Annotated in this window: 110 protein-coding genes and 1 tRNA gene (1 of these 111 only partly in view); 66 read left to right on the top strand and 45 right to left on the bottom strand. The window is 69.6% G+C overall.

All coding sequences use genetic code 11. The features are described 5' to 3' along the window. The first annotated feature begins 120 nt into the window (after window positions 1-120). From rplU to CXQ97_RS03520, 11 genes are all read left to right on the top strand, one after another. Window positions 121-429: a 50S ribosomal protein L21 gene (gene rplU / locus CXQ97_RS03470; protein WP_104179459.1), complete on the top strand. Its 309-nt coding sequence runs from the start codon at window positions 121-123 to the stop codon at window positions 427-429. 56 nt (window positions 430-485) lie between these two features. Further along, entirely contained in the window at window positions 486-746 is a 261-nt protein-coding gene (gene rpmA, locus CXQ97_RS03475; RefSeq protein ID WP_028280075.1) for a 50S ribosomal protein L27, read from the top strand. A gap of 117 nt (window positions 747-863) precedes the next feature. After that, the gene (gene obgE / locus CXQ97_RS03480) at window positions 864-2,447 is read left to right on the top strand and encodes a GTPase ObgE (protein ID WP_104179460.1); all 1,584 of its coding nucleotides are present in this window, start codon (window positions 864-866) and stop codon (window positions 2,445-2,447) included. Window positions 2,448-2,450: 3 nt separating this feature from the next. After that, the gene (proB, locus tag CXQ97_RS03485; protein WP_104179461.1) at window positions 2,451-3,608 is read left to right on the top strand and encodes a glutamate 5-kinase; all 1,158 of its coding nucleotides are present in this window, start codon (window positions 2,451-2,453) and stop codon (window positions 3,606-3,608) included. A 47-nt stretch (window positions 3,609-3,655) separates the two neighbouring features. Then, window positions 3,656-4,969 carry a glutamate-5-semialdehyde dehydrogenase gene (locus CXQ97_RS03490; RefSeq protein WP_104179462.1) on the top strand — a complete coding sequence of 438 codons (1,314 nt, stop codon included), beginning with the start codon at window positions 3,656-3,658 and terminating at the stop codon, window positions 4,967-4,969. Window positions 4,970-5,073: 104 nt separating this feature from the next. Continuing rightward, the gene (locus tag CXQ97_RS03495) at window positions 5,074-5,310 is read left to right on the top strand and encodes a hypothetical protein (RefSeq protein ID WP_104179463.1); all 237 of its coding nucleotides are present in this window, start codon (window positions 5,074-5,076) and stop codon (window positions 5,308-5,310) included. Window positions 5,311-5,399: 89 nt separating this feature from the next. Then, entirely contained in the window at window positions 5,400-6,062 is a 663-nt protein-coding gene (gene nadD, locus CXQ97_RS03500; RefSeq protein ID WP_104179464.1) for a nicotinate-nucleotide adenylyltransferase, read from the top strand. A gap of 7 nt (window positions 6,063-6,069) precedes the next feature. Beyond that, window positions 6,070-6,990, top strand: coding sequence for a hypothetical protein (locus CXQ97_RS03505; RefSeq protein ID WP_146069560.1), 921 nt, complete (start codon window positions 6,070-6,072; stop codon window positions 6,988-6,990). A gap of 27 nt (window positions 6,991-7,017) precedes the next feature. Continuing rightward, on the top strand, window positions 7,018-7,425 hold the full coding sequence (rsfS, locus tag CXQ97_RS03510) for a ribosome silencing factor (RefSeq protein ID WP_104049834.1): 408 nt from the start codon (window positions 7,018-7,020) through the stop codon (window positions 7,423-7,425). After that, window positions 7,422-8,102, top strand: coding sequence for a histidine phosphatase family protein (locus CXQ97_RS03515; RefSeq protein WP_104179466.1), 681 nt, complete (start codon window positions 7,422-7,424; stop codon window positions 8,100-8,102). Before rsfS ends, CXQ97_RS03515 begins: the two co-directional genes overlap by 4 nt. Window positions 8,103-8,199: 97 nt before the next feature. Beyond that, a tRNA-Ala gene (locus tag CXQ97_RS03520) sits at window positions 8,200-8,275 on the top strand. A 333-nt stretch (window positions 8,276-8,608) separates the two neighbouring features. Here the strand turns inward: CXQ97_RS03520 and CXQ97_RS03525 are convergent. Then, window positions 8,609-9,322 (bottom strand): aminoacyl-tRNA hydrolase, encoded by a 714-nt coding sequence (locus tag CXQ97_RS03525; RefSeq protein ID WP_104179467.1) that lies wholly within the window; start codon window positions 9,320-9,322, stop codon window positions 8,609-8,611. Window positions 9,323-9,824: 502 nt separating this feature from the next. Continuing rightward, window positions 9,825-10,022, bottom strand: coding sequence for a hypothetical protein (locus CXQ97_RS19350; protein ID WP_146069561.1), 198 nt, complete (start codon window positions 10,020-10,022; stop codon window positions 9,825-9,827). A gap of 35 nt (window positions 10,023-10,057) precedes the next feature. Here CXQ97_RS19350 and CXQ97_RS19355 point away from each other — a divergent pair, with 35 nt between their 5' ends. The 4 genes from CXQ97_RS19355 to CXQ97_RS03545 all read left to right on the top strand — a co-directional run bounded on the left by CXQ97_RS19355 (window position 10,058) and on the right by CXQ97_RS03545 (window position 16,028). Next, window positions 10,058-10,312, top strand: a complete 255-nt coding sequence (locus CXQ97_RS19355) for a hypothetical protein (RefSeq protein WP_146069562.1) — start codon at window positions 10,058-10,060, stop codon at window positions 10,310-10,312. 552 nt (window positions 10,313-10,864) lie between these two features. After that, a complete protein-coding gene (locus tag CXQ97_RS03535; protein WP_258062216.1) occupies window positions 10,865-11,635 on the top strand; it encodes a GAF and ANTAR domain-containing protein in 771 nt (256 codons plus the stop codon). Between the two features lie 252 nt (window positions 11,636-11,887). Beyond that, window positions 11,888-15,238 carry a S8 family serine peptidase gene (locus CXQ97_RS03540; RefSeq protein WP_104179469.1) on the top strand — a complete coding sequence of 1,117 codons (3,351 nt, stop codon included), beginning with the start codon at window positions 11,888-11,890 and terminating at the stop codon, window positions 15,236-15,238. A gap of 427 nt (window positions 15,239-15,665) precedes the next feature. Next, complete coding sequence (locus tag CXQ97_RS03545) at window positions 15,666-16,028, top strand: cupin domain-containing protein (RefSeq protein WP_104179470.1); 363 nt, start codon at window positions 15,666-15,668, stop codon at window positions 16,026-16,028. Between the two features lie 95 nt (window positions 16,029-16,123). On the opposite strand, the gene CXQ97_RS03550 is transcribed toward CXQ97_RS03545, so the two are convergent. The 3 genes from CXQ97_RS03550 to CXQ97_RS19745 all read right to left on the bottom strand — a co-directional run bounded on the left by CXQ97_RS03550 (window position 16,124) and on the right by CXQ97_RS19745 (window position 18,282). Beyond that, window positions 16,124-16,525 carry a hypothetical protein gene (locus tag CXQ97_RS03550; RefSeq protein ID WP_104179471.1) on the bottom strand — a complete coding sequence of 134 codons (402 nt, stop codon included), beginning with the start codon at window positions 16,523-16,525 and terminating at the stop codon, window positions 16,124-16,126. Window positions 16,526-16,700: 175 nt separating this feature from the next. Continuing rightward, entirely contained in the window at window positions 16,701-18,116 is a 1,416-nt protein-coding gene (locus CXQ97_RS03555) for an aspartate aminotransferase family protein (RefSeq protein WP_104179472.1), read from the bottom strand. A 13-nt stretch (window positions 18,117-18,129) separates the two neighbouring features. After that, entirely contained in the window at window positions 18,130-18,282 is a 153-nt protein-coding gene (locus CXQ97_RS19745; RefSeq protein WP_181034960.1) for a hypothetical protein, read from the bottom strand. Window positions 18,283-18,508: 226 nt separating this feature from the next. Between CXQ97_RS19745 and CXQ97_RS03560 the strand changes: the two genes are divergently transcribed. Continuing rightward, window positions 18,509-18,880: a VOC family protein gene (locus tag CXQ97_RS03560; RefSeq protein WP_104179473.1), complete on the top strand. Its 372-nt coding sequence runs from the start codon at window positions 18,509-18,511 to the stop codon at window positions 18,878-18,880. Between the two features lie 123 nt (window positions 18,881-19,003). After that, window positions 19,004-19,408 (top strand): VOC family protein, encoded by a 405-nt coding sequence (locus CXQ97_RS03565; RefSeq protein WP_104179474.1) that lies wholly within the window; start codon window positions 19,004-19,006, stop codon window positions 19,406-19,408. Window positions 19,409-19,481: 73 nt separating this feature from the next. On the opposite strand, the gene fmdA is transcribed toward CXQ97_RS03565, so the two are convergent. The 6 genes from fmdA to CXQ97_RS03595 form a co-directional block, all read right to left on the bottom strand. Beyond that, window positions 19,482-20,738 (bottom strand): formamidase, encoded by a 1,257-nt coding sequence (fmdA, locus tag CXQ97_RS03570; protein WP_104179475.1) that lies wholly within the window; start codon window positions 20,736-20,738, stop codon window positions 19,482-19,484. A gap of 33 nt (window positions 20,739-20,771) precedes the next feature. Further along, window positions 20,772-21,089 (bottom strand): zinc ribbon domain-containing protein, encoded by a 318-nt coding sequence (locus CXQ97_RS03575; RefSeq protein WP_306739485.1) that lies wholly within the window; start codon window positions 21,087-21,089, stop codon window positions 20,772-20,774. Between the two features lie 557 nt (window positions 21,090-21,646). Then, window positions 21,647-22,510, bottom strand: a complete 864-nt coding sequence (locus CXQ97_RS19360) for a hypothetical protein (RefSeq protein ID WP_146069563.1) — start codon at window positions 22,508-22,510, stop codon at window positions 21,647-21,649. Between the two features lie 41 nt (window positions 22,511-22,551). Then, the gene (locus tag CXQ97_RS03585; protein ID WP_104179478.1) at window positions 22,552-23,211 is read right to left on the bottom strand and encodes an HD domain-containing protein; all 660 of its coding nucleotides are present in this window, start codon (window positions 23,209-23,211) and stop codon (window positions 22,552-22,554) included. A gap of 96 nt (window positions 23,212-23,307) precedes the next feature. Beyond that, window positions 23,308-23,691 (bottom strand): hypothetical protein, encoded by a 384-nt coding sequence (locus tag CXQ97_RS03590; protein WP_104179479.1) that lies wholly within the window; start codon window positions 23,689-23,691, stop codon window positions 23,308-23,310. A 142-nt stretch (window positions 23,692-23,833) separates the two neighbouring features. Continuing rightward, window positions 23,834-24,190: a hypothetical protein gene (locus CXQ97_RS03595; RefSeq protein WP_104179480.1), complete on the bottom strand. Its 357-nt coding sequence runs from the start codon at window positions 24,188-24,190 to the stop codon at window positions 23,834-23,836. A 231-nt stretch (window positions 24,191-24,421) separates the two neighbouring features. Between CXQ97_RS03595 and CXQ97_RS03600 the strand changes: the two genes are divergently transcribed. From CXQ97_RS03600 to metE, 3 genes are all read left to right on the top strand, one after another. After that, window positions 24,422-25,543, top strand: coding sequence for an App1 family protein (locus CXQ97_RS03600; protein WP_104179481.1), 1,122 nt, complete (start codon window positions 24,422-24,424; stop codon window positions 25,541-25,543). Window positions 25,544-25,764: 221 nt separating this feature from the next. Further along, complete coding sequence (locus CXQ97_RS03605) at window positions 25,765-26,661, top strand: methylenetetrahydrofolate reductase (RefSeq protein ID WP_258062218.1); 897 nt, start codon at window positions 25,765-25,767, stop codon at window positions 26,659-26,661. Window positions 26,662-26,719: 58 nt separating this feature from the next. Continuing rightward, window positions 26,720-29,041, top strand: a complete 2,322-nt coding sequence (metE, locus tag CXQ97_RS03610) for a 5-methyltetrahydropteroyltriglutamate--homocysteine S-methyltransferase (protein ID WP_258062219.1) — start codon at window positions 26,720-26,722, stop codon at window positions 29,039-29,041. 131 nt (window positions 29,042-29,172) lie between these two features. Here the strand turns inward: metE and CXQ97_RS03615 are convergent, their stop codons facing one another. Beyond that, window positions 29,173-30,123 carry a LysR family transcriptional regulator gene (locus CXQ97_RS03615; protein WP_104179484.1) on the bottom strand — a complete coding sequence of 317 codons (951 nt, stop codon included), beginning with the start codon at window positions 30,121-30,123 and terminating at the stop codon, window positions 29,173-29,175. 477 nt (window positions 30,124-30,600) lie between these two features. Here CXQ97_RS03615 and nrdH point away from each other — a divergent pair, with 477 nt between their 5' ends. The 4 genes from nrdH (at window position 30,601) to nrdF (ending at window position 34,545) form a co-directional block, all read left to right on the top strand. Next, entirely contained in the window at window positions 30,601-30,846 is a 246-nt protein-coding gene (gene nrdH, locus CXQ97_RS03620; RefSeq protein WP_104179485.1) for a glutaredoxin-like protein NrdH, read from the top strand. Window positions 30,847-30,883: 37 nt separating this feature from the next. Then, window positions 30,884-31,351 carry a class Ib ribonucleoside-diphosphate reductase assembly flavoprotein NrdI gene (gene nrdI / locus CXQ97_RS03625; RefSeq protein ID WP_104179486.1) on the top strand — a complete coding sequence of 156 codons (468 nt, stop codon included), beginning with the start codon at window positions 30,884-30,886 and terminating at the stop codon, window positions 31,349-31,351. Beyond that, complete coding sequence (nrdE, locus tag CXQ97_RS03630; RefSeq protein ID WP_104179487.1) at window positions 31,348-33,507, top strand: class 1b ribonucleoside-diphosphate reductase subunit alpha; 2,160 nt, start codon at window positions 31,348-31,350, stop codon at window positions 33,505-33,507. Before nrdI ends, nrdE begins: the two co-directional genes overlap by 4 nt. Before the next feature lie 63 nt (window positions 33,508-33,570). After that, window positions 33,571-34,545 (top strand): class 1b ribonucleoside-diphosphate reductase subunit beta, encoded by a 975-nt coding sequence (gene nrdF / locus CXQ97_RS03635; protein ID WP_104179488.1) that lies wholly within the window; start codon window positions 33,571-33,573, stop codon window positions 34,543-34,545. Window positions 34,546-34,684: 139 nt separating this feature from the next. Here the strand turns inward: nrdF and dacB are convergent, their stop codons facing one another. The 4 genes from dacB to CXQ97_RS03655 all read right to left on the bottom strand — a co-directional run bounded on the left by dacB (window position 34,685) and on the right by CXQ97_RS03655 (window position 39,202). Then, window positions 34,685-36,217: a D-alanyl-D-alanine carboxypeptidase/D-alanyl-D-alanine-endopeptidase gene (gene dacB, locus CXQ97_RS03640; RefSeq protein ID WP_181034961.1), complete on the bottom strand. Its 1,533-nt coding sequence runs from the start codon at window positions 36,215-36,217 to the stop codon at window positions 34,685-34,687. Between the two features lie 41 nt (window positions 36,218-36,258). After that, window positions 36,259-37,506 carry a serine hydrolase gene (locus CXQ97_RS03645; protein ID WP_146069564.1) on the bottom strand — a complete coding sequence of 416 codons (1,248 nt, stop codon included), beginning with the start codon at window positions 37,504-37,506 and terminating at the stop codon, window positions 36,259-36,261. A gap of 199 nt (window positions 37,507-37,705) precedes the next feature. Beyond that, the gene (locus CXQ97_RS03650) at window positions 37,706-38,764 is read right to left on the bottom strand and encodes an AAA family ATPase (protein ID WP_104179491.1); all 1,059 of its coding nucleotides are present in this window, start codon (window positions 38,762-38,764) and stop codon (window positions 37,706-37,708) included. Window positions 38,765-38,986: 222 nt separating this feature from the next. Then, window positions 38,987-39,202 (bottom strand): hypothetical protein, encoded by a 216-nt coding sequence (locus tag CXQ97_RS03655; protein ID WP_104179492.1) that lies wholly within the window; start codon window positions 39,200-39,202, stop codon window positions 38,987-38,989. Window positions 39,203-39,556: 354 nt separating this feature from the next. On the opposite strand from CXQ97_RS03655, the gene CXQ97_RS03660 reads away from it, so the two are divergent. The 5 genes from CXQ97_RS03660 to CXQ97_RS03680 all read left to right on the top strand — a co-directional run bounded on the left by CXQ97_RS03660 (window position 39,557) and on the right by CXQ97_RS03680 (window position 45,197). Further along, window positions 39,557-40,777, top strand: a complete 1,221-nt coding sequence (locus tag CXQ97_RS03660; RefSeq protein ID WP_258062221.1) for a beta-ketoacyl synthase — start codon at window positions 39,557-39,559, stop codon at window positions 40,775-40,777. Between the two features lie 136 nt (window positions 40,778-40,913). Then, window positions 40,914-41,711, top strand: coding sequence for an EAL domain-containing protein (locus CXQ97_RS03665; protein ID WP_258062222.1), 798 nt, complete (start codon window positions 40,914-40,916; stop codon window positions 41,709-41,711). 285 nt (window positions 41,712-41,996) lie between these two features. Continuing rightward, entirely contained in the window at window positions 41,997-42,896 is a 900-nt protein-coding gene (locus tag CXQ97_RS03670) for an SGNH/GDSL hydrolase family protein (protein WP_104179494.1), read from the top strand. Window positions 42,897-43,007: 111 nt separating this feature from the next. Then, a complete protein-coding gene (locus CXQ97_RS03675; protein ID WP_104179495.1) occupies window positions 43,008-44,564 on the top strand; it encodes a GDSL-type esterase/lipase family protein in 1,557 nt (518 codons plus the stop codon). Window positions 44,565-44,759: 195 nt separating this feature from the next. After that, window positions 44,760-45,197 carry a VOC family protein gene (locus tag CXQ97_RS03680; protein ID WP_104179496.1) on the top strand — a complete coding sequence of 146 codons (438 nt, stop codon included), beginning with the start codon at window positions 44,760-44,762 and terminating at the stop codon, window positions 45,195-45,197. Between the two features lie 104 nt (window positions 45,198-45,301). Here CXQ97_RS03680 and CXQ97_RS03685 read toward each other — a convergent pair whose 3' ends face one another. Continuing rightward, a complete protein-coding gene (locus CXQ97_RS03685) occupies window positions 45,302-45,775 on the bottom strand; it encodes a cupin domain-containing protein (protein WP_104179835.1) in 474 nt (157 codons plus the stop codon). Window positions 45,776-45,954: 179 nt separating this feature from the next. Between CXQ97_RS03685 and CXQ97_RS03690 the strand changes: the two genes are divergently transcribed. Further along, window positions 45,955-46,974: a DUF808 domain-containing protein gene (locus CXQ97_RS03690; protein ID WP_104179836.1), complete on the top strand. Its 1,020-nt coding sequence runs from the start codon at window positions 45,955-45,957 to the stop codon at window positions 46,972-46,974. An 87-nt stretch (window positions 46,975-47,061) separates the two neighbouring features. After that, the gene (locus CXQ97_RS03695; protein WP_104179497.1) at window positions 47,062-47,670 is read left to right on the top strand and encodes a hypothetical protein; all 609 of its coding nucleotides are present in this window, start codon (window positions 47,062-47,064) and stop codon (window positions 47,668-47,670) included. Between the two features lie 247 nt (window positions 47,671-47,917). Here the strand turns inward: CXQ97_RS03695 and CXQ97_RS03700 are convergent, their stop codons facing one another. Further along, complete coding sequence (locus CXQ97_RS03700) at window positions 47,918-48,547, bottom strand: sigma-70 family RNA polymerase sigma factor (protein ID WP_104179498.1); 630 nt, start codon at window positions 48,545-48,547, stop codon at window positions 47,918-47,920. Between the two features lie 188 nt (window positions 48,548-48,735). Here CXQ97_RS03700 and CXQ97_RS03705 point away from each other — a divergent pair, with 188 nt between their 5' ends. Further along, window positions 48,736-49,107 carry a VOC family protein gene (locus CXQ97_RS03705; RefSeq protein WP_104179499.1) on the top strand — a complete coding sequence of 124 codons (372 nt, stop codon included), beginning with the start codon at window positions 48,736-48,738 and terminating at the stop codon, window positions 49,105-49,107. Between the two features lie 26 nt (window positions 49,108-49,133). On the opposite strand, the gene CXQ97_RS03710 is transcribed toward CXQ97_RS03705, so the two are convergent. The 3 genes from CXQ97_RS03710 to cls are packed head-to-tail and all read right to left on the bottom strand — an operon-like array spanning window position 49,134 to window position 52,508. After that, a complete protein-coding gene (locus tag CXQ97_RS03710) occupies window positions 49,134-49,799 on the bottom strand; it encodes a GAP family protein (RefSeq protein ID WP_181034962.1) in 666 nt (221 codons plus the stop codon). A gap of 39 nt (window positions 49,800-49,838) precedes the next feature. Then, on the bottom strand, window positions 49,839-50,990 hold the full coding sequence (locus CXQ97_RS03715) for an AI-2E family transporter (protein WP_104179501.1): 1,152 nt from the start codon (window positions 50,988-50,990) through the stop codon (window positions 49,839-49,841). Between the two features lie 12 nt (window positions 50,991-51,002). Continuing rightward, window positions 51,003-52,508 (bottom strand): cardiolipin synthase, encoded by a 1,506-nt coding sequence (cls, locus tag CXQ97_RS03720; RefSeq protein ID WP_104179502.1) that lies wholly within the window; start codon window positions 52,506-52,508, stop codon window positions 51,003-51,005. A gap of 183 nt (window positions 52,509-52,691) precedes the next feature. Between cls and CXQ97_RS03725 the strand changes: the two genes are divergently transcribed. Continuing rightward, entirely contained in the window at window positions 52,692-53,252 is a 561-nt protein-coding gene (locus CXQ97_RS03725; protein WP_104179503.1) for a potassium channel family protein, read from the top strand. Window positions 53,253-53,379: 127 nt separating this feature from the next. On the opposite strand, the gene CXQ97_RS03730 is transcribed toward CXQ97_RS03725, so the two are convergent. Next, on the bottom strand, window positions 53,380-53,766 hold the full coding sequence (locus CXQ97_RS03730; RefSeq protein ID WP_104179504.1) for an SHOCT domain-containing protein: 387 nt from the start codon (window positions 53,764-53,766) through the stop codon (window positions 53,380-53,382). A gap of 107 nt (window positions 53,767-53,873) precedes the next feature. Further along, window positions 53,874-54,350, bottom strand: coding sequence for a hypothetical protein (locus tag CXQ97_RS03735; RefSeq protein WP_146069565.1), 477 nt, complete (start codon window positions 54,348-54,350; stop codon window positions 53,874-53,876). Window positions 54,351-54,579: 229 nt separating this feature from the next. On the opposite strand from CXQ97_RS03735, the gene CXQ97_RS03740 reads away from it, so the two are divergent. Further along, window positions 54,580-56,028: a hypothetical protein gene (locus CXQ97_RS03740; RefSeq protein WP_146069566.1), complete on the top strand. Its 1,449-nt coding sequence runs from the start codon at window positions 54,580-54,582 to the stop codon at window positions 56,026-56,028. Window positions 56,029-56,117: 89 nt separating this feature from the next. Then, window positions 56,118-57,413, top strand: coding sequence for an ion channel protein (locus CXQ97_RS03745; RefSeq protein WP_104179507.1), 1,296 nt, complete (start codon window positions 56,118-56,120; stop codon window positions 57,411-57,413). Window positions 57,414-57,452: 39 nt separating this feature from the next. Here CXQ97_RS03745 and CXQ97_RS03750 read toward each other — a convergent pair whose 3' ends face one another. Continuing rightward, window positions 57,453-58,007 carry a hypothetical protein gene (locus CXQ97_RS03750; protein WP_258062226.1) on the bottom strand — a complete coding sequence of 185 codons (555 nt, stop codon included), beginning with the start codon at window positions 58,005-58,007 and terminating at the stop codon, window positions 57,453-57,455. A 226-nt stretch (window positions 58,008-58,233) separates the two neighbouring features. Here CXQ97_RS03750 and CXQ97_RS03755 point away from each other — a divergent pair, with 226 nt between their 5' ends. Further along, window positions 58,234-59,685, top strand: coding sequence for a DUF2252 domain-containing protein (locus CXQ97_RS03755; RefSeq protein WP_104179508.1), 1,452 nt, complete (start codon window positions 58,234-58,236; stop codon window positions 59,683-59,685). Window positions 59,686-59,776: 91 nt separating this feature from the next. Here CXQ97_RS03755 and CXQ97_RS03760 read toward each other — a convergent pair whose 3' ends face one another. The 3 genes from CXQ97_RS03760 to CXQ97_RS03770 all read right to left on the bottom strand — a co-directional run bounded on the left by CXQ97_RS03760 (window position 59,777) and on the right by CXQ97_RS03770 (window position 62,728). Continuing rightward, entirely contained in the window at window positions 59,777-60,232 is a 456-nt protein-coding gene (locus tag CXQ97_RS03760; protein WP_258062227.1) for a GNAT family N-acetyltransferase, read from the bottom strand. A 35-nt stretch (window positions 60,233-60,267) separates the two neighbouring features. Then, window positions 60,268-61,743, bottom strand: coding sequence for an MFS transporter (locus tag CXQ97_RS03765; protein ID WP_104179510.1), 1,476 nt, complete (start codon window positions 61,741-61,743; stop codon window positions 60,268-60,270). A gap of 97 nt (window positions 61,744-61,840) precedes the next feature. Continuing rightward, a complete protein-coding gene (locus CXQ97_RS03770) occupies window positions 61,841-62,728 on the bottom strand; it encodes a ribonuclease Z (RefSeq protein ID WP_104179511.1) in 888 nt (295 codons plus the stop codon). Between the two features lie 237 nt (window positions 62,729-62,965). Here CXQ97_RS03770 and CXQ97_RS03775 point away from each other — a divergent pair, with 237 nt between their 5' ends. The 5 genes from CXQ97_RS03775 to CXQ97_RS03795 all read left to right on the top strand — a co-directional run bounded on the left by CXQ97_RS03775 (window position 62,966) and on the right by CXQ97_RS03795 (window position 66,476). After that, complete coding sequence (locus CXQ97_RS03775; RefSeq protein WP_104179838.1) at window positions 62,966-63,736, top strand: CPBP family glutamic-type intramembrane protease; 771 nt, start codon at window positions 62,966-62,968, stop codon at window positions 63,734-63,736. Window positions 63,737-63,803: 67 nt separating this feature from the next. Continuing rightward, entirely contained in the window at window positions 63,804-64,172 is a 369-nt protein-coding gene (locus tag CXQ97_RS03780) for a GntR family transcriptional regulator (RefSeq protein ID WP_104179512.1), read from the top strand. Window positions 64,173-64,195: 23 nt separating this feature from the next. Continuing rightward, a complete protein-coding gene (locus CXQ97_RS03785; RefSeq protein WP_104179513.1) occupies window positions 64,196-65,116 on the top strand; it encodes an ABC transporter ATP-binding protein in 921 nt (306 codons plus the stop codon). Further along, window positions 65,113-65,853, top strand: a complete 741-nt coding sequence (locus CXQ97_RS03790; RefSeq protein WP_104179514.1) for a hypothetical protein — start codon at window positions 65,113-65,115, stop codon at window positions 65,851-65,853. Before CXQ97_RS03785 ends, CXQ97_RS03790 begins: the two co-directional genes overlap by 4 nt. Next, a complete protein-coding gene (locus tag CXQ97_RS03795) occupies window positions 65,853-66,476 on the top strand; it encodes a DNA alkylation repair protein (protein WP_104179515.1) in 624 nt (207 codons plus the stop codon). The genes CXQ97_RS03790 and CXQ97_RS03795 overlap by 1 nt, the downstream gene beginning before the upstream one ends. On the opposite strand, the gene CXQ97_RS03800 is transcribed toward CXQ97_RS03795, so the two are convergent. The 3 genes from CXQ97_RS03800 to CXQ97_RS03810 form a co-directional block, all read right to left on the bottom strand. After that, the gene (locus CXQ97_RS03800) at window positions 66,473-67,234 is read right to left on the bottom strand and encodes a glycosyltransferase family 2 protein (protein WP_104179516.1); all 762 of its coding nucleotides are present in this window, start codon (window positions 67,232-67,234) and stop codon (window positions 66,473-66,475) included. The two genes, CXQ97_RS03795 and CXQ97_RS03800, sit on opposite strands and share 4 nt — an antisense overlap. 11 nt (window positions 67,235-67,245) lie before the next feature. Further along, window positions 67,246-68,151: a neutral zinc metallopeptidase gene (locus tag CXQ97_RS03805; RefSeq protein ID WP_104179517.1), complete on the bottom strand. Its 906-nt coding sequence runs from the start codon at window positions 68,149-68,151 to the stop codon at window positions 67,246-67,248. Window positions 68,152-68,250: 99 nt separating this feature from the next. Further along, window positions 68,251-69,111, bottom strand: a complete 861-nt coding sequence (locus tag CXQ97_RS03810) for a pentapeptide repeat-containing protein (protein WP_258062232.1) — start codon at window positions 69,109-69,111, stop codon at window positions 68,251-68,253. 276 nt (window positions 69,112-69,387) lie between these two features. Here CXQ97_RS03810 and CXQ97_RS03815 point away from each other — a divergent pair, with 276 nt between their 5' ends. After that, window positions 69,388-70,245: a Rieske (2Fe-2S) protein gene (locus tag CXQ97_RS03815; RefSeq protein WP_104179518.1), complete on the top strand. Its 858-nt coding sequence runs from the start codon at window positions 69,388-69,390 to the stop codon at window positions 70,243-70,245. Window positions 70,246-70,255: 10 nt separating this feature from the next. On the opposite strand, the gene CXQ97_RS03820 is transcribed toward CXQ97_RS03815, so the two are convergent. Continuing rightward, on the bottom strand, window positions 70,256-71,800 hold the full coding sequence (locus tag CXQ97_RS03820) for an MDR family MFS transporter (RefSeq protein WP_104179519.1): 1,545 nt from the start codon (window positions 71,798-71,800) through the stop codon (window positions 70,256-70,258). A gap of 290 nt (window positions 71,801-72,090) precedes the next feature. Here CXQ97_RS03820 and CXQ97_RS03825 point away from each other — a divergent pair, with 290 nt between their 5' ends. From CXQ97_RS03825 to CXQ97_RS03845, 5 genes are all read left to right on the top strand, one after another. Continuing rightward, a complete protein-coding gene (locus tag CXQ97_RS03825; protein WP_104179840.1) occupies window positions 72,091-72,867 on the top strand; it encodes a thioesterase family protein in 777 nt (258 codons plus the stop codon). A 156-nt stretch (window positions 72,868-73,023) separates the two neighbouring features. Next, window positions 73,024-73,308, top strand: coding sequence for a DUF427 domain-containing protein (locus CXQ97_RS03830; protein ID WP_104179520.1), 285 nt, complete (start codon window positions 73,024-73,026; stop codon window positions 73,306-73,308). 109 nt (window positions 73,309-73,417) lie between these two features. Further along, a complete protein-coding gene (locus CXQ97_RS03835; protein ID WP_104179521.1) occupies window positions 73,418-74,449 on the top strand; it encodes an aldo/keto reductase in 1,032 nt (343 codons plus the stop codon). A gap of 111 nt (window positions 74,450-74,560) precedes the next feature. Continuing rightward, window positions 74,561-75,103 carry a dihydrofolate reductase family protein gene (locus CXQ97_RS03840; protein ID WP_104179522.1) on the top strand — a complete coding sequence of 181 codons (543 nt, stop codon included), beginning with the start codon at window positions 74,561-74,563 and terminating at the stop codon, window positions 75,101-75,103. Between the two features lie 67 nt (window positions 75,104-75,170). Beyond that, window positions 75,171-75,911, top strand: a complete 741-nt coding sequence (locus CXQ97_RS03845; RefSeq protein WP_258062233.1) for a lipoate--protein ligase family protein — start codon at window positions 75,171-75,173, stop codon at window positions 75,909-75,911. Window positions 75,912-76,106: 195 nt separating this feature from the next. Here CXQ97_RS03845 and CXQ97_RS03850 read toward each other — a convergent pair whose 3' ends face one another. The 3 genes from CXQ97_RS03850 to CXQ97_RS03860 form a co-directional block, all read right to left on the bottom strand. Further along, window positions 76,107-76,736 carry an MBL fold metallo-hydrolase gene (locus tag CXQ97_RS03850; protein WP_104179523.1) on the bottom strand — a complete coding sequence of 210 codons (630 nt, stop codon included), beginning with the start codon at window positions 76,734-76,736 and terminating at the stop codon, window positions 76,107-76,109. After that, entirely contained in the window at window positions 76,736-77,821 is a 1,086-nt protein-coding gene (locus CXQ97_RS03855) for an S-(hydroxymethyl)mycothiol dehydrogenase (RefSeq protein ID WP_104179524.1), read from the bottom strand. The genes CXQ97_RS03850 and CXQ97_RS03855 overlap by 1 nt, the downstream gene beginning before the upstream one ends. A gap of 95 nt (window positions 77,822-77,916) precedes the next feature. Beyond that, a complete protein-coding gene (locus CXQ97_RS03860) occupies window positions 77,917-78,174 on the bottom strand; it encodes a mycoredoxin (protein ID WP_104179525.1) in 258 nt (85 codons plus the stop codon). Window positions 78,175-78,300: 126 nt separating this feature from the next. On the opposite strand from CXQ97_RS03860, the gene CXQ97_RS03865 reads away from it, so the two are divergent. The 5 genes from CXQ97_RS03865 (at window position 78,301) to CXQ97_RS03885 (ending at window position 83,372) form a co-directional block, all read left to right on the top strand. Further along, entirely contained in the window at window positions 78,301-78,603 is a 303-nt protein-coding gene (locus tag CXQ97_RS03865; RefSeq protein ID WP_104179526.1) for a chorismate mutase, read from the top strand. 151 nt (window positions 78,604-78,754) lie between these two features. Then, window positions 78,755-80,767: a threonine--tRNA ligase gene (gene thrS, locus CXQ97_RS03870; protein WP_104179527.1), complete on the top strand. Its 2,013-nt coding sequence runs from the start codon at window positions 78,755-78,757 to the stop codon at window positions 80,765-80,767. Beyond that, window positions 80,767-81,384, top strand: a complete 618-nt coding sequence (locus CXQ97_RS03875) for an HIT domain-containing protein (RefSeq protein WP_104179528.1) — start codon at window positions 80,767-80,769, stop codon at window positions 81,382-81,384. The genes thrS and CXQ97_RS03875 overlap by 1 nt, the downstream gene beginning before the upstream one ends. After that, window positions 81,384-82,043: a phosphatidylinositol phosphate synthase gene (gene pgsA / locus CXQ97_RS03880; protein WP_104179529.1), complete on the top strand. Its 660-nt coding sequence runs from the start codon at window positions 81,384-81,386 to the stop codon at window positions 82,041-82,043. The genes CXQ97_RS03875 and pgsA overlap by 1 nt, the downstream gene beginning before the upstream one ends. Before the next feature lie 198 nt (window positions 82,044-82,241). After that, entirely contained in the window at window positions 82,242-83,372 is a 1,131-nt protein-coding gene (locus CXQ97_RS03885; RefSeq protein ID WP_181034963.1) for an HNH endonuclease signature motif containing protein, read from the top strand. A gap of 248 nt (window positions 83,373-83,620) precedes the next feature. Here CXQ97_RS03885 and CXQ97_RS03890 read toward each other — a convergent pair whose 3' ends face one another. Continuing rightward, window positions 83,621-84,445, bottom strand: a complete 825-nt coding sequence (locus CXQ97_RS03890; RefSeq protein WP_104179531.1) for a sigma-70 family RNA polymerase sigma factor — start codon at window positions 84,443-84,445, stop codon at window positions 83,621-83,623. Between the two features lie 331 nt (window positions 84,446-84,776). Here CXQ97_RS03890 and CXQ97_RS03895 point away from each other — a divergent pair, with 331 nt between their 5' ends. Then, window positions 84,777-84,989, top strand: coding sequence for a hypothetical protein (locus CXQ97_RS03895; RefSeq protein WP_104179532.1), 213 nt, complete (start codon window positions 84,777-84,779; stop codon window positions 84,987-84,989). An 872-nt stretch (window positions 84,990-85,861) separates the two neighbouring features. Then, window positions 85,862-86,776, top strand: a complete 915-nt coding sequence (gene pdxS / locus CXQ97_RS03900; protein ID WP_104179533.1) for a pyridoxal 5'-phosphate synthase lyase subunit PdxS — start codon at window positions 85,862-85,864, stop codon at window positions 86,774-86,776. Between the two features lie 75 nt (window positions 86,777-86,851). Here pdxS and CXQ97_RS03905 read toward each other — a convergent pair whose 3' ends face one another. The 4 genes from CXQ97_RS03905 to CXQ97_RS03920 all read right to left on the bottom strand — a co-directional run bounded on the left by CXQ97_RS03905 (window position 86,852) and on the right by CXQ97_RS03920 (window position 90,526). Continuing rightward, a complete protein-coding gene (locus CXQ97_RS03905; RefSeq protein ID WP_104179534.1) occupies window positions 86,852-87,115 on the bottom strand; it encodes a hypothetical protein in 264 nt (87 codons plus the stop codon). 131 nt (window positions 87,116-87,246) lie between these two features. Further along, window positions 87,247-87,747: a DinB family protein gene (locus CXQ97_RS03910; protein ID WP_104179535.1), complete on the bottom strand. Its 501-nt coding sequence runs from the start codon at window positions 87,745-87,747 to the stop codon at window positions 87,247-87,249. Window positions 87,748-87,777: 30 nt separating this feature from the next. Continuing rightward, complete coding sequence (locus CXQ97_RS03915) at window positions 87,778-88,494, bottom strand: GNAT family N-acetyltransferase (RefSeq protein ID WP_146069567.1); 717 nt, start codon at window positions 88,492-88,494, stop codon at window positions 87,778-87,780. Window positions 88,495-88,516: 22 nt separating this feature from the next. Next, window positions 88,517-90,526, bottom strand: coding sequence for a M3 family metallopeptidase (locus tag CXQ97_RS03920; protein ID WP_104179536.1), 2,010 nt, complete (start codon window positions 90,524-90,526; stop codon window positions 88,517-88,519). 206 nt (window positions 90,527-90,732) lie between these two features. On the opposite strand from CXQ97_RS03920, the gene CXQ97_RS03925 reads away from it, so the two are divergent. Then, window positions 90,733-92,307 carry an alpha/beta hydrolase domain-containing protein gene (locus CXQ97_RS03925; RefSeq protein WP_104179537.1) on the top strand — a complete coding sequence of 525 codons (1,575 nt, stop codon included), beginning with the start codon at window positions 90,733-90,735 and terminating at the stop codon, window positions 92,305-92,307. A gap of 176 nt (window positions 92,308-92,483) precedes the next feature. On the opposite strand, the gene CXQ97_RS03930 is transcribed toward CXQ97_RS03925, so the two are convergent. From CXQ97_RS03930 to CXQ97_RS03940, 3 genes are all read right to left on the bottom strand, one after another. Next, window positions 92,484-92,846, bottom strand: coding sequence for a VOC family protein (locus CXQ97_RS03930; protein WP_104179538.1), 363 nt, complete (start codon window positions 92,844-92,846; stop codon window positions 92,484-92,486). Window positions 92,847-92,986: 140 nt separating this feature from the next. Next, window positions 92,987-93,757: a type 1 glutamine amidotransferase gene (locus CXQ97_RS03935; RefSeq protein ID WP_104179539.1), complete on the bottom strand. Its 771-nt coding sequence runs from the start codon at window positions 93,755-93,757 to the stop codon at window positions 92,987-92,989. Further along, window positions 93,757-95,028, bottom strand: coding sequence for a Mur ligase family protein (locus CXQ97_RS03940; RefSeq protein ID WP_104179540.1), 1,272 nt, complete (start codon window positions 95,026-95,028; stop codon window positions 93,757-93,759). The genes CXQ97_RS03935 and CXQ97_RS03940 overlap by 1 nt, the downstream gene beginning before the upstream one ends. A gap of 113 nt (window positions 95,029-95,141) precedes the next feature. Between CXQ97_RS03940 and pdxT the strand changes: the two genes are divergently transcribed. From pdxT to CXQ97_RS03985, 9 genes are all read left to right on the top strand, one after another. Further along, entirely contained in the window at window positions 95,142-96,011 is an 870-nt protein-coding gene (gene pdxT, locus CXQ97_RS03945) for a pyridoxal 5'-phosphate synthase glutaminase subunit PdxT (protein WP_104179541.1), read from the top strand. Window positions 96,012-96,013: 2 nt separating this feature from the next. Next, complete coding sequence (locus CXQ97_RS03950) at window positions 96,014-96,772, top strand: YebC/PmpR family DNA-binding transcriptional regulator (RefSeq protein ID WP_104179542.1); 759 nt, start codon at window positions 96,014-96,016, stop codon at window positions 96,770-96,772. 45 nt (window positions 96,773-96,817) lie between these two features. Beyond that, window positions 96,818-97,387 carry a crossover junction endodeoxyribonuclease RuvC gene (gene ruvC / locus CXQ97_RS03955; RefSeq protein WP_104179543.1) on the top strand — a complete coding sequence of 190 codons (570 nt, stop codon included), beginning with the start codon at window positions 96,818-96,820 and terminating at the stop codon, window positions 97,385-97,387. Window positions 97,388-97,540: 153 nt separating this feature from the next. Continuing rightward, window positions 97,541-98,170, top strand: coding sequence for a Holliday junction branch migration protein RuvA (gene ruvA / locus CXQ97_RS03960; RefSeq protein WP_104179544.1), 630 nt, complete (start codon window positions 97,541-97,543; stop codon window positions 98,168-98,170). After that, window positions 98,167-99,282, top strand: coding sequence for a Holliday junction branch migration DNA helicase RuvB (gene ruvB / locus CXQ97_RS03965; protein WP_104179545.1), 1,116 nt, complete (start codon window positions 98,167-98,169; stop codon window positions 99,280-99,282). The genes ruvA and ruvB overlap by 4 nt, the downstream gene beginning before the upstream one ends. A gap of 98 nt (window positions 99,283-99,380) precedes the next feature. Next, window positions 99,381-99,944: a preprotein translocase subunit YajC gene (gene yajC / locus CXQ97_RS03970; protein ID WP_181034964.1), complete on the top strand. Its 564-nt coding sequence runs from the start codon at window positions 99,381-99,383 to the stop codon at window positions 99,942-99,944. Between the two features lie 86 nt (window positions 99,945-100,030). After that, a complete protein-coding gene (gene secD, locus CXQ97_RS03975; RefSeq protein WP_104179546.1) occupies window positions 100,031-101,791 on the top strand; it encodes a protein translocase subunit SecD in 1,761 nt (586 codons plus the stop codon). Continuing rightward, window positions 101,788-102,786 carry a protein translocase subunit SecF gene (secF, locus tag CXQ97_RS03980; RefSeq protein WP_104179547.1) on the top strand — a complete coding sequence of 333 codons (999 nt, stop codon included), beginning with the start codon at window positions 101,788-101,790 and terminating at the stop codon, window positions 102,784-102,786. Before secD ends, secF begins: the two co-directional genes overlap by 4 nt. Window positions 102,787-102,971: 185 nt before the next feature. Beyond that, window positions 102,972-105,377 carry a bifunctional (p)ppGpp synthetase/guanosine-3',5'-bis(diphosphate) 3'-pyrophosphohydrolase gene (locus CXQ97_RS03985; RefSeq protein WP_104179548.1) on the top strand — a complete coding sequence of 802 codons (2,406 nt, stop codon included), beginning with the start codon at window positions 102,972-102,974 and terminating at the stop codon, window positions 105,375-105,377. Window positions 105,378-105,388: 11 nt separating this feature from the next. Here CXQ97_RS03985 and CXQ97_RS03990 read toward each other — a convergent pair whose 3' ends face one another. Then, window positions 105,389-106,045, bottom strand: a complete 657-nt coding sequence (locus CXQ97_RS03990) for a hypothetical protein (protein ID WP_104179549.1) — start codon at window positions 106,043-106,045, stop codon at window positions 105,389-105,391. A gap of 224 nt (window positions 106,046-106,269) precedes the next feature. Next, window positions 106,270-108,159 carry a DUF349 domain-containing protein gene (locus CXQ97_RS03995; protein WP_258062239.1) on the bottom strand — a complete coding sequence of 630 codons (1,890 nt, stop codon included), beginning with the start codon at window positions 108,157-108,159 and terminating at the stop codon, window positions 106,270-106,272. Window positions 108,160-108,507: 348 nt separating this feature from the next. On the opposite strand from CXQ97_RS03995, the gene hisS reads away from it, so the two are divergent. Then, window positions 108,508-109,839 carry a histidine--tRNA ligase gene (hisS, locus tag CXQ97_RS04000; protein ID WP_104179845.1) on the top strand — a complete coding sequence of 444 codons (1,332 nt, stop codon included), beginning with the start codon at window positions 108,508-108,510 and terminating at the stop codon, window positions 109,837-109,839. 246 nt (window positions 109,840-110,085) lie between these two features. On the opposite strand, the gene CXQ97_RS04005 is transcribed toward hisS, so the two are convergent. Then, on the bottom strand, window positions 110,086-111,345 hold the full coding sequence (locus CXQ97_RS04005) for an APC family permease (protein WP_104179550.1): 1,260 nt from the start codon (window positions 111,343-111,345) through the stop codon (window positions 110,086-110,088). Window positions 111,346-111,508: 163 nt separating this feature from the next. Between CXQ97_RS04005 and aspS the strand changes: the two genes are divergently transcribed. Continuing rightward, window positions 111,509-112,069: the 5' portion of an aspartate--tRNA ligase gene (gene aspS, locus CXQ97_RS04010; protein ID WP_104179551.1), read on the top strand. 1,254 nt of this gene lie beyond the right edge of the window; only the first 561 of its 1,815 coding nucleotides appear in the window; the start codon lies at window positions 111,509-111,511; its stop codon lies beyond the right edge, outside the window.

A 112,069-nucleotide genomic window follows, 5' to 3' on the forward strand; every position in this document is an offset into this window, starting at 1 on the left:
AGCGGTGTCCGGGACGCGTACAGCGGAACCGGTATGAGGAGCAACCTTCAGGATTGCTGCCGAAGCGCACCCAGGTTTTTTCATCAGAAGTCAAGATTGTCGAGAGAAGTGAGTTCCCAAGTGGTGTACGCGATTGTCCGCGCAGGCGGCCGCCAAGAAAAGGTTTCTGTAGGAGACCTCGTTACCCTTGACCGCGTCACCGGTCAGGCAGGAAGCACGTTCAAGCTCCCCGCCCTCCTTCTGGTAGACGGCGCCAAGATCACCTCCGCAGCGGAGGACCTCGAGAAGGTCACCGTCACTGCCGAGATCATCGAGAATCTTCGTGGCCCGAAGATTGTCATCCAGAAGTTCAAGAACAAGACCGGCTACAAGAAGCGCCAGGGTCACCGTTCGGAACTGACCCGCGTCAAAATCACAGGCATCGCGTAGTCCCTCCGGGCTACCGTTCGGTCACGTAGACACTTCAGCGAAGGCAGGCATAACCCATGGCACATAAGAAGGGCGCAAGCTCCACTCGTAACGGCCGCGACTCGAACGCGCAGTACCTCGGCGTGAAGCGCTTCGGCGGTCAGGTCGTCAAGGCCGGCGAGATCATCGTCCGCCAGCGCGGCACCCACTTCCACCCGGGCGCCAATGTCGGCCGCGGCGGGGATGACACGCTGTTCGCACTCGAGGCAGGCGCCGTCGAATTCGGCACCCGTCGCGGACGCAAGGTCGTCAACATCGTGGGAGCAGCTGCAGAGTAATCTGCCTGGATCACGGTGCGAGAAGCATTCGGGTGGGGTGGGCCTCTACGGCTCGCCCCACCTTTGTTTAAGCCGATCAGACTCGGCACAGCGAGAGATTTGTAGAAGGAGACCACCGTGGCGAACTTCGTCGACCGCGTTGTCCTGCACGTATCCGGAGGCACCGGTGGCCATGGCTGCGTCTCCGTCCACCGCGAGAAATTCAAGCCCCTGGGCGGGCCCGACGGCGGTAACGGCGGGGACGGCGGCGACGTCATCCTCCGCGTCGACCACCAGACCACCACCCTCCTCGACTACCACCACGCCCCCCACCGGCATGCCACCAACGGCGGCAACGGGATGGGCGACTGGCGCGGCGGCAAGAACGGGGAGACCCTGATCCTGTCCGTCCCCGACGGCACGGTCGTCAAGACGAAGGACGGCCAGGTCCTCGCGGACCTCGTCGGCGAGGGCACGGAGTTCATCGCTGCGGCGGGCGGCCAGGGTGGTCTCGGCAATGCCGCGCTGTCCTCCCAGAAGCGCAAGGCTCCGGGTTTCGCCCTCCTCGGCATCCCGGGGGACGCACGGGACGTCGTCCTCGAACTCAAGTCGATCGCGGACATCGCGCTCGTCGGCTTCCCCTCCGCGGGCAAGTCGAGCCTGATCGCCGCGATGTCGGCGGCCCGGCCGAAGATCGCCGACTACCCGTTCACCACGCTCGTGCCGAACCTCGGCGTCGTCGAGGCGGGCTCCACGCGCTTCACGATCGCGGACGTCCCCGGCCTCATCGAGGGTGCGAGTGAGGGCAAGGGCCTCGGCCACCACTTCCTGCGCCACGTGGAGCGCTGTGCGGCCCTCGTGCACGTCCTGGACTGCGCCGCCCTCGAGACCGACCGGGATCCGCTGGCCGACCTCGAGATCATCGAACGCGAGCTGGACCGGTACTCGGTCGACATGAGCTTCGCGGGGCCCGACGGCGACGTCGTGCCCCTCAACGAGCGTCCGCGACTGGTCGCCCTCAACAAGGTGGACGTGCCCGACGGACGTGACATGGCCGCCTTCGTGCGCCCCGACCTGGAGGCACGCGGATATCGCGTCTTCGAGGTGTCCGCCTCGAGCCACGAGGGACTGCGCCAGCTCGGCTTCGCCATGGCGGAGATCGTCGAGGACGCGCGCAAGGCCGTGGCCTCCGCGCCCCCGAAGGTCGCACCTCCCGTCCTGCGGCCGCGCGGCGTCAATGCGGCCTCGTTCCGGATCCGGCACGAGGAGAAGGACGCATTGCCCCTCTTCCGCGTCCTGGGCGAGAAGCCCGAGCGCTGGGTCATGCAGACGGACTTCACCAACGACGAGGCCGTCGGCTACCTCGCCGACCGCCTCGCCAAGCTCGGCGTGGAGGAACAGCTGTTCAAGACCGGCGCCAAGCCCGGTGACACCGTGGTGATCGGCGAGGGCGACGGCGTCGTCTTCGACTGGGAGCCGACCATGATGGGCGGCGCCGAGCTGCTCGCGGGCCCCCGCGGCTCCGACCTCCGCCTGGCGGAGTACGTGCGGCCCACCCGCGAGCAGAAGCGTGAGGAGTACCAGGAGCGCAAGGACGCCAAGGCTGCTGCCCGCGCCGACCTCGAGGCGGACCGCAAGGCCGGCGTCTGGACCGAGTCCGTGCAGAACCGTGCCCGTCCTGCCGCTGCCCCGCAGGACGCGGACGGCGAAACCGGGAACTGACACGTGGCCCTGCAGCAGCCGCGGCAGTCCCTCGCGTCCCGGTCGGGGCTCGCTGCTGCCGGGCGGATCGTCGTCAAGGTCGGCTCGTCGTCGCTGACGTCCGTATCGGGGGGCATCTCGGGTGAAGCCCTCGTCGCCCTCGCGGACGTCCTCGCGGCGCGGCGCAGGGCCGGCACCGAGGTCATCCTGGTGTCCTCCGGCGCCATCGCCGCGGGGCTCGCGCCCCTCGGCCTCGCCCGCCGCCCGTCCCAGCTGTCCACGCAGCAGGCGGCGGCGAGCGTCGGCCAGAGCCTGCTCATGGCGCAGTACTCGCAGGCCTTCGCGGCGCACGGTGTCACCGTGAGCCAGATCCTGCTGACCGCCGACGACCTCATCCGGCGCTCCCACTACGCCAACGCGCACCGGGCGATGGAGCGGCTCCTGAACTTCGGCGTCGTGCCCATCGTGAACGAGAACGACACCGTCGCGAGCCATGAGATCCGCTTCGGCGACAACGACCGCCTCGCGGCCCTCGTGGCGCACCTCGTCAAGGCCGAGGCCCTCGTGCTGCTGTCCGACGTCGACGCGCTGTACGACGGGCCGCCCGCCGCGGGTGCGAGCCGGATCCCGCTGGTCGGGTCCGCCGCGGACCTCGACGGGGTCACGATCGGCCGGACCGGGCGGGCAGGCGTCGGAACCGGCGGCATGGTCACCAAGGTCGAGGCCGCCACCATCGCCGCCTCCTCGGGAATCCCCGCCCTCGTCACCTCGACGGCGAACGCCGCCGCGGCGCTGCGCGGGGAGGACGTCGGCACCTGGTTCACGCCCACCGGCAAACGCCAGCCGATCCGCCTGCTCTGGCTCGCGCACCTCGCCCGCGTCCTCGGCACCCTGGTGCTCGACGACGGCGCCGTCCGCGCCGTGGGCGAGCGGCGCCGGTCGCTGCTGCCCGCCGGTGTCGTCGACGTGTCCGGCGTCTTCGAGGCGGGCGACCCCGTGCAGCTCGTCAGCGGGGACGGCACGGTGGTGGCACGCGGCCTCGTGAACTACAGCTCCGCGGAACTGCCGCGGATGCTCGGACGGTCCACACACGACCTCGCGGACGAACTGGGCGCCGAGTACGAGCGGTCGATCGTGCACGTCAACGACCTCGTGCTGCTGCTGCCCGCTCCCACGTCATGAAGGACCCGCGAGGCGGCGGGGGAGCGGCTGCTCGCTAGAATGCTGGGATGACCGACGTGCAGGCCGAGACGGCCACCCGGAACAACGACGCGCCGTCCGCGGACGAGCTCACCGCAGCCGTCCACGCGATCACCGACCGGGCGCGGGCGGCGTCCCGGACGCTCGGGCGCGCCACCCGGGCCCACAAGGACCGCGTGCTCCTCGCGATCGCCGACGCCCTCGTCGCCCGGCGCGACGTGGTCCTCGCCGCCAACCGGACCGACGTCGAGCGCGGCCGCGCCTCGGGCACGTCCGAGTACCTGCTCGACCGGCTCGGCCTCGATCCCGCACGCATCGGGAAGCTCGCCGACGCCCTCACCGAGCTGGCCGCGCTCCCCGATCCGATCGGCACCGCGGTGCGGGCCGAGACGCTCCCCAACGGGCTGAGGCTGCGGCAGGTCCGCGTGCCGCTCGGCGTCGTCGCCGCGATCTACGAGGCGCGCCCCAACGTCACGGTCGACATCGCCGGCCTCGCCCTCAAGAGCGGCAACGCCGTCATCCTGCGCGGTGGCAGCGCGGCGGCGGCCACCAACGCCGCCCTCGTCGGCATCATCCGCGACACCCTCGAGGACCACGGGCTGCCCGACGACGCCGTCCTCACCATCGACGAGTACGGCCGGGAAGGTGCCCGGGTCCTCATGGAGGCCCGCGGTCGCATCGACGTCCTCATCCCGCGCGGCGGGCGCGATCTCATCCAGTCGGTCGTGACCTCCGCGCGCGTGCCCGTCATCGAGACCGGGGAGGGGAACGTGCACATCCTCCTGGACGAGAGCGCGGACGAGGACATGGCGGTCGACATCCTGCTCAATGCCAAGACCCAGCGGCCCAGTGTCTGCAACACCGTCGAGACGCTGCTCGTCCACAGCCGGTCGCAGGCCGCACCGGGCGTGCTCGCTGCGCTCGTGCGCGCCGGGGTGGTCCTGCATGTCGACGACCGCTCGCGGGCGCTACTGCCGGAGGGGACGGACGCGCTGCCGGCGACCGAGGACGACTGGGGCCGCGAATACATGCAGCTCGAGCTCGCCGTACGCACCGTCGACAGTGTGGACGAGGCACTGCAGCACATCCGCCGGTGGAGCACCGGGCACAGCGAAGCGATCATCACCAACAACCTGGCGTCGTCGGAGGAGTTCGTCGCGGGGGTGGACTCGGCGGCCGTGCTGGTCAATGCGTCCACGCGTTTCGTCGACGGCGGCGAGCTCGGTCTCGGCGCCGAGGTGGGGATCTCCACCCAGAAAATGCACGCCCGCGGGCCGATGGGCCTGGCCGAGCTGACGACGACCAAGTGGATCGTGCAGGGGGAGGGGCAGGTGCGTCGCTGACGGCCCGCCCTCGCAGCGGGGGCGCCGTCCCGTTGCGCGTACCATGGGAGAAACGCCCACGCCGGGCCGGTTGGACCGGCAGACCCACCGACAGAGGAACAACGATGCTCTACTCCCTCGGCAGCGCACTGCTGGCGACCGAAGGCATGGAACAGCACACCGAGCTGCCGATGCCCGCTCTCGCCTACGGACTCATCGTCATGGGCATCCTGCTCACCCTGATGCTCGTCACCGTGTCGTTCTCCAACGTACGGAACCGCCACGAGGCCGTCGAGGAACACCTCGACCCGCACAAGCAGCACGCCAACAACCACGACCACGGCGAAGCGAACCGGCACTAGCGGTCCAGGTGGCAGCTGACAGTACCGCACGGGACGTCATGGGCGGCCGGCAGCGGCATCGTGACGGATTGCCGTGGCGCCTCGGCGTCATGGGTGGCACGTTCGACCCGATCCACCACGGCCACCTCGTGGCCGCGAGCGAGGTCGCGTCCGTGTTCGATCTGGACGAGGTGGTCTTCGTCCCGACCGGCCAGCCGTGGCAGAAAGCCGACAAGGACGTGACGGCGGGCGAGCACCGCTACCTCATGACCGTCATCGCGACGGCGTCCAACCCCAGCTTCACGGTCAGCCGGGTCGACATCGAGCGCCCGGGGCCGACCTTCACGATCGACACGCTCCGTGACCTGAAGGCCCAGCGGCCGGATGCCCAGCTCTTCTTCATCACCGGCGCCGACGCGATGGCCCAGATCCTCACCTGGAAGAACGCGGAGGAGCTGTGGTCGCTCGCGCACTTCATCGGCGTCACGCGGCCCGGGCACGAACTGAACGGGCGGGGACGGGACGTCAGCCTGCTGGAGGTGCCGGCCATGGCCATCTCCAGCACCGACTGCCGCCGCCGCGTGGGTGAGGGCAAGCCGGTCTGGTACCTGGTACCCGACGGCGTCGTACAGTACATCGCCAAGCACCGGCTCTACCGGCGCGAGGCGCCGCTCGAGGGCGAACCGCCCCCGCGCGTCGACGGCGAGGAAGTCTTTCCGGCGGAAGGAAAGCACGGGGGCAACCCCAGCTCCGTACAACAACCAACCGGGTGAACACGCGATGAGCAAGGCAGAGGACGACACACCACCCCGCGTGGAGATGCCCACGCGCCGGCAGTTGCGATTGCAGCAGGTCGAGGGCCGTGCCGTCGCGCCTGTCCCCGGCTCCGGCGAGGGCGCCGCGGCGGGTAGCGGCCGGACTCCCGACGCCTCCATGGACGCGGGCCCGGGGCCGGCCACCGATGCGGCCACGGCAACCGCTGCGCGGACACCGGTTCCGGGTGGGCGCCGGGACCGCCGGCGCCGCCAGGGCGCAGCCGTGGCCGTCGCCCCGGCGGACGGGCCGGTCGGCGTACCCGCCGACGGTCGACTTCTCGGGGACATGAGCGTCGAGGAGGCCCTCGCCGCACGGAACGCGATCGCTGCGGAGGCGAGGGAGCACCTCGCCGTCCTCGAGACGGCCGGCGACGATCCGTTCAGGGTGGACCCCGAGGTCCTGGCGCAGCAGAAGGTCCTCGCCGAGCGTGCCGCGACCCTCAACTCCCGGGCGCGCCGGCTCCCGGATGACCCGGGACAGGACCGGTCGCGGCTCGCGGTCCCTGCCGATCCGACCGCGGCACACAACCTGTCCATCATCACGCCGATCGAGTTCGTCGACGTCCCGGACGGGACCCCGGCCGTCCTGCGGGCTCCCGCCACGACCTCCGTGCCCGTCGTGCTGCCACGGGCGACGACGCCGGCCGCCGGCGTGGAGGATCCGGAGCACGGGGCGACCGCTCCTGCGCCGCAAGGGCACCCCCGGATGGGCGGGACCGAACCCGTCCGGGCACGCAACGCCTTCGGGCTGGAACCCCTCGACGCCATGACCGCGGGCCTCGGACGGCTGCGCCGGGTGCGCTACCTCCAGTATTCGTTGGTCGGCGTGGGCGCGGCGGCCCTCGCAACCGGAATAGTATTGACAGTCAGCTCCCTCAATGGGTGAAACCGCTGGCACCACACAAGGAGATCAGTGAGCGCTACCGAAGAGTCCATCAGCATCGCCCGCACGGCGGCCCACGCCGCAGCGGACAAGATCGCGCAGGACATCACAGCCATCGACGTCAGCGACCGCCTCGCCATCACGGACGTGTTCCTCATCGCGTCCGCGCCGAGCGAGCGCCAGGTCAACGCGATCGTCGACGGTATCGAGGAGGAACTCTCCAAGCAGGGCCTCAAGCCGGTACGGCGCGAAGGGCGCAGCGAGGGCCGGTGGGTCCTGCTCGACTACGCGCAGGTCGTCGTCCACGTGCAGCACGAGGAGGACCGGGTGTTCTACGCGCTCGACCGGCTCTGGAAGGATTGCCCGTCCGTCGACCTCCAGCTCGAGGGCGCGCTGCAGAGCTCACCCCAGGTCGCAGCGTCCGACGACGCCGAGTGACCCGGTACCCCCACGCCGACCCCGCAGCCCGTCGCGTCATCTTCTGGCGCCACGGGCGCACGGAGTGGAACCGGTCCGGCCTGTTCCAGGGCCAGGAGGACATCGACCTGGATGAGACCGGTCGCGAGCAGGCGGCGCGGGCCGCCGAGGTGCTCGCCACACGGCAGCCCGCCATGATCGTCTCGTCCGACCTGCGGCGTGCGGCCGACACGGCCGCCGCCCTCGCCGACCTGAGCGGCGTCCCCGTGTCCTACGACGAGCGCCTCCGGGAGACGGATGCCGGGCAATGGCAGGGACTCTCCTTCGCCGAGATCGACGAGAGGTTCGCCGAGGACAACGCGGCGTGGCGCGGGGGAGACCCTGATGTCCGGGCCGGCGGCGCGGAGAACCGGCTCGACGTCGGCGACCGTATGCTCGCGGCGGTCACGGACGCCGTCGCCCGGATCGAGCCGTCGGAGACCCTCGTGGTGGTGAGTCACGGCGGAGCGATCAGGGCGGCGCTGGCTGCACTCATGGGGCTGCCGCCCAGGCGCTGGGGTTCCCTCGCGGGCCTGTCGAACTGCCACTGGTCGGAGGTCCACGAGGTCGTCGGCAGGGCCGACGCCCTCTTCTCCTGGCAGCTCACGGAACACAATGTGGGCCTCGGCTCGCTGCCGGAAGAGCCCCTGGAAGGCTGAGTCGGAGACGGGCCTCCGATTTGGCGAAGCCGCAAGAATTTACTACACTGAACAAGTTGCTTCGGCGGGGTGAAGACCTCCGGGAGCTGCGAAGTACGGGGCTATGGCGCAGCTGGTAGCGCACCTGCATGGCATGCAGGGGGTCAGGGGTTCGAATCCCCTTAGCTCCACCACGAACCGCCGGACCACAGGGTAAAACCTCTGGTCCGGCGGTTTTTCGTCGTCGTGCTACGGGTCCTGCCATCGACGTCGTGATCGAGCACGCCGAGCCGATCCTGCTCACCCACGAGGCCGCGGGCCTGCGCGGCCAGACCGCCTGATCTCCTGGCCGCGCTGCTGACGACCACCGGATTTCCGCCCGGCACGTTCAGGCAGGCCTCTCGCGGAGACCAGGAGCAACCCACCTCCGCCCCGCATCGCCACGGGAAGTCGAACCGCCAGCCGGTTCGCCGCCACCCATGCCGGGCCGTGTGCGGCAGTACCGGTTGCCCGGCACCGCCGCTGGTTCACAGGGGGCCGGTGGGCACCATGACGTACGCCGTCGTGCTCGATGGGGCGATCTCGGTGAGGCCGGCGTCGACGATGACCGAGCCCGGGACGGCCTTGGCCACGAAGTCCCTGAAGTCCTCCGGACCGAAGAACATGACGGTCCCGGTCGGCCGGGTGGCCCAGGCGCGCTGGGTGTCCTCGTCGAGGGTGAGGAACCAGGCGAACAGCGCATGCGATGCCTGCGCGGCGGCCTTGCCCGTGGTCATCTTCAGCGCCGCGTCGAGCACGATGACCGGTGTCGGCGCCGTGCCGTCGGAAGCCCGGCGGGTTCCGGGCACCTGGGGCAGATGGGTGCCGCCGACCTGCAGGCGGGAGAGGACCTTCGGGTACTGCTCGTAGGGCGCCGGGCGGAAGGCCAGTGCACGGGCCCGGCCGACGACCGCTTCGGTGGCCTCGCCGTGGAGCTCGGCGACGACCTTCGAGTACGTCTTCACGTCGGCGCGGCGCACCGACTTCGTGAACCGGCCATCAAGCCAGGCGTCCCAGCTGGTGGTGTCACCGCACGCGGTGAAGAGGTCGGATGCGTAGGCGCTCACGCTGGCGATCGCGGCCGCGCAGATGCCGTCGGCTTCAGGGGCAGGGTCGTTCCTGTCGACGAGCAGCACGATGGGCTGGACGAAGGAATCGGTGTCCGGCGTGCCGGAGGCAGAGGCGACGGAGGTGTCAGTCATGGCGGACTCTCAATGAGGCGGATGGAAGCACCAAGTGTGCCGCACTTCCAGCATGGTCCATGTCGGTCGAACCGGTCGGGGAATTCGCTGTCTTCTCGAAGGCCCTCTTGTCGGTGCGCACCGAAGAGGCCCCGACGGCTTCCGCGCCTGGCCGCGCGAGGGACACATCGGCCTGCTGGGCGGGCCGGGGAAACCTGCGGTGGTCGCTCCGAGAGCTCGTGGGCCACCGCTAGAAGCCAGGACGGGTGTCGACGATGCCGCGGGCCCTCGCAGGTCGTGCTCAAGCTGGAGGATGGCCGCCTCTGTCCGGCGCTCGAGGCCGGAGCTGGCCAGGTCCTCCGGGGTCGCCTCGTGGGACTCTCCGTCGTCGAGGCGGAGGAACAGCTCGGCGGGGTGGGGCGGTCGCAGGACGCCGTGGGTGCCGTGATCATCAGGGCGCTCAGGTGTGTGGTGGCACCGGGGCCGCTCACCGCGGGTCGGACGACCAGATCACACGTCGGTGTCAGGCTGCCTCGGCGTCGGTTGCTGATTGGCTGAGGGCCATATCGAGGATGCGTGCCGGGGCACCTTCACGCAGCGCGACCTGGATGGGGAGAGGAGGCATCAGCCGGCCCTGCGCGATGAGATCAAGGGTTCGCTGGGGCCGCGGAATGGGGACCGTCGAGTTGGCGTCGTGGTACTCGCCAGGGCGGGTGATCATGGTGGGGGTTCTCTCATCGCTAGGGCTGGTTGCCTGTGAAGGTAATTCGTTGCCGCCGGTATTCGGGCGGGCTCGACGACGTCGACGATCTCCCGGAAGAGGTCGGCGCCGTAGAAGCCGCTGATGAGTCGTTCGATGACCGCGGGCTCGATCTCTTCGAAGACCAGCGTTCGACAATACCGGGCCGGGTGGCTCTCCAGGAACTCGCGGTGGTCGTTGACACCTTCGGATGTGGGCCTGTACGAGACGTCGAGAATCCAACGGTTCTCGATGATGTACGTCCGGCGTGAGGGTCTCCGACACCTCGATCTCGAAGTACCTCCGCGCCGAACCGGCGGAGCCCAGTGAGCCGATACTCACGGAGGCTCTCGATTCGCGGATTCATGCCGATCGGGAAGTTCCGGGACGTACGGGAAGCGCCATAGCTACCTGCAGGGCGTGCAGGGGTTCGAATCCCCTTGGCTTCACCACGAACCGCCGGACCACCGGGTGAGAACCCCTGGTCGGGCGGTTCGTGCTGTGCCGACGAGGTCGGTCGTCCTTGTGCAACCCACTTCGATGCTCGCCGGGCCGAGTGCCCGACCCGGTGTGCCGTGCTCGGCAGCCGACGGCAGGCCGTGTGCATGCGCAACGTCCCTGACGGGTGGGTGTGACCCGCAGAATGGTGCCCGGATCCGGGTCCGACGCCGAGGAATGCTGCCATCATGGAACTGCGCAACCCGTGGTGTGCGTGCTCGATACCCCGATCCTGAACGGGTATCTCTGCACCAAGGCAGGATGGATCAGCAGGTGCCTGAACCGCCTGGAGTAGCAACGACGTGATGGGATGGAAGGGACGACCGATGACCGAGCAGCCGATCGTGGACCGGGGAATGCCCTCAGCGCACTTCAGCGGGGTCGGGAGGGAACGTGATCTCGCCACCGAACTGGCGGAGGTCGCCCGATCGCTGCAGCAGGAACCGGATGGGGACGCGATCCTCGAGGGGTTCGTCCATGCGGCCCTGGAACTGGTACCCGGAGCCGATGAAGGTTCCGTCAGCGTGGTCCTGGGCCGGAAGAACGTCGGCTCCCGGGCACCCTCCAGTGACCTTCCCCGGCGGATCGACGCCCTGCAGATGGAGACCGGTGAGGGTCCCTGCCTGGAAGCCGCGTACGAGCACCGGACCATCCGCGTCCCGGATATGGGTGCCGAGCAGCGCTGGCCCCACTTCGCCCGGCGTGCCACCGAGGCGGGAGCCCGAGGCATGCTGTCCATCCAGCTGTGGGTGAAGGGCGACGATCTCGGTGCCCTGAACCTCTACTCGTACGAGGCGGATGCCTTCACGGACGAGTCGGAGGCCGTCGGCCTCCTCGTCGCCACCCATGCCTCGGTCGCCTTCGCCGAGGCGGAGGAATCGCGCCAGTTGAAGGAGGCCGTCCATTCGAGGGACCTCATCGGCCAGGCCAAGGGCATCCTCATGGAACGCCACAAGATCACGGGCCCGCAAGCCTTCATCGCACTCTCCCTGGCCAGCCAGCGGACCAACACCAAGCTCCTGAAGGTCGCCGACCACCTCGTCAGGAGCGGTGATCTCCTCGGCGGAGATCCGAGTGTCCCCGACCTGAGTCGCTGACTACTGCGGGCCGCCGTGACGTCGCCCAAGGAACCGGAGGACGCGGCGCACCCCGACCATCCGCTGCCGCCGACGCAGTGAGGACGATGCCCACCGCACTGGTTCGGCCAGCCGGAACGGTCGCTGACCTGCGGAAACACTGCGCAAATTCACCGGATCGAAGGCGCCGACCCTTGGATAGGCTTCGACGGGGGAGCAGTACGGCTTCCTCGCCGCTGCCCGCCGTCGGTGGGACGACCTCCGAGGACCCGCATGCTTCCCCGCCTCCGCCGCACCCCCCGAGGAGCTGCTGCAGCCATCATCGCCGCCCTGCTCGCCGGTCCCGTCCTCGCCGTCCCGGCGTCAGCAGTGGAGGCCCCTCCGACGCCGGGCGCGAACCCCGAGGTCCGGGGCACGGGGGATCCGCAGCCGTCCGACCGCTTCATCGTGAAGTTCGAGGACCGAGCCCGGGTCGGCGCGGAGGGCCGCGGCAATGCCTACGGGCCGGCGGCCGCGGCGCTCGGCATCGCCGTGCAGGAGCTCAAGGCCACCGGCACGGGCGCGACCGTCGTGGAGACGAGCCGCGAGCTGACCGCCGGCGAGTCGGCAGCGTTCCTCGACACCCTGGAAGCCGACGTCACCGTCGAGTACGCGGAGCCCGACCGGATCATGCAGACGACGTCGCTCTCCCCGGCGGATGAGCTGTACGAGTACCAGTGGCCCATCTTCGACCGCAATGCCGGCATCGACGCCGACAAGGCATGGGACACGACGACGGGTGAAGGCATCACCGTCGCCGTCGTCGACACCGGCATCACCGCCCACGCGGACCTCGACGCCAACGTCCTTCCCGGTCACGACATGATCGCCGACCCGGCCAGGGGCCGCGACGGGGACGGACGTGATGCCGACGCCACCGATGAGGGCGACTACGGCCACACGGGGGAGTGCGGCACCGCCTCCTCCAGCTGGCACGGCACCCACGTCGCCGGAACCATCGCGGCGGTCGCCAACACCGAAGGCGTCGTCGGTATCGCACCCGGAGCCAGGATCCTGCCCGTGCGCGCCGTCGGCGAGTGCGGCGGGTGGATGTCGGACATCATCGACGGCGTCATCTGGGCTTCCGGCGGGTCCGTTCCGGGCGTGCCCTCGAACACGACCCCCGCGCAGGCCGTCAACCTGAGCGTCGCGGGCGACAGCGGCTGCTCGACGAGCTGGCAGAGGGCCATCGACGGCGCAGTGGGGCGGGGCTCCGTCATCGTCGCGGCCGTCGGCAACGACAACAAGAACGCTGCCTCCACGTACCCCGCGAACTGCGATCACGTCATCGCCGTCGCAGCATCCGGCCAGGACGGCGCGAAGGCCCCCTATTCCAACTACGGCGACGTCGTCGACGTGATGGCACCCGGCGGCACCATGGACGTCGACACCCTCGGCGGCGTCCTCTCCACGATCAACATGGGCGCGAGCGCCCCGGTCGAGGACCACGCCGGTCAGGCCTACGGCTTCTACCAGGGCACCTCGACGGCAGCGCCCCACGTGTCCGCGACCGTCGCCCTCATGCTCGCGGCCAACCCCACCCTGGGCGCTGACGCGATCGAAGCCCGGCTCAAGGCCACGACCGGGCCGCTGCCGATCCCGTGTGAATGGGGTTGCGGCGCCGGACTGATCAACGCCCGTGCCGCCGTCGACGCAGCACTGACCGGCGACGTGCCCACGGCTCCGGAACCGGGGACCGTCATCGTTCCCGGAGCCGTCGTCATCACCGGTACCCCATCGGTCGACAGCACGCTTACCGTCGAGATCGGCGCCTGGGAGCCTGCACCGGTCGACGTGGCCTTGCAGTGGTTCCGCGACGGCGAGCTCATCCCCGGCGCCACCGGGGTCGCCTACGAACTCGCACCTGCCGACGTCCATCGGTCGATGCACGTCGTCGCCACCGGCACCAGGCCGGGATTCCCCGACGCCAGAGTCGAATCGCCCCGCACCAGGACCGTTCAGCCCGGAACCCTGACATCGGTCGCGCCGCGCGTGGACTCGACCGGCGAGCATGTCGTCGGCACCACCCTGACAATCCTCCCCGGGACCTGGCAGCCGGCCCCGGTCGCGATCCGCTACCAGTGGTATCGCGGGGCCGCGCCGATCCCGAATGCCATCAATGCCGGCTACACGCTGTCGACGGGCGACATCGGACAATCGGTTCGCGCCGACGTCATCGGTGAGAAGGCCGGCTACCTGCCGGTCACGCGCGGCACCGTGCCCACGGACCTCGTCGGCGATCCCGGTATGACCCCCGGTCTCCCGACGGTAGCCGGGACCATCCAGGTCGGACAGACACTGACCGCCACCTCCGGCGAATGGTTCCCGGCACCGGAATCCTTCCTCTACGAATGGCTCGCCGATGGCCGGCCGATCGTCGAAGGCGGCATCAGCAGGACCTATACGCTACGGCCGGGCGACGTCGACAGGCGGATCAGCGTGACAGTCACCGGTCTCAGGAGTGGAGCCATCCCAGCCTCGGCGACCTCGGTTGCAACCGCTCCGGTCGGACGCGGAGTGCTGGCGGGACCCGTGCCCGTGATCAAGGGCACGGCCGCCTTCGGCCGAACCCTCACCGTCGACGTCGGTTCATGGCCTCCGGGTACAGCCCTCGGGTACCGCTGGCTACGGGACGGAGTCGTTCTGGCGGGCAGGATCGGGCCGACCTATCCGGTCGCCGTCGAGGACATCGGACACAGGATCTCCGTGCAGGTCGTCGGCAGCAAGCCCGGCTACGAGACCCTGACCAGGGATTCCGCCCCGGCAGGCGCTGTGACCGCAGGTACGCTCACCGCTCCGATCCCCACCGTCTCCGGCTCGACGAGGGTCGGGGACACCCTGACCGCCGACCCGGGGGACTGGACAGCCGGAACCACCTTCAGGTACCAGTGGTACCGCTCCGGCATTCCGATTGCCGGCGCCACCGGCGTCACGATCGCACTGACGGCGATCGACCTCGGCAAGAGCGTCAGCGTCCGCGTCACCGGCTCCATGCCCGGCTACACCACCGTCCTGAAGTACTCCGCGTGGCCCGGAGCCGTCGCAGCCGGGAGTATGGCCGCCACGAAGCCGACCGTCGCCGGAACGACAAGGGTCGGCAGCGTCCTCACGGCGAACAGCGGTACCTGGACGGCGGGATCCACCTTCACGTACCAGTGGTTCCGCACGGGCGTCCCGATCGCCGGAGCCACCGGTGCGAGGTACACGCTCACGTCCGCGGACCTCGGCAAGGCGATGAGCGTCGGCGTCACGGGCTCGCAGACCGGCTACAACAGCATCCTGCTGTACTCGCTCCGCACGGCGAACGTGACCACCGGCAGCATGGTCGCCGCCAAGCCGACCGTCTCGGGGACGACCCGCATGAACTACTCGCTCACCGCCAACCCCGGCTCGTGGACCGCGGGCTCGAGCTTCTCCTACCAGTGGTTCCGCACAGGAGTGCCCATCAGGGGCGCCACCGGGAGGACCTACAAGCTGACCAGCGCCGACCTCGGCAGGAGCATGAGCGTGGGCGTCACCGGTTCCAAGGCCGGCTACAACAGCATCCTGCTGTATTCGGCACGCACGGGCTCCGTCGCACGCTAGGCCGGCTCTCCTCGTGCAGCACCGGAGACGGCTCCGGCGAGGAGTCGATGGACTGCCGGACGCCACGCCTCGGGCTCTTGACCCCTCTCCACGACAGGTTCATCCTTGTCCCACGAGGCGGGCAGGATCAGTCGAGCGGCGGGAAACCGATGACGCGATTCCAGCTCCGGAGAAGCTTGTCGTGGAGCGCGGGAGACGAGGCAGATGATGCCCGTCCCTCCGCTGACGGCGGAGGGAACGCCTCGTCCTGGGCGGTGGTCTCCCGGACGACCCGGAGGGCACTCGCTCCTGCTGCGCGGATGCGGATGGGCGTCGGAAACACCCCGACCCTACGCATCTCCGTCGCCCCGGCGCGCCCGGGTGAAGACCACCCGAGAGCGGTCGACGCAGTCCGATCCACAAGCAGGACCAACCACAGGAGGTCACGATGTCAGGTCTGATTCGGAAGAGTCTCGACACGCCCGAGGAGACGCGTCCCTTCGAAGGCGGTACGGGCCACCTTCAACTCGTCGATCCGGGACAGGGTGCGGTGGGCCGCGCCACGTTCCAGCCGGGCTGGCGGTGGTCCGAGCACGTCAAGCCGATCGCCAGGACCGAAAGCTGCCAGGCCGCCCACGTGGGGTACTTCGTGTCGGGCCGGATGAAGGTCGTCATGGACGACGGTGAGGAGATGGAGTACGGGCCCGGGGACGTCGCCACGATGGCCCCGGGGCACGACGCCTGGGTGGTGGGGGATGCACCCTGTGTCTTCATCGACTGGCAAGGATTCGCCGACTACGCGAAACCCTGAACCCGGGACCGGGCGCGACATCACCGAGCGCATTCCCACCGGCGCGGAAGCACACCCATCACCCCGCGGGTGAGCGACAGCACGAGGCGCCACCTCTAGATGCGCCGCCTGTAATGGTCGTGGGTCAGCTTCACCTGTTCGATCCAGAACTCATGCTTCCGCTCCGCGGATGCACCGGGTTCGAGGTGGTCGAGATACTCGGCGAGGGCGTAGAAGCCCTCGCCGGGTCCGTCACCGTCCGTGACCTCCACCACCGACGACAGCATGAAGCGGCTGTGCAGCAGGTCGTCCTTCACGACGTCGGCAAGCAGCGTGACCAGCGCGTTCCGGTCCGCATCCCGCGGGGAGTCGAATGGTTGCGTGCCGGCGTCCTCATTGAGGTCCCGGTTCAGATCCGTGTAGGCGATCAGCTGCTGCCGGCGGGCGGTATGCACCATGATGTTCCGAGCGGCCTCCATCATGCGCGACCAGTCCTCGTCACTGCGTCCGTGTGGCATCGTGCCCCTTCCATCGGCTCCTGTCAGCCTAGCCGCCAGAGGGCATCGGCCTGGAAGAGCGACGCCAGGGTGCGCAGCTGCCACGCGTCGGCGGCCGGCAGGTCCCCGCCGGCAGCTGCCCGACGGATGCCCGACGACGGCACCGGTAGGATCTGCCACCGGTCCGTCCGCGCCGCTAGCCCCGGACGGCCGCGAGGGCGTCCCGCACCGCGTCGACGGCGACTGCCGTGTCGGCGTCGTCGGTACTCCAGTTGCTCACCGAGATCCTCAGGATGTCGCGGTCCTGCCAGCGTGAGCCGGACATCCAGACCCGTCCGTCGGCGATGATGCGGGCGGTCACCGCACGCGTGGTCGAGTCGTCGCCGAAGGCCAGCGAGACCTGGGTGTAGGAGACGTCGTTGAGCACCTCTACGCCGTCCAGTTCGGCCAGCCGTTCCGCGAGGCGCCGGGCGTGCAGCACGAGCCCCCGGACCTGATCGGCGACGCCGTCCCGGCCCAGCGATTTGAGTGCCGCCCACACCGGCACGCCACGGGCACGCCGGGACAGCTCGGGAACGGTCTCGAAGGGGTCTGCCGGGCCGTCCGCCTCCTGGATCAGGTAACTGGTGTGCACGCCCATGGCCGCACGCAGGGCCAGGGCGTCCCGGACCACGACGATCCCGCAGTCGTAGGGCACGTTCAACGTCTTGTGTGCGTCGGTGCCCCAGGAATCTGCGCCGTCCATCCCCGAGGTGAGGGCCGCCAGCTCCGGCACGGCGGCGGCCCACAGCCCGAACGCGCCGTCCACATGGACCCAGGCGCCGTGCGACTTCGCGACGGCGATCGCCTCCCTGAACGGGTCGAAGGCGCCGGAGTGCAGGTTACCGGCCTGCAGGCAGACCAGCAGCGGGGCATGGCCCGACCCGCCGGACTCTCCTCGCCCGGTACCGGCCAGGGCGCGGTCCAGTCCAGCGGGGTCGATGCGGCCCTGCCGGTCGACGGGCACCGCAGTCGGTCGGCCCAGCCCGAGGTAGCGGAGGCCCAGATCGATCGTGTCGTGCCGCTCCTCGCCCACGAAACAGCGGATCCGGGGTCCTCCGGCGAGGCCATCCGCGTCGAGATCCCAGCCCGCGTCGGTCATCAGGCGCCATCGAGCCGCGGCCAGTCCCGTGAAGTTCGCCATCGTGGCACCCGTGGTGAAGCCGGCTCCTGCTTCCTGTGGAAGGCCCAGGAGCTCGAGCAGCCATCGGCCGGCGGCTTCCTCGATGGCCGCCGTGGCAGGAGTGGCGAACCGGAGCCCGGTGTTCTGGTCCCAGGCGCTCACCAGCCAGTCCGCAGCCAGGGCCGCAGGCAACGTGCCGCCGATGACCCAGCCGAAGAAGCGTCCGGACGGCATGGCCATGAGGCCGGGTTCGGCTCGTTCTGCCAGGTACTCCACGACGTCGGCCGCCGGCGTCCCGTCCTGCGGCAGGGGACCGCCGAACGCCGGGGCGAGCTCGGCGGCGGTCAGCCTCGGGCCGACACGCCGCTCTTCCTGACTCCCCAGCCACCGGCGTGCGTGCCTGAACGCCGCCATCAGGGCATCGCTGTAGCTCTCCTCCGGTGCTGTCATGGCCACGCTCGCATCACGACGCGCGCTCCTCCGCCGAATGATCGGGGAGGCCGCGGACGTCCGTCACGTCCTGGATGGTGTTCCCGGCGCCGGCGGGTGCGACCCCGGCGGTGAAGGTGGGGGCGAGCAACAGGGGAAGACGGCGGAATCTCCTGAGGTCTTTCACTGTGACTCCTCGGCGTCGCAGGATCACGCGTCCGGTGTCCTGCCTGATGAACGAGATTCATTGCCTGCTCGGTGACGAGACCGGTGATGGTTCCTCGAGGGCGTCAGACGACGCCGACACGGGCATGCTATTCCCGCTCCCGTGCCCCGTCAACGGCCGTTCGATACGTCCACGAGCTCGGCGGTCGGCGCATTGACGCCGTGGCGGATCTGAGTAGGGTCGGCCCATGGAAAGGGTGGAGGGGATCGGCGGGCTGTTCTTCCGCGCGCGGGATCCCGAGGCCCTTGCGGGTTGGTACAGCGCACACCTGGGCATCGATCCTCCGCCGGAGACCTACGAGTCGTCCTCGTGGAGGCAGGCTGCCGGTCCCACGGTCTTCGCCGCCCTGCCTGCCGACTCCGACCATCTCGCTCGAGGAGCCGGCTGGGCCGTGACCTTCCGGGTGCGCGACCTCCAGGCGATGATCAAGCAGCTGGAGGACGCCGGCATCCCCGTCGAGCGGGATCCGGAGGCATACCCGAACGGCCTCTTCGCCTCCCTCTCCGACCCCGAAGGGCACAGCATCCAGCTCTGGCAGCCGGCCGGAGCCGATGCCTAGGGGGAGCCCCGTCGGCCTCCGCCTCGGAGCGAGGCGGGGACCCTGCTGGACGGGACTCCGAGCAGGACGCAGGATCCCGGACCCGCCACCGGGCCGGACGGACGGACAGATCGGACTCATGCCATGAGGTACACCCTCGAAGTCGTCTCGGTGCCGGTCAGCGATGTGCACCGCGCGAAGACCTTCTACGCCGACCAGGTCGGGTTCATCCTCGACTTCGACCTCGACGGCACGGTCGTCCAGCTCACTCCGCCCGGATCGGGCTGCTCCATCCAGATCGGACAGGACCGTACCGGTATGAGGCCCGGATCCCTCGAGGGCCTGCAACTGGTGGTGGCCGACCTCGAGACAGCCCACCGTGAGCTCACCGCACGCGGGGTCGGGGTCTCCGAGATCCAGGTGTACGCGCGGGACGGGGTGCGGCCCCGGCTGCCCGACGACGACCTGAACAATGTCGGCTTCTGCTCCTTCGCCGATCCCGACGGCAATCGCTGGATCATCCAGCAGATCACCGACCGCAGACCCTGACCCGGGCCGGGCTCCTGCCCTTGGGGCCCTGGTCCGTTCGGTCGCCGGTCGGGTGCGGAGGTCGAGTGCGGGACTAGGTGTTGCTCGATCGGGGTGCGCCCATACCTGGGTCGATCCTGTGCGGTCCGGCGGCGGAGGGACGGACGTCGAAGTCGAAGATCGCCGTGGGTATGTAGACCGTCGAGCAGGAGTTCGGTATGTCCACCACGCCGGACAGCCTGCCTTCGATCGGCGCCGATCCTAGCAGCAGGTAGGCCTGCTCCGGGCTGTAGCCGAACTTCGTCAGGTAATCGATCGCATGCAGGCAGGCCCGCTGGTAGGACAGGTGCGAGTCGAGATAGCGCTGCTCGCCGTCGAGGGTCACCGACGTGCCGGAGAAGGCGATCCATTCGCTGTACCGGGGGTCCACGATGCCGGGCATGAAGATGGCGTTCTCACCCACCCCGTAGGTCTCCATCCCTCCCCTGATGACATCGACGCGGAGGTCGATGAACCCGCCCATCTCGATGGCGCCGCAGAAGGTGATCTCACCATCGCCCTGCGAGAAGTGGAGATCGCCCAGGGACAGGTTCGCGCCGTCCACGAACACGGGGTAGAAAATCCGGGAGCCCTTCGACAGGTTCTTGATGTCCTGGTTGCCGCCGTTCTCCCGGGGAGGTGCCGTACGGGCCGCCTCGCCCGCCACCCGGTCGACGTCCGACGCCGGAAGGCTCCCGAGCAGGGCTTCCCGTGGCTCGGGCGGCAGGGCGAGCGGGGGAACCCGATTGGGGTCCGTGGCGATGAGGTCTCCCTCGCGCTTGTTCCACTTCGCCAGCAGGCCCGCGGAGGGGGCGGTTCCCATCAGGCCCGGGTGGATGAGCCCGACGTAGGACACCTCCGGCACATGGCGCGAGGTCGCCACCTGCCCGCTGAAGTCCCAGATGGCCTTGTAGGCGTCGGGGAACTGGTCGGTGAGGAATCCTCCGCCGTTGTTGCGCGAGAAGATGCCGGTGTAGCCCCAGCCCTGCCCGGCGAGAGGGCCTGAATCCTCCTGCGGGATCGGACCCACATCCAGGATGTCCACGACGAGGAGGTCCCCGGGCTTCACCCCTTCCACGGCGAAGGGGCCGCTGAGTTTATGGACGGTGAGCAGCGGCGCGTTCAGGATGTCGTCGGCGGAATCGTCATTGACGATGGCGCCGTCGAACCATTCACGGCAATGGACCCGGAAGGAGTCTCCGGGCTTCACCGTGGCCACCGGAGGGATCTCCGGATGCCACCGGTTGTGTCCGACCTTCTCCTGGTCCTCGAACTTCCTGCTCGAATCGAGCGGAAAGATGACATCGGGCATATCGTCTCCTTCGATGGACGTCGCGGACCAGGATCAGGGCCGCGGCAGTTTCCTGGACAGTGGATTGGACGAGTAGGTCGGTGTGCTGCGGACGCGCGACGGGGGAATCCCTCCCGTGATCACGTCCGGTTCGGTCGCGCTGCGCTCGGCCGCATCGATCAGCCTGGACGAGGGGGTATTCGTCCTCGACAGGTGGGGGGCACTGATCAACCGCCGGGCCGGTTGCCCGCAGGTCGGGCAGTCCTCCGCGTCGGGGGCCGCCCCGAGGGCGCGGATGATCTCGTAGACGTCACATCGGGGGCATCGGTACTCATAGATCGGCATGCAGCGGACCGTCCTTGCCCGGGTCATGGATCAGGCGGGCGGCACCGGTCTGCGCTCGCCGGTACACGGGATTCACGCCCGGGACGCCGCGCCTGCCGATCAGGAAGGCTGTCACAGGGCATCGAGGATGTCCGCAGGCTCATCCGGAGCCGGTCGGACGTGCTCAGGGCCGTCGACGAACAGAATGGGGCTGACACAGGCCGGACCGACACCGTTCATGGCGCTCCATTGCGATACGAAGAGTGGGATGCGGGACGGTCCGGTCATCACGGTCCGTCAATGACGCTGTCATGAAGGCAGCCGTCGTCCTGCGGGCCGCCCTTGGAACAATGGGTGCAGGAACGGCGGTCGGCAGCAGAGGTATGCGGTGGTGACGGCGATACTAGCCCGGCCGATATTCACTGTCAACGATCCGTGGCCCGACGGTGACAAGGTCAGGAAAGCTCCTCCCGGACTGCCGTCCATGGCGCCGGACGGGAGATCCGCCGCGCGGAGAACCCCATCCCGGCTGGGTGTCCCAGGAGGACGGATACCGGTGATGGCCCTGCACGAGCAGGGCCGAACATCGCAGCCGTCGCCAGGGGTCAGTGGCGCTCGCGCCGACCCCGCTGGAGCGTGTCGGCGCGGTGTCCGGAGACCCGCCCCTCCATGATCCCCAGGTGAGCGAGGGACCCTTCCGATGCGTCACGCCGGGGGAAACCCGCGACCTTCACGAGCCCTGTGAGGCAGCCGAGGATGACGACCGACAGGAGTGCCAGCAGCGGGATGTTCGGTCCCTGCCGCGAATCCGCCCGGTCGATCGCACCGGCCGCAGCTTCGGGCGTCGCGGAGGATGACGCCGACGCGCGGGGAGTCGCCGACGGGGACGGCTCGGCGGTCGGGGTCGCCTTCGGGGTCGCTTTCGGGGTCGCCGTCTTCGGCGGGACCACCTCCGTCGCCTCCTCCGTCGGCGCTTCCTCGACGACGACGTCGGGAATGATCACGGGCGCCGGCGGGGGGAGGATGGACGGCCCGACCTGCGGGAACTGCTCCACCGGCTGGACCGGCTGGACCGGGAGCGGCACGGGGAGGGGGGCGTCCGTCGTCGGAGGGCCTTCCGGTACGGGTGCGGGACTTTCGGGCGTCGGCGTCGGCGTCGGGGTCGGCGCGGGGGGCGGGGGCTCCACTGGATCAGGAACCGGGGGAGTGGTCGGGGCGGGGGGCACAGGGGTGGTGGTAGGGGGTGGTTCGGGTGTCGGTTCCGGGATGACAGGGATCGATGGCGTCGGGGCGGGCGCGAGAGGGACGGGCGTCCTCACCACGGCACCCGAGCCGCCCGGCGCGCAGTCGGCGGCGCTACTGGGGGGCGTGCACACCTCGGCCGCGGACGCCGCAGGCACACCGAGCGTCAGGCCGCCCACCGTGACGAGGACGGCGAAGGACAACGTCCACTTCAAGGGCTTGCTCATGATTCCCCCAGTCTATGGACCCAGCGCCCACGACGGACAGCTTATCCTTCAGCCGCCTTCCCCGCTCGTCCGGAAGGCTGTCCGTCCGAGAGGGTCTCGGGCGCACCCTCGAGCGGGTGGCACGCCAGTTTCGCCGCGATCCCACCCTGCACGAGCCGCTGCGCTGCGGTCGTCGGCTTGCGCAGGGCCTGCTCCGTCACGCTCGCCGTGAACTCCTGCCCGAGAGTTAGGCGGGGATACGCGGCCAGGACCTCGCGGACGAAGTCCCGCGGGAGGGCATCAGGCCGTGCACCGCTGATGTCCAGGCCCGTGGCGGTCTCCAGCAGGTACCCCTCCACGTCCATCGCGGGATCCACCGAGGGCCAGTTGTGTCGCACGATCACCTCGAGTGCGCGACGGCGTCGGTCGGGAGCCCAGCCGGCACCGGCGGTGAGGGCGACCGCGACATGCCCGCCGGCCTCCTCGTAGGAGAGGACGGCGTTGTCGAAGGCCGGCACCAGCCCGATGTCGTGCAGCACGGCGGAGGTGTACAGCAGCTCATGGTCGACATCCTGCCGGTCCTCCACGAGCGCGAACGCCTCCGCCCACAGCCACGACCGGACCACGTGGTTCAGTACTGCGGGCGAATGGTGGGCGGCTGCCAGCTCGAAGGCGGCGCGTGCCGCCCGGGTACGGGGTGCGGTGAAGCCGTGCAACTGCATGGCGACATCATTGCAGATCCGGCGCGGCGCTCGGCAGGTGGTGCTCCGGCGTCGTGCGGCGTGGCTGACGCGGGCACCTGATGCGGGCGCCCGGGGCTACTGCAGCAACCACAGCACGGCCTCGTCGCGGTCGGTGAAGAACCGGGTCTCGGAGGACGATCTGACGGCGAACGCCGTCAGCACGAGGTCGACGGCATCCGAGCCGACGATCGCGATCCTTGCCGGATGCGTGTAGGAGAGGACGGCCGTCCGCGCCTCCCAGGTGACTTCCTGGAGAGCGGACACCTCGACCAGCAGGGGGAGGGCCGATCCGCCGGAGGCGACCATCGCGGAGCCGACCCGCGTGATGTCCTCCCGGTCGATCACGAGGCGCGGACTCCACCGGAGACGGAGCACGAACGGCAGGACCGTGACGGAGAATCTGACCGGGTCGTCGGAGGGCGTCTGCGCACTACGGGCGTGCACCACGTTCGTCTCCATCCCCGTCCAGCGCCTTCCATGCAGTCCCCCACGGCACGTCGCAGTACGCTCGGGACATCGATCGGGCCGCCACGGGCGGCAGGCCACGCGAGAGGCAGCGGCCAGGCGATATTCGGAGCTCCGGCGGGACCGGATGGGTGGGCTAGGGGAGCGTCCAGGCCGGCTGGCCGTCCCACAGGCCGCGGCCGGGAAGGCTGTCGATGAGCGGGCGGACGCCCGGAGCGAGCGCGGGGAGACCGTCCACCACAGCGATCAGGGGCGCGTAGTGTCGCAGGGCGGCCATCTCGTTGGCGAAGTGCAGGGCCCGAGCATGGTCGACGGTGAGGCCCACGCCTCCTGCTGCCACTGCCTCGAGGGCGGACTGCGCCCTGCCGAAGAGTACTGCGTGCGCGAGGTCGGCGGCGGTGGTGCCCGGATCCTCCAGTGCGGCCCTGTCCCAGTCGCGCAGGATCGCGTCCTCCTTGAAGCGGACGCCGAGCAGTTCTTCCTCGTATGCCATGGGTTCCCCGATGATCGTTCGCCGACTGGAAGCTCCAGAGTCGCAGCCGTCGGTTCGCCGCGACAAGACGCCGGCATAACGTGACGCAAGTTGTTAGCCGCCCGTTACCTGTATCCGCGTGCGTGTGTCTCGCGGTGGACGGCGCGTCCGGAAGATACCTCGTCCGTCGGGGTGTCCCGTGCCAGACTGGGACGCATGTGTCCCCGTTCTGCGAAGCCGCACACCCCGTCCATGTCCCCGAGCAGCAACACCTCCACGACCGGAGGGGAGCGTCATGTGGCGATGCGCCTCGACGATGCCTGGCTGCGGTTCCAGACGCGCCTGGCGATCCGGCGCGGCAGGGTCGAGACCGTCATCCCCTATACGGGGTACGGCACGACGTCGTGGGTGCGGGTGCTCGCCCGCGTCGTCCTCAGCGATCCGCGGGACACAGGACGTGGTTCGGAGGCCGGCCCGCTCAAGCCCCTGCAGGAGGGCATGCGGGGCTGGCGTAACTTCACGAGCGCGCCGGTGGCGCACGCCGTGGTCCATGTCACCATCGGGGACACCGTCCACGACGTCGAGGCGGACCGCGGGGGCGTGGTGGATGCCCGCATCCCCGTGACCCTCGCCTCCGGCTGGCACACCATCTCGCTCCAGTCCGGGGAATCGAAGACGGTCGAGGCACCGGTGCGGATCGTCGCGGACGGTACGGAGTTCGGCGTCGTCTCCGACATCGACGACACCGTCATGGTGACGGCCCTGCCACGGCCCTTCTTGGCCGCCTGGAACACGTTCGTGCTGGACGAGCATGCCCGGACCCCGACGCCCGGCATGGCGGTCCTCTACGAGCGGATCGTCCGGACGTTACCCTCGGCGCCCGTCCTGTACCTCTCGACCGGAGCCTGGAACGTGGCCCCGACGCTGTCCCGGTTCCTCTCCCGGAACCTGTACCCGGCGGGCCCGAAGCTGCTCACCGACTGGGGCCCCACGCGAGACCGCTGGTTCCGCAGCGGCCAGGACCACAAGCGGACGTCGCTCGAGCGCCTCGCCGAGGAGTTCCCCACCATGAAGTGGCTGCTGGTGGGCGACGACGGCCAGCACGACGAGGCGATCTATTCGGAGTTCGCACAGCGCCACCCGCAGAACGTCCGCGCCATCGCGATCCGTCAGCTCTCCACCGGTGAGGCGGTCCTCGCAGGCGGGCGCTCCAAGACGGGGGTGCGGCCGATGCCGGGTATCCCCTGGATCTATGCTCCCGACGGCGCCGGGATGTCCGCGCGGCTCGTGGAGCTCGGCATCATCGAGGAGGACGCGCGCACGGCCGATGTCCCCGAGCAGGCCCAGGTACCCGAGGAGACCGAGGGGACCTGACACCCGGGTGGATCCCGCGTCATTCTTCCGCGGGTACTTGATGCCCGTCGCGGGACTGTCGTAGCGTGTGGTCCTAGCTACAGCGGGTCGGTGCTGGGGATGTGGGTACCCCCGGACGGGCCTGGCCATCGTACGCACGGCCGCGGCCCTCCGCGGCAGCCCCGACCTCCCGCCTCAGCGCCGCCTCCCGGGCGATGGACGGCACGTACGAAGAGGACCCGATGTCACCGTCCTACCCGGCACTCTCCTACGAACTGTACCCACCGCGGAACGCCGCGGCGGAGGAGTCCCTGTGGACGACCGTCCGCCGGCTCGAGGACACGCGGCCCGACTTCGTGTCCGTCACGTACGGCGCGGCCGGCAGCAACAGGGAGACCGCGATCGACCTGCTGCGGCGGCTCCTGACCGAGACCACGCTGAAGCCGCTCGCTCACCTGACCTGCGTCGGCAGCAGCCGCACGGACCTGGCGGCGATCATCGACCGGCTCATCGGCGGGGGAGTCCGCGGCATCCTCGCGCTCCGCGGCGACGCGCCGGACGGCGGGGTGCAGGAGGGCGACGTCGAGCACGCCGACGGGCTCGTCCGGCTCATCCGCGAGGTCGAGGCGCAGCACACAGCGCAGCTCGCGGCCGGCCGGGTCTCCGTGGGCGTCGCGGCGTATGCGACCCGCCACCCGGACTCGCCGACCGTCGAGCAGGACATCGAGGTGCTCCTCGCGAAGGAGGCCGCGGGCGCCGACTTCGCGATCACGCAGGTGTTCTTCCGGTCCTCCGACTACGCGAGCCTCCTCCGGCGGGCACGCCGCGCCGGCGTCACCCTGCCGATCATCCCGGGCGTCATGCCGCTCACCAGCACGCGGCGGCTCAAGAAGCTGAGCGGCCTCGCCGGCGTCGACGTCGATCAGGTCCTGTGGGACAGGCTCGAGGGCGCCCGTAGCGACGAGGAGCGCCGTCGTGTCGGCGTCGCGGCCACCGTGGACCTCGCGCGGGCGGCGCTCGACGACGGCGCTCCGGGCATCCACCTCTACACCTTCAACGAGCATGCCGCCGCACTCGACGTCCTCGACGCCCTCGACCTCGAGCGGCCACCGCAGGCCGGCCTCGCCGCCTCCCTGTAGCACCGGCAGCGCCGCCACGGACGCCGCCTCCCATCCACGACAGCCGTCAGGAGATCCCGTGTCCGTCCCCTTCCCGCACAGCACGATCATCGGCTACCCGCGCATCGGGCCGCGCCGCGAACTGAAGAAGGCGCTGGAGGCGTACTGGTCCGGTCAGGCCGACGCGCCGACCCTCGAACGTGAGGCACGCCGGATCCGGGAGGCCGGCTACGCCCGGCTGACCGACCTCGGACTCGACCCGCACGGCAGTGCCATCCCCGCGTCCTTCTCCCTCTACGACCAGGTGCTCGACACCGCCGTCGTCCTCGGCGCCGTACCCGATCGTTTCGCGGACCTTCCGGACGACGACGGCGCCGTCGGCCTCGACGCGTACTTCACCCTGGCGCGGGGGGACGAGGAGCGGCCGCCCCTCGAGATGACCAAGTGGTTCGACACCAACTACCACTACCTCGTGCCCGAGATCGGTGAGGAGTCGCCGTTCGCACTGTCCACGGGCACGGTGCTGCGCGACGCGGACGAGGCCGCCGAGGCCGGCTACCGGGTGCGTCCCACGCTGATCGGGCCCGTGACGTTCCTCCTCCTCAGCAAGGCGGCCGAGGATTCCCGCGCCTCCTTCCACCCGCTCGACCGCATCGACGACGTGCTGCCCCTGTACGCGGAGCTCCTCCGCCGCCTCGCGGGGCGGGGTATCCGGTGGGTCCAGTTCGAAGAGCCCGCCCTTGTCGCCGACTCCACCCTCCCCGAGGAACGCATCCAGGGCGCGGTCCGGCACGCCTACGGCCGGCTCACGGAGGCGTCACGACGCCCGGCGGTCCTCGTGACCACCCCGTACGGATCGCCCGGGACGCGCCTGGCGGCGCTCGCCGCGACCGCCGTCGACGCCGTACACCTCGACCTGGTGAGGGGCACGCCGCCGACGGCCGAGGACCTGGCACTGCTGCGGGGCAGGACACTCGTCGCGGGGGTCGTCGACGGGCGCAACGTGTGGAAGGCCGACCTCCGGGCGGCGGCCGCGACGATCGACGCGCTGAGGACCGACGGCGTCGCCCTGTCGGTGGCGACGTCGACCTCGCTCCAGCACGTACCGCACGACACGGGAGCGGAACAGGCGCTCGACGCGCGGTTGCGCTCCTGGTTGTCCTTCGCGGACCAGAAGGTCCGGGAGGTCGCGGTCCTCGCCCAGCACGCGGCGCATCCCGGGGCGGTCGACCGTGAGATCGCTGCGGCGACACGGGTGCTGACGGAGCGGGGCGGCGCCCGCGGGGTCGACGTCCCTGCCGTCCGTGCACGCGCCGCCGCGCTGGCGCCGTCTGACTTCGAGCGGCGCCCGTTCGCGGAGCGGCTCGCCGCCCAGCAGGCGTCACTGGACCTGCCGCTCCTGCCGACGACGACGATCGGTTCCTTCCCCCAGACCCCCGGCGTCCGATCCGCCCGAGCGCGGGCGGCGACAGGCGCGCTCCCGGCAGGCGACTACGAGACCGTGCTGCAGGACGAGATCCGGCACGTCATCGGCCTGCAGGAGGAGCTCGGGTTCGACGTCCTGGTGCACGGGGAGCCCGAACGCAACGACATGGTGCAGTACTTCGCCGAACACCTCGACGGGTTCGACGTCACGCAGCACGGCTGGGTGCAGTCCTACGGCTCGCGGTGCACCCGCCCGTCGATCCTCTGGGGAGACGTCTCCCGACCGGCGCCGATCACGGTGCCCTGGACGTCCTTCGCCCAGTCGCTCACCGACAGGCCCGTCAAGGGCATGCTCACGGGCCCGGTCACCATCCTCGCCTGGTCCTTCGTCCGGAACGACCAGCCGCTGGCCGACACGGCCTTCCAGCTGGCGCTCGCCCTGAGGGACGAGGTGGAGGACCTCGAGCGGTCCGGGACGCGCATCATCCAGGTGGACGAGCCGGCGCTGCGGGAGCTCCTGCCCCTGCGCCACGCCGACCAGGCCGCCTATCTCGACTGGGCGGTGCGGGCCTTCAGGCTGGCGACGTCCTCTGCGGCGCCCGCGACCCAGATCCACACCCACCTGTGCTATTCCGAGTTCGGGGCCGTGATCGCGGCGATCGACGGTCTCGACGCCGATGTCACGTCCATCGAGGCCGCGCGGTCCCGCATGGAGGTGGTGCACGACCTCGAGCACCACGGCTTCGGCCGGGGTGTGGGGCCCGGGGTGTACGACATCCACTCGCCGCGCGTGCCCGACGCCGAGGAGATCCGCCTGCTCCTGGAGCGCGCCGTCCGGCACGTCCCGGCCGCGCAGCTCTGGGTGAACCCGGACTGCGGGCTCAAGACGCGCGGGTACCGGGAGGTCGAGCAGTCGCTGCGGAACCTGGTGGACGCCGCCCGGTCCGTGCGGGCGGCGGTCGCCATCCGGGGCTAGGCACCGCCCGACGGCGACCTCCGGGACCGGGATCGCCTTCCCCCTGCGGTCCGCGCTGTACACCGGCGTACGGCGGGGTGGAGGCTGTGCCGTTCGCGGCGTGGTCGAGGAACGGGGGGGTCGATGGGCGATCAGCGGTCGGAGGGTGCGTACCCCGGAGCCGTGTGCTTCGGCCCGATGCTCTGGCTCCGGAGGATGTCGGCGAGTTGATCCATGAAGAGCCGCACCCGCGCGTCGTCGGCGTCGCCCGTGCGCAGGGCGAAGATGCTGCGGGCGAGCCGGATCTCCGGGACGTCGAGCGCCACGACGCCGTCGGGCCGGTTGACCATGGCGAGTTCGGGCACGAGCGCCGCGCCGAGGCCTGCAGCGGTGAGTTCGAGACTCGCGTTGAAGTCGTCGCAGTACGCGGCGATCCTGGGATGGAGGTTGCAGCTCGCGAAGAGCCGCTCGATCACCGTGGCGTCGGCGGTCCCCGGGTGGTGCATGATCCACGGCATGTCGGCGAGCTGGTCCGCGGTGACGCGGGAGCCGCTGCGGATGCCCCAGCTCGCGGGCAGGATGACCCGGAAGTCGTCGTCGCCGATCCACTGGCGGCTCAGCGTCGACGGCCAGGCGAGACCGGCCTGGCCCACCTGGTAGACGAGGGCGAGGTCGAGGTCGCCTCCCGTCCGCAGCCCCTGGATGGCGTGGGAGGGTTCCCCGACGAACAGGCGCAGCGACACCCCGAGCCGCTGCCACTCGGGCATGCGGAGCAGCCGCGGCAGGGCGAACGTCGCGAGGCTCGGGAAGATCCCGAGCCGGAGTTCGTGCGCGGGTCCGGAACCGGCGCGCACGGTCGAGGCGAGCAGGGCGTCGATGTCCGTCAGGACCTTCGCGGCATGTCGCGCCATGGCGAGCGCCGCGTCCGTGGGGAGGGCGCTGCGGGCGGAGCGCAGGAAGAGGGTGGCGCCCGTGTCCCGCTCGAGCGCCGACATCTGCTGCGACACGGCCGACGCCGTGTAGCCGAGGCTCGTGGCGGCCCCGCTGAAGGAGCCGTGGCGGAGGACCTCGAGCAGCGTCCGCAGGTGGACCGGATTGACCATGCAGCATCTCCTTCTCGTCCGTCCGGATGTCGAGCCTACCGGGGCCGACGCGAGGTCCGCTGCGGAGGCGCTGCGCCGTCGTGCACGCCCCTGCGGCGGCCGACGCGACACGCCGGAAAAACACGACACGAGAATTTCTTGCGGCTGTGGGGAAGTACTCCACAGCATGTGGACCGGGGCCCTCGAACAGGGCCGGATCGGCGGGTTTCCGGGCTTCCGCCGGGGGCTGATCTGTGGACATCGTGTGGACTACTCGCTCCCCGAATGACATACTTGTAATACATCATGTAGGGGTCTGTCCCAACGGTCCGTACTAGATGTAGTATCGAGGGACAGAAACAGTCGCTGCACAGCATGAGCCGCAAGGTGCGAGAAACCCCAGATTTCTTCCCCATTTCCGGGGCCGCGCCGCTCATGCCTCGACAGCACGCTGCTGGTGGAAGATCAGCAGCCGTATGAGGAAAAGGGGACCAGGAAATGACCGTCACGGTTTACACGAAGCCGGCTTGCGTTCAGTGCAATGCCACGTACCGCGCTCTGGACAAGAAGGGCATCGCCTACCAGAGCGTCGACATCTCGCAGGACCCGACGGCGCTCGAGCGCGTCCGGTCGATGGGCTACATGCAGGCCCCCGTCGTCATCACCGACAACGACCACTGGTCCGGCTTCCGTCCCGACAAGATCAGTGCCCTCGCGGACTCCCTCGTCAGCTCCGTAGCCTGACCGGATCCCTCCGGGGTCCCTACCGCGCGGCATCAGGATGAGCGCCCTCGCCGTGGACGACCAGGCCACCTCCGTACCCCCGGTCGGGGAGACGGAGGGGCCGGTCACCGGTGCCCCGCTGATCTACTTCTCGTCGGTCTCCGACAACACCCACCGCTTCGTGAAGAAGCTGGGCATCCGGGCCGCCCGTATGCCGGTGCTCACGAAGGAGCCCACGTTGCGGGCCACCCGCCCCTACGTCCTGGTCCTCCCCACCTACGGGGGGATCACCGGCAAGGGTGCGGTACCCCGCCAGGTCGTCAAGTTCTTGAACAACGAGCAGAACCGGGACCTCCTCAGGGGGGTCATCGGGGCCGGGAACACCAACTTCGGTGAGACCTACTGCCTTGCCGCCGACATCGTCGCCGCGAAGTGCGACGTGCCGGTGCTGTACAGATTCGAAGTCATGGGCACGTCCGAGGACGTGGACCGCGTAACCAAAGGATTGGAAGAGTTTTGGACATGAGTGTTGCAGAGACGGAGACGGGCGCACCCGCAGCCGCGGTGGACCGCTTCAAGGACATGGGCTATCACGAGCTGAACGCCATGCTCAACTTGTACGGCGCGAACGGGGAGATCCAGTTCGACGCCGACCGCGAGGCTGCGCACCAGTACTTCCTGCAGCACGTGAACAACAACACGGTCTTCTTCCACGACCTGGAGGAGAAGCTCGACTACCTCGTGAAGAACGAGTACTACGAGCGGGAGACGCTCCACCAGTACACGATGAACTTCATTCGTGACCTCTTCAAGCGCGCGTACGCCAAGAAGTTCCGCTTCGAGACGTTCCTCGGCGCCTTCAAGTACTACACCTCGTACACGCTGAAGACGTTCGACGGCAAGCGCTACCTCGAGCGCTACGAGGACCGCGTCTGCATGGTCGCCCTGCACCTGGCACGGGGCGACGAGCAGCTCGCCACCCAGATGGTCGACGAGATCATCGACGGCCGCTTCCAGCCCGCCACCCCCACCTTCCTCAACGCCGGCAAGCGCCAGCGCGGTGAACTCGTCTCCTGCTTCCTGCTCCGCATCGAGGACAACATGGAGTCGATCGGCCGGTCCATCAACTCGGCCCTGCAGCTCTCGAAGCGCGGCGGCGGCGTGGCCTTCGCCCTGACCAACATCCGCGAGGTCGGCGCGCCGATCAAGCAGATCGAGAACCAGTCATCCGGCGTCATCCCCGTGATGAAGCTCCTCGAGGACAGCTTCTCCTACGCCAACCAGCTCGGTGCCCGCCAGGGTGCCGGAGCGGTGTACCTGCACGCCCACCACCCGGACATCAACCGCTTCCTCGACACGAAGCGCGAGAACGCGGACGAGAAGATCCGCATCAAGACGCTGTCCCTCGGCGTCGTCGTCCCCGACATCACGTTCGAGCTCGCCAAGCGCGACGAGGACATGTACCTGTTCTCCCCGTACGATGTCGAGCGCGTCTACGGCATGCCGTTCTCCGACATCTCGGTCACCGAGAAGTACTACGAGATGGTGGACGACGCCCGCATCAAGAAGACCAAGATCAAGGCCCGCGAGTTCTTCCAGACCCTCGCGGAGATCCAGTTCGAGTCCGGCTACCCGTACATCATGTTCGAGGACACCGTGAACCGGGCCAACCCGATCGACGGCAAGATCATCATGTCCAACCTGTGCTCCGAGATCCTCCAGGTCTCCGAGCCCACCACGTACCACGAGGACCTGTCCTACGACCAGGTGGGCAAGGACATCTCCTGCAACCTCGGTTCGCTGAACATCGCGAAGACCATGGACTCGCCCGACTTCGGCCGGACCATCGAGACCGCGATCCGCACCCTCTCGGCCGTCTCGGACATGAGCCACATCAGCTCGGTGCCCTCGATCGCCAAGGGAAACGACGCCTCGCACGCCATCGGCCTCGGCCAGATGAACCTGCACGGCTACCTCGCCCGTGAGCGGGTCCACTACGGCTCCGACGAGGGCCTGGACTTCACGAACATCTACTTCTACTCGGTGGTGTACCACTGCATCCGGGCGTCGAACCTGATGTCCATCGAGACGGGGCGCCGGTTCGCCGGCTTCGAGAAGTCGAAGTACGCCTCCGGCGAGTTCTTCGACAAGTACACCGACCAGGTGTGGGAGCCTGCGACGCCGCGCGTGCGTGAGCTGTTCGCCGACGTGCACATCCCCACGCAGGAGGACTGGCGTGCCCTGAAGGCCTCGGTCATGGAGCACGGCATCTACAACCAGAACCTGCAGGCCGTCCCGCCGACCGGTTCGATCTCGTACATCAACAACTCGACGTCGTCCATCCACCCGGTGGCGTCGAAGATCGAGATCCGCAAGGAAGGCAAGCTGGGCCGCGTGTACTACCCGGCCCCGTACCTCACCAACGACAACCTGGAGTACTACCAGGACGCGTACGAGATCGGCTACGAGAAGATCATCGACACCTACGCCGCTGCCACGCAGCACGTGGACCAGGGCCTGTCCCTGACGCTGTTCTTCAAGGACACCGCCACCACGCGCGAGATCAACAAGTCGCAGATCTACGCGTGGCGCAAGGGCATCAAGACCGTCTACTACATCCGTCTCCGCCAGCTCGCGCTGGAAGGGACCGAGGTGGAGGGCTGCGTCAGTTGCATGCTCTAGGCAACTGAATGTAGTTCCCCGCAGTCCTTCCCGTCGTCACACCACCCAAGCAAGGAACACACTATGAGCGAGAAACTGAAGCTCGTCGACCAGGTCCAGGCCATCAACTGGAACCGCATCCAGGACGACAAGGACGTGGACGTCTGGAACCGCCTGGTGAACAACTTCTGGCTGCCCGAGAAGGTGCCGCTGTCCAACGACGTGCAGTCGTGGGCCACGCTGACACCCGAGGAGCAGCAGCTCACCATGCGCGTCTTCACCGGCCTCACCCTGCTCGACACCGTGCAGGCCACGGTGGGCGCAGTCAGTCTGATCCCGGATGCCCTCACCCCGCACGAGGAGGCCGTCCTCACGAACATCGCGTTCATGGAGTCGGTGCACGCCAAGAGCTACTCGTCGATCTTCTCCACGCTGGCCTCCACCAAGGAGATCGACGAGGCGTTCCGCTGGTCCACCGAGAACGTGAACCTGCAGAAGAAGGCGCACATCGTCACGGACTACTACCGTGGCGATGACCCCCTGAAGCGCAAGGTCGCCTCGACGCTGCTGGAGTCGTTCCTGTTCTACTCCGGCTTCTATCTGCCGATGTACTGGTCCTCGCGGGCCAAGCTCACGAACACGGCGGACCTCGTCCGCCTGATCATCCGTGACGAGGCCGTCCATGGGTACTACATCGGGTACAAGTACCAGCGCGGGCTGGAGAGCGCGACGCCGGAGCGCCGCCAGGAGCTCAAGGACTACACGTTCGAGTTGCTCTTCGAGCTGTACGAGAACGAGGTCCAGTACACGCACGACCTCTACGACTCCGTCGGCCTGGCCGAGGACGTCAAGAAGTTCCTGCACTACAACGCCAACAAGGCGCTGATGAACCTGGGCTACGAGGCGATGTTCCCTTCCTCCGTGACCGACGTGAACCCGGCGATCCTCTCGGCGCTGTCCCCGAACGCCGACGAGAACCACGACTTCTTCTCCGGCTCGGGTTCCTCGTACGTGATCGGCAAGGCCGTGAACACCGAGGACGAGGACTGGGACTTCTAGCTCTTCATCACATCCCGTGAGATGCGGGGCCAGGCGAGAGCCCGGTCGTCTGGTGGGAAGACCCGGAGCGCCCGGTCGGGGATCCTCCGACCGGGCCCTCTCTTGTGCGTCGAGGTCGCGCCCGGCCTCGGCGCACCGGTCAGTAACTCTGTTGGATCGCCGCCGCGACCGCCCCGACGTCATCGTTCGCCGTGAACACCCCTTCGATGCCGTCCGCGAACCCCTGGTTCATGATGATCGTGAACGCGACGTTCCGGCCGCTCGCGGTCTCCATGACTCCTCCGAGCGTCTTGGTGGCCAGGCGGAGGCGGCCGTTGAACGAGTCGCCCCCGGCCAGCGTGCCGGTCTTGGCGAACACCTTCCCTGCGGCGGGACTGTCGACCTGCACTGTCGACAGTGAGCCGTCCACGCCCAGGATCGGAAGGGTGTCCCGCCAGCGCCCGGCATCCGGGCGCTCCGCCATGATCGTCTGGATCCGGGCTGCGTTCTCGGCCGTGATGTAGTTGCCGGCCAGGCCCGAGCCGTCGATCAGGGCGGCTCCCGTGATGTCGAGACCGGCGTCCTTCCAGATCCTGCCGGCCTCGCTCATTCCGGTGCTGCAGTCGTCCTTGCCGGTCTCCACGGCCAGGAGGCAGATGAAGGTCTGGGCGCCGCGGTTGTAGCTGATCTTCATGACGTAGGTCGCTTCCTGTGCCAGCGGTAGCGACTCCAGCTCGGCGACGGACGGGAGTCCGGCGATGTCTCCCTGCGGAGCGAGCATGGTCGTCGAGTTCACGGCGGTCGGGTCGCCGGACACCGATACGCCTGCCCGCTCGAGAGCCTCGATGAACGCCGTGCGGGCGAAGGTCGCGGGGTCCTCCAGCACGAGCACCTTCACCTGCGGTTCGCTGCCGGCGGCGATCGTACCGCTGATCACGATCTCGCCGTCTCCTGCCGACGTCGGATTGGTCACCTCCGCCTGTTCGCCGGCTGCAACGGTCCGGATGTCACTCACCACTCGCCACGGCTTTACGGCAGGGGTCAGCTCGACCATCGCCGGTTCGCCGACCTCTCCCGGCGTGATCTGGAGGTCGAGCAGGTTCTGGTTGACGATGATCGGGGTGATCGGTTCTCCGGCCAGCTCGCCCGCGAAGAGCCGGTCGTCGATGACGACCTCCCCGCTGACCGCGTCGATCCCGGAGCCCTTGACCTGCGCGGCGAGCTCGTTCAATCCCGTCAGCGGGTCCTCCGGCGTGAGCGTGGCCCCGGGAAGCGGATTGGCATCGTTGTGGTCGAGATCCGTGAAGTCGACGGTGCCGTCGGGCTTCGTGCGCCCGCCCATCGTGAGGTCCCCCTTCCCGACGAGGACGAGGTTGCCCTGGAGCACCCCGTCGACGACCTCGCCGACCCGCTTCACCGGGGTGGTGAGGGTATGATCCGGTCCCCAGGTCAGCCACGCCGCGCCCGCGCTGTAGGTCTTCACGAACGAGCCGGGTTCGGCCATCCTGTCCCCGTCGAGGTCGATGAGCACCTCCCCCGTGTCGATGTCGGTGGCCGTGATCTGCCAGCGACCGTTCGCGTACTCCGGCTGCTCCATGACCTCCAGCGCCGCAGCCGGCACCTGCGACGCGGCGCTCTCGTCGTCCGCGGCAGGAGCGACACTGCAGGCCGTCGCCCCAGCGGTGACGAGCATCAGCGCAGCCGCCGCTGCTGTCGTTCTCCGGAGACGTCGGATCATGGTTCTGCTCCACTCTCGATGACTGCTGCCAGGCGACGGAAGAGTTGATCGGCGGGATGGGCGCCCGATGTCTCGTTGGAGAGGTTCATGAAGGCCACGACGGATGCACCGGTGTCCGGCTGGTGGAAGAGGGCAGCCGTGAAGCCGAAGCCCTCACCGTTGTGACCCCACCAGCCCCCGGTCTCGCCGATGCCGAGCGCATAGAGACCATAGGGCGGACCGGCGTCGAGGGGTGCCCCGACGAGGCGTTGCTTCTGGGTCGATTCCTCGAGCAGCGCACCGGTCGCGAGCGTCTCAGCCCAGACGCGCCCGTCGTCGAGCGTGGACACCATCGATCCTGCCGGACCGAAGACGGACATGTTGGTTCCCTGCGGGTCGGGCCCGTCATCGTCGGGCGCGTAGCCCACCGGGTGGGCGGTAGCCCAGGTCGCGACGTCGACGATGTACTCCGTGTCGGCCTGGCCGAGAGGCTCGAGGATGAAGTCCTCCAGCACGGCGTCGAACGGCTGTCCGGTCGCCTGCTCGACGACGGCGCCGAGCAGGTTGGTGTTCGCGTTCGTGTAGACCTTCCCGGCACCCGGTGCGAACTGGGCGGGTTTGCCCAGCATGAAACCGTTGAGGTCCTCGAGGGTGAAGATCCGCTCCGGGTTCTCGGAGAACGCCTCGACGAAGTCGTCGTTGGTGTAGTCGGCGTTGCCGCTGGTCATGCCGGCGAGGTCGCGCAGGGTGATCCGGTCGCCGTCGGTGACACCCTCGACGTACTGGTCGATCGTGTCGTCGAGCGAGATCACGCCCTGATCGACGAGTTGCAGGACGAGCGTCACGGTGTAGGACTTGGTGATGCTGCGCAGGGGCCACTGCATTGCGGGGTCGACGGCAACGTCCTTCTCGACGTCGGCCGTACCGGAGACCGTGGTCCAGGTGCCTTTTCCCGGGATCCAGACGCCGACAGCCGCTCCGGGCACCCCGTACTCGGTCATCGTCTGCTCGACGGTTTCCTGGAGGCCGGTCCGCAGGTCTCTCGGTAGTTCTCCTCCTGGCGCGGCCGGGCGACCGTCCGGGCTCTCGGCCGCCGGGGAAGCGGCCGTGGACGATCCTGTGGACGATTCCGTGGAGGACGCCGGGGGCGTGGCGCCGGGCGATGTCCCGGCGCATCCTGCGAGCAGGACCGCCGCGGCAAGGCCGGCGGCACTGACGCCGACGGCGCATGCGCGGCGCCCCGAGAGTACGGTGCTTCTCGTCACGAGCAGCTCCTTCGGTCGTCAGCACCGCGGAACTGGTCAGTCAGACGCACAGGACCGCAATACGGATCGGTAAAGACGCATGCCCGTAACCTAGTCCTGTCCCGGGTGGGCCACTAGCGACCTGGGTCCATGTTTTACGGCACCAGGCCACGGGAGGCGGGGGACAGGACCTTCCCCACGTCCGGTGGAGGCGCCCGGTTCACTGATCGGAGGACAGCAGCCAGCGCCACCATCCTGCCGGTTTCGATGCGGGCGCCGGTCGGGACTCGACCTCCGGCTCCGGTTGCTCGCCCAGGGCCTGCGCGGCCTGGACGAGGTCGTCCGTGGTGAGTGTCATGACGTCATCACGATCGAGCGCGTCGAGACTCCGGTCCGCGTCGAGCGACAGCCTCAACGCCTGCCGGTTGAGCGCCTGCTCGAACAGGGTGCGGGCGAAGCGCGCATTACCGGAGTCCTCGCCGGCGTGGACGTTCCCGAGGATGCGGCGCAGCATCTGGTCCGCTCCCGGCTCCAGCGTGTACTCGTGCTGGACCAGCATCTGGCTGAAGATCGTCTCGAGCGCATCGACCGAGTAGTCGGGGAAGGTGATCTCGCGCGCGAACCGGGAGCGCAAGCCGGGATTAGAGAGCAGGAACGATTCCATCAGCCGCGGGTAGCCGGCCACGATGACCACCAGGCGATGGCGATGATCCTCCATCCGCTTGAGCAGGACCTCGATCGCTTCGGGGCCGAAGTCCATCCGGCCGTCCTCCGGCGTCAGGGCATACGCCTCGTCGATGAACAGGACGCCGTCCAGCGCCCGCCGGATGACCCGGTCCGTCTTGATGGCCGTCGCACCGACGTACTGCCCTACCAGGCCCGACCGATCGACCTCCACCAGATGGCCCTTCTGCAGCAGCCCGACCGCGCGGTACATCTCGGCCAGGAGACGGGCCACGGTGGTCTTGCCGGTGCCGGGGTTTCCGAGGAACACCAGATGCTGGGATGTGGCGACCTCCGGCAGCCCGTGGGCCTTGCGGCGGGCCTGGACCTGGAGCAGCGCGACGAGCGCCCGCACCTGTTCCTTGACCGTCTCCAGGCCGACCAGGGCGTCGAGCTCGGCCTGCACCTCGGAAAGTGGCCGGGCCGGGCCGGGCCGCGTGCTGAAGAATTCCCCGACGCGGTCGTCGATGCGCTCCGAGCCCGGAAGCTTGAGTTGATCGGCCAGATGGCCGATGGTCTCGCGCAACTCATCGAGCGGATTCCGGCTGGCAGCCATGCGTTTCTCCTGTAGCCATCCCTGGGACGCGAGCGAAGGATCCGCGGTGGTCGGATCGATGCAGTGGATCGGCAGGGTTCTTGGTGGGTGGATCCCCACTGTAGTACCGCAGGTCGGACCGCCCCGAGTGCGTGGCCAGGCAGGTCTCGCCGGTCGGCTGCACCGCGAGTGAAGCCGGCCCACGGAGGGCCGGTTCCGCGCCCACCGGCGGGAGCAGAGGGCTCAGCTGCTGCCCGGCTGCGACGCGGCCAGCGCGTCGACGGCGTCCAGGACGGCAAGCAGCGGCAGGTCGGCGACCGCGGCGACGAGGGCCAGTGGCACACCGCTGATGACAGCCGAGGCGACCGCCCGTTGAAGCTCCGCCGGCGGGTCCGCGTCGACGGAGTCGACGGTGGCCCGCGCGACAGTAGCTACCCGTTCCAGATGATCCGACGTCATGCTTCCTCCCGAGAGCCCCGTTGCCCTGTTCCCATCGTCCATTGTCGACGCGTCGGGTCGAGCGGGGGAAGCACCAGGTGCTCGTCGAATGCCCTTGCAAGATGGCGGAGTATGCAAGACAGCACCAGCCCGACACGCTCGGACACGGAGCCCGGCAGCTGCGCGAGCGCCGGGGTGCTGATCCGGACGAAGATGCTGGAACACGAGTGGGAGTCGTGTAAACCCTGCGCCGGACACGCCGTTGTCATGGATCGAGTGCCCTTTCGTGAGGTACTGGAGTAGGTCCCGGCAGCTGGTGGCAGGTGATGCGAGCGGACCGGACGCTGTTGGTCGACGGATAAGGACGGGATTGCTGTGGTTGAGAGTGCGCGGGGCGTAGTGGTGACCGGTATGGGTGCAATGACTCCCCTCGGAGGGACGGTTGCCCGGACCTGGGACGGCCTTCTCGAGGGTCGGTCGGGAATCGCGGCCCTGGATCAGCCGTGGGCGCAGGAACTACCGGTGCGCCTCGCCGGGCTCGTCCTGGCCGATCCCGCAGCATCGCTGTCCACCAGGGAGTTCCGGCGTATGGATCGCTGCGGGCACCTGGCGCTGGTCGCGTCGCGGGAGGCATGGGACCAGGCCGGCCGGCCGGCCGTCGAGCCCGACAGGCTCGCTGTCGTGATCGGATCCGGCTACGGAGGTCTGGGTACGGTGCTGTCCCAGGTGCGGACCCTGGATGCCGGGGGATCGCGCCGGGTCTCGCCGCACACGTTGACGCAGATCATGGTGAACGGGCCTTCGGCATGGGTGTCGATCGACATCGGCGCGCAGGGAGGCGCCCGTACCCCGGTGAGTGCCTGCGCCTCGGGAGCCGAAGCGATCGCCCAGGGTGTCGAGATGATCACGTCGGGGGCCGTGGATGTCGTCGTGGCCGGGGGAGTGGATGCATGTGTCAACGAGCTGGCGATCAGCGGTTTCGCTCAACTCCGGGCCCTCTCGACGAGCGGAGGTGACCCGGCGGCTGCTTCGCGGCCTTTCGATCGGGACCGGAACGGGTTCGTCATGGCCGAGGGTGCCGGCATCATCGTCCTCGAGCGGGAGGAGTTCGCCCGGGCGCGGGGAGCCGAGATCCTCGGTCGGGTGGCCGGGGCAGCCGTGACCTCGGATGCCGGGGACATCGTGGCCGCCGACCAGGCCATCCAACACCGGGTCATGCAGAAGGCTCTCGCCGCGGCAGGGCTTACGGGGTCGGATATCGACTTCGTCCACGCGCACGCCACCTCTACCCCCGTCGGTGACCTCCTCGAAGCGGGTGCGATCAGTACCGTGGTCGGCAACGAGGTGCCGGTCACCTCCACCAAGTCCATGACAGGGCACCTGCTGGGAGGGGCCGGGACGCTCGGTGCCATCGTGACTCTGCAGGCCCTGAGGACGGGTCGACTTCCCGGCACGATCAACTTCGAGAATCCCGACCCCGAGATCGCCCTCAACGTCATCGACACCACGACCGGGTGTGCGGGCTCGACAGCCGCCATCACCAACGCCTTCGGATTCGGCGGCCACAGCACCGCTCTCGTCATCACCGCTGCATGACAGATCCCGACGGGAGGGGCCGCCTGTCCTCGGTGCCTCGACGCTTCCACGAGGTCCGTAGGGCAAGTCGGCCGATCCTGCACGTGGTGGATGTCCCCGCCGCGCCTCGAGGCCGTCCTGCACCGTGTGTCCTAGGGTGGACGAGACCAGTGAGGGGGCGTTCTGCATGGCATGCAACGGCTGCGCGACATCCACAAGGCTCGATTTCGAGTTCAGTATGGCTTTCCAGCCGATCTACGACGCCGTCGACGAGCGCGTGTGGGGCTATGAGGCGCTCGTCAGAGGCCTATCGGGCGAGGGCGCTTTCCAGGTCCTGTCGCAGGTCTCGCCGGAGCAGAAGTATCGCTTCGACCAGGACTGCCGCGTCAAGGCGATCGAGCTGGCATCGCGACTGTTCCCCGAGGGCGAGGACTTGAAGCTGTCGATCAACTTCATGCCCAATGCGGTCTACGAACCGGCTGCCTGCCTGCGAGCGACGCTGCTCGCAGCTGCCCGGTGCAGCTTTCCGACGTCGTCGATCATGTTCGAATTCACGGAGAACGAGGAGATCGCGGACACCGGTCACCTGACGAACATCATCACCGAGTATCGGAAGCATGGTTTCACCACCGCCATCGACGACTTCGGTGCCGGTCATGCGGGACTGGGGCTCTTGGTCGAGTTCCAGCCGGACCTGATCAAGATCGATATGAAGCTCGTCCGGGGAGTGGACGGCAGCCCGGCCCGCCAGGCCGTCATCGGCGGCATCGTGGGAATCGCCGAGGATCTCGGCATGACCGTGCTCGCAGAGGGCATCGAGTCCGAGGCGGAATTCCTGTTCCTGAAGGCGCGTGGGATCCGCCTCTTCCAGGGGTATTGGTTCGCGAAGCCGGAATTCGAGAAACTTCCGCGCCTACGGTTCGGGGTCGTCCCCGACATCGGCGCTGTCGCTTAGGCTCTTCGCTTTCCCGCGTGTCACAATTCCGGTCCTGGAAATCACGCTTTCGCGCTTGCCGGGTTATCCTGCGGAGGTGTCCGTCCGCGAGACCCTCGTCGGTTCTCCGGGAATTCTGATGTCTGGAACAGTGCTGGAGCGTCGTGAGATTCCCGGCACCGCTTCGAGGTCCGCGGCCGACACTGCTCCTACCGACGTCCGTTGAATCGATGGCGGACCCGGAGGGCTCGGATGCTGCAGGGGGACACCATTCACAGGACAAGACACGGACGATTCCGGGCTGCTATGACCGTTGGCGCGAGTCTCGCTGCCGGGATCCTGCTCATGGCGACAGCGGCCGATGGCGGCGGCCTCGGGTCGCCCCCGCCGAGGACGGCAAGCACGCCTCCGGCATCGGCCGACCCGTCGCCCACCGCGCAGGCGGCCTCGGCGTCCCCGACGGCATCTGCGAGCCCGACGGCGGCGATCACGCCCTCACCGCCCCCCACAGAACCGCCTCCTGCCCCGTGCATCGATCCCATCAGCAAGGGTCCCGGGCTGGAACTGCCGGATCCCGGTCGGACAGCCCTGTTGATCGGTGATTCCCAGTCCAGTGGCGCGGCCGGGGTCGCCGCCGACCGGACCTGGACGCAGGCCGGGCTGCGAGGCGTAGGGTACGACGTCCGGTTCGTGGGGGCGGGCGGCACAGGGTTCGTGGCCATGAACGACAGCGGCGCGACCAATTACCCCTCGGCACTCATCCAGGGACAATGGGTGCTGCCGTGCGCGGATCCTGCGCTCATCGTCGTTCAGGGCGGGGGCAACGACGCGGCGCTGGGCGCCTCCGATGAGCAGATCGTCGGAGGCGCCGACGCGGTCGTCTCCACGCTCAGCCGGACGTACGCCTCATCGAAGATCGTCCTGATCGGGACCCTGGCAACAGGAGTTGCCCATGGTGGCGGAAGGCGCGCTGAGGTGGACGGCGTTCTGGGCGCCTTCGCCATGAGTCGCAACTTCCTCTTCATCAGCCCGGGCGACTGGTTGACCCGTTTCCAGGCAGTTGCAGAGATGGCCGACACGGTGCACCTGACCCAGGCCGGCCATGATCGCCTTGCCGGTGTGCTGGGAGCCCAGTTGAAGGACATGCAGCTCACCCCGCCCGGCCTGACCAGCGTGCATCAGACGCCGCCCGAAGCCCAGCCCTGAATCACCCGGAATTGTTCTCCGGCGTAGTGAAAAGGATTCGGGCCGATTTCATTGGCGCCTCGCCCGGCACCGAGTAGTCTTCCTTCCACGAGCCCACAAACGGGGGAAAACATGGCCAACGATGTCCATACTTCGCTGATTCACGCGCGTCCTCTGCGCCGGACCGCATCCGCACTGACCTCGCTGGTGGTGGCAGGCGGAATCCTGCTGGCCGGAATCGGCGCCGCGCCCCCTGCGCAGGCGGTCACTGCGCCTACCGTCGCCCTGCCCATGATCAACGTCGCCGGCTACACCGTCGACGGATTGACCTACACCAAGTGGAACGCCAACCGTGCCACGCTCGGCAACCCGATCGGCAGCAAGAACTGCGACGCCGTCAGTTGTTCTCAGCGCTTTCAGAAGGGCTACATCCTCTGGACCCAGAGGACCGGCGCGCAGATGGTCCTCAATTACGCGATCGGCGCACGGTACGCGGCCTCGGGATGGACGAGGGGATTCCTCGGTTTCCCGACCGGTGACGAATTCGGGCTCACCGTCCGTGGTGGGGCAGTCCAGAACTTCCAGAACGGCTACATCTACTGGTCGCCTGGAACCGGCGCACGGGTCGTCGCAGGCGCGATCAAGGGCTACTACGCGGCCACCCGATACGAGCGCGGCTTCCTCGGCTATCCCAGATCCGAAGAAGTCGCCGTCAGGAACGGTGTCCGGCAGGACTTCGAGGGTGGGAAGGTCTACTGGTCGGGCGCCAGCGGGACGAACTCCACCACGGGCGGCCACATCCAGACCTACTACGAGAACAAGGGCGGCCCGGAGTCCTACCTGGGCATGCCGACCAGCCCCAAGGTCGCCTGGCAGGGCGGCTACTACCAGCGCTTCCAAGGAGGCGTGATCACCTGGGCCTGGAACACCGGCCCCAGGAGCATCGACACCGCCCACTTCAACACGCTGGCCCAGGATTTCGGCAGGTACGGCTGGCCGACGACGGACACCTGGACGGATGCCGCAGGCACCCACACCCAGCTGGAGAGGGGCGTGATCACGACGAACGCGGCTGGCGCTACGCTCCCTCCGGGAGGGCCCGTGTACCCGTTCACAGATGTCGTGGCCACCGCGACGTCGGTGGTGCTCTACGGCGATTCGCAGCTCGACGGGAACTCCTGGAGCGAACAGGGCGCCCGGGCCATGGGCTTCACCGACCAGGCCTCGCACCTGGCGTTCGGCGGCCTCGGTTACTCCACCTCCAGCCCCTGGGCCGGTGGAACCGGCTGGACCGCAGTCCAGCAGGGACTCGTGCCCTTTCCGGGAGGCACCCCCGGCCTCGTCCTGGTCTCCATGGGCGGCAACGACGCGACGACGTGGAAGACCGACGCACAGGTCATCGCCGACAGCTCGGCCCTGTGGGCGAAGCTGAAGCTGATGTATCCGCAGAGCAGGATCGTGATCAACGGTGTCATGTCCCGCAACGACGCCCAGCACGTCCAGCGCCGTCACATCGACGCTGTCCTCGCCGCCAATGCTGCCAACCAGGGTGTCACGTTCATCTCCGTTGCCGGCCTCGCCAGCGCCGCCAACGCCCAGTACCTGGACGACGTCCACCTGGCGCAGGCGGGGCACGATGCGGTCGCCACGCTGTACACCGGGAGGCTGGCAGCCGCACTGGGCAGGTGACGAGGTTCGACGATCGGTACTCGTTGCCGCTCCGGGGGAGGGGACGCGTCCGGTCCAGGCCTTCTGCATGACGCATGCCCAGGGACGCTACGACGAGGGTGGCGGAGAAGAGCAGGCAGAGCACGAGCAGGAACAGATACGTCATCGACACTGCGACCGCTACCGGGGTTGCTGGGTCTTGATAGCGTGTGCCGCATGCCCATCAGACTCGAGAACGTCGGTATCGCGGTCCGCGACATCGAAGCGGCGATCGCCTTCTTCACCGACCTCGGGCTCACTGTTCTCGGCCGCGACACAGTCAGCGGGGAGTGGGCCGACACCGCGGTCGGTCTCGACGGCAACCACGCCAGGATCGCCATGCTCCAGACCCCCGATGGCGAGGGTCGCCTCGAACTCTTCGAGTACCTCCACCCCGACGCGATCGAGACGGAACCCACCCGACCCAACGAGATCGGCATGCACCGCGTCGCGTTCTCGGTCGACGACATCGACAGGGCCCTCGAGATCGCCGCGGGGCACGGCTGCTACCCCCTGCGCGGCGTGGCGACCTACGGAGACGTCTACAGGCTCACCTATGTCCGCGGCCCCAGCGGCATCATCGTGATGCTCGCCCAGGAACTGGACAAGGGCTGATCGGCGATCCCTGACCCGTAACCGCCGTCGACCGCCCGCGCAGCGATGCGGGCGGTCGACGGCGGGCGTCCCCGGCAGGTCCGTCGACCGACCCCGACCGATGCTCAGGCGCTCTCCTCGCCCTTGTCGTCGACTTCTTCGACCCACGACGGCGGCTCGTCGCGGCCCTGCTCCTCGTCCTTCTCGGCAGCCTCCGGGGTCTCCTGCACGATGCCCTGGGCGTGGTGCGTGGGCGCGTAGATCGTGTAGAGGCGCAGCGGCTGGTCCCCGGTGTTCTCGACGTCGTGCCAGGTGCCGGCAGGCACCTGGATGCTCCAACCGTCCGCGACGTCCTGCTGGAACGAGAGGTCGTCCTTCGAAGGCCCCATCTTGACGCGGCCCTTCCCGGCATCGATGCGCAGGAACTGGTCGGTGCCGTGATGCACTTCGAGGCCGATCGCTCCTCCGGGCTCGATCGACATGAGCGTCACCTGCAGGTGCTTGCCCGTCCAGGCGACGCGGCGGTAGGCGGAGTTCTCTGTCGCAGCACTCTCGATGTCGAAGGCGTTCGGGTTCGGTCCGTTGTCGGTGATGTCCATGACCGCATTCTGTCCCATGTCCCGCCCGGGTAGCGAGAACGGAGGAGGAACGACGCGCGACGACAGACCGTCAGGCAATGGACTACGCCGCCACCCTATAATCCAAGCATGCCCATCACGAGCCCCGCCCGGAGCACCCACTCCCAGCCGTCCGTCCTCGAGCAGTGCGGGAGACGACCGTGAGCGGGGGTCTCGTCGCCCTGCTGGACGACGTCGCAGCCCTGACCCGCATAGCGGCCGCGTCGATCGACGACGTCGCTGCCGGTGCCGCGAAGGCGGGCGCCAAGGCTGCCGGGGTGGTCATCGACGACGCCGCCGTCACGCCGCAGTACGTATCCGGGGCCGACCCGTCCCGTGAGCTGCCGATGATCAAGCGGATCTTCTGGGGCTCGCTCCGGAACAAGCTGCTGATCATCCTTCCGGCGCTGCTGCTCGTGAGCGCCTTCGTCCCCGCGATCATCCCGTTCATCCTCATGCTGGGCGGCACCTACCTCTGCTACGAGGGCGCCGAGAAGGTCTGGCACAAGCTCCGCGGCCATTCGACGGCCGAGAAGTCGCCGGCGGTCGAACGGGGCCCGGAAGCGGAAGCCAAGGTCACCAAGGGTGCCATCACGACCGACTTCATCCTCTCCTGCGAGATCATGGTCATCTCCATGAACGAGGTGGCCGACGAGTCCCTGTGGGTGCGGGCGCTCATCCTCGTCGTCGTCGCACTCGCGATCACGGTGCTCGTGTACGGTGCGGTCGCCCTCATCGTCAAGATGGACGATTTCGGTCTGCACCTGACGACGAAGGACTCCGCGGGCTCCCAGCGTTTCGGCGAGCTGCTCGTCCGGGGGATGCCCACCGTGCTGACCGCGATCACCCTCGTCGGCACGATCGCGATGCTGTGGGTCGGTGGCCACATCATGCTCCAGGGGGCCTACGACCTCGGGTGGCATCTTCCGTACGACCTGGTCCACGTCCTGGAGGCACCTTTCGCCGGTATCCCTGTGGTGGGCGGATTCCTGGCCTGGCTCGTGAACACCCTGTGCTCGGCCGTCCTCGGATTCGCCTGGGGTCTCGTCGTCATGGCGATCGTGCACCCGCTGCTGAAGCTGCTGCCGTCCGGCAGGAAGGGCGGGCACGAGGAGGGCGACGTCCGCGCCGCCGTCGCCGGCTACCGGCCGGCGAAACGCACTGCCGACCCCGACTCCTGACTCCATCCACGGGCCGGCAACCCGGACCGTTCCGACGTCGCCTCGACGGGGGTGTTGCTTCCCCCGCCTCTCTGGCAGGCTGACGCCATGATGGACCTCGCCCCCCGTACCCTGCCCGCGGACTCCCCGCCCAGGTTCGCCGACCCCCGGCGGTTCGGGACGCTGATCGGACTGGTCGGAGCCTGTGTCTTCGTCTTCGGCTACACGCCCGGCTTCTCCGACCCCCTCGCCGTCGGTGTCCGCATCCTGGTTCTCGTCGCCGTCGCGGCCACGCTCTGGTTCCTGTTCGTCAGCCCGCGGCCACTGGGGCCGCTCGTCCCGGCGGGGCCATGGCAGATGGGTGTCTATGTCCTGTGCGTGGTGGCCGAGTTCGCCGTGATCGCGGCGGGCACGCGCCTGATCGACGACGCCGGAGCCGGGCATCTCCGGCCGGCACTGATCACCCTGGTCGTGGGTGTGCACTTCCTGCCTTTCGCATGGGCGTTCTCCGAGCGCATGTTCTACACGTTGGGCGGGACGCTCGTCGTCCTCGGCGGTATCGGCCTCGTGATCGGCACGACGACCGGCGCACTCCTGTCCGCCGTCCTCGCCGGGTGGGCGATGTCATGCCTCCTGCTGGCGTACAGCCTCGGGTTCTTCCGACGAGGACGACGGGTCGACGCCGGACAGCCGGCGCACGAGCTGCGGGAGAGCTGATCCGCCGGGTCGGGCGCTGCAGATCGCGGGTGCATACTGTAGACACCCTGAAGATGTTCCCCGGCCTCGGTCGCGGGACTCCGCCGGACACACCGACGAGCCCCGTGCACGAACGTGGGATTCCTCCCGGTTTTCAAGCAGCCGGCGGCCGGGGGGAGTTGTCGCCGGTCCTTCCGCACCCACACCGTCACCGAGGATCGTGCCCTGAGGGTCGAACCTGCGTCCCGGCGGCGGACGGGCGTCCGGCTCAGACTGCGCCCTGCAGGCAACTCCTGAGTCGCTTGATGCCGTCCCGGATGCGGGTCTTGGCGGTCGGTACGGGGATCTCGAGGTACTCGGCGACCTCGGCGTAGGTCATGCCCGCGTAGTACGCGAGGTGGATCGCTTCGCGTTGGACGCCGGACAGGCTGCTCAGGCTCCCCCGGAGAGCATCAGCCTCGAGCTGGTGCAGGACCGCATCGGCGACCTGGTCGTAGTCGACCTCCCGGTTCTTGATACCCCACCGGAGGTCCCTGATGCGGTGGGATTCCTCTGTGCGGACCTTGTCGACCGCGCGCCGGTACGCGAGTGTCATGATCCACGACATCCCGGTGCCCAGCGCCGGATCGAAGCGAGCGGCTCCCCCCTGCCAGAGGGCGAGGAACACGTCCTGTGTCGTCTCCGCACTCATCTCGGCATCGCAGACGATCTTGCGGACGATTCCGTAGACGCGGCGGGACGTCTGCCTGTAGAGGGCGTCGAACGCCTGCACATCACCCTGTGCGACACGAAGCAGCAGGGCCCCTGGTTCGCAGGCGTGTTGGTCGAGCTCGTCGACGGGGTACGCGACGAACGGAGGCGGTGCGGGGGACACGGCCGGGATCTGGGCGGTGAGCATGTGCGTGAGACCTTCTGGTCACCATCGGCGTCAACCAGCTGGTGAGGGCACGGTGTGCCGACATCCATCGGATTGCTAAGTAACCTAGGAACAGCCAACCACACGTCGCCGGTGTCCGACAGGAGAAAATCGACAGGTTCGGGCCTGAGGGCTGTCGGCAGTCGAGCAGCGGTGGCACACTGGGGCGCATGATCGATGCTACGAAGGCGTTCAGCGGTTTCTCGGTCCGCGACATCCCCCAGGCGAAGGCGTTCTACGAGGACGTCCTCGGGCTGTCGGTCAGGGAGGATCACGGGATGCTGTCGATCGATCTGGGGAGCGGCCACCACGTCCTCGCGTATCCGAAGGGCCAGGAGCACGAGCCCGCATCGTTCACCGTCCTGAACTTCCCTGTGACGGATGTCGACGCCGCGGTCGACGAACTCACGGCCAGGGGCGTCGCCTTCCTCCACTACGACGGCATGACGGACGACAGGGGCGTGAACCGGCGGGGCGGCCCGCTCATCGCCTGGTTCACGGACCCCTCCGGCAACATCATGAGCGTGATCGCAGCGCAGTGAGCCCGGGCGGGCGTCGGATTCGGCCCTCAGAGCCGGGCGACGCTCAGCCCCGCGATGAACAACCCGACCAGCAGGAGGGTGACGCCCGTGATCGTCTGGCTGTGGCGCTGCATCCATGCGTCCAGGCCGGTCAGCATCGCATCGGCGTGTTCCGGCCGCCGCATCCGCAGGACGATCGGTACGAGGATCTCCGCCTGGGCGACCAGCACGTATCCGAGGACGACCAGCGTCCCTGCGAGAAGCCGGAGGTCCTGGAGCCCGATGAGTGCGCCCGCGGTCAGCGAGAGCAGGATCGCCTTCGGCCGTAGGTTCAGGGCCGTTCCCAGGATCAGGAACTCCCAGGGACGGGCCGAGCCGACGCGGGTCCGCAGTCTGCCCAGCACCGCGCTGTCCGTCCTGCGTGGGCGTGACAGGAGGTGGACGGCGTAGCCGGTCACGCATGCCGCCACGACCAGACCGACCACTGCCAGCTGCAGGTTCTGGTCCGCACCCTGCCGGACCGGCAGGAACCGCAGACCGAGGGCCGCACCACCCACCAGCAGGGCCGCCCCGGCGAGGCTGCCGATGAGGAACGACAGGGCGCCGCGGTGGGCGTTCGGGGACAACAGGATGATGATGGTCACGCTGGCGGGTACCGTGCTCATCGCCCCGGCCAGGGCGACGGGCAACAGGCTGATGAGAAGGCTCAGCATGGGAGCCTCATGCGGTGTCGCGGGCATGCGGAGAAGACGTCATGCCTCCTCCTCGCGTGGGGAGGGGAGTCTCGCCCTCCAGTGGGCCCGCCGGATCCGGATCTCGTTGTCCTCGTCCCTGAGGATCTCCTCGAGATCCGACTTGTCCCCGGTCAGGGCCCTCCGCCAGCCCGTCGACGGGTCCGCGTCGATGAGGACCGCCCGGACCAGCAGGGTCAGCGGAACGGCGAGGATGGCACCGATCGGCCCCAGGATCAGGGCCCAGAAGAGCACGGACACGAACGTCAGGGTCTCGCTGAGGGACACCGCATTGCCGATGTACTTCGGCTGGATCACGGACTGGATGGCGCTGTTGATCACGCCGTAGACGATGATCACCCCGATCGCGGTCGGCCACCCTCCGCTGAGGAACCCGAAGAACAGCGGCGGGACGATCGCGATGAAGTAGCCGACGTTCGGGATGAAGCTGCAGATGAAGGAGAGCAGGCCCCAGAGGAGGGCGCCCGGAACCTGGAGGAGGACGAGCACCAGCCAGTTGAAGGCGCCCTGGGCGACACCGAGCACCGTGGTGGCGACCATGTAGCGGCGGACCCCGGCCCCGAAGCCGATGAACGCGGAGACGAGCGCCGGCCGGTGGATGGTCAGGAAGGTGAGGAGCGCGGGCACGCGGGACCCGTCGACCGCCATGAGGATCAGCATCGTCAGGACGACCACGAGGGCGCTCACCACCGTCGTGACGCTTCCCAGCAGCCCGTTGACGAAACCGATGATGCGCTCCGGCGTCAACCCCTCCCGGACCCCGTCGGTCTGCTCCGCGCCGAAACCCACCGCCGCCAGCGTCTCCGCCACGGCAACGCCCACCCGATCCAGCTGCGGCGCGAACTGGGGGAGAAGTGCGGAGAACTGCGCGAGAGCCGACACCAGGACCATGCCGAAGGCGAGGAGGAGGGCGAAGACGGCAGCGATCGACGTCGTAGTGGCGATGCCCCGCGGGACCCCGTGCCGGTGCATCCAGCTCCGGAGCGGGTGCACGCAGAGGGTGAGGACGAACGCGAGGAACACCGGGGTGAAGACACCCCTGATCGCCGCGATCCCGAAGGCTGCCACGGTCGCTCCGCCGAGTGCGAGCAGGAGTGTGGTGCTGCGGGGGAGGGCGGGTCGCGGATCAGGACCGGGGAGTTCCGGCACCATCGGATTCTCCTTCTACTGCAGGGATGCGGTGAGCCGGGCAAGATTGTCGAGCGCCTTCTGCTTCCTGGGCCGTCGTATCCAGTCGTCGAGGAGGAGCTCGACGCTCTTCGCCCGGTACCCGTCCTCCACCCGCCGCATCGAATCGACCAGCCACGGCCCGTGGACCAGGACGGAGACCTCCATGTTCAAGGCGAACGACCGGACGTCCATGTTGCTCGATCCGATCACGGCGACGTCCTCATCGATCGTGAAGTGTTTCGAGTGCAGGACCTTGGGGGAGCGGTAGAGATGGATGCGGACGCCCGCGCGGAGCAGCGCCTCGTAGTAGGACCGTTGCGCATGGTAGACCAGCGGCTGGTCGCCCACCTCGGAGACGAACAGTTCGACGTCGAGGCCTCGCGCGGCGGCCGTCACGATGGCCATCATGATGGATTCCTCGGGTACGAAGTAGGGGCTGGTGATGCTGATGCGGTGCTCGGCCTTGTGGATCAGCGCCGTGTAGAGCTTGAGGTTGTTCTCGCTGTCGAAGCTCGGCCCGCTCGGCAGCACCTGGGCATCGAGGAGTGGTCGTCCGTTGCGGGTCGCCATCGGCGCCGGGTTGAGCCGCAGCTCGCTCCCGGATTCGCTGTACCAGTCGGTGGCGAAGACCGCATCGAGTTCACGCACGATCGGTCCCTCGACCCGGAGCATCAGCTCCTGCCAGGTGAGCCCGCGCCTCCTGTTGCTCTCCTTGTTGTAACTGGAGTCGATGAGGTTCTGCGACCCCATGAAACCCACCCTGCCGTCGACCACCACGATCTTCCGATGGTTGCGGAGATCGGGGCGCTGCCATTTCCCCTTCAGCGGCATGAGCGGCAGCATCGGGTGGTACTCGGCTCCGGCCCGTCGCAGGAAGTCCAGGGTCTCCTTCCGCCCCGGGTACATGAGGCCGGCGAGATGATCCGACAGCACCCGGACGTGGACCCCGCGTGCCGTTGCCCGGGCGAGCGCATCGAAGAACGTCCTGGTGGTGTCGTCGCGCGCGAGGATGTAGAACTCCACGTGCACGTAGGTGTCGGCCTGGTCGATGGCGTCGATCATGGAGTCGAAGGTGCCGGTGTAGTCGTCGAGGAGCTCGAAGGTATTGCCGCCGACCATGGGGAGCGCCCCGAGGTTCAGGTTCAGTGTGACGGCCGAGTGGAGCCATTCGGGCCAGTCCTCCTCGTGGGTGACCGGAGGCGGCTCCTCGGCGCGCTCGAGGACCCGGGTGTTCACCTCGCGCTGCTTCTCGCGGCGTCCGCGGGGCAGCTTCGCATTCCCCACGAGCAGGAAGGCCAGGGCGCCGAGCACCGGTATGAAGATGATGGCCAGCACCCAGGCGATGGCCGACGACGGCCGACGGTTCGTGGACAGAAAGACAGCTGCCACCGCGATCAGGACGAGATGGACCGCCAGCACCAGCAAGGCAGCCCTCTCAGGGTCCTGGAAATAGGCGAGCACCGAGCACCCCCGGATCTTGACGATCGTGTCGCAGTCCATCTGACGCCACGCACATGCTTCATTGTCTACGCGGGAAAACGCCGGGGTCTCACCCCTAAAGGATGAGAGAGGGGAGCGGACGGGAACGCACCACGTCGGCCGAGGTCCTCCGCCGCCCTGCGCACTGCGGTTTCGAGGAAGCCCTGCCGGTTCGCCACGGTGGTCCGAGGGATACCATGGCTCATGATCCGGCGGCAGGACCTGAAGCGCCCGGCGCTGTTCGTCCACCTCGACCGCGGAACGCGGAGTCGATTGCTGCTCGGCGCGGTCGTCCGCACGGGTTCCGTCGTGGGCCTGACGCTCCTGCTGTACGCGGTGATGCCGGTCGGAGGCTTCGACGAGGACAATCCGACGGCGGCCTGGCTGCGACTCGTCCTGGTCGCCGTGGTGTTCCTCGCGGCCATGACCCTCCAGGTCCGACTGGTGGTCGGCGCCCAGGCGCCGGTGGTCCGTGCGGTGGAAGCCGTGGTGCAGAGCGTCGTGTTGTTCCTCTGCCTCTTCTCGATGCTCTATACGGCTCTGTCGACGGCGGATCCCGCCTCGTTCAGCGAACCGCTCAGCAAGATGGACGGCCTGTATTTCACCAGTACGATTCTCACGACCGTCGGATTCGGCGATATCACGCCGAAGAGCGACCTCGCCCGTGCCGTTGTGACGGTCCAGATGATCACGGGCCTCGGGGTCCTGGCGCTGATCGCGAAGGTCTTCCTCTTCGCCGCCCGGCAGCCGCGCGGGGTCGCCTGAGCGCCGGCTCACCGCCCCAATGCCACACCTGAGGGGGCGGCGATGTCCGGCTGCGCCCCGACACGGGTCAGGGGCCCCCGGGTGGGAGACCCCTGACCGGCTGAGGTCGGACAGCTACCGTCCGAGGTCAGACAGCTACCTTCGACTTGATCGCGTCGAACTCGCTCGGGGTGATGGTTCCCGAGTCGAGGAGACCCTTGGCCTTCGTGATCTCGTCGCTGGGGCTCGGGGAGGCAATGCTGCGGATGTACGCCTCGTTCGCTTCCTGCCGCTGGCGGGCGCTGTCCAGGGACCGCTCCGTCATCCCGTTGCCCCGGACGACCAGATAGATGAGTACGGTCAGGAACGGTATGAAGACGAGGGCGACGAGCCAGACCGCTTTCAGCCAGCCGCTGAGCTCCCGGTCGCGGAAGACGTCGCCCATCACGGCGAAGAGGGCGTAGAGGTAGCCCACGAACGCGTACAAGCAGAAGAGCCACCAGACGACGTCCCAGAAGTTTTCGAAGAAGTTCATGTTATTTCCCATGCTCGCAGTGGTGCGGCGGTGTTCTGCGTGAACGCGGTCGCAAGGGGGTGAGGTCGGCCCTCAATTGAGTAGTCGTGTCCCGGATCATCTGGGTCTCAGCACTCGACCTCCTTCGCGAGATCGGTGACTGCGGTCTGCAGGTCCGTCGCTTCGGTCCGCAGGGATTCGACTGCTTCGGGCACCGTGGCCTGGTCGCGGACATCGTCGACGGCCTTCTCGAGGTTGCGTTCGGCAGCAGCGACGGCCGTCATCCGATCCTCGGCGACTTCCACCGCGGCCCTGTCCATGTCGTTGTAGGTCTTGACGACCTCGTCACGCGCCGTGCGGAGCTGCTCGATCGTGACCTCGGGGGTGAGGGTGGCCTTGAAATCGGTGACGGCCCCGTCGAACGCCGTCGCGGCGTCGCAGAGACGCGCGGCACCGGCTTCACCCGGTGCGCTGCTCGTACTGCTGGTCGAGCTGCTGGGGGCGGCCGGCGTCTCGGTCGCCGCACCGGAACCGCAGCCCGTCAGCACCAGGATCGTCACCCCCATCGCGAGGGGTGCGGCCAGAGGATGGTGGATTGTTGACACGGGAGGCTCCCTCGTAGGTTGACGACCGTTCCGCTGCCCGTCCCACGGCTGCTGCAGCCATTGTTGCTCCGGCATGTGACAGGGTCCTCACCCCTTCCGGATGAGAACGAGGCCTGCCGGGGGGAAGGATGACAGATCATCCTGAGCGGGTGAGGCCGGACCGCCGTCGTGCGGGGAGTATTCGGGGAGTATCCAAGGGCTGCAGTTCCGTGACCGGAGGGAGCGTTCCATGGAAGTCGGACCGGCGCGATCGGACGTTGCCCCGTCCCGCGCGGGCGTACCGGGTGGTGCGGTCGAGCAGGACGGAGACGCCATGACCGCCGAGAGCGAGGAACTCACCCGCCTCAGGTACCAGGTCGCCGAGCTCGAGCGGGAGCGGGACGCGGCCCAGCAGTCGGCGACCGTGCGGCGGGGAGGATCTCCTGCGCGGGCCTGGCGATGGGCGGCCGCCGTCCTCCTCGTCGTCCTCACCGCGGTGTCCGCGCTCGTCGCCGTACCCGCCATGTATCTCCGCGCGGAGTTGCTGGACACCGACCGGTACGTGGCGACCGTCGCCCCTCTGGCGGTGGAACCCTCGGTCCAGCGCGAGATCGCCGGCAAGGTCACCGAACAGATCACCCGGGCGGCGGATGTCGAAGGAGCCACCCGGGACGCCCTGACCGAACTCACCCGGGACACGCCGCGGGTGGCTCCCGTCATCACGGGGCTCGCGCCGGCGATCGCCGAGCAGTTCGAATCCCTGGTCGGGACGGCGGTGACGCGGTTCGTGGAGAGTCCCCGGTTCGAGGACCTGTGGATCGGCGCGAACCGGACCGCCCACCAGGCCCTCGTGAGTCTGGCCGAGGGAAGGACCGATGGGGGTGTCACGATCGATGAGACCGGTGCCGTCACCATCTCCTCGCGTGAGATCGTCGCCGAGGTCAAGGACCGGCTCCTCCAGCAGGGAGTCGGTATCGCGGCGAGGATTCCCGACACGGACGCCCGCATCACCCTCTTCCAGTCGCCCGAACTGGCCCGGGCCGCCCGGGCCCTCGACACGCTGGACCGTGCTGCACCCTTCCTCGTCGGACTGTCGGTCCTGAGCGCCGTCGGAGCCATCGCCGTCGCACCCCGGGGGCGACGGCGCCGCGTCACCGGTGCGATCGGCCTGGCGTCCGCCGCGGCCATGGCCTTGCTCGCCCTCGGGCTGGCCATCGGTCGGGGCGTCTACCTCTCCGTGGTCCCGCCCGACGTGCTCTCACCGGCGGCGGCTGAAAGCCTTTTCGACGCCCTGGTCTCACCGCTGCGGACCAGCCTGCGGGTCGTCCTCGTCGTCAGCCTCCTGATCGCCCTGGTCGCCTTCCTTCTCGGTCGATCACGAACGGCCACGGAACTCCGCAACGGTCTGGCACGCGCCGGTGATGCCGTCTCCCGCAGAGCCCCCACGGGAAGCGTCCGACCATGGCAGCGCTCCCTGGCGAGGTACCGGCGCGTGATCGAGGGCGCCGTGGTCGGCCTTGCGCTTCTCCTCCTCGTCTTCTGGCCGGACCCGACCGCGGCCGTGGCCGCGTGGACGCTCGTCGTCGTCGTGGCGCTGATACTCGTCGTCGAGCTCGCGTGCCGCCCGGCAGGAACCCGGCGTTCCTCGGAGACGGTCCTCGCCGCGGGCCCCCGGGTGCAGGGACAGGAGTTCCCCTGAGATGAACCGGACCAAGGGACTTCAGCCTTCCCCGCCGTCGGGTGGGCACGGCCCGGGCCGGGTCGCACCACTCCGGGAGGTCGGACGCCATGGCCACTGAGACCGTCCACGGGGCACCTCCTCTCCGGACACACCTGGCCCTGTGCATCCCTGCAATGATCGTCGGGGCCGTCTCCGCGGCAGGGTTGTTCGCCGTCGAGGAGCTTGCGCACGCCGTCGAGCACCTGCTGTGGGGGACCCTGCCGGCCGCCTGGAACGTGGATCCTGCATCCGGGTGGTGGATCTTCGGCATCCTCACGCTGACGGGGGTCGCGATCGGCCTGATCGTGCAGTTCGCCCCGGGCCACGGTGGTGCGGACTCCGCGACGACCGAACTCATCGCGCCGCCGCTCAGGTTGTTCGCGGTGCCGAGTCTGCTGGTGGTCACGGTGATCGGTCTGGCCGGCGGCGTCAGCCTCGGCCCCGAGATCCCCATCATCGCGTTCAACACGGCCGTCCTCGTGGCTCTCATCGGTCGGCTCCGGCCGGGTATCGGCACCGAGTTCGTCGTGATGGTCACGGCGGCGGGAACGATCGGTGCCCTCTTCGGGACGCCCGTGGCGGCCGCTCTCGTCTTCACGGGCGTCGTCGCCGGATTCAAGGGTGGAGGGGCTCTCTGGGACCGGCTCTTCCTCCCCCTCGTGGCGGCGGGCGCGGGAACGATCACGATGAGATGGCTCGATGGTCCCCAGCTGCCCGATGCGGGGTTCCCGGAGCTCGGTACCCCCGGTGCCGCCGATCTGGTGGCGGGTATCGGGGTCACCGTCGTCGCTACGATCATCGGGCTCGGCGCCGTGTACGTGTTCCCGCACGCGCACCGGTTCTTCCACGGCCTGAAGAACCCTGCGATCTACATCGCACTGGGTGGTGCCGTCCTGGGTGTCCTCGGGGTCCTCGGTGGTCCCGTGACCCTCTTCAAGGGCGCGAGCCAGATGGGCGAGCTCATCCAGAACCAGGGGGACTACTCGGCCCTGGATCTGCTCTTCATCATCGCGGTCAAGCTCGCGGCCCTCGTCGTGGCCGCGGCCGCCGGTTTCCGGGGCGGCCGCATCTTCCCCGCGGTCTTCATCGGCACGGCTGCGGGACTGGCGGCCTGCGCCGTCGTCCCGGCCATCCCACTCGGACTGGGACTGGCCTGCGGGATCCTCGGCGTCGTGCTGCCCGTGGCACGCGACGGCTGGATAGCCCTGTTCATCGCCGTCGTGGTGATCGGAGACGCCACGGTGCTGCCCGTCCTCTGTGTGGCGATCCTGCCGGCGTGGCTTCTGGTGTCCCGGGCGCCCGAGATGCTGATCCACACGGAGGCGGTTGCAGGGCCCAAGGAGCCGCCGACGGGGCAGGCGTAGGCCGCGGTCCCGCTGCCGTGGCCGATCCGGCAGAGGCCGTCAGAGCCGAGGGGCGCAGCCGGGCGGCGCGGAGTTGCCGCTGATGGTGAAGTCCTCGCACGTGAGGAAGGCGGCGTGGTTCCGGCCCAGCAGGAAGCACGTGGCGGCGATGGCCAGCACGGCCGCGACGACGATGATGCGCCACTTCAGGGGTAGGTCCTCCCCGAATTCGGGCCAGATGATCCGCGCCAGGACCCAGATCGTCGCCGGTATGCCGAGAATGGCGACGGTCCCCCCGAGGGTGTCGACCAGCGGCCCGAGGAAGCCCCGGTCGCCCTTGAAGAAGATCGCGAGGACGAGCCACAGCGACGGGACGGACAGGGCAGCCGCCTTGGCGAGCCGGTGCCGGTCCTCCTGGCGGCGGATCAGGACGACGAGGAGGGCCGCCGTGGCGGCAGCCCAAACGCTCAGGATCTGTTCGAAGAACAGGACCCCCCACGCGCCGAGGGTGAAGGACGGCCACCAGACCGCGATGCTCATGCCGACGGCTACGACGGCGGTCGGCCGGGAAGGCTTTCTCACGGTCGTCTCCGGTTCGTCTGACGGCAGTGTCACGGCGGGCCCCTTCGGGAAGGTTCTGCGGATGTCCCGGACGGGGTTCATCATCGCGGACCACCGCAGTGGTGTCCTCATCTCCAAGGGATGAGCCGAAGCTCCCGCGCGGTGCGGTTGGCCCCGGCAACGGCCGCCCTGTCCGGTGCCCGACGTCGACACCTCGACGCACGCCGGAGGAGGCGGACGGCCACCTGACGAGCTCGAAGGACTGTGGGACCATTCGGAGATGCATGTCGATGGCGCGCCAGGCGCGCAGGGCGATCAGAGGTCGGCGAAGCCGCGGGAACGGGTCGGGTCGGGTCACCGCGACTCCGTCGCCCGAGCCCGCGCGGCGGGACGGGACGCCCGCCGGGCGATGCCGCGACGCGAGCAGGCCGACTATACCTCCCACCGGCGGGACGTCGTCGACATCCTCGAGCAGCAGCAGAGGACCCGCCTCCCCGAGCTGGCGCCCGTGCGGATCGGACGGATGCTGGAGTCCCCGTTCGCCTTCTACCGCGGGGCCGCGGCCGTCATGGCACAGGACCTGAGCCGGGCGAAGGTCACCGGACAGATCGTGATGGCCTGTGGCGACGCGCACCTGGCGAACTTCGGCTTCTTCGCCAGCCCGGAACGACGGCTGATCTTCGATCTCAACGACTTCGACGAAGCGTATCCAGCGCCGTGGGAATGGGACATCAAACGCCTGGCCGCGAGCGTCTGGTTGAACGGGCGCAATGGTTCGCACACCGAGGACGAGTGCCGGAAAGCCACGCAGGCCTGCCTGCGCGGATACCGCACAGCGTTCCAGCAGCTGTACCGGGGCACCGCGGCCGATCGCTACTACTTCCATGTGGACGCGGACCTGCTCCGCACGACCAAGGCGATGGCCGGCCGGCACATCAGGGAGGAGAGCACCAAGGCCCGGCGGCGGACGTCCGAGCAGGCACTGACCCGGCTGTCCTCCCGCACGACCGACGGTGAACCGCGGATCATCGATCAGCCCCCGATCATGAGGCATCCCGACGTCATGGACCTCGCCCTGATCGAGCACCTGGCAGGGAAGTACCGCAGCACGCTGCGTGCCGACACGGCGCTCCTGATCAGCCAGTACAGGCTGGTGGACTACGCCCTCCGGATCGTCGGCGTCGGCAGTGTGGGGACGCGCTGCTGGATCCTCATGTTCGAAGGGCCCGCGGGGGAACCGCTCTTCCTGCAGGCCAAGGAGGCAGGGAAGTCGGTGCTGGAGACCCATGGAGGCCTGGCGCAGCCCGCCGGGCCGATCGCCGATTCGCTGGTGACGCACGGGGAAGGTAGCCGGGTCGTCGGAGCCCACAGGATCCTGCAGGCCCACTCCGATCCCTTCCTGGGCTGGATCAGTGGCGTCGAAGGACCCGACGGACACGTGCGCGACTTCTACATCCGCCAGTTCCGCGACATGAAGGGGTCCTTCCGCCTCGCCGAACTCGACGTCGACGAATCGGTGGACTACGGGGCCCTGTGCGGCTCGATGCTCGCGCGGGCGCACTCCCAGAGCCCGGGCAGTGCCTTCATCGCCGGCTATCTGGGCAGGAGCGACACCTTCGACGAGGCGGTCGCGGCCTGGGCCAGGGCTTACGCGGATCAGACGGAGCAGGATTTCGAGCACCTCCGCCAGGCGGTCCTGGCCGGGCGCATCCCGGCCGAGTTCGGCGTCTGACCTGCCCGGACCGTGCGCCCGCGGTGGCCGGAGAGCCACCGACAGGTCACCGTCCGGTGGGGTCACGCACCCCCGCCAGCGGACCGGCGGGTCAGAATTCCCGGATGTAGCAGAGCATCCGGTAGTCCTCGCCCGGTTCGATGTTGAGGAATCCGTGACGCTCGTAGAACCGCCGGGTGTCGACGTCGACCTCGTCCACGTCGATGTGCATCTCGCCGGCCCCCCGGAGCCGCACTCCGTCGACCGCCTCGGCGAGCAGCGCGGTGCCGATACCCCGGTCCCGTCGTCCCGGGCGGACGTACAACTCCTCCAACTGCGCGAGGGGTCCGTCGTAGTAGGGCGTGGGACGGACGGTGAGGAAGGCGAAACCGGTCGCGTCGCCGGCCTCGTCCTCCGCGAGGACCACGAGGACGTCGGGCAGCGTGAGCAAGCGGCGGAAGCGCTCGCCGAGCAGCAGCGCGGTCGGCGTCGGGGAGTCGAACTCCGTGTTGAAGGCGTGCAGGAGCTGCCCGACGGTGACGGCGTCGTCCTGCGCTGCCGTCCTCACCCGAGGGGCCGGCCCTCCCGGGCGTGGTGGACCCTTCATCCCTCCGGCTCCGGGTCCACGGCGCCCGCAGCCGCGCGCGCGTACGACGCCGACACCTGGCGGTAGACCGGCGTGAAGAACGCGGCCACGGCGGCCAGGATCATGATGATCCCGGCGACCAGGAACACCAGGGCGATGCCGCGGGACGTGCCCTCGCCCAGGAGTGGTGCCAGCCGGGCGGCGCCCTCGGCGGACCTCGCGTAGGGGATGATCCAGAACTGGGCGATCGGCGCGATCATGAACGCGGTGACCGGGGCTGCCGCGGACTCGAACGCCATGGCGAACCCGAACACGCGGCCCTGCCGCTCGAGCGGCACCGTCTGCTGGATGACCGTCTGCTCGGCGGCCTCGATGAAGGGGATCAGCACCAGGTACGCCCAGATCCCCGCGATGTACAGCCACCCCCATTCGCGCAGGGTGAACACCGCGCCGAGCACGCCCATCGCGACGACCGCGAGGAGCATCGTCCGCAACGGGTTGGACCCGAGCCCGAACTTGCCGATCAGCGCCCCGCCGACGATGAACCCCGTGGCACCGACGGCGAACAGCGTGCCCCACATCTCCACGGAGAACAGTTCCAGGCCGTAGGGGTCCATGAGCGCCATGTAGACGCCCCCCACGAAGTTGTTGAACGTCGAGAACAGGATCAGCGCGAACAGGCCGGGGATGGCCATCACGGCAGCGAAGGACCCGCGGAGGTCGAACCCGCCGTGGGCGTCGCTCGTGGCGACGTGCACCTCCTCGGGCATGCGCAGCGTCAGCAGGTGGAGGGCGGTCAGGGCGGTCAGGACGATGGCGACGGCGATGGTCCAGCCCATGCCCAGCAGGCCGACCGAGAGACCCGAGAGCACCGAGGTGACGATGAACATCAGCCCCTGCACCATGCCCACGAGTCCGTTGGCGTTGGCCCGCCGGTCCGGCTCGATCAGGATGGTGACCGTGGTGGACAGCGCGATGTTGCGCATGTTCTCCACCACCGCGCCGATCAGGATGACCAGCGTGAACACCCAGAACCACGGCTGTGTCAGGTCCAGGAGCCACGCGGTGGGCGTCACCAGGAACATCGCGCCGGACAGCAGGAACATCACCAGCGTGAAGCCGGCGGCGAAGCGCATCACGGCCAGTTTGCGGAAGCGGTCCACGAAGGTGCCGAAGCTGATGCTGGAGAGGGCGATCAGGAGCATGTACGCACCGCCCACCACGCCCGTGGCGATGACGTTGCGGGTCTCGAGGTACACCCAGAACGTCAGGGCGAACCAGAGGTAGCTGGTGGTGATATTGGCGAGGGCGGTGTTGACGAGGATCCCGGCGAAGGTCCGGGACCGCGCCTTCGGACCGCGGACCTGCCCGTCGATGCCGGCGTCGCGGTCGTCATCGACCCCGACGGCGGCGCCAGGGGAGTTCTCGGGGACATCAGTGCCGCCGTGGTGAGCCGCAGCGGTCGGAGGCGGGGGCGGTTCCTGCCCGGTCATGCGGATCAGTGTACTGAGAACCCCGATCCGCCGGAAGGACTCCCGGCGCGTCCGCCGGGCACCCGATCCTCGAGCGCGGTGCCGCGGGGACGTGCGCTCAGCGTACACCGCGCCGCGGGAAGGGGATGCGGTCCAGGTCGGAGGCGGCGACGACGCTCGCAGACCCGGCCGTGCGCCGTGCCTGCGAGGCGAGCACCCCCAGGTCGTCGTACCGGCAGGAGAAGTGCGTGAGTACGAGTGTCCCCACTCCACCGGCACCGGCGATCGCGCCGGCCTGCCCCGCTGTGAGGTGCAGGTACTGCGCGGCGAGGGCGCCGTCGTCGTCACTGAAGGTGGATTCCGCGACCAGGAGGTCGGCGCCGTCCGCGAGCGCGGAGGCGCCGTCGCAGACGGCGGTATCCATGACGAACGCGAAGCGGCGGCCCGGCCGGTGCACGCTGACGTCCTCGAGGCGGACGCCTCCGAGGGAACCCTCGCGCTGCAGTCGGCCGACGTCGGGTCCCGAGATGCCCGCGGCAGCGAGCCGGTCGGGCAGGACTGTCCGCCCGTCCGGTTCGGCGACCCGGTAGCCGTACGCCTCGATGCGGTGGCGGAGCGGCTCCACCTCGATCCCGGGCGCGATCGCACCGGCCTCGCCATGGGGGTGCAGGTGCAGGTCCAGTCCGGGGGTCGCGAGGCCGACCAGTGCCCGCACCACGTCGGCGCCCGCCGCCGGGAAGTGGAGGTGCACCGGGTGCGCGACGCCGTCGAGCACCATGCGGGACAGGACGCCGGGCAGGCCGAAGCAGTGGTCCCCGTGGACGTGCGTCAGGCAGATGCGCGAGATCCTCGACGCCGGGACGCCGGCCAGGATCATCTGCCGCTGCGTGCCCTCGCCGGGGTCGAAGAGGATGCCCTCGCGTTCCCAGCGGAGGAAGTAGCCGTTGTGGTTGCGGGTACGCGTGGGTACCTGCGATGCCGTGCCGAGGATGACGAGCTCACGCATGGCCCCAGTCTTGCACCGTGCATCCCGGAGGTCGGCGCCGGGCAGTGGACCGGCCGCACGCCAGGCGAAAGAATGGGGTGCGCCCGCACCAGCGGGACAGCGGCGCAGTGGGGGTTGCCCCGCGGTCAGGAGCGTGATCGGTTGGCACAGCGAGGACGGTCCCAGGCCCCCGGGCCGACGGAGGCGACGCGGCAGGCGGCCTGGAAGCAGGGCTCCTGGACCCTGCCGTCACCGGAACTGGTCCCTGCCGCCCTGGTGTCCCTCGCGGGCCCCGTGCTGTTCGTGCTGCACCAGCCACTCGCCGGCTATGCCCTCCTCGTGGTGGCGCTCGGCGCGGCAGCGGTGCTGAGCAGGGCCCTCTTCCGGGACCTGCTGGTCGTCGCCTTCGGCCTGTCGGTCATGAGCCTCGTCCCCATCACCACCGACATCAGTCCGGCGCACATGGCCGTCATGGGCACGGCGATGATCCTCGCCGTGGGCGTGCCCTACGCCGTCTCCCGCTTCGCCTACCGCGATCACGCCATCACGTTCCCCGTGCGCACGGGCACGCCGTGGACACGTACCGAGAAGTGGTACCTGCCCGTCGTCGTCGTGATCGGATACGCCCTGCTCCCGGTGTACATGCTCGGCACGGGGGTCTACATGAACTGGCCGGCGGCATCGGAACCGGCCGAGATCACCCGGCTGTTCATCGGCACCAACGGGCTCGGCATCTGGGACGAGCTCTTCTTCATCTGCACCGTCTTCGCCCTGCTGCGCCGGCACCTGCCCATGGCGCAGGCCAACGTCCTGCAGGCCGTGCTCTTCACCTCCTTCCTGTGGGAGCTGGGGTTCCACGCCTGGGCGCCGCTGTTCATCTTCCCGTTCGCGCTCCTGCAGGCGTTCATCTTCACCCGGACCCGATCGCTCTCCTACATCATCTGCGTGCATCTCCTGTTCGACCTCGTCCTGTTCCTCGTCCTGATCCATGCGCACAACCGGGCGTGGCTCGACATCTTCCTCTACTGACGGTTGACGCATGTCTGCTAAAGGGGTTCACTAGTTGAGTAACTAACCAGCAGATGTGGAGGTCCCGGTGATCGAGGAAGGGAAGCCTCTGTTCGTGCAGATCGCCGAGCAGGTCGAGGACTCGATCGTGGACGGCTCCCTGGCCGAGGAGGCGCAGGCACCGTCCACCAACGAACTCGCCGCCTTCCACCGCATCAACCCGGCCACCGCGGCGAAGGGGGTGAACATGCTCGTCGACAAGGGTGTGCTGTACAAGCGTCGGGGGATCGGCATGTTCGTCGCAGCCGGTGCCCGGGACATGCTGCTGACCGAGCGGCGCCGCGAGTTCGCGCTCCGCTACGTGCAGCCGCTCCTCGTCGAGGCGCGCAGGATCGGGCTCGGGCCCGACGACGTCGCGGACCTCATCCGTGCCGGTGCCGAACCGGCGACTCCGTAACGTCAGTCGAATTGAAGGACACCATGGACTCTGTCATCGAGGTCCGTCACCTCACGAAACGCTACAAGGACGTCCTCGCACTCGACGACGTCACCTTCGACATCCAGAGGGACGCCATCTACGGCTTCCTCGGCCGCAACGGTGCCGGGAAGACCACCGCCATGTCCATCCTCACCGCGCAGAACCTGCCCACGAGCGGGCAGGTCCGCGTCTTCGGCGAGGACCCGTACGAGAACGCCGTCGTCCTCAGCCGCATGTGCTTCGTGCGCGAGAGCCAGAAGTACCCCGATGACGCGACACCGCGCCATGCCCTCGCCTCTGCGCGCCTGTTCTTCCCGCGGTGGGACCAGGATCTCGCCGACGACCTGGTGGAGGAGTTCCAGCTGCCGCTGAAGCGCACCATCAAGAAGCTCTCCCGCGGGCAGCTCTCGGCCGTCGGCGTCATCATCGGCCTCGCCTCCCGCGCGGAGATCACCTTCTTCGACGAGCCGTACCTCGGTCTCGACGCCGTCGCGCGCCAGACCTTCTACGACCGGCTGCTGACCGACTATGCGGAGCACCCGCGGACGGTGCTCCTGTCCAGCCACCTCATCGACGAGGTCGCGAACCTCATCGAGCGCGTGCTCGTCATCGACGGCGGGCGCATCATCATGGACGAGTCCACGGAGGACGCCCGCGCACAGGCCACGAACGTGGTCGGCGACGCCGCCACCGTCGAGACGGCGCTCCGCGGCCGCGAGGTCATCCACCGGGAGAGCCTCGGTCGCGTGAGCTCCGTGACCTTCCTGGGGCGGCTCGACGACGCTGAGCGCGCCGCGTTCGCCGCGGTCGGACTCGACCTGGCGCCCGTGTCCCTGCAGCAGCTGATCGTCCGCCTCACCCAGCAGAGAACTCCAGGCCGTGACACGCTCGCCCCGGCATCACAGGAAGGAACCCTCCGATGACTACCCTCGAGTCCGGCAGCATCATGCGTCCTGCCGCAGCACGCAACCGCACACGCAACGTGGTGCGCCTGCAGTTCGTCAACACGCAGACGTTCCTCTGGGTGCCTGCCCTCGTCCTGGCCGGCGCCTGGGTCCTCACAATACTCATCTACTGGATGCTCGAGGGTGCAGGGGTCAGCGGGGTCAAGACCGGCGGGGGGTCACAGGCGCCGCTGTGGTACTTCCTCGTGGTCGGGATCCAGGCCATGACTCTCACCTTCCCCTTCTCCCAGGCGCTGAGCCTGACACGCAGGGAGTTCTACCTCGGCTCCCTCGCAGCCGCCGCGGTGAGCGGGCTAGGGATGTCGCTGCTGTTCACGTTCCTCGGGCTGATCGAGCAGTCCACAGGGGGCTACGGGATGAACGGTTACTTCGCGTACCTGGAATGGGTATGGGAGAGAGGACCGCTCGCCGCCGGCCTGACGTACTTCGTCCTCACCATGCTGTTCTTCATCCTCGGCTTCTGGTCGGCCACGATCTACAAGCGGTACGGTACGGCGGTGCTCACAATCGTCCTGATCGGGATCGGCCTCGCGCTCGTGGGCCTCGTCGCGCTCGTGACGTGGCGGCAGGCCTGGCCCGAGGTGGGGCAGTGGATCCTCGAGACCGGTTCACTGGGACTGACTCTCTGGGCCATCCTGGTGTCCGCACTGCTCGCCATCGGTTCCTACCTCACGCTGCGCAGGATGCCCGCCTGATGCTCGAGGACGCAGGCGGCCCTGCCGGCTTCATCGACGAGTCGCTCCAGCACGAGAGCTCGTGGGAGCGGGCCGAGGAGTTCGAGCAGCGGTACGGTGCGCACCTCGAGTACTACGGCGCGTCCGTCGGCGCGGTGCGCGGCACCATTCGCAACACCGCGCGCCGCTACCCGGGCCTCGGGCACGACGACGTCACGGCGCTCGCCTCCGAGCTGTGGTCCCGCCCGGTGTTCGAGCGTCGGCTGGCCGCCGTCGTGCTCCTGCAGTCCTCGGTGTGCCTCCTGCGTTCCTCCGACCTCACCAGGATGGAGGGCTTCCTCCGATCGGCGCGCGTGCCCGCACTCGTCGACCCGCTCGCGGTGGACGTCGTCGGGCCCCTGATCCTCCGCCTGCCGGGGCCGGACGCCGTCCGCGCGAAGGCGGTGCTGGACCGGTGGGCGGCTGCGGACGATGCCTGGCTGCGCCGCGCCGCGGTCCTCGCACACCTGCCGGCCTTCAGGTCGGGGGAGGGCGACGACGCCTCGTTCCGCAGGACGGTCCGCCTCGTCTCGGGCGCACAGCAGGGGCGGGTGGCCGCCGTCGAGGAGGCCGTCGCCCTGGTCCGGTCGAGCGGCGCGGGCTAGCGGACGTCGATGGTGCGGATGAGCCGTCCGCGGAGTGTCGGCACGAGGTGGTGCAGGCCCATCAGGCTCAGTCCGTAGCGCCGCACGCGCCGCATGGAGGTGGCCACGCGGAGCCGGGGGTCGATGAGCACCGCCGCGCGGCCGAGCCGGTGGGCCACCCGGGCGGAGAAGTCGATGTCCTCGTCGCGCGTGTCGATCGAGGTGCGCTCGAAGCCGCCGGTCTCGAGGTACGCCGACGCCCGGACGGCCATGTTGTGACCCGCGACGAAACGGAGGTACGCGGCATCGAGGTGCTTCGCCGCGATCAGGACGCGCAGGAGCCGCAGGGCGCCCGGCATGAGCAGGCCGTCGCCCGGGCGGTAGTACCTGTCCCGGAGCGGGACGCTCGTCCCGCCGACCAGGGCCACCTCCGGCCTGCCGGCGAACAGTCCGGAGATGCGACGGGCCCAGTCCTCCTCGGGTTCGCTGTCGCCGTCGGTCCGGGCGACCAGCGTGAAGCCGTCCTCGATCGCCCTGCGGAAGCCGGTGTCGCTCGCGGCGCCGGTGCCCTTCTGCAGCTCGGTGAGGACCGTGATGCCGAGGGACGGGTGGGCGGCGGCGAAGCGCCGGACGCGCTGCACGGTGTCGTCGGTGGACGCGTTGTCCACCACGTAGACGTGCAGCAGCTCCCTGTCCAGCTGCCGGTGGAGCGCCCCGAGCGTGAGGGCGATGTCCTGTTCGTTGAAGACGGGGACGACGACGGCGAGCCGGTCGGTCATGGAATGGTCCTTCAGGGGGTGTCGAGGTCGCGCGCGGCGAACGTGTCGCAGGATTCGAGGTCGCCCGTCCCGTAGCCCTGCGAGAACCAGGCCTGGCGCTGGGAACTCGATCCGTGGGTCCAGCCCTCGGGGTCGACGAGTCCGCTCATCGACTCCTGGATGCGGTCGTCGCCCACGGAGGAGGCCGCGGACAGGGCGTCCTCGAGGTCGGTGTCGGAGAAGGACCGGAGGAACGGCTCGCCGGACTCGGGGTCGGGGACCGAGATCGCGTGCGCCGCCCACATCCCGGCGAAGCAATCGGCCTGCAGCTCGACACGCACGCCGCCCGACTCTGCGCCCTGCGGGTCCTGCTGCGCGGCCCCGAGCGTACCGATCAGGTTCTGGATGTGGTGCCCGAACTCGTGGGCCACGACGTACTCCTGCGCCAGGGGTCCGCTGGACGAGCCGAACTGCGTGACGAGCTCGTCGAAGAACGCGGTGTCGTAGTAGGTCTGCTCGTCGGTGGGGCAGTAGAACGGGCCGACGGCGCTCGTGGCCGTGCCGCAGCCGGTATCGGTCTGCCCGGTGAACAGGACGACCCCCGGCTGGGTGTAGCGGACGCCGAACTGCTCGAGGTAGGGCCCCCAGAAGCTGTCCAGGCTCTCCGCGGTGCCGAGGATGCGGCAGTCGAGCTGCTCGTTCGCCTGGACGCCGGTGAGGCATGCGTTGATGGCGGGTTCCGCATCGCTGCCCTGTTCCTGCGGGACGCCGGTACCTTCGGTGAGCCCCAGCTGGTCCACGACTCCTGGTCCGAAGATCAGCGAGAGGATCAGGAGGAGCCCGCCGCCCACTCCGCCGCCCACGGCGGCGCCCCGGCCGCGTCCCCGCCGGTCGCTCACGCGGGACGGATCGAACCGGGCGTTGTCGTTGAAGCTCATGTCCCAACAATAAGCCGACTTAGGGTTTTCGCGGCAACCGGCCGGGTGGTCCGCGGACGTGTCCGCCGGCGCCGTCGGCTCCGGGAGGCCCGGAGCCGGTCAGGTCCGCCAGTGCGCGGGCGGGTCGATGCGTTCGGGGAGCCGTGTCCGGTGGTCACCCGCAGCGGCTGCGACCTGCATCGGGGTGAGGAACAGTGCGCGCGAGAGGTCGGCGCCGTGCAGCCGGGCGTCGCGCAGATCCGCGCCCAGCAGGTCCACCCAGCGGAGATCGGCGCCCGCGAGGTCGGCGGCGATGAGGTAGGAGCCCCTGAGGTCCGCCCCCTGCAGCGCCTGCCCGGCCAGGTCGGCGCCGAGAAGGTCCGCTCCCGGTACGAGCCGCCGGGGCACGCCCCGACTGCCGGCGGCCGTCCTGACGGCGGCGCTCACGTCCCTCAGTGCTCCGCCCACGCGCGTGCGGAGCGTCGCGAGGTCGACGGCGGCGAGCTGCGACGGTCCCAGCCGTGTCAGCTCGACCGTCTCCGTGACCAGCGAGTCGACGGCGACGGCTGCGGCCCGCGGGACGGCGGGCGACGACCGGCCGAGCCGCCGTGCCTCGTCGAGGTACCACAGCACCTCGTGCAGCTGCCGGACGACCGGGAACGCCGCGAACATCGGCGCCCGTACCTCCGGGTGCGCCGTCCAGCTCCGCCCGCCGAAGAGGCCCTGGGCGACGTGCTGTCCGGCACCGAAGCAGTCGAACACCGTGCAGCCCTTGTAGCCCTCACCACGCAGCCGGGCGTGGATGGTGCAGGAGAAGTCGGCCGCGAGGTTGTGGCATGCCCGGCCGGCCGGTTTGTCGTGCCCGAAGTCCGCCGACCGCTCGAAGCCCAGCGCCGAGCAGCAGAGGGCGAAGCAGCTCCCGCAGTCGGCGGACAGCGCGATGTCCGGATGGCCGGCGAGGTGCAGCGGGACGGCGGGCACGGACGCTCCTCTCGGGGGCAGGGACTGCGGGGCGGGACCGGGACGGGGACGGGGTTCGCGCCGACGCGGTGCTACCGGGATCGCGCCGCGCCCGACGGGCTCGCCCGTGCCCGCCGTCCCGGGATTCTCGCACCGATCCCCGCCCCGGCCAAGCGGAACGCACCCGCGTCGCCTCGGGTTGTCAGGCACGGTGCCTGCTGCAACGGTAGGTTCGGGCGGCACTGCGGCCACCCGCTGGACCGGCGCGACGCCGTCCCGGACCTGAAGGAGCAACGGATGAACATCCTGCACACGATGCTGGACGGGCTCGAACACGCGAAGGCGCTGGACAGGATCGCGGACCCGATCGCCGCGGTGGTCGGCAAGGCCGTCCGGCCCAGGGCGATCCGGAACCTGCTCAGCGGTACCGCCATCGGCCACCATCTGCACCCCATGCTGATCGTCGTCCCGTCGGGGGCCTGGAGCATGGCCTCGTTCCTGGATCTCACCGGCGGCAAGGACTCGCGGAAGGCGGCGGACCTCCTCGTGACGGTCGGCATCCTCTCGGCCGTCCCCACCGCGGTCGCGGGGCTGCACGACTGGTCGGACACCCAGGAGAAGGAGCGCCGCGTGGGCATCGTCCACGCAGCCGGGAACTCGCTCGCCGTCCTGCTGTACACCGCCTCCGCCGTCGCGCGCGCGAAGGACCGGCGAGCCGCGGGGGTGCTGCTGGGCCTCGGCGGCCTCGGCTCGATGCTGTTCAGCGCCTTCCTGGGCGGGCACCTGAGCTACGCGAACGGCGTCAACGTCAACCGGACAGCCTGGCACGAGGCCCCGAAGGACTGGACGCGCGTGGCGAGCGACGCCGACGTCGTCGAGGGCGGACGCCATCCGGTCGAGGCGAACGGCGTGCCGATCCTGCTGCTGCGCCACGAGGGGAAGCTGACTGCGATGGACAGCGTCTGCAACCACCTCGGCGGGCCCCTGGCGGAGGGCACCATCGAGGACGGCTGCATCACCTGCCCGTGGCACCAGAGCATGTTCCGGCTCGACGACGGCAAGAACTATCGCGGTCCCGCGGCTGTGCCGCAGCCCGTCTACGAGACCCGGGTCACCGGCGACGGGTACATCGAACTGCGGCAGCCGGCGTCCTGACCGCCGGTTCCTAGTGCACGGGGGCCGGGGAGTCCCCGGCCTCCTGCGGGGCACGGACGAAGAACGACGCGACGACGGCGAGCAGGAAGATCACCGCACCGTAGAGGAACGCCGCCCGGATGCCGCCGGCGAGCGCCGCATCCTGCGCGACGCCGTCCCCGAGCAGGGAGACGCTCTGCAGGGTCATGACCGAGATGAACAGCGCGGTGCCGGCGGCTCCGGCCAGTTGCTGTGCGGTCCCGAAGACGGCGCTGCCGTGGGAGTACAGGTGCGGCTTGACGGACCCGAGCGCGGACGTCAGCAGGGGCGTGAACATCAGTGCGAGGCCCACGCTGAGGAGCACATGCGCCACGAGGACCAGACCGACGGGAGTCGTCTCGGTCACTTGGGTCATGGACCAGAACACCGCGCTGACGAGGAATGCCCCCGGCACCAGGAGCACCCGGGGGCCGCGCCGGTCGTAGATCCGTCCGACGACGGGGCCGAGCAGTCCCATGGCGAGGCCGCCGGGCAGGAGCAGGAGGCCCGAGACCAGTGGGTCCATCCCGAGCACCGTCTGAACGTAGATGGGGATCAGGATGATGGTCCCGAAGAGCGCCATCATGCTGACCGCGATCGCCACGATCGAGATGGTGAAGTTCCGCGAGGCGAAGACCCTGAGGTCGAGCAGCGCCGCGTCCCTGCGCTGCAGCATCAGCTGGCGTGCGACGAAGACGGCGAGCGCGGCGATGCCGATGGCCAGCGGGAGCCACGCGGGGACGGCGCTGCCCGTCGAGGCCTCGCCCAGCTGGCTGAGACCGTAGATGATGCCGCCGAAGGCGAGGGCCGACAGGACGACGGAGGCGACGTCGATCGCCGACTTCCGCGGCGTCGTCACGTTCTGCATCTTCGCCGACCCGAAGCCGAGTGCGGCGAGGGAGATCGGCAGGACGAGCCAGAACATCCAGCGCCAGTCGAGCACGCTGAGGATGGCGCCCGAGATGGTGGGGCCGAGGGCGGGCGCCACCGAGATGACGATCGAGATGTTGCCCATGATCTTGCCGCGCGAGGCGGGCGGTACGAGGGTCATGACAGTGGTCATGAGCAGGGGCATCATGATCGCGGTGCCGGTGGCCTGGACGACCCGCCCGACCACGAGGACCTCGAAGCCCGGCGCCAGCGCGGCGATGAGCGTGCCGAGGCTGAACAGGCTCATGGCGGCCATGAACACCGGCCGGGTGTTGAAGCGCTGGAGCAGGTAGCCGGTCACGGGGATCACGACGGCCATGGTCAGCATGAACGCCGTGCTCAGCCACTGGCCCGCACCGACCGTGATGCCGAGGTCCTCCACGAGCCGGGGGATCGCCACACCCATGATGGTCTCGTTCAGGATGACCACGAACGCCGAGATGAGCAGGAGCGTGATGACGAGCCTGTCGCGGGCCGGGAGTGCGCCCGGGATGCCTGCGGAGGTTCGCGGGGAGACGGCGTCGGGGGACACTGCCGTGCCGGGCAGCGCGACGGCATCCGGGCTGGGAAGCGCGTCGGAGACGCGGGACGGGGGACTCTGGGCCATGGTGATCCGCTCGGTTCGATCTGGTACCGCTCCACGACAGGGAGCTCTTCTGGGTGCCGGGTCGGCTGAGTGGACCCGGCGGGGCCACGGGGGACGGTGGTTCGCTCAATCAACAGAACCCCGGCCGCCGGAAGTCTATTCCGGCTTCCCGCGTACCGCCATCGGGACGAGGTCCCGGCGGACCGCCGGGTGCAGGTGCTCCGTTAGCATGGGGCGGGTGCGCCGCCCTGGATCCTGACGACCGGGCGCAGTCTCCGGTGCAGCCCCGCTTCCCGACGAAGGAGTTCCCCGTGCCTGATTCTTTCTACCGCGACCTCGGCGGCGGGAGATTCGAGTCGACGATCCACGCGCAGGGGGCCTGGAACCCGGAGGAGCAGCACATGGCTCCCATCTCCGGACTCCTCACGCAGTGCCTGCTCGACTGCGAGCCTCGTGAGGGCATGCAGCTCAGCCGCCTCAGTTTCGACATCCTCGGCATGATCCCGGGCGGCGAGTTCGAGGTGAGCACCGCCGTCGTGCGGCCCGGACGGACGATCGAACTGCTGGAGGCACGCATGGAGGCCGGCGGCCGGACGGCGATCGTCGCGAAGGCGTGGCGGCTCGGCATGCAGGACACCGCGGCCGTGGCAGCCGTCGAGGATCCGCGCATCCCCGGCCCGGAGGACGCAGGACCGCACGAGGGCATGACGGCGTGGCCCGGCGGCTTCATCAGGGCCCTCGAGGTGCGCGTCGTCCCCGGACACCGCCCGGGACGGGGGCAGGTGTGGATGCGGAACCCGCACCCGATGGTCGACGGGGAGGCGGCCCCCGACGTCGTGCGGCTGGTCGGCATGATGGATGCAGCCAACGGCATCGCCACGCGCGTGGCGCCCGGCGGCGACAGCTGGATGTACCCCAACGTCGACCTCCAGATCCACCTCCACCGCATGCCGCACGGCGAATGGCTGGGCCTGGACACCCGGGTGACGTTCGGCGGGCACGGGGTCGGCCTGACCTCGAGCGTGGTGCACGACGTCGACGGCCCCTTCGGCCGCGTCGAGCAGATCCTCACTGTCCGGAAACTCTGACCCCGGCGGCCCGAACACGCCCGGCACGCCGGGCACCCCGATGACGCCGGGTGTCGTGCGCCCGGAATGCGACGGCCGGCCCGATCGTTGCACGGCACGGAACCGCCGTAGGCCCCGGCGGCCGCCCCACGGAACCGCGGGCCCAGAGGAGGAAGCATGCCGAAAGCAGTGTGGAAGGGCAGGATCGTCGCGGAGTCCGCGCACACCGTCCTGGTCGACGGGAACCACTACTTCCCGCCGGATTCGATCGCCCAGGAGTACTTCGTCCCGTCCGAGAAGCACACCGTGTGCTCCTGGAAGGGCACGGCCGGCTACTACAGCCTGGAGATCGACGGCGAGCGTAACGCGGACGCCGCCTGGATCTACCCGGACCCGAAAGAAGCGGCGGAGAACATCCGCGGTCACTACGCTTTCTGGAAGGGCGTCACGGTCAGCGACTGATCGTTGCAGCGAGGGGCGCCGTCCTGCCGACGGCGCCCCTTCCCGTGCCGCCGGTACGCGCACCATTCCACCCGACCGCGCCTCCGGGCGCGACGACGAAGGAGAACCCATGGAGTACCGCAAACTCGGCAACAGCGGCACCTCGGTGTCCCACCTGGCCCTCGGCACGATGACCTTCGGCGCGGAATCGGACGAGGCGGCGTCCCACGCGATCCTCTCCGACTACGCCGCAGCGGGCGGCAACCTGATCGACACCGCGGACGTCTACACCGCGGGCACCTCGGAGGAGATCATCGGCCGGTGGCTCGCGAAGAACCCTGCGGAGCGGGACCGCATGGTCCTGGCGTCCAAGGGCCGGTTCCCGATGGGTGACGACGTCAACGATCTCGGACTCTCCCGCCGCCACCTCCGACGCGCCCTCGACGCCTCGCTGACACGTCTCGGCGTCGACCACATCGACCTGTACCAGGTCCACTCGTGGGATCCGGTGACACCGCTCGAGGAGACCCTCGGCTTCCTGGACGAAGCCGTGGTGCAGGGCAGGATCGGCTACTACGGGTTCTCCAACTACACGGGGTGGCAGCTCACGAAGGCGTACCAGATCGCCCGCCAGCGGGGCTACTCGCTGCCGGTCACCCTGCAGCCGCAGTACTCGCTGCTCGTGCGGGAGATCGAGGCGGAGATCGTCCCGGCTGTGCTCGACGCCGGGATGGGCATGCTGCCGTGGTCCCCGCTGGGTGGCGGCTGGCTGACCGGCAAGTACACCCGCGACACCGTACCGACCGGCGCCACCCGGCTGGGCGAGAACCCGCAGCGCGGCATGGAGGCCTGGGAGAAGCGCAACGCGCAGGACAGGACCTGGCGCATCATCGACACGGTGACGGGCATCGCCGGCGAGCGCGGTGTCGGTGCGTCACACGTGGCGCTGGCCTGGGTTGCGGCGCAACCCGCCGTGACGTCGGTGATCCTCGGGGCGCGCACGCAGGAACAGCTGGCCGACAACCTCGCCTCCGCGGAGCTCGAACTGACGAGCGAGGAACTGGCCCGTCTCGACGAGGTCAGCACGCCGACCTTCAGCGACTACCCGTACGGGATCCCGGGCGTGGAGCAGCGCAGCCGCCGCGTCGACGGCGGACAATAGGCCGCCGGGCCGGTCGGGCGCTACGCCCGGCCGGCCCGCCTCGCAGTCCCGGACCTACACTGGAGCCCTCCCGCGCTCCGTTGCGCCGGACATCGGCGAAAGGCGTCCACCATGGCCAGGGTCCTCTATTCCGCCTCCATGTCCCTCGACGGCTACATCGCCGGACCAGGCGGTGACATGTCCTGGCTCACCCCGTTCATCCAGCCGAATCCGGAGGCGGACGCGCTCGCCGGGCGGATCGGTGCCCTCCTGATCGGCAACCGCACCTTCACCGGGGACGATCCCAACAGCGGGACCGACGCCGAAGGCGCCTTCGGCGGCACCTGGTCCGGGCCCCAGTTCGTGGTGACGCATTCCCCGCCCGCCGACGGCGGACCGGACGGCGTCCAGTACGTGAGCGACGTCGTCCTCGGCCTCGACCGCGCCGAGGAGGCCGCGAAGGACGGCTACGTCGCAGTCCTCGGCGCCGACATCGCACGGCAGTGCCTCGCCCTCGGACGCCTGCACGAGGTCCTGGTGTTCGTCGAGCCGGTGCTGCTGGGCGCCGGGACGCGGCTCCTCGACGTGCCGGGCGGCACGAACGTCGCCCTCCGGCCGCGTTCCGCCACGCACCACGGGCACGAGACGAACCTGTGGATGGACGTCCTTCCCTGACACCGTCCTGCGGCCGGTATCGGCAGCCGCGTCCTGCGGGTCACCGCGCACTGCCTACGATGGAGGGATGAGGACTCCGTGGAAGGGCGCTGCAGGGCTGGCGCTCGTCGTCGACCCCGCATCGGACGACGCCGCCCGGGAGCTCGACCGGGGGATCTGCCTGCTGCGCGAGGTCGCGGCCGGCACCCGACCGGCCACCCTGCGCCTCTACCGTCCGAGCCCCACCGTGGCCTTCGGGCAGCGCGACGCGCGGCTGCCGGGCTTCTCGGCGGCGAGCGGATCCGCGGCCGCGCAGGGCTTCGAGCCCCTCGTCCGCAGGGCCGGCGGCCGTGCCGCCGCATACCACCGGAGCTGCCTGATCGTCGACCACGTCGAACCGGCCGACGACGCCGTCGCAGGGACCCGCGCGCGCTTCGCCGCCTTCGGTGACTTCTTCGCGCAGGTACTCGCCGACGTCGGCATCGACGCGCACGTGGGCGAGGTGCCGGGGGAGTACTGCCCCGGCGAGTTCAGCGTCCACGGACGGCGCGACGGCGTACCCGCGGTCAAGCTCGTCGGCACGGCCCAGCGCGTCGTCGCGGGGGCGTGGCTGTTCTCGTCCGTCGTGGTCGTCGAGGACGCCGAACCCCTGCGGGCGGTGCTCACCGATGTGTACACGGCTCTCGGCCTCGCGTGGGAGCCGGCGACGGCGGGCGCGGCGCAGGACCTCGTGCCCGGGGTAACGGTCGACGCCGTCGAGACGGCGCTCCTGGCGGCTTATGCCGCCGTCGTGCAGCTCGAAGCCCCCGCGGCCACGCGTACCGCCTGATGCCCTGGGGCTGCGCGCAGGCGGCGTCCCGTTCGCGGCCCTGCGATGACGTCGCACCGCCGGTTTCCCACGGTGTCGCGCGCTTGGAGGCACAGGAGGCGTCGCCGCGTCCGGGGCCCTACGACGACGAGGGCGCACCGCCGGCTTCCTGTGCCGTCGTGCGCCCTCGATGTGCTGCGGCCCGCCGGGCAGTCGTCAGTGCCCGCGGTCGACCCATTCCTCGAGGTGCGGCGACTCGTCGCCGATGGTCGTGCTGTCCCCGTGGCCGGTGCGCGCGATCGTCTCCGGCGGCAGGGTGAGCAGCCGTGTGCGGATGGACTCGATGATCGTCGGGAAGTCGCTGTAGGAGCGGCCCGTGGCGCCCGGTCCGCCCTGGAAGAGCGTGTCGCCCGTGAAGACGGTGCCTGCTTCCTCGAGGTAGTAGCAGACGGAACCGGGCGAGTGTCCGGGGGTGTGCAGTGCCGTCAGGGTCACCCCGGCGACGTCGATCGTGTCGCCGTCGCTGATCCACCGGTCCGGGCTCAGGGCAGGGAACACCATGGTCCACAGTTCGCGGTCGCCGTCGTGCAGGTGGACGGGTGCGTGGACGGCGTCGACGAGATCGCCGACCGCCCGGATGTGGTCGTCGTGGGCGTGCGTCAGGAGGATCGCCCGGACGGGCCGTCCGTTGATCCGGTCGAGGATCGCGGCGGCGTCGTGCGGTGCGTCGATCACCACGCATTCGTCGTCGTCGCCCACGATCCACACGTTGTTGTCGACGTCCCACGTGCCGCCGTCGAGCGAGAAGGTGCCCGAGGTGACGAGGTGTTCCACCCGCGCCGCCATCAGAGCTCCACCACCGAGCGGAGGACGGCGCCGCCATGCATCTTGCCGAAGGCTTCCTCGACCTGGTCCAGGCGGATGCGCTCGGTCACGAAGGCATCGAGGTCGAGGTTGCCCTGGAGGTAGTGGCTGACGAGCATCGGGAAGTCGCGGCTCGGCAGGCAGTCGCCGTACCAGGAGGACTTCAGCGAACCGCCGCGCCCGAAGACGTCGAGCAGCGGCAGGTCGACGGTCATGTCCGGTGTGGGGACGCCCACGAGCACCACCGTGCCGGCGAGGTCGCGCGCGTAGAACGCCTGCTTGTAGGTTTCCGGACGGCCGACGGCGTCGATCACCACGTCGGCGCCGTTGCCGCCGGTGAGGGCGCGGATGGCCTCCACCGGGTCCTCGTCCTTCGAGTTGAGGACGTGCGTCGCGCCGAGGCCCTTCGCGAGCTCGAGCTTCCGGTCGTCGATGTCGACCGCGATGATCGTGGTGGCTCCGGCGAGCTTCGAGCCTGCGACGGCGGCGATCCCGACGCCGCCGCACCCGATGACGGCGACCGAGTCGCCGCGGGAGACGTTGCCCGTGTTGATCGCGGCGCCGATCCCGGCCATGACCCCGCAGCCGAGGAGGCCCACGGCGGCGGCGTCCGCTGCCGGGTCCACCTTGGTGCACTGGCCGGCCGCGACGAGGGTCTTCTCGGCGAAGGCGCCGATGCCGAGCGCGGGGGACAGGACGGTGCCGTCCTCGAGGGTCATCTTCTGGGTGGCGTTGTGCGTGTCGAAGCAGTACTGGGGTTCGCCGCGGCGGCAGGCACGACACTCGCCGCAGACGGCACGCCAGTTGAGGATCACCCGGTCGCCGGGTGCCACGGTGGTGACGCCGTCGCCCACGGCACTGACGACGCCGGTCGCCTCGTGGCCCAGCAGGAACGGGAACTCGTCGTTGATGCCGCCCTGCTTGTAGTGCAGGTCGGTATGGCAGACGCCGCAGGTCAGGATGTCGACGAGCGCCTCACCGGGCCCCGGGTCCGGCACCAGGATGGTCTCGATGGCGGCGGGGGCATCCTTCGCCCGCACCACGACGCCCTGAACTCTGTGCACCATGTTCTCGCTGTCCTTCCGCTGGGAGCGGTGGCCCGTCTCGCGGGCGCACCGCTCCCAGCATATGGGGGACTGCCCCGGCGCGGGGAAGGCGATTGCTAGGCGGCGAGCCTGGTCCTCACGTCAGCCAGGGAGGGGTTCGTCGCGGTGGTGCCGTCGGGGAAGATCACGGTCGGCACGGTCTGGTTGCCGCCGTTGAGGGAGGCCACGAGCTCGGCGGTCCCTTCGACCTCCTCGATGTTGACCTCGTTGTAGCCGATGCCCTGAGCATCGAGCTGGGACTTCAGGCGACGGCAGTACCCGCACCACGAGGTCGAGAACATGGTGATGGATCCGGCTTCTGGCGTGTAGTCCACGGTGCTCCTCAGGTCTGGGTACGGGTTCGCCGCACCCTGTCTCGGTCTGCGGACGACTCCTCGCGCCCGCAGACTCGTCAACGCGGACAGGCGCCGGGCCATTCCTCGCACCGGTAGGCTCACGCCATGGCTGAAGCAGACGAAGAGCAGAACGCGAAGCAGTTGGCAGCGGTCCGGGTGGCCATCGACGAGGTGGACGAGCAGATCGTGGCCCTCATCTCGCGTCGCGAGCGGCTCGTCCGCCGGGCGGGAACCCTCAAGCGCGACGACGCCTCCGTTCGCGCCCCGGCGCGGGTGGAGCGGGTCATCACGAACGTGCGGGGTTATGCGGAGAAGCAGGGGGTGGACCCCACCGTCGTGGAGCAGACCTACCGTGCCATGATCTCGGCGTTCATCGAGTTCGAGCTGAGGGTGCGGCGGGAGCCCTGACCGGCGCCGACCGTCCCCTGCGGGGCGTGCGACGGCGAGCTTGTTGGTCGGCCCTCCGACCACCCGATACGATCAGGACGGCGGTCCCGGCCCTCACCGGGGTCCGTCGCGCCCGTTCGGGCACCTATTTCCCCAGCACCAAGGAGACCCCGTGTCAGCGCCCCAGCCCATGAAGCTCATCGTCGACGGCGAAGAGAAGCAGGCGAGCACGGGCACCACCGGCACGGAACTGTTCGGCGAACGGCGCGACGTCGTCGTCATGCGCGTGGACGGCGAGTTGAAGGACCTCGACCAGGTGGTGGCCGACGGTGCATCCGTCGAGGGCGTCACGCTCGAGGACCCCGCGGGGCTCGAGGTGCTGCGGCACTCGGCCGCGCACGTCATGGCCCAGGCCGTCCAGCAGCTGCGGCCCGGCGCGAAGCTCGGCATCGGCCCGTACATCACCGACGGCTTCTACTTCGACTTCGACGTCGAGGAGCCGTTCACGCCCGACGAGCTGAAGCAGCTCGAGAAGATGATGCTCAGGATCGTCAACGCCAACCAGCGCTTCGTGCGCCGAGTGGTGTCCGAGGACGAGGCCCGCGAGGCGATGCAGGACGAGCCGTACAAACTCGAGCTGATCGGCCTCAAGGGCGGGGCCACGGACGACGACGGCGCATCGGTCGAGGTCGGCGCGGGCGAGCTGACGATCTACGACAACGTGGACCGCAAGTCCGGGGACGTCGTCTGGAAGGACCTCTGCCGCGGTCCGCACCTGCCGAACACCAAGCTGATCTCCAACGCGTACGCGCTGACGCGGTCGGCGGCCGCCTACTGGCGCGGCAGCGAGAAGAACAAGCAGCTGCAGCGTATCTACGGCACGGCCTGGCCCACGAAGGACGCCCTCAAGGCGTACCAGGAGCGCCTGGCCGAGGCCGAACGCCGAGACCATCGCCGTCTCGGCACCGAGCTGGACCTCTTCTCCTTCCCGGACGAGCTGGGCTCGGGCCTGCCGGTCTTCCACCCCAAGGGTGGAGTCATCCGCAAGGCGATGGAGGACTACTCCCGCCAGCGGCACACCGACGCCGGGTACGAGTTCGTGTACACGCCGCACATCACCAAGGGCCACCTCTACGAGGTCTCGGGCCACCTCGACTGGTACCGCGACGGCATGTTCCCCGCGATGCACGTGGACGAGGAGCTCAATGAGGACGGCACGGTGCGCAAGCCCGGGCAGGACTACTACCTCAAGCCCATGAACTGCCCCATGCACAACCTCATCTTCCGGTCCCGCGGCCGGTCCTACCGTGAACTCCCGCTCCGACTGTTCGAGTTCGGCTCCGTGTACCGGTACGAGAAGTCCGGTGTGGTCCACGGCCTGACACGCGTGCGCGGCATGACCCAGGACGATGCCCACATCTACTGCACACGCGAGCAGATGAAGGACGAGCTCACGGGCACGCTGACCTTCGTGCTCGGCCTGCTGAAGGACTACGGCCTCGACGACTTCTACCTGGAACTCTCCACCCGCAACCCCGAGAAGTCGGTCGGCTCCGAAGAGATCTGGGACGAGGCCACGCGCACGCTCGCCGAGGTCGCTGAGGCCTCGGGCCTCGACCTCGTGCCCGATCCCGGGGGAGCGGCGTTCTACGGCCCGAAGATCTCCGTGCAGGCGCGCGACGCGATCGGCCGCACCTGGCAGATGTCCACCATCCAGCTCGACTTCAACCTGCCCGAGCGCTTCGAACTGGAGTACCAGGCGGCGGACGGCTCGCGCCAGCGCCCGGTCATGATCCACCGCGCCCTCTTCGGGTCGATCGAGCGCTTCATGGGTGTGCTCACCGAACACTACGCCGGGGCGTTCCCGGCCTGGCTGGCACCCGTGCAGGTACTGGCGATCCCCGTCGCCGAGGCCTTCAACGACTACCTGTTCGACGTCGTCGACAAGCTCAAGGCCGAGGGCATCCGCGCGCAGGTCGACGCCGGGTCCGACCGCTTCCCGAAGAAGATCAGGACGGCGAGCAAGGAGAAGGTCCCGTTCGTCCTCATCGCGGGTGGCGAGGACGAGGAAGCCGGTGCCGTCTCCTTCCGGTTCAGGGACGGCAGCCAGGACAACCAGGTGCCCGTCGACGAGGCCGTCCGCCGGATCGTGGAGGCGGTCCGCAGCAGGGAGGCAACACCCTGATGGCCGACGGGGGCAGTCCGGACGGTGGTGGGGCCACCGCGTACCCGGGGGACGCGGCGGTGACGGACGATTTCGAGCTCGCGGGCGTGCCCGACTCCTTCCAGCGCCTCTGGACACCGCACCGCCTCGCCTACATCAAGGGCGGGCAGGAGCAGGTCACGTCGGAGAAGACCTGCCCGTTCTGCCACGCGCCGCAGCTGGGCGATGAGGAATCGCTGATCGTGCACCGCGGCACCTACGCCTATGTGCTGCTGAATCTCTTCCCGTACAACGCCGGCCACCTCCTCGTCTGCCCCTACCGTCACGTCCCCGACTACACGGACATCGACGAGGCGGAGACCGCCGAGATCGCCGCCCTCACGCAGACCGCGATGCGCGTGCTGCGCCAGGTCTCCAACCCCTCCGGCTTCAACCTCGGCATGAACCAGGGGGTCACGGGCGGCGCCGGCATCGCGGCCCACCTCCACCAGCACGTGGTGCCGCGATGGGGCGGCGACGGCAACTTCCTGCCGATCATCGCGCAGACCAAGGCCATCACGCAGACGCTCGGCGAGGTCCGCGAGCAGGTGGCGGCGGCGTGGCCGTCGGCCGGTGACGCGCGGGGATCGGCCTCCTGATGCTGAACAGATATGCGCGTGGCTTCTTCACCCGCCTCTTCACCCCGCCGGCCCGCAGGCTGCTCGCCTGGGGGGTGACACCCGACGCCGTGACCATCGTGGGCACCATCGGCGTGGCCGGCGGCGCACTGGTCTTCTACCCGCTCGGCCAGCTGTTCTGGGGCACCGTGTTCATCACGCTCTTCGTGTTCTCCGACGTCATCGACGGGATCATGGCCCGCCTCGAGGGTCGCGGCGGGTCCTGGGGCAGCTTCCTCGACTCCACGCTCGACCGCATCGCCGACGGCGCGCTGTTCGCCGGCGTGGCCGTGTGGTTCTTCACCGGCGGCCAGAACCCCGCGATCGGCGTCGCCGCCCTGGCCTGCCTCGTGCTCGGCATGCTCGTCTCCTACGCACGGGCCAAGGCCGAGTCGCTCGGCTTCACAGCGAACGTGGGACTGGCCGAGCGGGCCGAGCGGCTGGTCTCCGTCCTCGTGGTCACCGGGCTGACGGGTCTCGGCCTGCCGGAGGGCGTGCTGCTGGTGGTCCTCGTGATCCTCGCTGTGGCGAGCCTGGTCACGGTGGGCCAGCGGGTCAGGGCCGTGCGGCGCCAGTCCCTCGAGGCCCCGAGATCTTCGTCGGATCCTTCCGGGGCATCGCGGGACGCGTCCGGCGAGTAGCTGCCGGGCGCCGCTGGTCGGTGCCGCTGTCATCCGGGGACCCGAGGCCCGCTGCCGGACCCCGGTGATGCGCATGGAACCCTTTCCACGCCTGGCGACCTCTGCCCTGTGCAGGGGCGGTGTGAGGTGCCTTCGAAGGGCCGCGCATCCACCCTATTCCGTCGGTGGCGCGCGGGACGATGAGGTATGGAAACGGCGGTGGAGCACCCGGACGGGCTCGACGAAGCCCTCGCCGCCCTGCGCTCGGGCCGGGTCTCCTGGTCCCATGCCGCCGCCCTGGTCCACGAGTACGCCGGAGTGCCGCCGGAAGCAGCGTCGGCAGTCGAGGGCGCCCTGCTGCCCGTCGCGATGCGCACGACGACGACGAAGCTCGCCTACCAGGCGCGGCGGCTACGGAACCATCACCACCCGGAGGTCCTCGACGAGCGTGCCCGCTCCGCCGGAGCCCGACGTCGGGTCGAGATGGACCCGGCCGACGACGCGATGGCCTGGCTCAGCGTGTACCTGCCCGCCACGTCGGCCTCGGCGATCGACGCGCACCTCACAGCCGCCGCACGCCACCTGCAGCGCCCCGCGGAGGCCCGCACCCTCGCCCAACTGCGGACCGACGTGTTCGTCGACCTGCTCCTGCCCTGCGACGGTCGCAGCTCCGGCCCGGAAACCGGTGTCGATGTGCGTGCCAGTGCAGGCGCAGCCTGTGCCTGCGGCTCCAGCACGGACCGCCGGGGTGGTCCTGACTCGCTCGTCACTCCGCCCGGGCCGTCCGGCGCGACCCCGCTCCCCGATAGCCTGAGGGCTCACATCAACGTGACGGTGCCGGTCCTGTCGCTGCTGGGCGTGGACGACGCCCCCGCCCTGCTCGAGGGTTACGGCCCCATCGCGGCCGAACTCGCCCGTCGGCTCGCCGCCCATGCGCCGTCGTTCACCCGACTCCCCACCCATCCCGAGACCGGGGCGGTGCTCAGTGTCGGCCGCACCACCTATACCGTGCCGGCAGACCTGAAGAAGTGGCTGCGCGTCCGCGATCGGACCTGTCGACATCCCGGCTGCAGCATCCCCGCCGCACGCTGCGAACTCGACCACACCCGACCGTGGGCACATGACGGCCCGACGGACGCCGACAATCTCGCCCACCTGTGCCGCAAGCACCACGCGTTCAAGAGCGAGGGCCTGTGCCACTACGACCAGCCCCGACCGGGCGTGCTCACGGCCACTTCCGCCGGCGGACGCACCTACACGACCGAGAACGACGACCCACCCTTCCGATCGAGCGTCCTTGAGCGCAGCTCGGCTCATGCTTCTCCCCGGCGTCGACCGGATTCGGTGTGACGGGTCAGGATGTGAAGACGAACACCGGGTGGGTCTCGCCGGGATGGGCAGCCTCGACCGGTGACGGTTGGGCGTGATGGGTCAGGGCGTGAAGACCAACCCCGGGCAGGCCCCGGCGGGAGCGGTGGCGCTCCGAGGTGGCGGGTCGGAGGTGCAGGTCAGGACGTGCCGGCTAACGACTCAGGGGCTTCTCCGCGACCGATTGCTCCGTCCGGTGGCGTCAGGGCATGGCGTCAGGGCGTGGCGGGTCAGGATGCGAAGGCGAAGGCAGGGCGGGCCGCAGCGAGGGCCGTCGCGCTGTCGCGCAGGGGAGTCAGTGCAGCGCCGAGGGTCGAGAGATATTCGGCGCGGCGCTTCGGCGAGATCCTGGACACGGGGGCGGACGCGATGTCGCCGTGGTCGGCGTAGTGCGTCGCCAGCCCGTCCTGCAGCAGCCTCAATGCTTCCGATTTCTGCTGTGACACCGCCGAGTGCGTGGTGCCCAGTTCCGCCGCGACCTCCGTGACCGATCTGCCCTCGAAGAACACCTGCTCGACGATGTGGCGCATCCGCTCCGGCAGGTGCGTCACGGCCGTCCGCAGGTGGCGGATCTGCTCGTCGGCGAGCAGTGAGGCCTCGGGCAGCTGGTCCTCGGCGGGAACGAGGTCGAGCACCGACTCGTCCAGTGTCTGGAGTGAGCGACCGGCGTCGTCGAGCGCCGCGTGAACCTCCTGCCGACTCACGCCGAGCGTCATGGAGAGCTCGTCGACGGTCGGTGACCTCCCGAGAGAAGCAGCCAGCGTCTCCTGCGCCGCAAGGGTGTCGCCGATGCGGCGTCGTACCGACCGCGGCGCCCAATCATTGGAGCGGAGCTCGTCCGCGAAGGCGCCCGTGATGCGCCGACGCGCATAGGCGCCGAAGGGCACGCCGAGCGAGGCGTCGAACGAATCTGCCGAGGTGATGAGCGCGATCGCGCCCACCGATGCGAGGTCGTCCCTCGAGAGGTGCGTGGCGCGGGCACACAGGGTGGAGACGAGATACCCGACCAGTGGCAGGTTGTCGACGATGAGTTTTTCCCGGTCGCGTGCGTGCATGAGCAAGCTCCCCAGCTGCTTGGTGACGTTGCTGTCCGCTGGTGTCCGGCAAGGGTCTGCCGCGGCGGCAGGTGTCGCTCCCGAAGCTATCAACGGAGAGTCACCGGATGGACGCGCTGAGGCAATCCTGCACCAAGGCTGAGGTTCGAACGCTGACCGTCGGACCGAGCGTCAGAGGGGGAAGCTGCAGAGGAGTCGCAGGGTCGGACCGGGTGGCCCATCAAGCGTGAGGACGTGCGGAATACCCCTCCCGGTGCCATGTGCCGATGAATCGAGGCGCATTCCTCCGTCTACCCGACAACGAGCATCGACGACCACGGAGGGGCACGCCATGATCCAGCGAACCGGATGGCTACCGGTCGACCTGCATATCGTCTCGGACCGGGACCTGCTCCTGCTGCAGCGCGGTGCGTCGCCGCCGTGCGCGCGGGGAACGGCCGGCCCTATCCGTTCCTCCCCCTGGTCCGACGGACAGGACCGCGTGCAGGACGAACTCGAACGACGCGATTCGGCGACCGACCGACCAGCGACCGCCGACAGGTAGGCCTGCTGGACCCTGCGGGGCTATCGATACGGTGATCGAAGCGGTTTCCGATATGGCGCGCCGGCACCGGAACGGATGCGTCGTGACGTGCCAGGACCGGGCGTAGTGCCGGACCATGACCGGCCGTGATGCCCGGACCATGACCTGCCGTGGAGCCCGGAGGTCGAGCGGCTTAGCCCTGGGTCCTACTCATCTGCACGGCGGGGGATCTGCTGACGACACCGTTCCTCGAGGAGCAGCAGGTCCGCGCGTTCGACGACGACGACCATCTCCCGCCGTTCGATACGCCGGCATGGACCGGGCCGCCATCGCACCGTCTTCTACCTCGAGCGTGCCCACGGCCGGGGCCAGCTGGACGAACGTTCCAAGCCCGACGGCCTCCGCCGGGGTGTCGGTTTCAGCGACGGACGAAAAGTCACCACGCAGGACGACTCGCCCTGGGCAGGCGTCGAATCCGTGCAGGACGAGGTCGAAGGGCCCGTCACGGACGGGATGTCGCGTCCCGTCGCCGACATGGACTCCTGGGCCCGCTATTGCTGGATCTGGCCGACGCCTCCCGCGCCGGCCCTGCAGGTGGGCTGCGAGTGGCGGGAGCGTGGAATTCCCGAGACGGTGACGTCCATCGACGTCGGGCCCCTGATCGCTGCCGGCGCCACGTCCGTCCCGTTGTGGCAGGACGCTGCGCGAGGTTCGTGGCGTCAGGCCGCGTCGATGGACCCTGACAGGCCGAGCCGACGCACCACGGGCGTCGCGGTCCGCTATGGCCGCGGTCGGCGTGACAGCGGACGACGGTGCGCGGTAGGCGGCACGGGCGGAGCCGCCCTGCGTCGTATCATGGAGGGTCAGCTTTTATCTACCTTTAGGGGCAAATCGTGTCCACCGTTGAAGACCGTTCGGCAACCACAGCTCAGACCGGCGGCAACCGGGTCAAGCGCGGGATGGCCGAGATGCTCAAGGGCGGCGTCATCATGGATGTCGTCACCGCCGAGCAGGCACGCATCGCCGAAGACGCCGGTGCGGTCGCCGTGATGGCGCTCGAACGGGTCCCCGCCGACATCCGCGCGCAGGGTGGCGTCTCCCGCATGAGCGACCCCGACATGATCGACAAGATCATCGCCACGGTCTCCATCCCCGTCATGGCGAAGGCGCGCATCGGCCACTTCGTCGAGGCGCAGGTCCTGCAGTCCCTCGGTGTCGACTACATCGACGAGTCCGAGGTCCTCACGCCCGCCGACTTCACCAACCACATCGACAAGTGGAAGTTCACCGTCCCCTTCGTCTGCGGCGCCACCAACCTCGGCGAGGCGCTGCGGCGTATCAACGAGGGCGCGGCGATGATCCGGTCGAAGGGCGAGGCTGGAACCGGCGACGTCTCGAACGCCACGATGCACATGCGCAAGATCCGCTCGGAGATCAACCGGCTGTCCTCGATGGCGGAGGACGAACTGTACGTCGCCGCGAAGGAACTGCAGGCGCCGTACGAGCTCGTGAAGGAGGTGGCCTCCGCCGGCCGCCTGCCCGTGGTCCTGTTCACCGCAGGCGGCATCGCCACCCCGGCCGACGCTGCCATGATGATGCAGCTCGGCGCGGACGGCGTGTTCGTCGGCTCCGGCATCTTCAAGTCCGGCAACCCCGCCGAGCGGGCGAACGCCATCGTCCAGGCGACCACGTTCCACGACGACCCCGACGTGATCGCCAAGGTGTCGCGTGGTCTGGGCGAGGCCATGGTCGGCATCAACGTCGACGAGATCCCGCAGCCCCACCGCCTCGCAGAGCGCGGCTGGTAGCACCAGGCAGTCCACGGGACCGTCGAGGACCGCAGCCGTCTCGGCTGCGGTCCTCGCGTCTTGTACGACCCGGACCTACCTCAGGAAGGGCACGGCGATGTCGCAGACCTCGGCCTCCGGGTGCGCATCGTCGACGGCGGCGAAGACGATCTCGCGTGGAGGGAGCGCGGGCGTGAGACCCTCGCGCGACAGCCAGGCACAGACCTCGTCGTAGGCCGTCAGGATCTGCGGATACAGCATCTCGGCCTGCGTGATGCGCACCTGGGCCGACTCGGGGGCAGCTTCGACCAGGACGTGGGTCCCACCGGGTACGCCAGCGGGCAGGCCGCCGCTGCGCACGGGGATCGCGTTCCCGACGACGCCGTCGGTCCCGGCGTCGACGGGGCTCCCGTAGATCGTCGACGACGGTCCCGCCCAGCCGCCGAGCCCCCACCGGGCCCCAGGGCAGGGTCACGCGGCGACCGAACAGGTCATTGCCCGGTCGTCCCATCGAGCAGCTCGCGGATGATGTCGAGATGGCCGCAGTGGCGCGCGGTCTCCTCGATCATGTGGACGAGCACCCAGCGGACGTTGTGCTCCTTCGACGTCCCGAGGCAGGGGTCATCGAGGCCGTGCCCCGACAGAACCTGCCTCGATTCCGCGCACGCCTCGGCGTAGTCGAGCAGGATGTCGTCCAGGCTGTCCTCGGCGGTGACGCCGAACTCCCACACCCTGTCCCGCCGGGACCGGGCCCAGGGGCCGTCGGTGTCACCGTCGATGTCGTCGTGGAACCAGCTGCGTTCCACCTGGGCGAGATGGCGGACGATCCCCGAGGCCGTGGTGGGGGAGGGCAGCATCCGCCGGGCGCCGTCGGCGTCGCTCAGTCCCCGGGCCTTGAGGACGACCGTCCCCCTGAGGTAGTCCAGGAACCCGGTCAGCGTGGCCTTCTCATCCGCGGCCGCGGGAGGGAAGGGGCGTGGATCGATCGTCATGCCCCCACAGTAGCGACGCCGGTGCGTCGCTCAGAGGTCGAGCGACCAGGTCCGGCCACGACCGAGCAGGGTGAAGCCGCGCCGCGAGAGGAACTCGTACCCGTGGGGAGTGGCGTTCACCGCGAGGTGCACGGCGCCGGCCTCGCTCGCGGCCCGCGCCGTCGTGCTCAGCAGCGCGGTCGCCAGTCCGCGGCGCTGGTAGGCGGGGAGGACCTCGAGCTGATGGATCCCACCGAGCCCGCTCAGGCCGGCCACGCCGGCGGGGTGGAACGAGTAGGCGGCGCCGGAGATGTTGCCGCCCCCGGCGTCCCGGGTCACGGCATGCCAGGCGTGCCGCGGCTGAGACCGGACCACCCGCAGCTCCTGCTCCAGCGGGCCCCAGTAGTCCGGGACCGCGTCGGTGAGCACGGCATCGTCGTCCCCGGACCGGACGACAGCCGACACCGGCGCGGCCATCCACCACGGCTGCCACCCGGGCGCGAAGCCGAGGGATCCGAGGTCGACGGCGTCCACGGCGCCGTTGAGCCATACCCGTGCGGTCGTCGCGCCGAGCCTCGTTCCCTCCGCCAGCGCCGGCCGTACGGCAGAGGCCGTGACGGCCTCGGGGAACATCATCATCAGTTCACGCCGGGCCGGCAGCCAGACCCATGTGCAGCCGTGCGTGGAGAACGTCTTCCCGCCCGTGGCCGCCGCGAGCGCGGCGAACCAGGCTGCGTGCAACCGCTGGCACTGGGCTATGGTCACCATGCGGCGCGGTCCGGGGCCGGCCTCATGCCAGGCCGCGGCGTACGAGCAGCGGGTGGAGGTCCGCGTCCCGCCCGCGGAACCGACGGAACGCCTCCAACGGATCGATGCTGTTGCCACGGGAGAGCAGCTCGCGCCGGAAGTGGTCGCCGTTCCCGCGGGTGAGGCCACCCGAGGACTTGAACCACTCGACGGTGTCGGCGTCGAGCATCTCGCTCCAGATGTACGCGTAGTACGACGCCGCATAGCCGCCCGCGAAGATGTGCTTGAAGTAGGACGTGCGGTAGCGCGGCGGGACGGGCGCGAAATCCACGCCCGCGTCGGCGAGTGCCGCTGCCTCGAAGGCCAGCGGGTCCTCGATGACGGTGCCTGCGGGGATGGAGTGCCAGGCGAGGTCGAGCAGCGTGGCGCCGAGGTACGCGGTCGTCTCGAAGCCCTCGCCCCACGCCCCGGCGGCATGGATCCGGTCGACGACGTCCTGGGGGAGTGCCTCCCCGGTCTCGTGGTGGCGCGCGTAGTTGGCCACGATCTCGGGCCACAGGATCCACATCTCGTTGACCTGCGAGGGGTACTCGACGAAGTCGCGGGGCACCGACGTCCCGGCGAACAGCGGGTAGGTCACGTCGGAGAACAGGCCGTGCAGGGCGTGCCCGAACTCGTGGAACGTGGTGACCACCTGGTCGTAGGAGAGCAGCGTCGGCTCGCCCGCTCCCGGCTTCGAGATGTTCAGGTTGTTGATGACGACGGCGCGCGTGTCCTCGAGCGTCGACTGGTCCACGAAGGAGTTCATCCAGGCTCCCCCGCTCTTCGTGTCGCGGGTGTAGAAGTCACCGAGGAACAGGCCGAGTCCCGCGCCGTCCTCGTCGAAGACCTCCCACACGCGGACGTCGGGGTGGTAGCCCTCGAGGTCCGGGCGCTCCGTGAACGTCAGGCCGTAGAGGCGGTTGGCGGCGTGGAAGACACCGTCCTGGAGGACACGCTCGAGTTCGAAGTAGGGGCGCAGGGCGTCCATGTCGACGTCGAACTTCGCCTTCCTGACCTTCGCCGCGTAGTAGGCCCAGTCCCACGGCTCGATCGGGTGGCCCGCCTCGGCCTCCAGCTCGGCGGCCTCGGCGCGCGCGTTACGGACGGCGGGTGCAGCGAGCTCACGCATCCGGTCGAGGATCGCGTCCAGGGACGGCGCGGTCTGGCTGTCGGTCGCGGCGGCGGCGTGCGTATCGAACCCGAGGAGGGCGGCACGCTCGGCGCGGAGCGTCGCCATGCGGGTGGCGATCGCGAGGGTGTCCGCGTCGTTGCCACGCGCTCCGCGGTTCACGGACGCCTCGTGCAGACGACGGCGGACGTCCCGGTCCGTGAGCGATTCCAGGGCGGGCTGTGCGGTCGGGAGGATGAGCGTCAGGAGGTACTTGCCCTCGTGCCCGGCGTCCGCGGCCGCGGAAGCAGCGGCCGAGACCGCGTCGGCGGACAGTCCGTCGAGTTCCGCGGCGGACCCGAGCAGCAACGCGGAGTCGTTCGTGTCCTTCAGGAGCTTCTGCGAGAACTCCGTGCTGAGTGCCGACAGCTCCGAGTTGAGTCCGCGGAGCGTGGCCTGAGCGCCGTCGTCGAGCTCGGCACCTGCCCGCACGAAACTGCGCAGGTATTCGTCGACGAGGCGCGCGGATTCGTCGTCGAGCCCGTCGACCGGCACCTGGCGGATCCGCTCGAACAGCGCCCTGTCGAGCTTGATGTTGTCCTCGTGCTCGGCAAGGCGCGGAGCCACCTGCTGCTCGAGCTCCTGGATGGCAGGGGTCGCATGACTGACCGAGTTGCTGAAGAACACGCGGGACACGCGGTCGAGGGTGCTCCCCGCGCGCTCCAGGGCGACGAGCGTGTTCTCGAACGTCGGCGCCTCTGCGGAGCCCGTGATCACCGCGATCTCGGCGAGGTGGTCGGCGAACCCGGCGTCGAAGGCGGGCAGGTAGTGCTCGTCCCGGATGGCCGCGAACGGGGGCAGCTGGTAGTCGAGGGTACTCGGCGCGAGGAAAGGGTTGCTCATGGGAACTAACTTTTGCACGTTGTTGCACTTTCCCGCACCACCCTTGACCCTGCGGGTAGGCGCTACCTAGGGTCGGAATGCTTCGCCGGCCGATGATCGTGGGGGCTCGAGCCGGACATCGGTGGCGCGGCGGGGCACCCGGCACCGACGCCGGTGTGCCGCGGAGCACGCCGGGCAGCGCAGCCCGGTTCCGAGAAGGAGAACCCATGAGCATGCGTTCCCGAACATCCATCCTGCTGTCGCTGTCCCTCGCCCTCACCGGAGTCGGCGCGTCCGCCGTCCCGGCCGCCGCGAAGGAACCACCTCCGCAGGCGCCCGTCGCCGCGGCCGCGGAACCGGATGGAACGACGCCGATCCCTGCCGTCGAGGGCCCGCTGGCCTCCTCGGCCGAGTCCTACCCCTTCGGTGCCGCCGACCACCAGGAGGTCCCGCAGGACCTCGGGGACCTCGGCTACACGGAGGAGGAGTACCTCGTCAGCGGTACCTCGAACGTCTACACCTGGCCCGCCCAGGGACCCGCCCAGGTCCGCACCGCCGACGCCCCGTACACCACCCGTGTGCTCGTCCGGAAGCCGGCGAAGGGCCGGGAGTTCAGCGGCAACGTGGTGGTCGAGATGCTGAACCCGAGCAACCTGTTCGACCTCAACATCGGCTGGGCCGTGGCCCAGGAGCAGATCGTGGCCAACGGCGACGCGTGGGTGGGGATCACCGCCAAGCCGATCGCCGTCGAGGCGCTCAAGACCTTCGACCCCGAGCGGTACGCATCGCTCTCCTTCGCGAACCCGCTCCCGTCCACCGACCCGGGCAACTGCGCCACGGTGGCGTCCGATTCGTCGCGGACCACGGAGAACGGCCTCATCTGGGACATCTACTCGCAGGTCGGGGCGTGGCTGCGGAGCGACGACGACGCGAACCCGCTGCGCTACGGCTCCCGGGACACCCGGGTGGAGCACGCCTACGGGTTCGGTTACTCCCAGACGGGCGGCTTCCTCGTCAACTACATCAACGGCGTGCATCCGCTCGTCGTCGAGTCCGACGGCGAGCCGATCTACGACGCGTACATCGTCGCCGTCGCCGGCGGTGCCTTCGCCGGTGCCTACCCCATGAACCAGTGCGAGCCGGCACCACCCGCCACCGATGCGCGCCGCCAGTTCGAGAACGTCGGCGTGCCGATCATGCGGATGATGTCGCAGTCGGACTACCTGCTCGGCATCGGCTCCCGCCGCGCGGACAGTGATGCGCCCGGCGACCAGTACCGGCACTACGAGATGGCCGGGGCCGGGCACGCGACGCCCGACGAGCTGACGTTCTCGGCGTCGTCCGAGGACATCGTCGCGGCAGGGCGCGCCGTACCACCGGCGTCCTGCAACGAGGGGCCACGCAGCAGGTTCCCGAGCTCCATCTTCTTCAACGCGGCGCTCCGGAACCTGGATCTGTGGGTGCGTGAGGGCGTCGCACCACCCCGCGCGGAGCCGATCCTCGTGCGCGACGGCGCACCCGTGCTGGACGAGTTCGGCAACGTGCAGGGAGGCCTGCGTTCTCCCTTCCTCGATGCGCCGACCAGCACCTGGTTCGGCACGGCGACCGGAGCGTCCTTCTGCTTCATCGCCGGGTACGAGCGGCCGCTGTCGCAGGAGGTCATCGACGGCCTGTACCGGAACCACGGGGCGTACGTGAGGGCGGTCAAGGACAGTGTGCGGACGCTGGAACGCCAGGAGTTCCTGACGGACTACGACGCACGCGAACTGGCCAGGGACGCCGCGAGGAGCGATATCCCCTGACGCCGACGAAGGCTCCCGCTCCGGCGGGAGCCTTCCTCGTCCTCCCGTCTCCCGATGCACCCGTCCGTCCGGGCATTCGCCGCCCCGGGGCGCCTGCTCATGGGTGGACGGTCGGAATGCGATGCGCCGGCCTGCCGACCCTGCATCCCCCTCGGGGACGACGGCCGCTGCCGGACTCAGCCCTCGGTGGGGGGCGAGTAGAGCTGGAGGTCGTTGCCCTCGCTGTCCTTGAAGGGCAGGATCCGCCCCCAGGGGTACTCGCTGACCTCGCCCTCGACCGATCCGCCGCCCCGGGACGAGATGCGCCCGAGTTCGTCCTCGATGGACCCGTCGGGCTCGAAGCTGATGACGGCGCCGCCGCCGCGACCGCCGTGGGTGTCCTCCCTGGCATTGAGGCCGATGGTCAGCCCGCCGGCGTCGACCGTCGACCAGTCCGCCTGTTCCATCGTGACGGTCAGTCCCAGGGTGTCCCGGTAGAAGGCGAGGGCCCTGTCCATGTTCTCGACGGGTACCCAGACGGTTGCTACTCCCTTGGCCATGACGCTCCTTCCGCGGACCCGGTTCCGGATCCGATGGGTCGTGGGCCCCGGCCGGGGCCCTCGGATGGAACGCTACCGGCAGGGCTCCGCGGCGGGTCGGGGCGCCGTCGCCCCTTGACGGGACAGCCGTGGTCCTGTCCCTACCGGGGTCTCGCCCCGGCGTGCTGCCGCGCGAGGTCGGCGAGCGAGTCATCCACGCCGCCGGCGTCGAACGTGCCGAACTTCCGCTCGGCCGCGGTGCGCAGCAGGAAGTCGGCGATCGCGGGATTCTTCGGGAGCAGCGAGCCGTGGAGGTAGCTCGCCACGATGTTCCTGTAGCGGGCGCCCTCGTGCTTCTCCTGCGCGTTGTTGCCTGCTCCCTTGACGACGGTCGCCAGGGGCTTGAGTCCGTCCCCGAGGAAGGTCTGGCCGCTGTGGTTCTCGTAGCCGTGGATCTCGCCGAACTCCTCGCTGGTGGCGACCACGTTGCCGATCAGCCGCTCCGTCCCGCCGCGCGTCTCGAGGTCCAGCACGCCGATCCCCGGGATCACGGTCCCGTCGTGGGTGCGGAAGACGTTGCCGAACAACTGGTAGAGGCCGCAGATCAGGAGCATCGGCGTGCCGTCCTCGGCAAGGCCGCGGAGCGTCGGCGCGATGGCCTGCAGATCGTCCTGGATGACGACCTGCCCGCTGTCCTGACCGCCGCCGCCGATGATGATGTCGACGTCGTCCGGGAACCCGTCGCCGGCGTTGTGCTCCAGGATCTCGACGCCGTAGCCGCGCCACGCGAGGCGCCGCTTGAGGACGAGCACGTTGCCGTAGTCGCCGTAGATGTTCATCTCGCGCGGGTACAGCTGCAGGATCCGCAGGGTGCCCTTGGACGGGTCGGCGGGTGCCTCGCTCAGGGCGCCGGCGGATGGGGCGTCACTCATCAGGAGACAACCTCGACCTTCGTGATCTTGGAGAGCTCGCGGCGTACCGCGAGCATGGCCGTGTACGTGCAGAAGATGCGCTTGGGCCTGCCCTCGGAGCCGAGGACGAACTGCTTCAGGGCGTCGGTGATGTCGGGCTCGACGGCGGTCACCCGGACGTCGTCGTACTTGAGCCGCAGCGCCATGTCGTAGGCGCGGACGCCGCTCACCATGTCCACGCCGCCGAGGCCGAGCGAGTCGAAGTCGACGTCCCAGAGCCAGGACATGTCGCGCCCGTCGGCATAGTTGTCGTTGATCGCGATCATCGTCGCGCAGCCTGCGGGATCGAAGGACTTCAGGCCGAGCCGGAAGCCGCTGGGATTCTTGACGAGCACCAGTTCGAGGGCCTGACCGTCGACGACGAGGCTCTCACCGCGTCCGAAGGCGGGCTCCACGGCGGCCAGGGAGGAGAAGAGCCTGCCGGTGTCGGCGGTCCCGCCGAGGACGGCACGGGCCGCAGCGAGGGCCGCCGCGGCGTTGAAGATGTTGTAGACGCCGCGCAGGCGCAGGTCGGTGTGCGTCGTGGTGCCCTCCACCTCGAAGGATGCCGCATTGCCGTCGACCGAGCGGAGGACGACGTCGGCCGGCAGCGCGGACGCGGGTGCGACGCCCTCGGCGCCGCGCAGCTCGTCGTCGTTCGGGAAGGTGCTCCGCAGCGATGCGTCGAGGCCGAAGTAGGAGACCTGCGCCGTCGTGACGGAGGTGGCGAGGCCCGCGACGCGGGGGTCCTCGCGGTTGAGCACGACCGTCCCCGTCGTCGCGAGGGCGATGCGCTCGAGCAGGCGCGTGGTCGCATCGATCTCGCCGAAGCGGTCGAGCTGGTCGCGCAGGACGTTCAGGAGGAGCGAGTACCTGGGTGGCACGAGCTTCACGAAGTGCACGGCGTGTGCCTCGTCCAGTTCGAGGACCGCGACGTCGGCGTCGAGGCGCCCCCGCCAGTCGACGTCACCGAGGAGTGCTGCCGCGACCCCGCGGGTGAAGTTGCTGCCCGTGCGGTTGGTGAAAACCTTCAGGCCCTGGCCCTCGAGCAGCTCCACCACCATCTTCGTGGTGGTCGTCTTGCCGTTCGTCCCGCTGACGACGACGACGCCGTGCGGGAGGGTGGACAGCGCGCGGCCCATGAAGCGGGGGTCGAGGCGCTCGACCACGAGGCCCGGGAGCGCGGAGCCGCCGCCGCGCAGGCGGAAGGCGATGCGCACGGCCTTGCCCACCAGGACTGGAAGGGGATTCATGCCTACAAATTATCGCAGGCTCACCCGCCATCCCGGGACGCGGAGGCGAGGCGCTGCTCACGCCGGTCCGCCCGGCAGGGGCGGCGGGGCGGCGACGGCCTAGAATCGGGGGTATGACTTCCCCGTCCTCCCCGGAGTCCTTCCCCCTGTCCGGCGCCCTGTCCGGCGCCCTGTCCGGCACGGCGTCCCGGACATCGTCCGGGGCCGTCCCGCAGGCGGCCGGATCCGCCGACGCCGCGCGACGGACCGGCCGGGACGTCGTCGTCGGGGTGCTCGCGGTGCAGGGCGACGTGCGCGAGCACATCGCGACGATCGAGTCCCTCGGGGGCCGTGCCGTGCCCGTCCGGCGCGCGTCGGAACTCGCCGCGGTCGACGGCCTGATCCTCCCCGGCGGGGAGTCGACCACGATCGACAAACTGACGCGCACCTTCGGCCTGGCCGGACCGCTGCGCGAGCTGATCGCGGGCGGCCTGCCGGTCTACGGATCGTGCGCGGGGATGATCCTGCTGTCCGACGTCATCGCCGACCCGGCGACCGACCGGAACGGCGACCCCCAGCAGACGTTCGGCGGCCTCGACATGGTGGTGCGGCGCAACGCCTTCGGCCGCCAGCGCGACTCCTTCGAGACCGACCTCGCGTTCGCGGGTCTCGCGGCGACCGGTCCCGTCGCCGGGGACGCGCCCATGCGGGCCGTCTTCATCCGCGCACCGTGGGTGGAGAAGGTGGGCGCCGACGTCGAGGTCCTGGCCCAGGTGCCCGCCGCCGAGACGCCCCAGGCGGGCCCGTCCGACCGCACTCCGGCAGGCGGCCCGGGCGGGACTCCGGCAGGCGCCATGGTCGGCCCGGGGAGCGACTTGGAGCCGGTCGCTAGAATTGTCGCAGTGCGTTCGAGGAACCTGCTGGCCACGAGTTTCCACCCGGAGGTCACGGGTGAGCGGCGGGTCCACGAACTCTTTATCCGGATGATCAGAGGAGAAGCGTAAGCATGTCGGGCCACTCCAAATGGGCAACAACCAAGCACAAGAAGGCCGCGATCGACGCCAAGCGCGCGAAGTCCTTCGCGAAGCTGATCAAGAACATCGAGGTCGCGGCGCGGGCCGGCGGTGCCGACGTCGCGGGTAACCCCGGCCTCGAACTGGCCGTCTCCAAGGCCAAGAAGACGTCTGTGCCCATCGACAACATCAACCGTGCGGTGAAGCGCGGGGCCGGCCTGCTCGGCGAGGCCGTGGACTACCAGACGATCATGTACGAGGCCCGCGGCCCCCAGGGGTCCGCCCTGCTGATCGAGTGCCTCACGGACAACAAGAACCGCGCGGCCTCCGAGGTGCGCCTCGGCATCTCCCGCAACGGCGGCACCATCGCCGACCCGGGCTCCGTGGCCTACCTGTTCGCACGCAAGGGCGTCGTGACACTGCCGAAGAACGGCCTCACCGAGGACGAACTGCTCATGTCCGTCCTCGACGCCGGGGCGGACGAGGTCAAGGAATCGGCCGACACGTTCGAGATCGTCTCCGAGCCCCAGGATCTGCGGGCCGTCGTCGCGGCGCTCGACGGGAGCAGCATCGAGTACGAGACCGACGACGTCGAGTTCGTGCCGTCCATGCAGGTCGACCTCGACGCCGACGGCGCACGCAAGTTCCTCAGGCTCGTCGACGCCCTCGAGGAGCTCGACGACGTGCAGAACGTCTACTCGAACGCACACCTGCCGGACGAGGTCCTGGCGGAGCTCGAGAACGACGACTGACATCGGAGCCCTCCCCGCGTCCGGCCCCCGGGGACGGATGACGCCATGACCTACCGCGTCATGGGCGTCGATCCCGGCCTCACGCGGTGCGGCCTCGCCGTCGTCGACATCGAACCGAACAGGCGGTCCACGCTCGTCGCGGTGGGTGTCGTCGGCACCGAGGCCGGCAGGAGCCTCGACGAGCGGCTCCTCGTCATCTCGGAGGCCGTCGACTCGTGGCTCGACCTGCACCAGCCGCAGGTCCTCGCGGTGGAACGCGTCTTCAGCCAGCTCAACGTCAGCACCGTGATGGGGACGGCGCAGGCGTCCGGCGTCGTGATCGTGTCCGCCGCGCGGCGTGGCATCCCCGTGGCGCTCCACACCCCCACCGAGGTCAAGGCGGCGGTCACCGGCAACGGGCAGGCGGACAAGGCCGCGGTCACGAAGATGGTGACGAAGATCCTCCGGCTCGAGACGGCGCCCAGGCCCGCCGACGCCGCCGACGCCCTGGCACTCGCGATAACCCATGCCTGGCGCAGGGGAGTGGGGCAGCAGGGCGCCGCGGCATCGGGCGGCACGGTCACGCCCGCGCAGCGCATCTGGGCCGAGGCGGAGGCGCGGGCACGACGACGCTAGCGTCGGCCCCGCGACCGCGCCGCCCCGTCGCCACGCAGTTCCCGGTGTGGCGACTCGATCGGACGGCGAGACCCCGGTACCGTTGGACATTAGAACGTATGTTCGACGTCGGGTGACCCGCCCGGCCGACCCGCATCTGCCCTGGAGCTCTACATGATCAGTTCCCTGCGAGGAACAGTGACCCACGTGGGCCTGCACTCCGCCGTCCTCGACGTCAACGGCTTCGGCATGCAGGTCCAGGCGACCCCCCAGACCCTCGCGGGACTGCGCGTGGGGGAGCAGGCCTCCGTCGCCACCGCCATGATCGTGCGCGAGGACTCCATGACGCTCTTCGGCTTCGAGGACGCCGACCAGCGCGAGGTCTTCGAGACGCTCCTCGCCGTCAGCGGCGTCGGACCCCGGCTCGCCCTCGCCGTCCTCGCCGTCCACACGCCCGAGGCGATCCGCGTCGCCGCGTCGTCGGGCGACGACAAGGCCTTCAGCAAGGTCCCCGGCATCGGACCGAAGGGGGCCCGGCGCATCGTGCTCGAACTCGCCGGGAAGCTGGTGCCGCTCGAGGCGAAACCCGGTGTGCCCGCGCGCACCTGGCAGGGGCAGGTCCTCACCGCCATGATGGGCCTCGGCTGGTCCGAGAAGGACGCCGGGGCGGCGATCGACGCCGCCGTCGCCGACGCGCCGGAGGTCGCAGCGACGGGCGACGTCGGCCAGATCCTGAAGCTCACCCTGCGCCGGCTCGGCCAGGACGGGGCGCGGAGCTCGGCCCGGGCGAAGGTGGGATCGTGACCGACCAGCAGCCCGAGGAGGCGACGGTCGTCGCCCCCGCCGCCGATCCGGAGGATCGCGCCATCGAGGCGGCGCTCCGTCCCAAGAACCTCGACGACTTCGTCGGGCAGCAGCGCGTCCGGCGGCAGCTCTCCCTCGTCCTCGAGGCGTCGCGCATGCGCGGGCGCACCGCCGACCACGTGCTGCTCTCCGGGCCTCCGGGTCTCGGCAAGACGACCCTCGCCATGATCATCGCCTCGGAGATGAACGCGCCGCTCCGCATCTCCTCGGGGCCGGCGATCCAGCACGCGGGGGACCTCGCGGCGATCCTCTCCTCCCTCACCGACGGGGAGGTGCTCTTCCTCGACGAGATCCACCGCATGTCCCGGCCTGCCGAGGAGATGCTCTACATGGCCATGGAGGACTTCCGGGTCGACATCATCGTCGGCAAGGGTCCGGGTGCCACGGCGATCCCCCTCGAACTGCCGCCCTTCACCCTCGTGGGAGCCACCACCCGTGCCGGGCTGCTGCCGGGGCCGCTCCGGGACCGCTTCGGCTTCACCGGCCACCTCGAGTTCTACTCCACCGGGGAACTCGAACTGGTGCTCCGGCGCTCTGCCATGCTCATGGACATGAAGGTGAGCTCCGCTGCCTTCGCCGAGATCGCCGGCCGATCGCGCGGCACGCCGCGTATCGCCAACCGCCTGCTCCGCCGTGTGCGGGACTGGGCGCTCGTGCACGGCGTGGACCTCATCGACGCGCGCTCGGCGAGCGCTGCCCTCGACATGTACGAGGTGGATGCCCGTGGTCTCGACCGCCTGGACCGCGCCGTCCTGATGGCCCTCATCACCAAGTTCAACGGAGGGCCCGTGGGCCTGTCGACCCTGGCGATCGCGGTGGGCGAGGAGCCCGAGACGGTGGAGACCGTCGCGGAGCCCTACCTCGTCCGCGAGGGGCTGCTGGGCCGGACGCCGCGTGGCAGGATCGCGACGGCGGCCGCCTGGAAGCACCTCGGCCTCGAAATGCCGCAGAACGTCGCGGCCGCGATGCCCGAGGACCTGTTCTCCGTGGCGCCGGAATCGCTGCTGGACACCGAATCCGCGCTTGACAGTTGGGCGCAGCCGGAGTCCTGACGCGCCGTGCGCCCGGAATTCCCCTTTACACTGGTGTTCTCTCATGTGTGCCGGGGCACAATGCTGCCGCCACACCCAGTCCCAGGAACGGAATCCCAGTGCTTGCACACGTAGTCGCCCAGAACGCCTCAGGAGATGCTCCAGCCTTCGACATCTTCTCCCTGCTGTTGCCGCTGGCGCTGGCGTTCCTGATCTTCACCATGTTCCGGCGGCAGCGGAAGACGCAGCAGCAGGTGAAGGAGATGCGGACGCAGATGGAGCCCGGCACGGAGGTCATGACCCAGTTCGGGCTCTACGGCACGATCGTCTCGATCGACCAGGAGAACAACAAGGCCGTCCTCGAACTGTCGCCCGGCAACCTCGCGACCGTCCACACGCAGGCCCTGTCGAAGGTGGTGCAGCAGGAACCCGCCGTCGTTGATGCCACCGACTCCACGGATTCGATCGCGTCCACCGACGCCGCCGTCGACGGCACCACGGTGCCCGACGACGCGTCGTCGCTCAGCGGGGACCTTCCGGACCGCACGCCGACCGCCGGGTCCACCGCCGCGGGAACCGCAGGCGCGGCGTCCGGCGTCGAGAGCCCCGAGGAGACCCGGGAACGCCTGAACCGCGAAGCCGCCCGGGAGAACCGCGACCCCAGGGCGAACCCCGACCACTAGCATTCCCCAGGGCGCCGGTACTCAGCCGGGCGCCCGTCAGCATCAACCCGGCGCCCGAGACGCGCCACTGAATAAGGACATCCACCATGCCTCGTACCGGTCCCGGGACGGCAGCCAAGCGGACACTTGTCTGGCTGGGCGCATTGACAGCACTGCTCGCGATCCTGCTGGGAGCGGGTTCCTACTGGAGCACCGCGAGCTGGAGCCCGCGCCTGGCCCTCGACCTCGAGGGCGGCACGCAGATGATCCTCGCCCCCCGCGTCCAGGGCGGCAGCGACATCACACCCGAACAACTGGACCAGGCCGTCGAGATCATCCGCCAGCGCGTCGACGGCTCCGGCGTCGCCGAGGCCGAGATCAACACGCAGTCCGGCCAGAACGTCATCGTGTCGCTGCCCGGTACACCGGACCCCCAGACGCGCGACCTCATCCAGGCCTCCGCGCAGATGGAGTTCCGCCCCGTCCTCGCCGGAGGCCCCGGCCAGGCGGCGGCCGCGGAGACCCCCACGCCGGACGACCAGCTGCCCAAGCCGGCCGCCGAGCCCCAGGACGCGAGCGACCCCAACTGGATCACGCCGGAGCTCTACAAGCAGTTCGAGGCGCTCGACTGCCTCGACCCGGCGGCCCTCGAGCCCGCCGAGGAGCCCGCGCCCGCCGACCAGCCCATGGTCGCCTGCGAGCCCGACACCCAGGGCAAGTACATCCTGGGACCTGTCGAGGTGCCCGGGACCGACATCTCGACGGCCAGCTACGGCCTGCAGCGCAGCCCACAGGGCCAGACCCTCAACACCTGGGCCGTCACCATCGACTTCAACGACGAGGGCACCGAGACCTTCCGCGAGGTCACGGAGCGCCTGTACGCGCTCGGCCAGGGCGACCCTCGCAACCAGTTCGCGATCGTCCTCGACGGGCGGATCGTCTCCGCTCCCACGACCAACGCCGTCATCCCCGACGGCAACCCCCAGATCACCGGCAACTTCACCGAGGAGTCGGCAGCGGCCCTGGCGGAGCAGCTGAAGTACGGTGCCCTGCCGATCAGCTTCGAGATCCAGAGCGAACAGCAGATCTCCGCGACCCTCGGCGCCGACCAGCTGCGACTCGGACTCGTCGCGGGCCTGATCGGCCTCCTGCTCGTGGCCGCGTACTCGATGTTCCAGTACCGGCTCCTGGGACTGGTCACGATCGCCTCGCTGGTCGTCGCGGGCATCCTGACGTACCTCGCCATCTGCATCCTCGGCTGGACGGAGAACTATCGCCTGTCCCTCGCCGGCGTGGCCGGCCTCATCGTCGCCATCGGCCAGACGGCGGACTCGTTCATCGTCTACTTCGAACGCATCCGCGACGAACTGCGGGACGGGCGCGGCCTCGTCTCCGCCGTGGAGAACGGCTGGCGCCGGGCCAAGCGGACGGTGCTCGCCTCCAAGGCGGTCAACCTGCTCGCCGCCCTCGTGCTCTACTTCGTCGCCGTCGGCAACGTGCGCGGCTTCGCCTTCACCCTCGGCCTCACGGCGATCGCCGACCTCGTGGTCGTGTTCATGTTCACGCACCCTGTCCTCCGCCTCCTCGCCAGGACGAAGTTCTTCGGCGAGGGCCACCCTTGGTCCGGGCTCGACCCGCGCCGCCTCGGCGGCATCCCGCTCTACCGCGGAGCCGGTCGGCTGCGCGAACCGGGCCAGGCGCCCGTCGCCGTCGCCCGCACGAGGAACAAGGGGGCCTCGGCCGAGGCCGAGCGGCGCCTGACCATCGCCGAGCGCCGTCGCGAGGAGCAGCAGAAGGCCCTCGCCGGGCGCACCGGGTCATCGGCCGCCGGGCGCACCGGTTCTTCCCAGAAGGAGACCAACGAATGAGCCGCACGAACTTCGCCACCTTCGGCAACGAGCTGTACTCGGGCAAGCGCTCCTACCCCTTCGTCGCCAAGCGGAACCTGTGGTTCCTCATCGCCGGCATCGCCCTCCTGATCTCGCTCATCATCCCGGTGGTCAAGGGCGGCTTCAATCTCGGCATCGACTTCCGGGGCGGATCCGAGTTCACCGTCTCCGCCACGGACAACACCGATACCGCGGTCGGCGAGAAGGCGGTCACCGACGTCGTACCCGACGCCGTACCGCGCGTCACGAACATCGCCGCGGACACGATGCGCATCCAGACCGAGCGCCTGTCGGACGACCAGACGCTCAGCGTCCGTGACAACCTCGTGAGCGGGTACGGGGTGGGCGAGGACCAGGTGACCTCCAGCTTCGTCGGTCCGACCTGGGGCGAGGACGTCAGCCGCCAGGCCCTGATCGGGTTCGGCGTGTTCGTGCTCCTCGCCGCGATCCTGATGGCGATCTACTTCCGCACCTGGAAGATGGCGCTGGCCGCGATGGCGGCGCTCGTGGTGGTCATGGTGGTCACGGCCGGTCTGTACGCGCTGAGTGACTTCGAGGTGACGCCGTCGGCGATCATCGGTTTCCTGACGATCCTCAGCTACGCCCTCTACGACACGGTGGTGGTCTTCGACAAGATCCGGGAGAACACCGCCGACGTCACCATCTCGACCAAGCGGACGTTCGCGGAGCAGGTCAACCTCGCCGTCAACCAGACGCTCGTCCGGTCGATCAACACCTCGGTGGTGGCGATCCTGCCGGTCGCCTCGATCCTGTTCATCGGCTCGTTCCTGCTCGGGGCGGGCACGCTCCAGGACCTCTCGCTGGCCCTGTTCATCGGCATCATCCTCGGCACCCTGGGCACCATCTTCATCGCGGCCCCGCTGTACGCGGCGCTGCGACTGAACGAACCGGAGCTGAGGAAGCAGGAGAAGAAGGTGCTGAACCGACGCTCGCTGGAAGCGGCCTCCGCCTGACGCCGGGCGCACGCCAGGCCGGCTCCACTGAGCGCACCGACGCCGCAGCACGACCCTCAGCCGCAGGAGGCCCGCACGGGCCTCCTGCGGCTGAGGCCGTTCGAAGCCCGGCTAGACTTGAAGCTGCCGCATAACCGGCGGCGCGATGGATTCCTACCGGATCCCGCAGGGAGATTGAGGTGCACATGGCTGAAGCGGTGAATCCCGGAGAGGACCAGGGTGCTGCGGTGCCCGGGGTCCCCGGTCAGCTCACCACCGACGTGCCTCGGCCGGGCCCGGGGCCCGGGCTGGTGCAGCCGGAGTCGCCCACTTCCGCGCCCTCGGCCACGAGTGCCGACCAGGTGGCTCCCGGACGGCGCGGCCGGACGCGCGCGCGCATCGCCCGTCTCACCGGGCGCGGTTCCTCGGGGTACTCGCCCGTCCTCGAACCCCTGCTCCGCACCGTCCGCGCGAACAACCCGCGAGAGGATCTCGACCTGATCCAGCGCGCCTACCTCGTGGCGGAGCGCAGCCACGAGGGGCAGACACGCAAGAGCGGCGACCCGTACATCACGCACCCCGTCGCCGTCGCCACGATCCTCGCCGAACTCGGCATGACCGGCACCACCCTCGCCGCAGCCCTCCTGCACGACACGGTCGAGGACACCTCGTACACCCTGGCAGAGCTCAAGCGCGACTTCGGGCCCGAGGTCGCCATGCTCGTGGACGGCGTCACAAAACTCGACAAGGTGTCCTTCGGGGACGCGGCGCAGGCCGAGACGGTCCGCAAGATGGTCGTGGCCATGGCGAAGGACATCCGTGTCCTCGTCATCAAGCTCGCCGACCGGCTCCACAACGCCCGCACGTGGCGGTTCGTCTCGCCCGCCTCCTCGGCGAAGAAGGCCAGGGAGACGCTCGAGATCTTCGCGCCCCTCGCCCACCGGCTCGGCATGAACACCATCAAGTGGGAGCTCGAGGACCTGTCCTTCGCTGCACTGCACCCCAAGGTCTACGAGGAGATCGTCCGGATGGTGGGGGACAGGACCCCCGAGCGGGAGAAGCACCTCAGCCTCGTCCGCAACCAGATCGAGGAGGACCTCCGGGCCGTGAAGATCAGGGCGACGATCACGGGCCGCCCCAAGCACTACTACTCGATCTACCAGAAGATGATCGTCCGCGGTAAGGACTTCGACGACATCCATGACCTGATGGGCGTCCGCGTCCTGGTGGACAGCGTGCGGGACTGCTATGCGACGCTCGGCTCCCTCCACTCGCGCTGGAACCCCCTGCCCGGGCGGTTCAAGGACTACATCGCGATGCCGAAGTTCAACATGTACCAGTCGCTGCACACGACGGTGATCGGCCCCGGCGGGAAGCCTGTCGAGGTCCAGATCCGGACGCACGACATGCACCGCCGTGCCGAGTACGGTGTGGCGGCGCACTGGAAGTACAAGAACGGCGGCAAGCCGCCCGAGGCGGCCGACAACGGCGACATGGGCTGGCTGCGGAGCCTCGTGGACTGGCAGCAGGAGACGTCGGACCCGGACGAGTTCCTCGACTCCCTCCGGTTCGAGATCAATGCCCGCGAGGTCTTCGTCTTCACGCCCAAGGGCGAGGTGATGGCGCTCCCGGCCGGCTCGACACCGGTCGACTTCGCCTACGCCGTCCACACCGAGGTCGGCCACAGGACGATCGGCGCGAGGGTCAACGGCAAGCTCGTCCCGCTCAGCAGCGAGCTGAACCACGGCGACTGGGTGGAGATCTTCACCTCCAAGGCCGAGGGTGCCGGGCCCAGTCAGGACTGGCAGGGCTTCGTCAAGAGCCCGCGAGCACGCAACAAGATCCGGCAGTGGTTCACGAAGGAGCGCCGCGAGGAGGCGATCGACAAGGGCAAGGAGCTGCTGACCCGCGCGATGCGGAAGCAGAACCTCCCGCTGCAGCGCATGATGACGCACAGCGCCCTGCTGACGGTCGCCCAGGAGCTCCGGCACCAGGACATCTCCGCGCTCTACGCCGCTGTCGGGGACGGCCACACCTCAGCGCAGAACGTGATCGAGCATCTCGTGGCGCTCATGGGCGGGCACGAGGACGCCGAGGACAAGATCGCCGAGACCGCCGTCGCGTCCCAGCCCCGCCGGCCCAAGTTCTCCGACTCGGGCGTCACGGTCCGGGGAGTGGGCGACGTCTGGGTGAAGCTCGCCCGCTGCTGCACGCCCGTGCCGCCGGACCCGATCATCGGATTCGTCACGCGCGGCTCCGGCGTCTCGGTGCACCGCAGCGACTGCCGCAACGTCCAGGAGCTGCGGGACCAGCCGGACCGGATCGTGCCGGTCGAGTGGGCCCCGACGCAGTCGAGCGTGTTCCTCGTGGAGATCCAGGTGGAGGCCCTGGACCGCAAGAGCCTGCTCTCGGACGTGACGAGCGTGCTCGCCGAGAACCACGTGAACATCCTGGCGGCGAACGTGAACACGTCCTCGGACCGGGTGGCCATGTCGCGCTTCGCGTTCGAGATGGGTGACCCGAAGTACCTGAGCCACATCCTCAGCGCGGTGCGCCGCATCGACGGAGTCTTCGACGTGTACAGGACGACGGGCTCCCAGCGGCGCCCCTGACGGGTCCGCACTCAGAGCCGGTGCTCCCGCGGCGGATGCCGGGCGACGCGGAGACGCATGAGGGCTCTGGCCTTGCCCGGTACACGCGACGTGTTGACGAGGGCCGCCTCGACGAGGCGCAGGGGGCAGCCCAGTTCCGCGGACCTGCCGATCGCCCGGAGGATCGGCACCGCATCCCGTTCCTCGCCGTGCACGGCGATGTCCAGGGCCGTCCGGAGCGGCGTCGTCACGGACACCCCGCCGACCAGGTTGACGTCGAACGGACCGAGCGCCACCTGGTGCATGACCGCCGGTGTGAAGGGCGGCAGTGCCGTGGTGCGGCGCCGATGGTCCGTGACGAGGCTGATCAGCGCGGGCGGCGGAGCGCAGCCGTAAACCCAGGCCGCGCAGGAGCGGCCCAGTGCCACGCGCGGCCGGATCGAGCGGGGGATGCTGCGGACGGCGGCCTGTGCACGCGTGGCAGGGTCCTCCCTGAAGTCGCTGCGGAGGTACGAGTTGCCGATGACGAGGTGCACCAGCCCGTCGAGCCGCATGCCCTGAAGCTCGGCGGAGGAGAAGATCTCCCCGGCATGGAAGATCGCGCCCCCGGTTGACGTGACGGGCTGCCCGGCCGTGCCCAGGACGCGCTCCGGAGGTGCTGCGCCATCGACTCTGTCCAGGGGGGCCATCGTCCCAGCATCCTCACCGCCGGAACCCCGGAGAAGCCCCGCCGTGCCGATGTGGACAAGCCCGAGGGCCACCGGCAGGACGGCGCACGCCGCGGTCGGGCGGCGCGGGGGAGGGCCTGCGGCCAGGAGAAGCCCCGGGCGGACCTCGCGGGCATCCGAGCCAGTGCACCCGCGCCGGGAGCGCGCCTCCCGGCGAGCGGGCCTCCCGCGGGAGGCCCGCTCGGCTAGGAGAAGTCCTGAGCGGACCGCTGCAGCATCTCGAGCCACTGCTCGCGCGCCGCGAGCGCCTCCCTGGCGGTGGCGATCTTCTTGGCATTGCCTGCGCGCTCCGCGTCGGCCAGGTCGTCCTTGAGCTGCGCGATGGTCGCCTCGAGCTGGCTCAGCGCGCTGTTGGTGCGTGCCTTCGTCTCGGGGTTCGTCTTCGTCCAGTGCTCGTCATCGGCGGCCTTGACGGCATCCTCGACCTTGCGGAGGCCTGCGTCGATGCGTCCCATGTCGGCGCGGGGGACCTTGCCGGCCTCGTCCCAGCGGTCGCGCACGGATTGCAGCGCCTTCTTGGCGGCGGCGAGATCCCTGATGGGCAGGATCTGCTGGGCCTCCTTCAGGAGTGCCTCCTTGGCCGTCAGGTTGCCCGAGTACTCCTCGTCCACGGCTTCGTTGGCGGCCTTGCGGGCCTCGAAGAAGCGGTCCTGGGCCGCGCGGAAGCGGGCCCAGAGGGCGTCGTCGTCCTTGCGGCTGGCGCGCTTCGACGACTTCCACTCGTCCATGAGGTGGCGGTACTCGGCAGCGGTCGAGCCCCAGTCCGTCGAGTCCGAGAGCTGCTCGGCGCGCTTGATGAGCGCTTCCTTGGCCTGCTTCGCCTCGGCGTTGTCGCTGTCCAGCTGGGAGAAGTAGGCGCGGCGGTGGCGGTCGAACACGGTGCGTGCGGACCGGAAGCGCTTCCAGAGGGCATCCTCTGTGCCCCGACCGAGCCTCGGACCGGCCTTCTGCGCGGCCTTCCACAGCTCGAAGAGCTCGTTCATGCGCGTGCTGCTCGCCTTCCACTGGACAGTGGAGGGGTCGCGTCCCGCGAGTTCCTCGGCTTCGGCCACGATCGCCTCGCGGGCGGCCAGCTCCTTCGCCTTCAGGGCGTCCTGTGCTGCCCGCTCCGACTTCTCCAGGCCGCCGATCTCCACGAGCAGAGCCTCGATACGCGCCTCGAGCGTGAGCACGTCACCGACCATCTTGCGTTCGCCGACCTGCGCGCGCAGGTGCTTCGCGGTCTTGGCCATGTCCGAGGACGGCGCCTTCGCCTGGACGCGTTGCTCCAGCAGCGCGACCTGACTCACGACGTCGTCGTACTTGCGCACGAAGTAGGACAGCGCCTCCTCGCGGGTCGCGTCGGGGTACTGGCCCACCGGGTGCTCGGCGCCGTCGACCAGGAGGAAGACGTGGCCGTCCTCCTCCACCCGGGCGAACCTGCCGGCTTCCTCGAGGGAGGTGCTGTGTGCGGGCGGGGCCGCCAGGGGCTGGGCCTTCTTCTTCAGCGGCCGCGGTGCCATGGCGGTGGGCAGCGGCGGGCGCGGAGGGGCGGTGCTCGGCGACGGCGTGCTCAGCGGTGCGGGCTCGGCGGCCAGCGGGACCGACGGCTCCGCCGCACCGGTGTCACCGGTCGCATGCGTCGCAGTGTCGCCCTCGGAGGATGCCGCCGCCGGGCCTGCCGGGGCGTCCTCACCGGATGTGGTCGGTGCTCCGGCGTCAGCGGGTGCTTCGGGTGCTTCGGCGTCAGCGGGTGCTTCGGCGGCGTTCGCGGGTGCTTCCGTGGCTGCGCCACCAGCCGACACCGGCGCTTCGACGTCTGCCGGTCCGCCGGCCGCGGAAGCGGCTTCGGGCTCTCCTGCGGCAGACGCCTCGGCCTCCGGGGTCCCCGCGGTGTCGGCAGCCGGGGCGTCCGACTCGTGCTCGGCGGCGACCGCAGGCGTGGCCGGGTCCGTGTCCTGGAGGTCGGTCGCAGGCGCGCCCGGAGCCGGGGCTGATGCCGTGGACGCGGACACGCTGGCGTCATCGCCTGCCGCAGCGTCCTGCTGCGTGTCCTGGCCGATGGTCGTTTCGTCGGATTGCTGACTGTCTGTCACCGCTAGAAGTCTTTCGCTCGTCGGATGGCCGTGAGCAACGCCGGGGCCATTTCATGCTGGGTCTAGGAGTCTATCGACCCGGTCCGTCGGACAGCGGCGGGAGAGCCCGCCGAACGAGTCTCCTCAGCGCCCACCGATCTTCCGGAGCAACGCGGCACCTGCCCTGAGGTTACTTTACCCACTGGCCCCCGATCCGCGGCATGGCGCGGGCCGTATCCGCCCGAGCGGCGGTCCGAGCAGCCGCTTTTCCGCAGGGTCCCACCGGGACCTAGGATGAAGGCCGCAGAACCGGTCCGCGACGCCGCACACGACGGCGACCGGCCCCCACCGCAGGAGGAGATCCACCCCATGGCCCGCAAGGCATCACTGTCCGGCTTCCCCGAATGGCTCCCGGAGGAGCGCCTGATCGAGCTCCACGTCCTCGGGGTGCTGCAGCGGACGTTCGAGCTGCACGGCTTCTCCAGCATCGAGACCCGCGCGGTCGAGACCGTGGAACACCTCCTCCGCAAGGGCGAGATCGACAAGGAGGTGTACGCGGTCTCCCGTCTCCAGGCCGATGAGGCATCCGCCTCCGAGAGCGGCCTCGCGCTCCACTACGACCTGACCGTCCCCTTCGCGCGCTACGTCGTCGAGAACGCGGGCCACCTGGCCTTCCCCTTCCGCAGGTTCCAGATCCAGAAGTGCTGGCGCGGCGAACGGCCGCAGGAGGGGCGTGCGCGCGAGTTCACGCAGGCGGACATCGACGTCGTGGGCGACGGCGTCCTCCCGTTCCGCTACGACGTCGAACTGGCCCTCGCCGTGGTGGAAGCCCTCGGTGCCCTGCCCATCCCTGACTTCACGCTGCGCGTGAACAACCGGAAGCTGGCCGAGGGCTTCTACCGGGCCATCGGCCTCGAGGACACCGCCGCGGTGCTGCGCAGCATCGACAAGCTCGAGAAGATCGGCCCCGACAAGGTGGGAGCGCTGCTGCGCGAGGAGGTGGGCGCCACCGATGACCAGGTGCGCCTCGCCCTCGACCTCGCGGGTATCCGCACCAACGACACGTCCTTCGCGGAGCGCGTGCGGGCCCTCGGGGTCACGAACGACCTCCTCGAGGAGGGCCTCGAGGAGCTGCGCCAGGTGGTCGGCGAGGCGTCGCGGCGTGCGCCGGGCCGCGTCGTCGCCGATCTGAGCATCGCCCGGGGGCTCGACTACTACACCGGTACCGTCTACGAGACGGTCCTGAACGGGCACGAGGCACTCGGCTCGATCTGCTCCGGCGGCCGCTACGACGCCCTCGCCCGCAAGGGCAACCGCACCTTCCCCGGCGTCGGGCTGTCCATCGGCGTCACCAGGATCGTCTCGCGCATCCTCAGCCAGGGATTCGCGACGGTCTCCCGCTCCGTGCCCACCGCCGTGCTCGTGACCCTGGCCGACGACGACGCGTGGTCGCAGGCGCAGGACGTCGCCGCGGCGCTGCGCGGTCGCGGGATCTCGGCGGAGGTCGCGGCGAGCGCGGAGAAGTTCGGCAAGCAGATCAAGTTCGCCGACCGGCGCGGCATCCCCTTCGTCTGGTTCACATCGGCCGAGGGTTCGCACGAGGTCAAGGACATCCGCTCCGGCGAGCAGGCCCCGGCGGATCCGGCGTCGTGGACGCCGCCCGCGGACGACCTCCGCCCCGTGGTGACGACGGCGTCATAACCCGGACGGCCCGGGCCGCCGCGCCGGGTGCTCAGACCCGGGGGATCTCCGCCGCGGATCCGGTCCGCCGCGCCGGGTTCCCGGGTCGGGGAGTGACCGACGCGGGATCCGGCCCGCCGTGCGGAGCCGTCGTCGTTCCCCCTTCTCCGACGCGGAGTGCGCCGGCACCGGCGTGTCCCGGTGCGACACCGGCTTCTACGTTCGAAACCGGGGGACGACGACGGGCGAGCAGGACGGACGTGCCCCTCACGACCTCCTGCGTCGGCGCACGAGGACGGCCGCGCGCACAAGAACTCCTCCGGCGAGCACCGCGACCATCGTGAGGACCGACGTCGCCGGGAGGGTGAAGGCCAGGACGAGGCAGGCCGCGGCGCCGACGGCGTTCAGCCAGCGCGGTGCGTACCACTGCCGTTCGGTGAGGGAGAACGCCGCGGCGTTCGCGATCGCGTAGTAGACCAGCACGCTGAAGCTGGAGAAGCCGACGACGGTCAGCACGTCCGTGGCGATCAGGAGGACTACGACGACGACGGCCGAGACGATGTCCGCGACCCACGGCACGGCGTAGCGGACGGAGACGCGGGCCAGCGCCGGCGGGAGGTCGCTGCCCCGCGCCATGGCGAGGCTCGTGCGGCCGACCCCTGCGATGAGGGCGAGCAGTGCGCCGAGACTCGCCAGCGCTGCGGCGGCGGTGACGACGGCGCCCAGGACACCGTCCACCCGTGGCGGCGCCGCGGCCTCGACGACCTGCCGCAGCGGGGCGGTCGTCGCGGCGAGCCCGGCGGGCCCGAGGGCGTGCAGGAGGGACAGCGCCAGCAGCACGTACAGCACCAGGGTGAAGCCGAGCGCGCCGAGGATCGCCGCGGGGATGGTGCGTCGGGGCTCCCGTACCTCCTCGCCCATGGTCGCGATCCGGGCGTATCCCGCGAAGGCGAAGAACAGCAGCGCCGCGGCCTGCAGGACGCCCCCGGCGCTCCCCGGGCCGCCGCCGGCCGCCTCGGGTGCTGCGGGGGAGGCGAACCCGACGACGACGACGAAGGCGAGGACGGGCACCACGAGCGCGACGATCACGCGGGTCGCCAGCGCCGTGCGGGTCACGCCGAGGAGGTTCACCATCGTCAGGGCGACGACGGCGGCCACCGCGGCGGGCTTCTCGGCGCCGGGCGCCGCATAGAACCCGAACGTGAGCGCCATCGCGGCGCACGAGGCGAGCTTGCCCGTGACGAAGCCCCATCCGGCGAGGAATCCCGCCCAGTCGCCCAACTGCTTCCGCCCGTACACGTACGTCCCGCCGCTGGAGGGGTAGCGGACGGCGAGGGACGCCGTCGCGGAGGCGTTGCAGTAAGCGACGAACCCCGCGATCCCGACGGCGAGCGGCAGGAGACCCCCGGCGGCGGCGGCGGCGGGCGCGAAGACGACGAAGGCACCGGCCCCGATCATGGCGCCGACGCCCACCGTCGTGGCATCGACGCCGCCCATGGCGCGGCGGAGTCCGGGCTGCTCGGACATGGTCCTCCTCGGGTCGGGCGCTGGATGATCGGCGGTGGAGGACGGGTCCTGGCTGTCGGGGCGGCTGAACCGGGACCGGTAAGGTTGGTCGGGCTTGAACCAACTCTAGGCAGGCGCTCCCGAAGCCTGCGATTCATCTGACACATTTGTGGGAAGGAATGCTGTGCTCCGCACGCATGAACTCGGCTCCCTCCGGCCCGAGCACGTAGGACAAACGGTCACCCTGGCAGGCTGGGTCGCCCGCCGCCGCGACCACGGCGGTGTGGCGTTCCTCGACCTGCGCGACGCGTCCGGCGTCGCCCAGGTGGTGGTCCGCGAGGAGGACGTGTTCTCCAGCCTGCGCAACGAGTACGTCCTGCAGATCGTCGGCACGGTGCACCAGCGCCCCGAGGGCAACGAGAACCCCGCCCTGTCCACGGGTGCGATCGAGGTCATCGCGGACACCGTCACGATCCTCAACACCTCGGACCCCCTGCCGTTCCAGATCGACGAGCACGTCGAGGTGGGCGAGGAGGCGCGTCTGCGCCACCGCTACCTCGACCTCCGGCGGCCCGGTCCCCAGGCCAACCTTCGCCTGCGCTCCGAGGCGAGCCGGGTCGCACGCGAGCTGCTCCACGCGGACGGCTTCGTGGAGATCGAGACGCCCACCCTGACCCGATCCACTCCCGAGGGCGCGCGCGACTTCCTGGTGCCGGCACGCCTCGCACCGGGCTCCTGGTACGCC

The sequence above is a fragment of the Arthrobacter sp. B0490 genome (assembly GCF_002929355.1).
GTDB lineage: Bacteria > Actinomycetota > Actinomycetes > Actinomycetales > Micrococcaceae > Arthrobacter_D.

What these genes read in the sequence shown, in the direction of transcription:
- cls (WP_104179502.1), bottom strand. Translation starts at nt 52,508, where the DNA reads ATGGACTGCGACACGATCGTCAAGATCCGGGGGTGCTCGGTGCTCGCC.
- CXQ97_RS04005 (WP_104179550.1), bottom strand. Translation starts at nt 111,345, where the DNA reads ATGTCCGAGCAGCCCGGACTCCGCCGCGCCATGGGCGGCGTCGATGCC.
- CXQ97_RS03800 (WP_104179516.1), bottom strand. Translation starts at nt 67,234, where the DNA reads ATGACCGACCGGCTCGCCGTCGTCGTCCCCGTCTTCAACGAACAGGAC.
- CXQ97_RS03495 (WP_104179463.1), top strand. Translation starts at nt 5,074, where the DNA reads ATGCTCTACTCCCTCGGCAGCGCACTGCTGGCGACCGAAGGCATGGAA.
- dacB (WP_181034961.1), bottom strand. Translation starts at nt 36,217, where the DNA reads ATGCTCGTCACCGCTGGGGCGACGGCCTGCAGTGTCGCTCCTGCCGCG.
- nrdF (WP_104179488.1), top strand. Translation starts at nt 33,571, where the DNA reads ATGAGCGAGAAACTGAAGCTCGTCGACCAGGTCCAGGCCATCAACTGG.
- CXQ97_RS03835 (WP_104179521.1), top strand. Translation starts at nt 73,418, where the DNA reads ATGGAGTACCGCAAACTCGGCAACAGCGGCACCTCGGTGTCCCACCTG.
- CXQ97_RS03540 (WP_104179469.1), top strand. Translation starts at nt 11,888, where the DNA reads ATGCTTCCCCGCCTCCGCCGCACCCCCCGAGGAGCTGCTGCAGCCATC.
- CXQ97_RS03700 (WP_104179498.1), bottom strand. Translation starts at nt 48,547, where the DNA reads ATGCTCACCGCCCAGATCCCGGCCGTGTCCCCCGCACCGCCTCCGTTC.
- CXQ97_RS03575 (WP_306739485.1), bottom strand. Translation starts at nt 21,089, where the DNA reads ATGACCCGGGCAAGGACGGTCCGCTGCATGCCGATCTATGAGTACCGA.
- CXQ97_RS03985 (WP_104179548.1), top strand. Translation starts at nt 102,972, where the DNA reads ATGGCTGAAGCGGTGAATCCCGGAGAGGACCAGGGTGCTGCGGTGCCC.
- CXQ97_RS03550 (WP_104179471.1), bottom strand. Translation starts at nt 16,525, where the DNA reads ATGCCACACGGACGCAGTGACGAGGACTGGTCGCGCATGATGGAGGCC.
- CXQ97_RS03685 (WP_104179835.1), bottom strand. Translation starts at nt 45,775, where the DNA reads ATGGACATCACCGACAACGGACCGAACCCGAACGCCTTCGACATCGAG.
- ruvA (WP_104179544.1), top strand. Translation starts at nt 97,541, where the DNA reads ATGATCAGTTCCCTGCGAGGAACAGTGACCCACGTGGGCCTGCACTCC.
- CXQ97_RS03655 (WP_104179492.1), bottom strand. Translation starts at nt 39,202, where the DNA reads ATGACGTCGGATCATCTGGAACGGGTAGCTACTGTCGCGCGGGCCACC.
- CXQ97_RS03565 (WP_104179474.1), top strand. Translation starts at nt 19,004, where the DNA reads ATGAGGTACACCCTCGAAGTCGTCTCGGTGCCGGTCAGCGATGTGCAC.
- CXQ97_RS03545 (WP_104179470.1), top strand. Translation starts at nt 15,666, where the DNA reads ATGTCAGGTCTGATTCGGAAGAGTCTCGACACGCCCGAGGAGACGCGT.
- CXQ97_RS03740 (WP_146069566.1), top strand. Translation starts at nt 54,580, where the DNA reads ATGGAAGTCGGACCGGCGCGATCGGACGTTGCCCCGTCCCGCGCGGGC.
- CXQ97_RS03950 (WP_104179542.1), top strand. Translation starts at nt 96,014, where the DNA reads ATGTCGGGCCACTCCAAATGGGCAACAACCAAGCACAAGAAGGCCGCG.
- CXQ97_RS03815 (WP_104179518.1), top strand. Translation starts at nt 69,388, where the DNA reads ATGAACATCCTGCACACGATGCTGGACGGGCTCGAACACGCGAAGGCG.
- CXQ97_RS03525 (WP_104179467.1), bottom strand. Translation starts at nt 9,322, where the DNA reads ATGACTGACACCTCCGTCGCCTCTGCCTCCGGCACGCCGGACACCGAT.
- CXQ97_RS03650 (WP_104179491.1), bottom strand. Translation starts at nt 38,764, where the DNA reads ATGGCTGCCAGCCGGAATCCGCTCGATGAGTTGCGCGAGACCATCGGC.
- CXQ97_RS03770 (WP_104179511.1), bottom strand. Translation starts at nt 62,728, where the DNA reads ATGCGTGAGCTCGTCATCCTCGGCACGGCATCGCAGGTACCCACGCGT.
- CXQ97_RS03695 (WP_104179497.1), top strand. Translation starts at nt 47,062, where the DNA reads ATGATGGACCTCGCCCCCCGTACCCTGCCCGCGGACTCCCCGCCCAGG.
- CXQ97_RS03745 (WP_104179507.1), top strand. Translation starts at nt 56,118, where the DNA reads ATGGCCACTGAGACCGTCCACGGGGCACCTCCTCTCCGGACACACCTG.
- CXQ97_RS03865 (WP_104179526.1), top strand. Translation starts at nt 78,301, where the DNA reads ATGGCTGAAGCAGACGAAGAGCAGAACGCGAAGCAGTTGGCAGCGGTC.
- CXQ97_RS03805 (WP_104179517.1), bottom strand. Translation starts at nt 68,151, where the DNA reads ATGAGCTTCAACGACAACGCCCGGTTCGATCCGTCCCGCGTGAGCGAC.
- nrdH (WP_104179485.1), top strand. Translation starts at nt 30,601, where the DNA reads ATGACCGTCACGGTTTACACGAAGCCGGCTTGCGTTCAGTGCAATGCC.
- fmdA (WP_104179475.1), bottom strand. Translation starts at nt 20,738, where the DNA reads ATGCCCGATGTCATCTTTCCGCTCGATTCGAGCAGGAAGTTCGAGGAC.
- CXQ97_RS03845 (WP_258062233.1), top strand. Translation starts at nt 75,171, where the DNA reads ATGAGGACTCCGTGGAAGGGCGCTGCAGGGCTGGCGCTCGTCGTCGAC.
- CXQ97_RS03875 (WP_104179528.1), top strand. Translation starts at nt 80,767, where the DNA reads ATGGCCGACGGGGGCAGTCCGGACGGTGGTGGGGCCACCGCGTACCCG.
- CXQ97_RS03920 (WP_104179536.1), bottom strand. Translation starts at nt 90,526, where the DNA reads ATGAGCAACCCTTTCCTCGCGCCGAGTACCCTCGACTACCAGCTGCCC.
- CXQ97_RS03595 (WP_104179480.1), bottom strand. Translation starts at nt 24,190, where the DNA reads ATGGCATACGAGGAAGAACTGCTCGGCGTCCGCTTCAAGGAGGACGCG.
- secF (WP_104179547.1), top strand. Translation starts at nt 101,788, where the DNA reads ATGAGCCGCACGAACTTCGCCACCTTCGGCAACGAGCTGTACTCGGGC.
- CXQ97_RS03600 (WP_104179481.1), top strand. Translation starts at nt 24,422, where the DNA reads ATGTCCCCGAGCAGCAACACCTCCACGACCGGAGGGGAGCGTCATGTG.
- CXQ97_RS03990 (WP_104179549.1), bottom strand. Translation starts at nt 106,045, where the DNA reads ATGGCCCCCCTGGACAGAGTCGATGGCGCAGCACCTCCGGAGCGCGTC.
- CXQ97_RS03615 (WP_104179484.1), bottom strand. Translation starts at nt 30,123, where the DNA reads ATGGTCAATCCGGTCCACCTGCGGACGCTGCTCGAGGTCCTCCGCCAC.
- CXQ97_RS03895 (WP_104179532.1), top strand. Translation starts at nt 84,777, where the DNA reads ATGATCCAGCGAACCGGATGGCTACCGGTCGACCTGCATATCGTCTCG.
- CXQ97_RS03680 (WP_104179496.1), top strand. Translation starts at nt 44,760, where the DNA reads ATGCCCATCAGACTCGAGAACGTCGGTATCGCGGTCCGCGACATCGAA.
- nrdE (WP_104179487.1), top strand. Translation starts at nt 31,348, where the DNA reads ATGAGTGTTGCAGAGACGGAGACGGGCGCACCCGCAGCCGCGGTGGAC.
- CXQ97_RS03535 (WP_258062216.1), top strand. Translation starts at nt 10,865, where the DNA reads ATGACCGAGCAGCCGATCGTGGACCGGGGAATGCCCTCAGCGCACTTC.
- CXQ97_RS03670 (WP_104179494.1), top strand. Translation starts at nt 41,997, where the DNA reads ATGACCGTTGGCGCGAGTCTCGCTGCCGGGATCCTGCTCATGGCGACA.
- CXQ97_RS03560 (WP_104179473.1), top strand. Translation starts at nt 18,509, where the DNA reads ATGGAAAGGGTGGAGGGGATCGGCGGGCTGTTCTTCCGCGCGCGGGAT.
- CXQ97_RS03785 (WP_104179513.1), top strand. Translation starts at nt 64,196, where the DNA reads ATGGACTCTGTCATCGAGGTCCGTCACCTCACGAAACGCTACAAGGAC.
- CXQ97_RS03505 (WP_146069560.1), top strand. Translation starts at nt 6,070, where the DNA reads ATGAGCAAGGCAGAGGACGACACACCACCCCGCGTGGAGATGCCCACG.
- CXQ97_RS03940 (WP_104179540.1), bottom strand. Translation starts at nt 95,028, where the DNA reads ATGAATCCCCTTCCAGTCCTGGTGGGCAAGGCCGTGCGCATCGCCTTC.
- CXQ97_RS19360 (WP_146069563.1), bottom strand. Translation starts at nt 22,510, where the DNA reads ATGAGCAAGCCCTTGAAGTGGACGTTGTCCTTCGCCGTCCTCGTCACG.
- ruvC (WP_104179543.1), top strand. Translation starts at nt 96,818, where the DNA reads ATGACCTACCGCGTCATGGGCGTCGATCCCGGCCTCACGCGGTGCGGC.
- CXQ97_RS03765 (WP_104179510.1), bottom strand. Translation starts at nt 61,743, where the DNA reads ATGACCGGGCAGGAACCGCCCCCGCCTCCGACCGCTGCGGCTCACCAC.
- hisS (WP_104179845.1), top strand. Translation starts at nt 108,508, where the DNA reads ATGGCCCGCAAGGCATCACTGTCCGGCTTCCCCGAATGGCTCCCGGAG.
- CXQ97_RS03705 (WP_104179499.1), top strand. Translation starts at nt 48,736, where the DNA reads ATGATCGATGCTACGAAGGCGTTCAGCGGTTTCTCGGTCCGCGACATC.
- CXQ97_RS03490 (WP_104179462.1), top strand. Translation starts at nt 3,656, where the DNA reads ATGACCGACGTGCAGGCCGAGACGGCCACCCGGAACAACGACGCGCCG.
- CXQ97_RS03730 (WP_104179504.1), bottom strand. Translation starts at nt 53,766, where the DNA reads ATGAACTTCTTCGAAAACTTCTGGGACGTCGTCTGGTGGCTCTTCTGC.
- CXQ97_RS03715 (WP_104179501.1), bottom strand. Translation starts at nt 50,990, where the DNA reads ATGGTGCCGGAACTCCCCGGTCCTGATCCGCGACCCGCCCTCCCCCGC.
- CXQ97_RS19350 (WP_146069561.1), bottom strand. Translation starts at nt 10,022, where the DNA reads ATGATCACCCGCCCTGGCGAGTACCACGACGCCAACTCGACGGTCCCC.
- CXQ97_RS03555 (WP_104179472.1), bottom strand. Translation starts at nt 18,116, where the DNA reads ATGACAGCACCGGAGGAGAGCTACAGCGATGCCCTGATGGCGGCGTTC.
- CXQ97_RS03855 (WP_104179524.1), bottom strand. Translation starts at nt 77,821, where the DNA reads ATGGTGCACAGAGTTCAGGGCGTCGTGGTGCGGGCGAAGGATGCCCCC.
- CXQ97_RS03755 (WP_104179508.1), top strand. Translation starts at nt 58,234, where the DNA reads ATGCATGTCGATGGCGCGCCAGGCGCGCAGGGCGATCAGAGGTCGGCG.
- pgsA (WP_104179529.1), top strand. Translation starts at nt 81,384, where the DNA reads ATGCTGAACAGATATGCGCGTGGCTTCTTCACCCGCCTCTTCACCCCG.
- pdxT (WP_104179541.1), top strand. Translation starts at nt 95,142, where the DNA reads ATGACTTCCCCGTCCTCCCCGGAGTCCTTCCCCCTGTCCGGCGCCCTG.
- CXQ97_RS03675 (WP_104179495.1), top strand. Translation starts at nt 43,008, where the DNA reads ATGGCCAACGATGTCCATACTTCGCTGATTCACGCGCGTCCTCTGCGC.
- CXQ97_RS03935 (WP_104179539.1), bottom strand. Translation starts at nt 93,757, where the DNA reads ATGAGTGACGCCCCATCCGCCGGCGCCCTGAGCGAGGCACCCGCCGAC.
- CXQ97_RS03725 (WP_104179503.1), top strand. Translation starts at nt 52,692, where the DNA reads ATGATCCGGCGGCAGGACCTGAAGCGCCCGGCGCTGTTCGTCCACCTC.
- CXQ97_RS03590 (WP_104179479.1), bottom strand. Translation starts at nt 23,691, where the DNA reads ATGGAGACGAACGTGGTGCACGCCCGTAGTGCGCAGACGCCCTCCGAC.
- CXQ97_RS03910 (WP_104179535.1), bottom strand. Translation starts at nt 87,747, where the DNA reads ATGACGATCGATCCACGCCCCTTCCCTCCCGCGGCCGCGGATGAGAAG.
- CXQ97_RS03585 (WP_104179478.1), bottom strand. Translation starts at nt 23,211, where the DNA reads ATGCAGTTGCACGGCTTCACCGCACCCCGTACCCGGGCGGCACGCGCC.
- CXQ97_RS03925 (WP_104179537.1), top strand. Translation starts at nt 90,733, where the DNA reads ATGAGCATGCGTTCCCGAACATCCATCCTGCTGTCGCTGTCCCTCGCC.
- CXQ97_RS03850 (WP_104179523.1), bottom strand. Translation starts at nt 76,736, where the DNA reads ATGGCGGCGCGGGTGGAACACCTCGTCACCTCGGGCACCTTCTCGCTC.
- nadD (WP_104179464.1), top strand. Translation starts at nt 5,400, where the DNA reads ATGGGTGGCACGTTCGACCCGATCCACCACGGCCACCTCGTGGCCGCG.
- CXQ97_RS03710 (WP_181034962.1), bottom strand. Translation starts at nt 49,799, where the DNA reads ATGCTGAGCCTTCTCATCAGCCTGTTGCCCGTCGCCCTGGCCGGGGCG.
- CXQ97_RS03840 (WP_104179522.1), top strand. Translation starts at nt 74,561, where the DNA reads ATGGCCAGGGTCCTCTATTCCGCCTCCATGTCCCTCGACGGCTACATC.
- CXQ97_RS03795 (WP_104179515.1), top strand. Translation starts at nt 65,853, where the DNA reads ATGCTCGAGGACGCAGGCGGCCCTGCCGGCTTCATCGACGAGTCGCTC.
- CXQ97_RS03930 (WP_104179538.1), bottom strand. Translation starts at nt 92,846, where the DNA reads ATGGCCAAGGGAGTAGCAACCGTCTGGGTACCCGTCGAGAACATGGAC.
- CXQ97_RS03790 (WP_104179514.1), top strand. Translation starts at nt 65,113, where the DNA reads ATGACTACCCTCGAGTCCGGCAGCATCATGCGTCCTGCCGCAGCACGC.
- rpmA (WP_028280075.1), top strand. Translation starts at nt 486, where the DNA reads ATGGCACATAAGAAGGGCGCAAGCTCCACTCGTAACGGCCGCGACTCG.
- CXQ97_RS03820 (WP_104179519.1), bottom strand. Translation starts at nt 71,800, where the DNA reads ATGGCCCAGAGTCCCCCGTCCCGCGTCTCCGACGCGCTTCCCAGCCCG.
- CXQ97_RS03605 (WP_258062218.1), top strand. Translation starts at nt 25,765, where the DNA reads ATGTCACCGTCCTACCCGGCACTCTCCTACGAACTGTACCCACCGCGG.
- CXQ97_RS03915 (WP_146069567.1), bottom strand. Translation starts at nt 88,494, where the DNA reads ATGGTGACCATAGCCCAGTGCCAGCGGTTGCACGCAGCCTGGTTCGCC.
- CXQ97_RS03890 (WP_104179531.1), bottom strand. Translation starts at nt 84,445, where the DNA reads ATGCACGCACGCGACCGGGAAAAACTCATCGTCGACAACCTGCCACTG.
- CXQ97_RS03830 (WP_104179520.1), top strand. Translation starts at nt 73,024, where the DNA reads ATGCCGAAAGCAGTGTGGAAGGGCAGGATCGTCGCGGAGTCCGCGCAC.
- secD (WP_104179546.1), top strand. Translation starts at nt 100,031, where the DNA reads ATGCCTCGTACCGGTCCCGGGACGGCAGCCAAGCGGACACTTGTCTGG.
- nrdI (WP_104179486.1), top strand. Translation starts at nt 30,884, where the DNA reads ATGAGCGCCCTCGCCGTGGACGACCAGGCCACCTCCGTACCCCCGGTC.